This window comes from Ideonella benzenivorans (assembly GCF_020387415.1).
Classification (GTDB): domain Bacteria; phylum Pseudomonadota; class Gammaproteobacteria; order Burkholderiales; family Burkholderiaceae_C; genus Ideonella; species Ideonella benzenivorans.
The window spans coordinates 443,603-554,785 of the sequence record NZ_JAGWCB010000010.1 but is presented as its reverse complement, the minus strand read 5'-3'; the positions used below and the strand labels follow the sequence as shown (position 1 = coordinate 554,785).

Sequence of the window (111,183 nt, the reverse complement as noted above, 5' to 3'; positions counted from 1 at the left end):
CCCACGATCAATCGAATCATGGGGCCGAATTATCCGCGGCCTGTCCCTCCGTCACTGGGCGCAGGGCCTGGCGGGCGCCGGCCAGCAGCGCGTCGCCGATCTGGTCCATCAGGCCGTGCCGGGAGGCATCACCCTCGTCGCCGCTCAGCTTCCACTGGTGCCAGTACAGCGTCACATCCAGGTAGACCTCGGGCAGCACCCACTTCAGTGCGCCTTTGGCCAGCAGAGGGCGTACCAGCAGTTCCGGCAGCACCGACAGGCCCCAGCCCATCGTGGCAGCCCGCGCGCAGGCCTCGCTGCTGGGCACGAAACGCTCCTTCAGCTGGGGCTCCCGCACGCCGAAGGCCTTGGCGGCCCACTGGGTCTGCATGTCGTCCTTGCGGTTGAAGGTGATGAAGGGCAGCTGGCTGAAGTTGTGGCGGTTCAGGCCTTCGGGCAGGTGGCGAGCGATGAACGAGGGGCTGGCCGCGGCGACGTAGCGCATCGCGCCCAGGGCCTGGCAGGCGCAGCCGCGCAGGGCCTGCGAGACGGTGCTGACGCAGCCCAGCACCTCGCCCTGGCGCAGCCAGTCGTGGGTGAAGTCCTGGTCGTCGACGATCAGCTCCACCCCATAACCCTGTTCCAGGCCGCGCTGCACCAGAGAGTCCAGCGCCGGCAGCACCCAGGTGGCCAGGCTGTTCGGATTGACGGCGATGGGCAGCCGCTCGTCGCGGTTGAGCGTGGCCCCCAGTTCGCGGGCGGCGTCGGCGCGCAAGGCCTGCATCTGGCGGGCGTAGCGCAGCAGCACCTTGCCGGGCTCGGTCAGCCGCAACGGACGGGCCCGCACCACCAGCACGTGGCCGACGTTGCTCTCCAGCGAGCGCAGGCGCTGCGAGACGGCCGACTGGGTGATGTGCAGCAGCTGTGCGGCGCCGTCGAAGCTGCCGGCCTCAGCCAGGGCGGCCAGACATTCCAGGCCGGCAGGGTCCAGGGCATTCATGCGGATTCTGGAAGGTGATGAAACATCATCAAGCCTAATACAGAGTCGAAGCCTTGGGGCGGGGGTTCAGCCGAAAAAAAACCCCGCCGGAGCGGGGTTTCTGGGCAAGCGCCAGGAGAGCAGAAATTACTTCTTGCCCTTGGCCTTCTTCTTGTCGTCGGCCGGCGCGGCTTCCACCGGGGCGGCGACGATTTCTTCTTCCTTCATCTCGGCGACGGTCACGATCACCGGATCCTTCGAGCCGTGCTTGACGATCTTCACGCCGGCCGGCAGGGTGATGTCGGACAGGTGCAGGCTCTTGCCCTTCACCAGACCGGACAGATCCACGGCGATGAATTCGGGCAGCTGGATGGCCAGGCACTCGATCTCGACTTCGGTGGTCACATGGTCGACCAGGCACTTGTCGGTCTTGACGGCTTCGGAGTCGTCCTGGCCGGAGAAGTGCAGCGGCACCTTCTTGTGCAGGCGGGTGGTGTCATCCACGCGCTGGAAGTCGATGTGCAGGATCTGTTGCTTCCAGGGGTGGACCTGGAAGTCACGCAGCAGCACCTTCTCGGTCTTGCCGTTGAGTTCCATCTCCAGGATGGACGAGTGGAAGGCTTCCTTCTTCAGCGCGAAGAAGAGGGCGTTGTGATCCAGCTCGATCATGGCGGGCTCGCCCGCGCCAAACACGATGCCGGGCACCTTGCCGGTGTTGCGCAGGCGGCGGCTCGCTCCGGTCCCCTGCAGCTTGCGCTCGAAAGCGACGAATTGCATGACATTACTCCAGTGAGTCGGGGCGCTCCGCGACCAGAGTCGCCCCATTTGAAAAGGCCGCCCGGCGGGTGCCGCGGCGGCCAGCGAAACGGATCAGAAGTTGTTGTTCTGTTCCGAGAAGAGGGAGGTGACCGATTCGCCGTCCGAGATGCGGCGGATGGTCTCGGCAAACAGGAAGGCCACCGACAGCTGGCGGATCTTCGAGCAGGCCTTTCCGGCTTCGCTCAGCGGGATGGTGTTGGTGATCACCACCTCGTCCAGGTGCGAGGCCTTGATGCGCTCGATGGCCGGGCCGGAGAACACGGCGTGGGTGCAGTAGGCGTAGACGTGCTTGGCGCCGCGCTCCTTCAGCACCTCGGCCGCCTTCACCAGCGTGCCGGCAGTGTCGATCATGTCGTCCATGATGACGCAGTTGCGGCCGTCGATCTCGCCGATCACGTGCATCACTTCGGACACATTGGCGCGCGGGCGGCGCTTGTCGATGATGGCCAGGTCACAGCCCAGCTGCTTGGCCAGCGCGCGGGCGCGCACCACGCCACCGACGTCGGGAGAGACCACGACCAGGTCCTTGTAGGCCTTGGCCTTCAGGTCGGTCAGCAGCACCGGGCTGGCGTAGATGTTGTCGACGGGGATGTCGAAGAAGCCCTGGATCTGGTCGGCGTGCAGGTCCATGGTCAGCACGCGGCTGACGCCCACGGTTTCCAGCAGGTTGGCCACCACCTTGGCCGAGATGGGCACCCGGGTGGAGCGCGGGCGGCGGTCCTGGCGGGCGTAGCCGAAATAGGGGATCACGGCAGTGATGCGGCGGGCGCTGGCGCGCTTGAGGGCATCGACCATGATCAGCAGTTCCATCAGGTTCTCGTTCGTGGGCGCGCAGGTGGACTGCACGACGAACACGTCACGGGCGCGGACGTTCTGCTGGATTTCGACGGTCACTTCGCCATCGGAGAAGCGGCCCACGGAGGCCTTGCCCAGATCGGTGCCCAGGTGGGTGACGATCTCCTGGGCGAGGGCGGGATTGGCGTTGCCGGTGAAGAGGGCGGTGTTGAACAGCACGGTGGGAGCTCCGGGGGTGGGCAGGCTGTACGGGTCGAAGACGAGCGGGTCTTGCGGTGCGCGGCCGCAGCACACGCCACAGCCCACAAAGAACGACTGCGCCCGTGGGCGCAGTCTGATTCTGATGGGTCACGCCACCGGGCGCGACAACAACGATGAAATTTGGCAGGGGAGGAAGGACTCGAACCCTCGCATGTCGGAATCAAAATCCGATGCCTTGACCAACTTGGCGACTCCCCTACACAGGACATGGCCGAAGCCACACCCGAAAACTTTTTCAGTTTACCCAGCCCACCAAGGGGTGTTCTGGCAAACTCCGGCACATTCGACCTACCCAGCCGTCCGGCCAAGGGCCTTCCAGCATGGTCGCCACAGGTGGGTTGCCTGCGCCGGTGTCACCCGCTGCGATGAGCCCTGCATCGGCAAACACCGCACTGCCAGAACCGGTCATTCGGCTGTTGCCAAACCGCTCTGCCAGCTGTCGTGCTGCCTGCTGCACCTCCGGGCACAAGGCCTCGGCGGCAGCTTGCAAGTCGTTGCGGCCCCAAAACGTCGGCAGCTTCGGCTCGGCAAGGCTTGTGGCCTTCGGCGTCTGCTGCTGTGTGTCGCGTTGCCGATGCAACTCAGCGAGTAAGCCCGCTACTGTAGCAGCGTTTGTATCGCGTGTCACGAGTTCGCTCGAAAAAATTTTCGGCGTGGGGATGGAGGCGGCGGGTTTGAGCACCGCCCACCAGTGCAGCGGCAGCTCGATCGGGGTCAGGATCTCGCCAATGCCCTCGACGAAGGCGGTGTGGCCGCCAATGAAAAACGGCACGTCCGCCCCCAGTGTCGCCCCCAGGGCGAGCAGGCGCTCGCGCGGCCAGCGCAGGTCCCACAGCCGGTTCAGGCCCAGCAGCACGGTGGCGGCATCCGAGCTGCCCCCGCCCAGGCCAGCGCCCCAGGGCACCTGCTTGTCGATCGAGATGTCCACGCCCTGGGAGCTGCCGCTGGCCTGCTGCAGCGCGCGGGCGGCGCGCAGACACAGGTCGTCGGCTGGCAGGGCCGGGCCCAGGTCATGGCGGTGGATCAGGCCATCGTCGCGTCGCTCCAGCTGCAGCGTGTCCTGCCAGTCGATCAGGCTGAAGATCGATTGCAGCAGGTGGTAGCCGTCTGCCCGGCGGCCGATCACATGCAGGAACAGGTTGAGCTTGGCCGGGGCGGGCAGGTCGTAGAGCGCGTGCAGAGGCATGGCGGGCGAGATTCGGGCGGTTCAGCGGTCCAGGCGGGCCCGCAGGGTGACGGTCGGCGGCGCGTCGCGGCGGGCCAGCAACTGGCCTTCCTCGCCCAGGGCATGGGTGTCCACCGTCCAGCCGAGCTGTCGGAAGCCGCCGTCCACCGGTTCGTGGGCGGCGCCGGCCCAGGGCTGGCCCTGCAGCCAGGCCAGCAGGGCGGCCAGCGGAATCGCCTCGCCCAGGGTGTCCCGGGCCAGGGCTTCGAGGCTGGGGTACTGGCGGGGGCCGTCGCCGGTTTCCAGCGTCACCTGGTCGGCCGACCAGCGGGCATCGGCCACCACCGTGCCCAGGGGCGAGAGCAGGCGCAGATGGCCCTGCCGGGCGTCGCCGCCGAGCTCGAAGGCGGCGCTGTGCGACTGGGCCGGCCGCTCGCCGTGGGCGGCCACCTGCACGGCCAGGCGGCCGCTGTAGTCCACCGGACCACTGGGCGCGACGGCACAGCCGCCCAGGGCCAGCAGCAGGGCGCTGACGCCAGCGGACCAGTGCCGCCAGCGAGGCTGTTCAAAGGGGGGCACGGCCGGCTTCAGAGCTTCACGTTCAGGCGCTTGAGCGTTTCGCGCAAGGCCTCGCTGTCGGGCTCGCGCTGCTGGGCCTCGCGCCAGTACTTCAGGGCCTCGTCATGGCGGCCCAGCGTCCAGAGCACCTCGCCGAGGTGGGTCGCCACCTCGGCGTGCGGCCGGGTGGCATAGGACTGGCGCAGCAGCTTGAGGGCATCCTCGGGCTCGCCCTGGCGGAAGGCCACCCAGCCCAGGCTGTCGAGGATGAAGGGATCGTCCGGGGCCAGGCCCACGGCCTTCTGGATCAGCTGCCGGGCTTCGTCCAGCCGCTGGCCGCGTTCGGCCAGCGAGTAGCCCAGGGCGTTGTAGGCCTGGGCATCGTCGGGTTTCAGGCGGATCACCTCGCGCAGCAGCGTCTCCATCTCGGGGTAGCGCTTGAGCTGCTCGGCCAGCATCGCCTGTTCGTAGATCAGGCCGGCATCGTCGGGCGCGGCCTGGACGGCGTCCTTCAGCAGCTCATAGGCGGCCGGGCGGCGGCCCGCGTCGCGCAGCACCTGGGCCTGGCCTAGCAGACGGGCCCGTGCATCGGGGTTGCCCTTGGCCGGCCCGGTCTTCACCAGGGCGAGGGCGGCGTCGACCTGACCCTGGCGGGCCATCAGCGCGGCACGGCGCACCAGCAGCGCCAGGTCGGTGCGCTCGGCCGGCACCTTGTCCAGCCAGCGGGCGGCCTCGCCCAGCTGCCCCAGTTGTTCGTGGGCGTCGGCCTGCACGATGCAGGCGTAGTCGTAGGCGCGCTGCTGGCGTTCCTCCGGCTCATCCGGGGCGCCGCCGTCCGTGGCGGCGGGCGCCTTCTGCAGCGCGAAATAGCGGTCCAGGGCCCGAATGCCCTCGCGCGGCTCCTGCAGCTCGGTCAGCAGCGCGCCCAGCGTCAGCCAGGCCTGGGCCATGTCCGGCTGCTGGGCCACCACCAGGCGCAGCTGGGCCACGGCTTCGGTGAGCCGTTGACGTTGCTCCAGGGCCTGCACATAGGCCAGCCGCAGCGGCGCCAGCGCCTCGGGCCGGGCCAGGTAGTCGCGCACCACGTCCTCGGCCGCCGGCTTGCTGGCCATCAGGTCCATCGCCAGCAGCACCGGCCCGGCTGCCAGCGGCTCGTCCTGGTGGGCCTGCTGCAGATAGGCCAGGGCCTTGTCGTTCTGGTCGGCGGCGGCCGCCAGCCGGCCCAGCGCGGTGCGGGTGGCGGTGCGGGTGGCGGCCTCGTTCAGGTAAGGGGTCAGCGCGGTCGTGCCGGCCGTCAGGGCCTGGTCCTTGTCGTGCACCCCGGCCAGGAAGCGGGGCAGGCCGGCGATCACCGCGCTGCGTTCCGCCTCAGGCTGGCGCTCGATCAGCTCGCCCAGCGGGCCGGGCAGCTCGTCCAGCTTCTCGGTGGCGACCAGCAGCTGCACCTGGGTGCGCAGCGCATCCATCGACTGCGGCAGGCTCTTGCGCCAGGCCTTGGCGGCGGCCAGGGCCCGATCGCCGGAGCGGCCCTGGACCGCAATTTCGATGGCCCGCTGGAACACCGTGCCATCGCGGGAGCGGCGGGCGGCATCCAGCATCACATCGAAGCCGTCCGCAGGGTGGCCGGTGGAGAGCGCCATTTCGCCCAGCAGCAACTCATAGAACATCGGGGCGTCCAGCCAGGAGTTGACCACCGGTGCGGCTTCGGTGGCGCTGCCGCCGGCACTGGCGGCCTCGGCGGGCGCGGGGGCCGAGGCCGGCACGGCCGGGCCGGCGGGCTGGGCCGGCGCGGACACCGCCAGCGCCCCCAGCGTGGCCGACAGCAGCCAGCCACAGCTCAGGCCGACACGGGCCAGCCAGCGGCCCTTTCTGTCCTCCGGCGCGGAACCGGGCACGGAGGCAGGGGACAGGCGGTGGGGCACCGCACGGGCAAGGCTTCGCTTCATCGTCACTCCAAAGGCCGGATGATTCTAGTGGTGGCTGTCCGGCCCCGCCGGCTGCCGATAATGGCCCCCATGCCGGAATTGCCCGAAGTCGAGGTCACCCGCCGCAGCATCCGCGGCCTGGCAGGCGCCCAGGTGCGCGCCCTGGAGCTGGGCAAGCCCTTGCGCTGGCCGCTGGGCACCGACCCCGATCGGGTCGCAGGCTGCATCGCCGGCGAGTTCCAGCGGCGCGGCAAATACCTCTGGCTGCCGCTGAGCCATCCGGACGGCCGTCCGGATGGCGGTCTGCTGTGGCACCTGGGCATGTCCGGGTCGCTGGCCTGGCTGCCACAGGCGGGGCCGCCGGGCCGGCACGACCATGTGGACCTGCTCACCGACCGCGGTGTGCTGCGCCTGACCGACCCGCGCCGCTTCGGCGCGGTGGTCTGGTCACCGGCGCTGGACCAGCCGCCGGCCGCGCAACTGCTGGCCGGCCTCGGGGCCGAGCCCTTCGACGAGCGTTTCACGGCGGCTGATTTCCACCATGCCCTGCAGGGACGCCGGGTCGCCATCAAGCAGGCCCTGCTGGCCGGTGACATCGTGGTCGGCGCGGGCAACATCTACGCCAGCGATGCCTTGTTCGAGGCCGGCATCGACCCACGCACGCCGTGTCAGCGCATCGGCCCGCAGCGCGCGGCGCGGTTGCTGGCGGCCGTGCGCCGGGTGCTGGGTGAGGCCATCGCGGCCGGGGGCTCGACGCTGCGCGACTTCCGCGATGCCCACGGCAGCGTCGGCCAGTACCAGGGCCAGGCGCGGGTCTACGGCCGGGCCGGGGAGACCTGTCCGCGCTGTGGCGGGACGATCCAGCGCATCGTCCAGGGGCAGCGGGCCACCTATTTCTGCCCCGGCTGCCAGCACCGCTGAAGCCGGGAACTGGCGGCCGAATCCGCTTTCATTCGCTTGCGTTTCGGGCAGGGTTTCGCGCTAGCATCACTGGCGTGAGTACCTTCGAATCCTCCTGTGCGGACCCGCTGGCCTTGCAGCCAGCGTTGGAACCCCAGCTCGACGCGCTGGCCGATTGGCGGCTGGCGCTGGAACGCGACCTGGCGCAGCTGGAGGATTTCCTCTCCCAGAGCGACCTGCTCTCGCCGTCGGCCGCGGCCGCCAGCGAGGCCGTGCGCCACCGCCTGACCACCGACAAACTGGTGGTCGCCTTCGTGGCGGAGTTCTCGCGCGGCAAGAGCGAGCTGATCAACGCGATCTTCTTCGCCGATGCCGGCCGCCGCATCCTGCCGGCCACACCGGGGCGCACCACCATGTGCCCGGTCGAGCTGTCCTGGGACCCGGCCGAACTGCCCACGCTGGATCTGCTGCCGATCGACACCCGCCTGCAGGCCCGCACGCTGGCCGAGTGGACCGTGCAACGCGACCGCTGGTACCGCCTGCCGCTGGATCCGGCCGATCCGGAAGGGCTGGCCCAGTCGCTGCAGCAGGTCACGCAGACCCGCGTCGTCAGCCGTGAGGACGCCCAGGCCCTGGGGCTGTGGTCGGACGCCCATCCGGCCGACAACCCGCCCACGCTGGACGATGGCCGGGTCGAGATCCCGGCCTGGCGCCATGCCATCATCAACTACCCCCACCCCTTGCTGCAACGCGGGCTGGTGGTGGTGGACACGCCGGGGCTCAACGCCATCGGCACCGAACCCGAGCTGACGCTGGGCCTGCTGCCCAGCGCGCATGCCGCGCTGTTCGTGTTGGGCGCTGACACCGGCGTCACCCGCTCCGACCTGGACATCTGGAACGACCACCTGGGCGGCCAGGGGCTGTCCTGCTTCGTCGTGCTGAACAAGGTCGACACGCTGGCCGACCCGCTGGCCTCGTTGGAGGAGCAGCAGGCCGCGGTCGAGCGCCAGTGCGTGGTCACGGCCCAGACCCTGGGCATCCCGCGCGAGCGGGTGTTCCCGCTGTCGGCCCGCCAGGCGCTGGCGGCCCGGCTGCAGGGCGACCTCACCGCGCTGCAGGCCAGCGGCCTGCCCGAACTGGAAACGGCGCTGAACCAGCAGTTGCTGCCGCAGCGGCAGCGTGTGCTGGCCAAGGCGGTGATCGGCGGCGTGCAGTCCATGCTGGAACACGCCATCCGCCGGCTGCGCGACCAGCGCCGCCAGAACGCCGAGCAGATGCTGGAACTGCGCGGCCTGCGTGGCAAGAGCGCTGGCCGCGTGGCCCAGATGCTGGAGCGGGTCCATGCCGACACCGCCGAATTCGAGCGCTGCACCGCGCGGCTGACGGCCCTGCGGGCGGTGCATGCCCGGCTGCAGCACAAGATCCTGAAGGCGTTGGAAGCCGACCGCATCCGCGAAGGCATGGTCGAGCTCGATGCCGCGATCGGCAGCGGCTGGCCGGCGCTGCGCGGGCGGGGCGCCTTTGCCAAGCTGTGCGCCGGTCTGCAGGCCCAGCTGGACACGGCGGCCTCCCTCAACACCGAGGCCGGCCAGATGCTGCAGGCCTTGTTCGGCCAGCTCAATGCCGAGTTCGGCTTCTCGCTGAACTTCGTGCCGGTGCCGGACCTGACGCCGTTCAAGAACGAGCTGGCGCTGATCGAGCGCAGCTACGGCCGCTACTTCGGACTGTCGAGCGCGCTGCGCATGAACTCCACCGTCTCCAGCGACCAGTTCCGGCGCATGCTGGTGTCCAAGCTGCGGGTGGTCTTCGAGAGCGCCAGTGCCGAGATCGAGGGCTGGAACCAGGCCGCCTCCGGCCAGATCGACAGCCAGTTCCGGGACCGTCGGCGTGGCTTCCGCCGGCGCCGCGAATCGCTGGAGCGCATCCAGCACGCCACCGGCGAACTGGAAGCCCGGCTGTCCGAGGTCGAGACCCAGGACGCCAAGCTGCTGGAGCTGTCGGACCAGGCCCAGGCCATGGCCGCCAAGCTGCGGCGGCGGGCCGAGGTGGGGCCCGATTACCAGGATGCCTCGCTGAGCGAACTGGGCGCCCTGGACATCGACCTCAGCGAGGGTGAATTCGTCCACAGCGGGCAGGCCAGCTGGCAGCCCGGTGCGGCGGCGTGAGCCGCGACAGCGAAGCCGGTCTTGCAGCACTCCTGATCGACTGGCAGCGGCAACACGGCCGCCACAGCCTGCCCTGGCAGCAGACCCGGGACCCCTACCGCGTCTGGCTGTCGGAGATCATGTTGCAGCAGACCCAGGTCAGCACCGTGCTGGGCTACTACGCGCGTTTTCTGGCGCGCTTTCCCGACGTGGCGGCCTTGGCGGCGGCACCGCTGGACGAGGTGCTGGCGCTGTGGGCCGGGCTGGGCTACTACAGCCGGGCGCGCAACCTGCACCGCTGCGCCCAGGCCGTGGTGCGTGATTTCGGCGGTCAGTTCCCGCCCAGCGCGGCGCAACTGGCCACCTTGCCCGGCATCGGCCGGTCGACGGCCGCGGCTGTGGCCGCCTTCTGTTTTGGTGAGCGGGTGGCGATCCTGGACGGCAACGTCAAGCGGGTGCTGACCCGGGTGCTGGGCTTTGGCGAGGACCTGGCGCAGACGGCGGTCGAGCGCCGGCTCTGGGCCGTGGCCGAGGCCCAGCTGCCGCCGGCCGGTGCGGGCGTGGAGGCCTACACCCAAGGCCTGATGGACCTGGGTGCCACGGTGTGCACACCGCGCCAGCCCAGCTGCCTGCTGTGCCCCTGGCAGGCGCGTTGCGTGGCCCGCCAGCAGGGCCAGCCGGAGGCCTATCCCGTCAAGACACGCAAGCTCAAGCGCGGCCAGCGTGCCCATGCGCTGCTGTGGCTGAGCTGCGGTGACGCGGTGTTCCTGGTGCAGCGGCCGGCCACCGGCGTCTGGGCCGGGCTCTGGACCCTGCCCGAGTTCGACGACGTGGCCGGCCTGCAGGCCTGGCTGGCGACCGGGCCGGGGGAGGGCGAGGTGCTGCCCCGCTTCACCCATGTGCTGACCCACCTGGACCTGCTGCTGACCCCCGTGCGGGTGCGCCTGCCGGCCGGCTCCGCGCTGGCTCAGGGGCCGCTGCTGCGCTGGCCCGAGGGGCGCTGGGTGTCACGGGCCGAACTGGCCAACCACGGCCTGCCTGCGCCAGTGCGCAAGTTGCTCGACGCCGCGGCCGACTGAGGTCGGGGTGGCTCAGAGCAGCCGCTTGTCCCGCAGGAAGCGGTCCACCAGCGCCATGCGCGCGCCGGGGTCGCTCAGCTCCATCAGCTTCTGCCGCGCGGCCAGGGGAATCGGCAGCAGCTCGCACCAGCGGTTGGCGACCCAGGCGGTGTCACCCGGATGGTGGGGCCCCACCTCGCCCTGGTGCTGCAGGGCCAGACCCGCCAGAGCACGCTCCAGGGCCAGGGCCGCCGGGCGGTAGGCCGGGGCCAGCGGCAGCGCGGGGTCATCGGGCAGTTGCTCGGCGGAACCGGCCACCCACAGGCCGTTGGCCTGCTCGGTCAGGCGGTGCCAACGAAAACGCGCCCCGCCCAGGCACACGGCCTTGAGCACGCCGGGCTGGTCGGAATCGGCGCTCAGCAGGCGGGCCAGCACTCCCACCGGTTCAAAGCGCACCGTCTGGCCGGCCTGGCGCACCTCGCTGCCCTGGTTCAGACAGACCACGCCAAAGGGCTGGTTCTGCACCAGGCAGCGGCTCATCAGGTCCAGGTAGCGCGCCTCGAAGATGCGCAGCGACAGCCGGCCGCCGGGAAACAGCACGGATTGGAGGGGGAACAGGGGCAGGTCGGTCAGGGTCATGGGCAGGCCCTGGCGCCGGCGCAGACCGGGCGGGGCGGGGCAGGGCGCAGCAGGGTCAGACGCGGGCGTCCAGCTCCCGGTGGCGCTTGAGGGTGGGCAGCTGGCTGGCGAAGCGCTCAGCCAGCGTCTCGACGAAATACACCGAACGGTGCTGGCCGCCGGTGCAGCCGATGGCCACCGTCAGGTAGCTGCGCTGGTCGTGCTCGAACGCGGGCAGCCAGCGGCGCAGGAAGGCTTCGATCTGGTCCAGCATCTCGCCCACCTCGGGCTGGGCGCGCAGGTAGTCGGCCACTGGCGCATCGCGGCCGGTCAGCGGGCGCAGCTCGCGCAGGTAGAAGGGGTTGGGCAGCACGCGCACGTCATAGACCATGTCCGCATCCAGCGGCACGCCGTGCTTGAAGGCGAAGGACTGGAACACCAGGGTCAGCTGGCTGCGCTCGGCACCGACCAGTTCGCGCACCCACTGGCGCAGCTGGGCCGGGCGCAGGTCGCTGGTGTCCAGCACGGTGGAGCGTTCGCGCAGCGCGGCCAGCAGGCTGCGTTCCTGTTCGATGGCGTCGATCAGGCGCTGGCGGTCGCTGCTGGCGCCGACGTTGGACAGCGGGTGCGGGCGGCGTGTCTCCGAGAAGCGCTTGACCAGCGCGGTGGTGGTGGCGTTCAGGAAGATGCTGCGCACCTGCACGCCTTCGCCGCTCAGCTCGTCCAGCAGGGGCAGCAGGGCCGGCAGCGAGCCGGCGCTGCGCACATCCACGGCCACGGCCAGGCGCTGCACGCCCTGTCGGGTCTCGACATGGACCAGTTCGCGCAGCAGCTCGGGCGGCAGGTTGTCCACGCAGAAGAAGCCGGCGTCCTCCAGCGCATGCAGCGCCACCGATTTGCCGGAGCCGGAGATGCCGGTGACCAGCACCACCTCGTGGCGCAGGGTGGGGACGGCGGTGGTGGGCGCGGGGGTCATCGGGCGGCTTTCGCGGCCGGGGGCTGGGGCCGGGCGGCCTGGTGGATCAGTTCCTGTGCGTGGGCCAGGCTGGTGCCGCTGGCGCCGCCCAGCATGCGGGCCACCTCGGCCACGCGGGTTTCACCTTCGACCGCGGTGACCTGGCTGTGGGTGTGGCCCTGGCGGGTGGCCTTGGCGACCACGAAATGGTGGTCGGCGCAGGCAGCGACCTGGGGCAGGTGGGTGACGGCCAGCACCTGCACGCTGCGGCCCAGCTGTTTCATCAGACCGCCCACCGCGTCGGCCACGGTGCCGCCCACGCCGGAGTCGATCTCGTCGAAGATCAGCGTGCCGGGATGCACGGCCTTGGCCGGGCCACGGCCGCGCTGCTGGGCGGTGGTGACGGCGATGGCCAGGGCCAGGCGCGAGAGCTCGCCGCCCGAGGCCACCTTGGCCAGCGGCCGGGGGGCACTGCCGGCGTGGCCGGCCACCAGGAACTCCACCCCTTCCAGGCCGAAGGCCTGCGGGCCGTCCTGCGGCAGCAGCGAGACCTCGAAGCGGCCGCCGGCCATGCCCAGCTGCTGCATCGCGGCGGTGACCCGCTGGGCCAGCGGCGCGGCCGCGCGGCGGCGGGCGGCGCTGGCGGCTTCGGCCAGGCGGCGCCAGTGCTGTTCGGCCTGGGTGAGGGCCTGGCTCAGCCCCTCCACGTCGCTGGCGGCTTCCAGGGCCTGCAGCGCAGCTTGCCACTCGCCGCGCAACGCGGGCAGTTCCTCGGGCGGGCGGCGGAAGCGCCGGGCCAGTCCCATCCAGGCCGACAGGCGCTCGTCGAGCTCGGCCAGCCGGGCCGGGTCCAGCTCCGCGCGGGCCAGGTAGGTGTTCAGGCTGCGGGCGGCGTCCTCCAGCTGGGCCTGGGCGCCGCGCAGGGCCTCCAGCACCGGTTGCAGGCGCGGGTCGTGGTCGGCCACCGCATCCAGCGTGGCCAGGGCGCGCGCCAGCTGGCGCCCCGCGCTGGCCTCGTCCTCGTCCAGGGCCTGGGCGGCCTGCGCGGCCGCGTCCATCAGGGCCTGGCCGTGCGAGAGGCGCTGGTGTTCGGCGTTGAGCCCAGGCCATTCGTCCGCGCCGGGGGCCAGGCGGTCGATCTCGCCGATCTGCCACTGCAGGCGCTCGCGCTCGCTGGCCAGCTCGCCCTCGCGGGTGCGGGCGGCGGCCAGGGCCTCGGCAGCGGCCTTCCAGTCGGCATGCGCCTGGGCCAGCGGGCGCGGGTCCACGCCGGCCTGTTCGTCCAGCAGCGCGCGCACCGAGGCCGGCCGGGTCAGGCCCTGCCAGGCGTGCTGGCCGTGGATGTCCACCAGGTGGTCGGCCACTTCACGCAACTGGGTGGCGGTGGCGGCACTGCCGTTGATGAAACCACGGCTTTTGCCCTGGCTGTCCACGATGCGGCGCAGCAGCAGCGTGTCCTCCACGGCAAAGCCGGCCTCGTCCAGCCAGCCGGCCAGCGAGGCGGGCGAGTCGAACTCGGCCGTCACCTCGGTGCGGGCCGCACCCTCGCGCACCAGGTGGCTTTCGGCGCGGGCGCCCAGCACCAGCTGCAGCGCGTCGATCAGGATGGACTTGCCGGCGCCGGTCTCGCCGGTCAGCACGGAGAAGCCTTCGTGGAACGTCAGCTCCAGGGCGCTGACGATGACAAAGTCTTTCAGGGTCAGGTGCTTGAGCATGCGGCCCTCGTTCGCGGCGTCAGACCACCCCTTCGTACCAGCGCAGCTTGCGCCGGAGGGTGGCGTAGTAGCTCCAACCGCGCGGGTGCAGAAAGCGCATGGACACCGCAGAGCGGCGCATGCGCAACTGGTCGCCCGGCAGCAGGCTGGTCAGGCTGTGCATGTCGAAGCTGGCGCTGGTGTCCCGCGCGGCGACGATGGTGATGGCAATCTCGGCCGAATCCGGCAGCACGATGGGCCGGTTGGACAGCGCGTGCGGCGCGATCGGCAGCAGCACCCAACCAGCGATGGACGGATGCAGGATGGGGCCGCCGGCCGCCAGCGCATAGGCGGTGGAGCCGGTGGGCGAGGCGATGATCAGGCCATCGGCCCGCATGTTGGCGACGAACTCGCCGCCCACGTCGACCTTGAGCTCGACCATGCTGGCGGTGGCGCCACGGCCCACCACCACATCGTTCACCGCCAGGCCATGGAAGATGCTGCGGCCATCGCGCCAGACATCGCCTTCGATCATCGCCCGGCGCTCTTCCTCGTAGTCGCCCAGGACGATGGGGCCCAGCGCCTCGGCCCAGTCGGTCGAGCGCACGTCGGTGATGAACCCCAGCCGGCCCTGGTTGATGCCGACCAGCGGCACGCTGCGGGGCGCCAGCTCACGGGCGATGCCGAGCATCGTGCCGTCACCGCCGACGACGACCGCGATGTCGCAGTGGGCGCCGATCTCGGCCGGGTCCAGCGCGCCGTAGTCGCGCCAGTCGAGGTTGTTGGCCGTGTCGCGGTCCACCGAGACCTCCAGCCCCTGGCGCACCAGGAAAGCGGCAATGCTCTCCAACATCGGGCGGATGCCCTGGGCCTGGTATTTGCCAATGAGGGCAACGTGACGGAACGGGGACGGCATGGTGGCAAGAATTACACCACAGCGCCCCGCCGTGCTCCTGTGACAAACCGTCCGACTCTTTACAATCAAACGATGCTGGATGACCGTGCCCGATCGCTGTTGAAGACCCTGGTTGAGCGCTACATCGCCGATGGCCAGCCGGTGGGGTCTCGCACGCTGTCGCGGGCGTCCGGGCTGGAGCTCTCGCCCGCCACCATCCGCAACGTGATGGCCGACCTGGAGGACATGGGGCTGATCGTCAGTCCCCACACCTCGGCTGGCCGCATTCCCACGCCCAAGGGCTACCGGCTGTTCGTCGACGCCATGCTGACGGCCCAGCCGCAGGCCCTGGGCGGCGTGGCGCTGGAGGAGTTGTCGGCCGTGCGCGACCAGCTGCAGCCCGACCAGCCGCAGCGGGTGATCGCGCAGGCCGCGCAGATGCTGTCCAGCCTGTCGAGCTTTGTCGGCGTGGTGACGGCGCCGCGCAAGACCAGCGTCTTCCGTCACCTGGAGTTCCTGCGCCTGGGCGCGCAGCGGGTGCTGGTCATCATGGTCGCGCCCGATGGCGATGTGCAGAACCGGGTGATCTTCACCGCCCGCGACTACAGCGAGCGCGAGCTGGTCGAGGCGACCAACGTGCTCAACGCCCACTACGCCAACCTGACGCTGGAAGAGGTGCGCGAGCGCCTGAAGGCCGAGGTGGACCAGCTGCGCGGCGAGATCGCGGTGCTGATGCAGGCCGCGGTGCAGGTGGGCACCGAGGCCCTGGCCGAGACGCAGGAGCAGGTGGTGGTCAGCGGCGAGCGCAACCTGCTGGGCGTGCAGGACTTCGGCCACGACATGAGCTCGCTGCGCAAGCTGTTCGACCTGTTCGAGCAGAAGACCGAGCTGATGCGCCTGCTGGACACCTCCAGCCGGGCCGAAGGGGTGCGCATCTTCATCGGCGGCGAGAGCCGGGTCGTGCCCTACGAGGAACTGTCGGTCGTCTCCGCCCCCTACGAGGTGGATGGCCGGGTGGTGGGCACGCTGGGCGTCATCGGCCCGACCCGCATGGCCTACGACCGCATGATTCAGATCGTGGACATCACCTCCCGTCTGGTGGGCAGCGCACTGTCGCAGCGCTGAGGCCGCCGCCTACAATCGCCCGCTTCGGGCCGTTAGCTCAGTCGGTTAGAGCAGAGGACTCATAATCCTTTGGTCCGGGGTTCGAGCCCCCGACGGCCTACCATTTTCGACCTGTTGCCCTGGGCTGTCGTCACCGGCAGACACGGCGCCCGCCGTGTTGTGAAGTCCCGCCTGCTTTCCTCCCCGCTGTTGCCTTTGCTGGCCGTGCTCGGCTCGGTGATCTTTCTGGGGGTAGGCACCTCCTGGGCCAAGCACGCTTTGTTTCCCCAGATCGGTGCTGCGGGCACCTCGGCGGTCCGGGTCGGTTTCTCCGCCTTGCTGCTGCTTGTGCTTTGGCGCCCCTGGCGTGGGTGGCCCGGCCGGGCAGACCTGCGCGCGATTGCCGCCTACGGCGCCGCGCTGGGGGCCATGAACCTGGCCTTCTACCTGTCGCTGCGCACCATTCCTTTTGGCCTGGCGGTGGCCATCGAGTTTGCGGGGCCGCTGGGGCTGGCCTTGTGGGGCTCGCGCCGGCCCATCGACTTTCTGTGGCTGGCGTTGGCGCTGACCGGCTTGGCCCTGCTGTTGCCGCTGGGGCATGGCGTGGGGCCGCTGGACGGCGCCGGGGTGCTCTGGGCCCTCACGGCTGCGGTGTTCTGGGCGCTCTACATCGGGTTCGGTCAGCGGCTGGGGCATCTGCCGGCCGGGCGCTCGGTGGCCCTGGGCCTGAGCGTGGCCGCCCTGGTGGTGGTGCCGGTGGGCGTGGCCCAGGCCGGCGTCGCCCTGTTGTCGCCGGGGGTGCTGTGGGTCGGGCTGGGCGTGGCGGCGCTGTCGAGCGCCATCCCGATCTCGCTGGAGATGCTGGCCCTGCAGCGCCTGCCGCCCCAGGCCTTTGGCATTCTGACCAGCATGGAGCCGGCCGCGGCGGCCCTGCTGGCCTGGGGGCTGCTGGACGAACGCTTGACGCCAGGCCAGTGGCTGGCGATCGGGCTGATCATGTCGGCGTCGATCGGCAGCGCCTGGAGCGCGCGTGCGCGCTCCGCGCCGGTGGAAGCCGCCCTGCCAGGCTAGGGCCTGGCGGCGTAAGCTTGCGCCATGCCCATCGACAGCACGCCCTTTCTCGTGCCGCCTGGCAAGGCGGTGGCGCTCAGCCGTTGGCCCACCCGGGTCAAGCCTTTCTATGCCGACAAGGCCGATTACCAGAAGACGCTGGCCAGGCATGTGGGCCGCATGGCGGAGCGGCAGAACCTGCTCTACGCCCACGACCGCTACGCGCTGCTGCTGATCTTCCAGGCCATGGACGCGGCGGGCAAGGACGGCATCATCAAGCACGTGATGTCCGGCGTGAACCCGCAGGGCTGCCAGGTCACCAGCTTCAAGCACCCCAGCGCGCAGGAGCTGGACCACGACTTCCTCTGGCGCACCACGCAGTGGCTGCCGGAGCGGGGGCGCATCGGCATCTTCAACCGCTCCTACTACGAGGAGGTGCTGATCGTGAAGGTGCACCCGGAGGTGCTAGCCGGCGAGAACCTGCCGGACAAGACGCGCGAGAACTCGCACCTCTGGCCGCACCGCTACGAGTCGATCAACGACCTGGAGCGACACCTGCACCGCAACGGCACCCGCATCCTGAAGTTCTTCCTGCACCTGTCCAAGGAAGAGCAGCGGCAGCGCTTCCTGGCGCGGCTGGACGACCCGCAGAAGAACTGGAAGTTCTCGAAGGCCGACATCGAGGAGCGGGGCCGCTGGGACGATTACCAGCGCGCCTACGAGGACTGCCTCTCGGCCACCAGCACCGCGGCGGCGCCCTGGTACGTGGTGCCGGCGGACGACAAGGAAAACGCGCGTCTCATCGTCTCGCAGGTGATCGTCGAGACGCTGGATGCGCTGGACATGCACTACCCGCCCTCGACGCTGAGCGCCGAGGACATTCAGGCGGTGCGCCGGCAGCTGGCAGGTTGAGCCGAGGGGGGCGTGCGCTGCTCAGGGCAGCCCGGCGTCGGTGGACAGGGCGTCCTGGGTGTGCTGCGGGGTGGCACCGAGCCGCGCACCGGCCGGCACACTGCGCACGCTGACCTGCGGCGCCTGCGACTGCACCGGGCCGAACAGGGTGGCAAAGGCCACGTCGGCCGCATCCCGGCCGGTGCCGATGCGCACCAGGCCCATCGGGATGGCCGTGCCCGAGGGGTCGAACAGGTACCAGCGGTGCGACAGATACACCTCCACGTAGGCGTGGAAGTCGGGTGGGCCCAGGGCGGGGTCGGCGCCGTAGTCCAGCCCGGTGGCAAAGCGGGCGGGCAGGTTCAGCGCGCGGCACAGCGCGATCATCAGGTGGGCAAAGTCGCGGCACACGCCCGCGCCGCTGGCCAGCGTGTCGCAGGCCGTGGTCGTGCCCACCGAGGAGTTGGCGGTGAAGCGCACCCGCTGGCGCACCCAGTCCTGGATGGCCAGCACGCGGCCGTAGCCCTGCCACAGGCTGCCGAACTGCTGCACCGCCAGCGTGTGCAGACGGTCGGACTCGCAGTAGCGGCTGGGATAGAGGTAGGGCAGCACATGCCCGGGCAGCTCGGCGATGGGCAGCTCGCGCAGCGAGCCCGGCGCCACCTGGTGGTGCTGGATCTCCACCGTCGCCTCGTAGTGCAGGGTCAGCACCCCCGGGGGCGCCTGCAGCCGCAGCAGGCGGTTGCGTGAGACCGGGTCCAGCCAGGTCTGGGGCAGCAGGGGCGGCCCCAGGCTGAGCTGTTCGCTGACCACCAGCTGCTGGGGCGCATAGGCCGCCTGGACATTGAAGATGAAATCCGCGCCAGGGGCCGCGACCTGGTAGGTCAGCGCCACCGCGTAGTTCAGGCGGATCATCGGGCGGCCGCGACGGGCGCGGGAAGAACGTGGAGAAGAAGGGTCACGGGGCACTCGCCGCCGCAGGGCACGGCACGGGAACAGTCCCTTGCGGGGCGGGCAGGAGGCGCCAGACGTGGCCGTCGGCGGTCCTGGCAGGAAACCCACTCTACCACCCGGTCTCTGCCGGCGCGGGGGCGATCAGATTTCGCTGATCACCGCGGCGGCCGGCAGGCGCGACTTGGGCAGCTTGGCGTTGAAGTCCTCCTCGGCGTGGTAGCCGAGGGCCACCAGCACCACTGCGCTCAGACCGCGGCTGTTCAGGCCCAGGGCGGCGTTGACGGCGGCCGGGTCGAAGCCCTCCATCGGGCAGGCGTCCAGGCCCAGCGCGGCGGCACCCAGCAGCAACTCGCCCAGCGCCAGATAGACCTGCTTCTGGGCCCACACGGCGGTGTCGCCAATCTCGCGGTGCAGCTTCACATAGCCGCCGCGGCTGTTGGCCTGACCCGCCTTGGCCTCGGGGGTGGCAAAGCGGCCATCGGCATCCTCCTGGTTCAGCACGGCGGTCAGGTGCTCGTCGCCCAGCTCGGTGCGGGCGCACAGCACCACCACGTGGGAGGCCCGCATCACCTTGGGGGCGTTGTAGGCGAAGTTGCCTTGCGTGCCCTGGGCCACCAGGGCCTTGCCGGGTTCGCTGCTGGCGATCACGAAATGCCAGGGCTGCGAATTGACCGAGGACGGCGCGAAGCGCAGCAGCGTGCGCAGCTGCTCCATCGTCTCGGCCGGGATGGTGCGGCTCGGGTCGAAGGCCTTGGTGGTGTAGCGGCGACGGGCGATCTCGGCCAGGTTCACGGCAGTGCTCATGCAGAACTCCTCTTGGAAATGGCCGCCATCTTGACTCTCTTCCGCGTGAAGATAAACATGCTGATTCCAGAATATTTTTCGGAAATCCTTTGAAGATCACCCGTCTGGAAGACCTGCAGGTGTTCGTGGCGGCGGCCGAGGCCGGCAGCTTCACCGAGGCCGCGCGCCGCCTGCACCTGACGCCCGCCGCGGTCAGCGCGGTGGTCAAGCGGCTGGAACAGGGGCTGGGCAGCCGGCTGTTCGAGCGCTCGACCCGGCATGTGCGCCTGTCCGACGCGGGCGAACGCCTGCTGGGGCCGGCCCGCGAGGCCCTGCAGGCCCTGGCCCTGTGTGAGGGGGTGCTGCAGGAGGAGGGCGATCCGATCGGCCATTTCAATGGCCCCCTGCGCATGGCCCTGCCCAGCGACCTGGGGCGGCACCACCTGCTGGGCTGGCTGCGCGAATGCCTGGCCGACGACCCCGGCGTCTCGCTGGAGCTGCGGGTCAGCGACCGGCTCTCGCACCTGCTGGAGCAGCCGGTGGACGTGGCGGTGCGCTATGGCGAGCCGGACGACTCCGGCTTCATCGCGCTGCCGCTGGCGCCGCGCAATGCGCGGGTCCTGGTGGCCTCGCCGGCCTACGCGGCCGAGCACGGCCTGCCCCAGAGCCCGGCCGAGCTGCGGCGCCACAACTGCCTGCGCTTCGTGCTGGGGGATTCGCTCTACAGCCGCTGGCGGCTGGAAAGCGCCGCTGGGGCGCAGACGGTGGAGGTGCGCGGCCGGCACCAGGCCGACGACGGGGCGGTGGTGCGGCAATGGGCGGTGGACGGGCTGGGCATCGCCTACAAGAGCGCGCTGGACGTGGCCCAGGATCTGGCCGCCGGCCGGCTGCTGCGGGTGCTGCCCGGCCACAGCGAGCCGGCACCGCTGAACCTGGTGGTGGTGAGCCGGCAGCACCTCACCTCCGGGCTGCGCCGCCTGGCCGGCCGGCTGGCCGCGCGCTGCCAGGCCTTGCTGGCGCCGCTGCCGGAGTGCCAGGGCCCCGCGCCGGACCAGCCGCCGGGCTGAGGGCTGCGTCAGGGCGTGGCCGGCGGGGCCAGGCTGGGCAGCTCCACCGTGAATTCGGCGCCGCCCCCGGCAGCCGGCGCCAGGCTCAGGTGGCCGCCGTGCTGGTCGATCAGGCCGTAGCTGATCGACAGGCCCAGCCCCGTGCCCTTGCCCACCGGCTTGGTGGTGAAGAAGGGGTCGAACACGCGGGCCAGATGCTCGGGCGCGATGCCCGGGCCGTTGTCGGCAAAGCGCAGCCGCAGCCGCCCGCCGGCCTGGGCCGGGGGCTCCAGCGTGATCTGCAGCCGGCCCTCGGGCTGTCCCGCGCAGGCGTCGGCCGCGTTCTGGATCAGGTTGAGCATCACCTGCAACAGCTGGCCGGCGCTGCCCAGCACCCGCACCGGCTCGGCCGGCGGCGTCCAGTCGATGCGGAAGTCCGGTGCCGCGCCCTTGCGCACCCAGTGGATGGCCTGCTCCACCACCTGGCCCAGGTCCACCGGGCTGCGCTCGGCCCGGTCGATCACCGAAAAGCGCTTCAGGGCGTTGACGATGTCGGCGGTGCGGTGCGCGCCTTCGGTCATGCCGTCGATCACCGAGGGCAGGTCAGCCAGCGCGGCGTCGATGCGCAGGCGCTGGCGCAGCGCGGCCAGCTCGGGCGGCAGGGGGCCGGCATGCACGGCGGCCAGGTACTGCTCCAGCCGGTCGGCGTACTTGCGCAGCGCGCTCACATTGCCCAGCAGGAAGCTGATCGGGTTGTTCAGCTCGTGCGCCACGCCGGCCACCAGCCGGCCCAGCGAGGCCATCTTCTCGCTGTGCAGCAGCTGGGCCTGGGTGCGCTTGAGGGCCTCGTGGGCCTCCTGCAGGGCGCGGTAGGCGCGCTTCAATTCGCCCAGTGGCCGGCCCACGCAGACATGGCCGATCACCCGGCCCTGGTGGTCCAGCCGCGGCGTGCAGTTGAAGTCCACCGGCACGGCCTGGCCCATCGCGTCGGCCAGCGCCACCTCCACCACCGCGCCGTCGCGCCGGGTCTGGCTCTGGGCCAGGGCCTCGCGCATGCGGCGGGCGTCCTCGCCCTGGGCGCCGCCCATCATCAGCGCAGCCGCCGGGGTGCCGCGCAGCGCTGCGTCGGGCCGGCCCACCAGCGCGCACAGGGCGGCGTTGGTCTCCTCGATCAGGCCTTGCTGGTCGCAGGCCAGCAGCACGTCGCTCATGGCCGTCAGCAGGCTCAGGATGAACTGCTGCGTGCGCTCCAGCTCGGCGTTCTTTTCCTCGCGTGCGGCCTCGTCGGCCAGCAGCTGGGCATAGACCTCGTCCATCTTGTGGATCACGTCCACCCAGGTGGATTCGTCCACGCCGTCCAGCGGCATCGGGGGCAGCAGCGGCAGGTCCGGGCGCGTCTCGCTCATGGTCGGTTCCTCAGTGCACCGTGCAGACCATGCAGGGGTCGAAGCTGCGCACGATGTGCTGCACCGCCACCGGCGTGGTTTCGCCCGGGCGCACCGGGGCGTCCACCAGCGCGGCCTCCAGCGGGCCGGGCTGGCCGGCCGCGTCGCGCGGGGAGAAGTTCCAGCTGGTGGGCGCGATGATCTGGTACTGGGCGATGCGCCCGCGCTCCACCCGCAGCCAGTGGCCCAGCGCGCCGCGCGCGGCCTCCACCAGGCCCATGCCCTCGGCCTGCTCGGGCAGGGGGCAGGGCGCGCACCAGGGCTCGCGCGGCTGCAGGGCCTGCAGCCAGCCTTCCATCCACACCACCAGCCGGGTCAGCTCCAGCACGCGGGCCAGCACCCGGGTGTGCACGGTGCTGCCCCAGCGGGCCACCGCGTCGCGCACCAGGGGCTGGCCGGTGGCCAGCTGGCGGGCGATGGCGCCGCATTCGGCCACCTCACCGGCCAGGCGGGGCGCCTTGTTCCAGCTGTAGGCGCCGGGCTTGTCGGCCGCGGGCTGGGTCAGGCCCTGGGCGGGCGGGCGCGGGGCGGAGTCGCCCTCGTTGAGCCAGGCGTGGGTGGCGTCCTCGGTGATGGCGGCCACGTCCAGCGGGCCCAGCGCACCCTGGCGGAACACGCCCTGCGGCACGACGCATGAGCCATCGGGCTGGACGAAGCTGCCGTGGCTGAGCCAGCGTCCCGGCCCCGGGCCCAGCGTCGGCAGCCCCAGGTCGGCGCCGATCTGTAGGAAGAAGGGCAGATCGGCGTGCAGGCGCGGTGCGGCCCAAGCCTGCAGCGCAGCCTCGTCCGGCAGGGCCTGGAAGGCCTCCAGCGAGTCGCCCAGCAGGGTCTGCTCCAGAAAGGCCCGCAGCTCGCGCACCCGCGAGAGCAGGCGCAGCCGCTCGGCCGGCTCGACGGCCCGGCTGCTGCCGCCGGGCTGGATGCTGTGGGTGTGGGGCCACTTGCCGCCCAGCGTGCCCATCAGCGTGAACCAGCGCTGGCGGGTGGCCAGGGCCGCGCGGCCGCGCTCGCCTGCCTGGGCGGCAAAGCGGCGCAGGGCCTCGGCGTGCCAGGGCCGGTCGGCATAGACCGGCCGGGTGAAGTCCGGCAGGAAGAAGAGGTAGAAATGGCTCAGGTGGTCGGCCGCGTTCTCGCAGGCCAGCATCAGGTTCAGCGCATGGCGGCCATTGGGCGTGGGCGCGATGCCTGCGGCGTCGGCCAGCGCGGTGGCGGCGGCCACCGATTGCGAGACCGAGCAGATGCCGCAGATGCGCGGCACGATGACCAGCGCATCCAGCGGGTCGCGGCCCAGCAGCAGGTTCTCGAAGCCGCGGTACATGGGCGAGACCACGCGGGCCTCGCGCACGCGGCCGGCCTCCAGTTCCAGCTGGACCTCCAGGTCCCCCTCCACCCGGTTGAACGGGCCCACGATCAGACGGCTCATCGGTGTTCCTGTGGGCGCTTCAGCGGTGGGTCTTGCGGGCGACCGGCGGTACGACGACGTGGTCGGCGGTGGCGTTGCGCTTGACGCGGGCTGGCGTGGCGCTCTTGGACAGCGAGGCCAGCGCCACGAACCAGGCCTTGGGCATGTCGGTGGGCAGGCCCACCGGGATGCCGGCGATCTTGGGCGTGGCGTGGAAGGGGTGGCCGGGGCTCTGGAAGCCCGGTTCGGTGCAGCTGATGCAGGCGTAGCCGCCGCGGGTGCAGCTGCCCTCGCCGTTCCACAGCCGGGTGTTGCAGTCGGCATGGGCCTGGGTGCCCTTGCAGCCCAGGTGTTCCATCATGCAGCCCAGGTCGCTGGGCTTCTCGGCGCTGGCCTTGTACTCGTAGTACTCGTTGCGCGTGCAGCCGTGGTGCACCAGCTGGTCGGCGTACAGGCGGGGGCGGTGCAGGCTGTCCAGGTCTTCCGGGCGCAGCTCCTGGGCGGCCAGGGCCGCCAGCGTGTCGATGACCCAGCCCGGGTGGGTGGGGCAGCCGGCGATGTTGACCACCGGCAGCCCGCCAGCGGCCCGGAAGCCCGGGCCCATCAGGCCGCCGGGGTGCTCGTCTTCGTACTGCAGGCCGCAGGCCTCGCTGGGGTTGCGCCCGCTGGCCACGCCGATGGCGGTGGGCCCGCCCCAGGCGGCGCAGGCGCCCACGGCCACCACGTGGCGGGCCACCTGGGCCAGGTCCTGCACCCAGTGCATCATCGGCCGGCCGGTGCCGGCCAGCAGGTGGAAGCGCCCGCTGCCCTGCGGGCCGCGCAGGATGGCGCCTTCCACGCACAGCACGTCCAGCCGGGTGCGGCCGGTCAGGCAGTCGTCCAGCAGAGCCAGCAGCTCGCTGCCGCTTTCCAGCGAGAGGCTGGGGTGCCACAGCAGGTTCAGGCCGGCGTCGCGCAGCAGGGCGGCAAAGTCGGGCGTGTCGGCGCACAGCAGCGACATGCTGCAGCCGCCGCAGCCGCCGGACTGCAGCCACAGCACGTTCAGGGGTTCGGGCCCGCTCATTTCGTTTCCAGGCCGAAGCGCTGCAGCTTGGCGCGCAGGCCCACGCGCGACAGGCCCAGCTCCTTGGCGGCGTGGGTCTTGTTCCAGCGCAGGCGCAGCATCACTTCGCGCAGCACCATGGCCTCGATGGCGTCCAGCCGCTCCTGCAGCGTGCCGCTGCCGGGCAGGGCCAGGCCGGTGCCGCCGGTGAGCTGCGAGGTGCGCTGGGCATGGGCCGCGCCGGTCTGGCCACCCAGCAGCTTGCGCGAGAAGTCGGTGGCGCGCAGCAGCGGGCCATCGCCCAGGGCCAGGGCCCGCGAAATCTCGTTGCGCAGTTCGCGGATGTTGCCGGGCCAGGGGTAGCCCACCATCACGGCGCGGGCGTCGTCGTCGAACTCGGCCGGCTCGCGGCCCAGCTCGCGGGCCACCGCGTCCAGCAGCGATTCGGCCACCGGCAGGATGTCGCCCGGCCGCTCGCGCAGCGGCGGCACCTGCAGGGTGGCGCCGGCCAGGCGGTAGTACAGGTCCTCGCGGAAGCGGCCGGCGCGCACCTCGTCTTCCAGCTGGCGGTGGGTGGCGGCGATGACGCGCACATCCACCGGCACCGCGCGGGCCGAGCCCACCGGGCGGATCTCGCCTTCCTGCAGCACGCGCAGCAGCTTGACCTGGAAGGCCGGCGAGGTCTCGCCGATTTCGTCGAGGAAGACGGTGCCGCCATCGGCCCGCTGGAACAGGCCGGTGTGGTCTTCCACCGCGCCGGTGAAGGCGCCGCGGCGGTGGCCGAAGAGCTCGCTCTCCAGCAGGGTGTCGGGGATGGCGCCGCAGTTCTCGACCACGAAGGGGCCGTTCTGCCGCGGCGAGGCGTAATGCATGGCGCGGGCCAGCAGTTCCTTGCCGGTGCCGGACTCGCCCAGGATCAGCACCGAGAGGTCGTAGCGCGCCAGGCGCTGGGCGGTGGCGCAGACGCCGTCCAGCGGGCTGCCCTCGGCCCGCACGATGCGGTCGAAGTCGAACACGGCCTTGGCCTCGCGCAGCCGGGTCTGGCGGCGCGCGCGCAGGGCCTGCGGGCCGGCGCGCAGGTCCAGCTCCAGGCGCTGCAGGCCGCGGTGCAGCTGGCTGGCCTCCACCGCGCCCTGCACGGTCTGCAGCAGGTGCTCGGGCACCCAGGGCTTGAGCACGTACTGGTAGATGCCGGCCTCGTTGACGCCGGCGATGATGTCCTCGCTGTCGGCGTAGCCGGAGATGACGATGCGCACGACCTCGGGCCAGCGCTCGCGCACTTCCTTGAGGAACTCGATGCCGGTTTGGCCGGGCATGCGCTGGTCGCACAGCACCACGGCCACCTCGTGGCGCGAGATCAACTGGCGGGCGATGTCGGTGTCGCCGGCGGTGAGCACGCGGAAGTCCTCGTCCAGCGTGCGGCGCATGGCCTCCTGCGAGCGCAGCTCGTCGTCCACCACCAGCACCAGCGGCAGGTCATCACGCGGGTCCATCGCGGCGGCTTGGGGGTCGGGGGCGTTCATGGCTTTGGGGGATGGTAATGCGGGGGCTTCAAAAACAAGCTGGGCCCGGTGTGAGCGCGTGGAAGGGGTGGGGTGATCGGCGCCGCTCATGTCCCCCGACCCGGCAGGGCCGGGTCTCCTCCTTGACTTCGCTCTGCCGATCACCCCACCCCTTCCTGGCACCGTCGGTGGCAGGCCACGGGTTGGCAGGCCGCGACGGTGCCCGGTGAGGGATCCCCAGTCGTCCTGCGCAAGTAAAAGGAGGAGCCCCGGCGCCGCCGGGGCGGGGGACATGGAGCAGAACAGGCCGGTAGCTCCCTCCCGCCGCCACGTCACGCCACACTATCGCCAACAAACAACCACCTCAACAAATCCGAGGCAAAGGCTCCCCCGACAACCAGTCCACCACCCGCTGCCCGCCAAAGCGCGTGCGCATCTGCACGAAGTGGTGGGGGTCTTCCTGCACCGTGCCGATGCGGGCGGCCTTCGCCCCCAGCGGATGGGCGCGCAGCGTGGCCAGCGCCGTGTCGGCCACCTCGGGCGCGACGATGGCGATCAGCTTGCCCTCGTTGGCCAGATACAGCACGTCCAGGCCCAGCAACTCGCAGGCCGCGTCCACCTGGGGCTGGATGGGCAGCAGGGCCTCGTCCAGCATCATGCCCACGCCGGACTGGCGGGCGATCTCGTTGAGCGTGGTGGCCAGGCCGCCGCGGGTGGGGTCGCGCAGCGTGCGCACCGCGCCCTCGGGCACGGCCGCCAGCAGCGCCGCCACCAGCGTGTGCAGCGCCGCGGTGTCGCTCACCACTTCGCTGTCGAAGGCCAGCGATTCGCGCTGCGACAGCACCGCCACGCCGTGGTCGCCCAGCGTGCCGCTGACCAGCACCACATCGCCCGGCCGCGCATTCGCGCCGCCGATGTGCCGGCCCGCCGGCAGCAGCCCCAGGCCGGTGGTGCTGATGAACACGCCGTCGCCATGGCCCTGTTCCACCACCTTGGTGTCGCCGGTCACGATGGGCACGCCGGCCTCGCGCGCCGCGGCGGCCATCGATTCGACGATGCGTTTCAGGTCCGCCAGCGGAAAACCCTCTTCCAGGATGAAGCTGGCCGACAGGGCGGTGGGCGTGGCGCCCATCATGGCCACGTCGTTGACCGTGCCGTGCACCGACAGGCAGCCGATGTCCCCGCCGGGGAAGAACAGCGGCGAGATCACATGGCCGTCGGTGGCCATCACCAGGCGGTGGCCGGGCGGCACGTCCAGCACCGCGCCGTCGTTGCCCGCGCACAGGGCCGGGTTGTCAAAGGCGCGGGCGAACAGCTCCTCGATCAGCTGCAGGCTGGCGCGGCCACCGGCGCCGTGGTTCATGTCCACGCGGCCCTGCTTGAAGTCCAGCGGGCGGATGTAGTCGGTTCTTTGGTTCATGGCAGGGGGTCAGGCGGCGACGATGGCGATGTCTCGGAACCGGCCGTAGGCGTAGTGGGCGGCGCAGGCGCCTTCGGAGGACACCATGCAGGAGCCCATCGGGTTGTCGGGCGTGCAGACGGTGCCGAACAGCTTGCAGTCGGTGGGGCGCTTGACCCCGCGCAGGATGGCGCCGCACTCGCACTGCTTGTGGTCGGCCACCGGGCGGTAGACCAGACCGAAGCGCTTCTCGGCGTCGAAGGCGGCGTAGGCCGGCTTCAGGCGCAGTGCGCTGTAGGCCACCTCGCCCAGGCCGCGCCATTCGAAGCTCTCGCGCAGCTCCAGCACCTCGGCCACCACCGCCTGCGCGGCGTGGTTGCCTTCGCGGCTGACGGCGCGGGTGAACTCGTTTTCCACCTCGGCGCGCCCTTCGTTGACCTGGCGCACCAGCATCAGGATGGCCTGCATCACGTCCAGCGGCTCGAAGCCGGCGATGACCACCGGCTTGCGGTAGTCGCGGGCAAAGGCCTCGTAGGGGGCCGAGCCGATCACGATGCTCACATGGGCCGGACCGACGAAGCCGTCCAGCGCCACCGCGTCGCCCCATTGCTTGGCCTCGGGCGCGTCCAGGATGTGGGCGATGGCGCCGGGCGTCAGCACATGGCAGCACAGCACGCTGAAGTTCTTCAGCCCTTCCTGCGCGGCCTGCTTGACGACCAGCGCGGTGGGCGGCGTGGTGGTCTCGAAGCCGATGGCGAAGAACACCACCTCGCGCTCGGGCTGCTGGCGGGCGATCTTCAGCGCGTCGGCGGCCGAATAGACCATGCGGATGTCCGCCCCGCGGGCCTTGGCCTTCATCATCGACAGGCCCCCGCTGGCAGGCACGCGCATGGTGTCGCCATAGGTGCAGACGATGGCGCCACGTTCCAGCGCCAGGCCGATGGCCTGGTCGATGCGGCCGATGGGCAGCACGCAGACCGGGCAGCCGGGGCCGTGGATCATGCGCAGATTCGGCGGCAGCAGCTCGGCCACGCCGTAGCGGGCGATGGCGTGGGTGTGGCCGCCGCAGAACTCCATGAAGCGGTAGTCGCGTCCGGGTTGCGCCTCGGCGCGGATGCGCGCGCCGATCTGCTGGGCCAGCGCGCCGTCGCGGAATTCGTCCACGTACTTCATGCCGCACACACGGGAGCCTTCGGCTTCGCCTGCGGTGCGAGCGCCCTTCGGGGCGGCCGGGCGGGCGCTCATGCCGCTGCTCCGGTGGGTTGCGAGGCTGGCGCTTGCGAAGCTTCCAGCTCGGCGAACAGGGCCAGCGTGCGCTCGGCCTCTTCGGGGTCCAGCAGGCCGATGGCGTGGCCGACGTGGACGATCACATAGTCCCCGACCTGGGCCTCGGGGGTCAGGGCGATGGAGACGGTCTTGCGCACGCCGCCCAGGTCCACCAGGGCCAGGTCATCGGGCAGGCGCTCCACCACGCGGGAGGGCAGGGCTAGGCACATGGTCGGGGGTCCTTCTCAGCGAAATCAGCGGGAACGGTTCAAGGTGGCCAGCGCCACGGCGGCCTGGCCCAGGCTCAGGCCCCCATCGCCACAGGGGGCCTGGGTGGCCTCGTGCACGGTGAGGCCCAGCGCCTGCAGGGCCGGCACCACGGCCTGGCGCAGCGGGCGGTTGATCCAGCAGCCGCCGCCCAGGGCGACGGTGTCAAGCTGCTGGGCGCGGGCATGGTGGCCCGCCCAGGCCACCAGCGCGGCGGCCAGGCTGGCGTGGAAGCGGGCGGAGGCCTCGGCCTGGGCGGCGGGGGGCTCGACCGCGTGGTCGGCCAGCGCGGTCCACAGGCCGCGCAGGTCCAGCACGCCGTCGGCGTCCAGGGCGAAGGCATCGGCCCAGGGCGTGGCCGGGCCGGGGTGGCGCAGGGCCAGAGCTTCGAGCCGCATCGCGGCCTCGGCCTCGTGGCCGTTGTGGTGCACGCCGGCCAGCAGGGCGGCGGCGGCGTCGAACAGGCGGCCGGCGCTGGCGGTGGCCGGGCAGTTGAGCCGGCGGTCCAGCACCGTGCCCAGCGAGCCGGCCAGCGGCTCGGCCGCGAAGCGCTGGGCGATCTCGCCGCCGCGGCCCAGGATGTGCAGCAGGCCCGCGCCCAGGCGCCAGGGCTCGCGGGCGGCGCGGTCGCCGCCGGGCAGGGGCAATGCAGGCAGGTGGGCCAGGCGGGTGAAGCCGATGCCGGTCCCTTCACGGCGCAGCAGCTCGCCCCCCCAGGGCTGACCGTCGGTGCCCAGGCCCACGCCGTCCAGCACCAGGGCCAGGGCGGGGCCGGCCGGGCCGTGTTCGGCCAGCACCGCGGCCGCATGGGCGTGGTGGTGTTGCACCGGCACGGTGGGCACCTGCCAGGCCTCGGCCAGGGCCTGGGCGTGGGCGGTGCTGAAGAAGTCGGGGTGCAGGTCGTGTGCCACGGCCTGCGGACGCACGCCCAGGAAGTCCTGCAGCCGGGTCACGGCCTCCACCAGGCCCTGCCGGCTGGTCGCGCTGCCCAGGTCGCCCAGGTGGGGCGAGACGAAGGCCTCGTTGCCGCGGGTGAGGCAGACGGTGGCCTTGAGGTAGCCGCCGGTGGCCAGCACCGGGGGCGCATCGGCCGGCACGCCGGGCAGGGCGATGGGCTCGGGCACGTGGCCCCGGGCGCGGCGGATGAAGGGGAAGAACGGCCGGCCCTGGGCGTCGCGGCCCAGCGGGCGGCGCACGCTGTCGTCGGCCCGGGCCAGGATGGCGCGGTCGTGCACCAGCAGCGCGTCGGCCAGGCCCCCCAGCTTGGCCACGGCCTCGGCCTCGTCCACCACCAGCGGCTCGCCGCCGGGGTTGGCGCTGGTCATCAGCAGCAGCATGGGTTGTTCGGTGTGGCGCCAGGCCGGGTCCGCGGGGCGGCCGGCCAGTTCGTGCAGCAGCAGCCAGTGCAGCGGGTTGGACGGCAGCATCAGCCCCCATTCGTCCAGACCGGGGGCGATGGCCGGGTGGGCCGCGGCCACGCCGGGCTGGCAGGGCAGCAGCACGATGGGGCGGGCGGGGCTGGCCAGCAGGGCGGCGCTGTCCTCGTTCAGCTGAACCCAGCGGCGGGCGCTGGCCGCGTTGGTCACCAGCAGGGCGAAGGGCTTGCTGGCGCGCTGCTTGGCCGCGCGCAGGCGCTGCAGCGGCGCGGCCTGGGTGGCATCGGCCACCAGGTGGTAGCCGCCCACGCCCTTGACGGCCAGCACGTGGCCGGCGCGCAGGCGCTGCGCGGCTTCGGCCAGCACGGCGTCGGTGCCCGCTTCGGGTGGGAGCAGCACAGCCCCATCGGGCGCCCACAGCGCGATGCGCGGGCCGCAACGCGGGCAGGCCACCGGCTGGGCGTGGTGGCGCCGGTCCTGCGGGTCGGTGTACTCGGCCGCGCAGTCCGGGCACATCGGGAAGTTGGCCAGCGCGGTGTTCGGCCGGTCGTAGGGCAGGCGCGCCGTGAGCGTGAAGCGCGGGCCGCACTGGGTGCAGTTGATGAAGGGGTGGCGCCAGCGGCGGTCGCCGGGGTTGAACAGCTCGTCCAGGCAGGCGTCGCAGGGGGCGGTGTCGGGCGGCAGCGTGGTGGCCAGTGCCTGGGGGGCCGCGGCGCGGCTGGGCTGGATCACGAAGCCGGCTTCGTCCGGCTGCACCGCCAGCGCTGAGCGCTGCACGCGCTGCACCCGGGCCAGGGGTGGCGGGCTCCGCCGCAGTGCCTCATCGAAGGCGGCCAAGGCCCCGGCGGGGCCCTGCAGCTCGGCCTCCAGGCCCTGGCCGTCGTTGCGCACCCAGCCGCTCAGGGCCAGGCGGCGGGCCTGCTGCGCCACCCAGGGCCGAAAGCCCACGCCCTGCACGGCGCCTTCCACCCGCAAGCGCAGGCGCTGCAGGGTGAGATCGGGGGCGAGCACGGCGTTCATGGGCTTCGGGCGCGGGCAGCTTGCGGCGGGGTGTCAGGCCTTGGCGGCCTGAACTCGCAACTGCGCCTGCAGTTGTGCTTCCAGCTCGGCCACGCGGGCCTTGAGCCGGGCCACTTCGTCGGTGGCGGGCGCGGCGGCGTCGGCCGGGGCCTCCAGCGGCTGCAGCAGCCAGTCCAGCCAGGCGTCCAGGCCTTCGCCGCTGCGGGCCGAGACCAGCAGCACCTCGATGCCCGGGTTCACGCGGCGGGCGTACTCGATGCACTTGGGCACGTCGAAGTCCAGGTGCGGCAGCAGGTCGGTCTTGGTCAGCACCATCAGACGCGCGGCGGCGAACATGTCCGGGTACTTGATGGGCTTGTCCTCGCCCTCGGTGACCGAGAGGATGGCCACCTTGGCACGCTCGCCCAGGTCCCACATGGCGGGGCAGACGAGGTTGCCGACGTTTTCGATGAACAAGACCGCGTCGTGGGGATGGTCATGGTCGCCGTGATCGTGGTCATGTCCATGTGCGTGAGCATGGGCATGGTCATGCAGGGGCAGCTGCGCGAAGGCATCGGCCACCATCTGGGCGTCCAGATGGCAGCCCTTGCCGGTGTTGACCTGGATGGCCGGGGCGCCGGTGGCGCGGATGCGGTCGGCGTCGTTCGAGGTCTGCTGGTCGCCTTCGATCACCGCCACCGGCAGGCCGGCGGCGCGGGTCTTCAGCGCCTCCAGCGTGGCGCACAGCAGGGTGGTCTTGCCCGAGCCGGGGCTGGACACCAGGTTGTAGGCCACCACGCCATGGCCCTCGAAATGGGCCCGGTTCTGCGCAGCCAGGCGGTCGTTCTCGCCCAGCACGGTGGTCTCGATCTGGATGGCGCGGGCCTGGCTCATGCCGGGCACCGAGACCCGGGCGCTGCCGGCGCCGTAGTGCAGGTCGCCGGTGGACGCGGTCACGTGGACATGGTCCTGCGCGTGGGCGTGCTCATGACCCTGGGGATGATCATGCCTGTGTTCGTGCGCATGCCCGTGGTCATGCGGATGGTCATGCTTGTGGGAGGTGTCGGCACAGCCGCAGACGACGCACATGGTGTGTTCTCCTTGCTCTCAGTCCTGCACCAGCAGGTCCACCACCCGCAGCTCGGTGCCGCCAGTGGGTTGTAGTTGAAATCCGCCGCAGTGCGGACAGGGATCGGCCCGGGTCTGGATGGCCACGGTGGTGCCGCAGCGCAGGCACCAGGCCTGGCCGGGCGGCTCCTGGATCACGATCTCGGCACCTTCCAGCGCGCTGCCGGGGGCCAGGGCCTCCAGCGCGAAGCGCAGGGCGCGCACCTCCACGCCGGCCAGCGCGCCGGCCTCCAGCGTGAGCTGCTGCACGCGGGCAAAGCCCTCGCGTTCAGCGGCCTGTTCGACCACGCGCAGGATGCCTCCGGCCAGGCTCATCTCATGCATGGGCCGCTCCTTCGGGCATCTCGATGCTGAACGCGACGCAGGGGTCGAAGGCCACCGCCAGGCGGCGGGCATCATCTTCGTGGGTCACGCCGGCCAGGGCATGGGCCAGCACGCCGTGCGGGTGGAAGTTCCAGTCGGTGGGGGCCAGCACCCGGCAGGCGGCCACCCGGGGGCCGGCCGGGCCGTCGGCCAGCTTCACCCAGTGGATCAGCAGGCCGCGGGCCATCTCCACCCAGGCGATGCCCTGGCCGGGGGCGGGCTGCAGCCGGCCCAGGGTCAGCCAGTCCTCGCCGCCGGGGACGGCCAGGTGCAACAGATCGGTCAGGCGGCTGAGCAGGCGCATCCAGGCATTGTGCGCAGGCAGGGGCGTGCTGTCCCGCTGTCGGGTCCAGGGCCCGGTGTCCGGCACGGCACCTTGCCACTGGGGCAGCGCATGGGATGGCAGTTGCTCCAGCTGCTGGGCCAGCTCCTGGAAGCCGCCCGCCTCCAGCGCCGGCAGAGACAAGGGGCGCGACGGCGTGGCCAGGCGGGCGGCCGGGCCGTGCTGGGCGCGCAGCAGGCGGGCCAGGGCGGTGGTGCCGCCACGGGCCCAGTGCATGGCCCATTCCACCGGGGCCTGCTCCTGCCGGGCCAGCCATTCGCCCACGGGCAGGCCCAGCCAGTGCTTCTCCAGCCAGGCCGGCAGGGCGGCCAGGGCCGCCTGCTGAGCCACCGGGTTGCGCAGGGCGGGGCCCAGCGGGCAATGGACCAGGCTCTGCGTCAGGGCGTCGTCCGCAGCGCTTGGCAGCAGGCGCGGCCAGTCGTGGGCGATGCGCACCAGCTGGTCCCGGGCCGTGGCCACGCGCAGTGCCGCCGCGGCAGCGGGGGCGGGCGACGGGCTGGCCCGGCCCAGGGCCGCTTCCACCGCCATCTGCGCGGCCAGTTGGTGGGCATGGCCGCACAGCGTGAACAGGCTGCCCAGCAGCAGCGGCAGCTCCTCGGGCCGGCGGCCCTGGGTGAGCCGGCCCACCAGCGCCGGGCGGGTGCTGGTGAGGGTGGGGTGGCCCGGGCCGGGGCGCAGCTGCACCTGGCCCACCAGATCAAAGTCGGAGCTCATGGCGTGCCGGGGGGCTGGCCCCGTCCGAACAGGAAGCCGCGACGCGAGGGCGGTGGGGCGCCCACCGGGGCGGCAGACGACACCGGCTGCGCCACGGCCGGGCGCAGCAGCTGCAGCACCTCGTGGGCGGCGGCCAGGGCGCTGGCCTGGTCGGCGAAGTGGTGCATGGGCGAATGCAGCGAGCACAGGGCGTAGCGGGCCAGCGGGCCTTCGCCCAGCAGGGGCTCCTCGGCGCCCAGGCAGCCCACGGCGTGGCCGCCCACCGTCCAGTCGGCCGCCACGCCGGGCGCGGGCAGGCGCTGCGCGTTCTCGGCCATCAGCGGCAGGCGCAGCAGGTTCATGAACCAGGGGGTGATCAGCACGCCCCAGGCCAGACCGGCATCGTCGGGCTCGGGCTCGAAGCCCACGGCCTGCACCGCCAGGCCCGGCTGCAGCAGTGGCAGCCCGGCCATGCGGGTGGCGGCAATGCGCCGGAAGGCCGCCTCCAGCGCCAGGACCCGCGCTGCGAGCAAGCTCATGCCGCGTCCCCGCTCACCACCATGAACTGCTCGGCGTCGCCGTCGCACTGCGGGCAGCGCCAGTGGGCGGGCAGGTCGGTGAAGGCGGTGCCGGGCGGGATCTGCCAGACCGGGTCGCCCTGGTCCGGGTCGTAGACCCACCAGCAGATCTTGCATTCCAGCTTGGCGTGAGCCGGCAGACGGTCCCGATCCCCCAGGTAGCTTCCTTCAAACATGACGTGTGCTCCTCAGCCCTGGGCCACCCAGGCCAGCACCTCGGTCAGCCGCTCCAGGGAGTCGGCCAGGTCCTCGGCGGCGGCGCAGGCCACCTCGGGCAGCTCGGTCACTTCGACGGAGTTGAGGATCACCGTGTCCTGCGAGTTGTAGTACACGACCCGCCAGGTGTGCGGCACCTGGCAGTTGGTGATGCGGCAGTTGCCGTAGCCGCGCGAGAGGATGAGCACCCGGCCGGTGCCCAGCACATGGTCCAGAAAGCCGATGTCCTCGGGGCTGAGCGGCAGCAGGCTGAGGTTGACCACATGGGCCGGCAGTTGGGCGCGCTCGGCCTCGGCATGCAGGCCGAAGCGCTGGCGCTGGTCTTCCAGTTCGGCCAGGATGGGCTGGGCGTTCATCACGCCGGCCGGGGCCGAGAGCAGGTCGGGCCGGCTGCCCAGGGCGTCGGCACGGGCGGCGGCGCGCAGCAGGGCCGGGGCGTCGCCGACCTCGATGGTGTCCTGCACCGTGCCGTCCGCCTCGGTCTGCACCACGCGCCAGACGCCGGCGAACACCGACTCCTGGATGCGGGCTTCGCCCAGGCCCGGCGCGGGCAGCACGCGGGCGGCCACCTCGCCCTCGCCCAGCACCTGGTTGACCAGGGCCAGCTCGGCCTCGCTCAGGCCGGCCAGCGAGACCGGGGCGGCGGCCTGGCCGGCGACGGCGGCCTGCAGCGCGGCTTCGGTGTCGCGCAGCACGCGCAGCGCGCCGTCACGGCCGCGCATCTCCTCCGGCTCGGGGAGGATCGGGCTCTGGTAGGTGGCCATGCCCTGGGGCATGCTGATGTAGTCGAGGGTCTCCTCCTCGATCTGGCTGCCGGGGCCGGCGGCCACGACGGGGATGGGAAAGGGCGCGCGGGTGGAGCTGGGGTTCATGGCGGTTCCAGGAAGGGAATCAGTGGCAGTCGGAGGCGCTGTTGGCGCTGACCTGCGCGCCAACGACGGGGATGCCGATGCCGGGCACGCGGCGGGTCGGGGTGTCCAGCAGCTTCTGCACCGCGGCCAGGTAGTCGGTCCAGTCCAGCATGCCGGCCACCACGCCGACGTACTGGCCGTCGCGCAGGAACAGCAGCGAGGGCCAGCGCGCCACGGCGAAGCGGGCGGCCAGCGTGTCCTCATCGGCGCGGGTGGCCACGCCGATGCCGAAGCGCTGGCCGAAGGCCTTGCGCAGCTCGGGCAGCACCACGGCCACGTCCAGCACCTCGGGGAAGCGCACCGGGTCGCCATGGAAGAACAGTACCTGGTCGCCGGGGCGGGCCAGGAAGTCGGCCAGGGTGGCCTGGCCGACCCAGGTGGCGCCGTGGGCCTCCACTAGGCGGGCCACCAAGGGGGCGGAGCGCTCGGCCGGATCGGCGGCTGGGGTGTCGAGGGTGTCGGTGCTCATGGGGTCTCTCGCGGTGGGTCTGGTTGGGGGTGGCTTCAGCGGCATTCAGCGCGCCTGGCCGGTCAGCGCGGCCAGCTGCTCGGCGCTCCAGGCCGAGGGCAGCTCGAAGCCGGGGTCGTCGGCGGGTGTGGCGGGCAGCAGGGCGGTGTCGCCCATGGCCTGGGCGATCAGGTCCAGCGTGGCGTCGACCTCGGCGGCGCGTTCGGCGCTGATGACCTCGCGCGCGCCGTCGATGAAGACCAGCACCCAGTCGCCGGGGCTGCGCTCGCCTACGAGGGCGGTGTTGACCTCGCGGGTCTCACCGCGGCCAGTGACGGTGGCAAAGCCCGGCCGGGTGGCCAGGACCTGCATGGGCAGTCCGATGCACATGGTGTCGCGCCTCAGGCGGCCGTGCCGCGGGGCGGCATGAAGCGCTCGTCGCCCATGCGGCAGGCGGCTTCGGCGGCGGGACGGCCGGCCTCGTAGGCCTCGATGGACAGGGTGGGCACGGTGACGGCTTCCTCGGCCGAGGGAGCCTGCGCGCGGGGGCGGGGCTGGGCGCCCCAGGCGCGCAGCCGGTCCACGGCCAGCGCGACGGCATCGTCCACCGCCTGGCGCACGCAGGGGCGCAGGCTGCCGCCGTAGTCTTCCAGCTCCTCGGGCTGGCAGCCGATCAGCAGCACCTGCTCGGGGTAGCGCTCGGTCAGCTGGGCCAGCATCAGCACCTCCTGGAAGCCGGTCTGGTGCAGGCTCATCTTCTTGGCGCCCAGGAAGCGCGGCACCTCCTCGTTTTCCACCTGGTGCAGCGTGCCCGGCGCCAGGCCGTAGTCCACCGCGTCCAGGATGAGCAGCTTGCGGGCCGACTGCACATGCTGGATCAGGTACAGGCCCTGGGTGCCGCCGTCCACCAGTTCGACATGGGGCGCGAAGTCCCAGTGCTGCTGCAGGGCCTCGACGCAGCGCACGCCAAAGCCCTCGTCGGCCCACAGCACGTTGCCGATGCCCAGCACGACGATGGGGGCGTCGTCGGCCGGGCTGTCACCGGTGGGGTGACAGGCGGTGTCGGGCAGGTCGGGAGCGGAAGAGGTGTTCATCGCTGGACTCGGAAGGGGGAGGAAGAGGTCAGGCCGCCAGCGCGGGGGCTGGGGCGCGGCTGGGCAGGGCGGCGTGGCGCAGCTGCTTCCAGGCGTGGTAGCTGTCCCAGTCGGCCTGCAGGGCCAGCCAGGTGGCTGCGGGCAGGCCGAAGGCCAGCGCGCAGCGGATCGCGGTGTCGGGCGTCATCGCCCGCTGGCCCTGCACCAGCTCGTGGACCCGGCGGCGGCTGATGCCCAGCCGCCGCGCGGTCTCGCTCTGGCTCAGGCCCAGCGGCACCAGGTAATGGCGCTCCAGGAAGCGCCCCGGGTGCTGTGGTGCGCGCAGCGGCACGCCCGCCGGTGGCGCGGGGGGCGGGCTGCTGGGACGCACGGGCCGGGTCATGTCAGGTTCAGCGCTTGAAGGTCCGGTAGCCCGAGACCATCGTGCTGATGATGCTCTGGCGACCCATGATGTCCTCGCGGATCGCGGCGTACACATGCAGCGTCACGAAGATCACCATGCCCCACATGCCCAGGTGGTGCCAGGTGTGCACGTCCTGGCTCTGGCCCATCAGCGGGATCACCCAGCCGAACAGGTGGCTGGCCCAGGAGTCCATGCCCAGGCCTTCACCGTACATGGCGAAGCCGGTGGCGATCATGAACAGCGTGAACAGGAAGTAGCCGCAGAACATCGCCATCCGGGCCATGGGGTTGTGCCCCACGTACTGGCTGGGCTGGGGAATCAGGAAGGCGTACCACTTGAGCATGGTGATCACCTCCTTCCAGTAGGCCAGGCTGAGCACCGGCAGCGTGAACAGCTCGCGGGCATGGTGGTTGCCGACGATGGCCCAGTAGATCCGGCCCAGCAAGCCGACGGCCAGCACGTAGCCGGCGGTGAAGTGGGCGAAGCGGATGTAGCCCATCAGGAAATGGGCGCTGGCCTCGCCGGGCATCGTCGGCAGCGGGCTGCCGATGAAGTAGCCGGTGATGCACAGCACGGTGATCGCCGTGGCGTTGATCCAGTGCCACAGGCGCACCGGGGCCTCGTAGACGTAGACCGACTTGATCGAGGCGCCGCGGGCGACGGCGCTCGGGTCGGTGCCCGTGGCGTCGCCGGCCGCAGCCGAGGTGGAGCGTGCGTTCATGGTGTCTCCTTGACCCGACGCGGGGCGGTCAGATGCGGACCAGCATCAGCAGGCCGGCCAGGCCCAGGCCGCCGCCCAGCAACTGCCAGACCACGGTCTTGGCCTGGCGCAGGGCCTGACCCAGACCCAGGCCGGCCAGGTGCAGGGCGCTGGTGGTGGCCAGGAAGCCCGCAGCGTAGGCCGCGAAGCTGTGGCCGGCAGGCAGCTCGGCGCCGTGGGCCAGGCCGTGCAGCAGGGCGGCGCAGGCGATCAGGCCCAGGCCGGCGCCGGCGTTCAGCCGGGTGCCCATCACCAGCATGGCGCCGAACATCACCACACTCAGCGCGATGCCGGCTTCCACGCCCGGCAGCACCACCCCGGTCACGCCCAGCAAGGCGCCGACGCTCATGGCGGCCAGGAAGGTCAGCGGGCCCAGCCAGCGGCGGGCGCCGGGCAGGGCCGCGGCGGACCACAGGCCCACGGCGACCATGGCCAGCAGGTGGTCCGGGCCGAAGGGGTGGGCCAGGCCGTCGGCCAGGGTCTCGGCGCCATGGCCCGGGTGGGCCAGGGCCAGCGTGGTGGTGCCCAGCAGGGCGGCAGCGGACAGGATGCGTTTCATGGGGAAATTCCTTGTCTGATCAGCGGACCTTGACGGTGCACATCTCGGAGCCGTCCTCGCTCATCACGTGCGTGGAGCAGGCCAGGCAGGGGTCGAAGCTGTGCAGGGTGCGCAGGATCTCGACCGGCTGCTCGGGGTTGACCATCGGCGTGTTCATCAGCGAGGCCTCGAAGGCACCGATCTGGCCCTTGGCATCGCGTGGCGAGCCGTTCCAGGTGGTGGGCACCACGCACTGGTAGTTCTCGATCTTGCCGTCCTTGATCTTGATCCAGTGGCCCAGCATGCCGCGCGGCGCGGCCACGGTGCCCACGCCCTTGGCCTCCTTGGGCCAGGTGGCCGGGTCCCACTTCTCGACGTTGGCGGTGGCGGTGTCGCCGGCCTTGATGTTGGCCACCAGCTGCTTGAAGTCGTCGTACATCATCTCGCCGGCGTACTGGCCTTCCAGGCAGCGGGCCAGGGTGCGGCCGATGGTGGTGGGCAGCAGCTGCTTGAGGGTGTACTGCGTCTCCGGCAGGCCCAGGGCCTTGGGGATGGCGCTGTTGATCATCTGGGCCGAGAACTCCAGCTGCTCCTTGGGGCGCTGGCAGTACTTGTTGCCCTTGCTGGCGTGGGCATAGGCCAGGATGTAGCGCGACAGCGGGCCCACTTCCACGGCGTGGCCGCGCCAGCGCGGCGACTTGATCCAGGAGTACTTGGCCGATTCGTCGATGTTCTCGATCGCGGTCTTGGTGCCCTTGGTGTTGGCGCCCAGCTTGAAGCTGGGCTCGGTCACGCCGTCCCAGGGGTGCAGGCCCTGGGTTTCGTCGGCGTACTGGTACCAGCTGTGGGTCACGAACTCCTGCACCTGCTCGGGGTCGCGCGGGTCGATCGGCAGGATCTCGTCCCAGTTGCCGTTCAGGATGACGCCGCCGGGCAGCTGCTGGGTGCTGTGGTCGTAGGGCACCTTCTCGTAGGTGCCGTAGTCGGCCACGTTGGTGGCCGACAGGCCGCCGCCGTAGAGCCAGCCCGCCTGCTTGTAGAGCGTGCCGATGGCCAGCACGTCGGGCAGGTAGACGTTCTTGTTGAACTCGATCATCTCCTGGATGCGGGCCTCGACGAAGTTCAGCCGCTCCATGTTGATCGGGGCGCCGGCCGCGCCGGTGCCGTCCAGGTTGATGGCGCAGGGCACGCCGCCGACCAGGTAGTTCGGGTGCGGGTTCTTGCCACCGAAGATGGTGTGCACCTTCACCCATTCCTTCTGCAGGTCCAGCGCCTCCAGGTAGTGGGTGACGGCCATCAGGTTGGCCTCGGCCGGCAGCACATAGGCCTTGGAGCCCCAGTAGCCGTTCATGAAGGGGCCCAACTGGCCGGCTTCGACGAACTTCTTCAGGCGGTTCTGCACGTCGCGGAAGTAGCCCGGCGAGGACAGCGGGTGCGAAGGCGAGACCAGCTGCTGCAGCTCGCTGGTCTTCTTCGGGTCGGCGTTCAGGGCCGAGACCACGTCCACCCAGTCCAGGGCATGCAGGTGGTAGAAGTGCACCGCGTGGTCATGCACCTGCAGCGTCTTGGCCATCATCTCGCGGATGAGGTGCGCGTTCAGCGGGATCTTGATGCCCAGCGCGTCCTCCACGGCGCGCACGCTGGTCAGCGCGTGGCAGCCGGTGCAGACGCCGCAGATGCGTTCGACGAAGGCCCATGCATCGCGCGGGTCGCGGCCCTTGAGGATGACCTCCAGGCCACGCCACATCGTCCCGGTGGAGACGGCGTTGCGGATGATGTTGTCCTTGTCGACGTTCACCTCGCAGCGCATGTGGCCTTCGATGCGGGTGACCGGATCCACCACGATGCGGCGGCCGGTGTTGTCGAGCTTGAAGCCCTGGGTTTCGATGACGCCCATGGAAATTCCTCGGTGATTCTTCGGTGTGGGGTGGCGGCGCTCAGGCGTCGGTGGTCTGGTCGTGCGGGGTGCTCTGGTCGTGCTTGGTGCCCAGGCGCTTGACGGCCGAGGCGGCGGCATGCGCGGCCACCGCGGCCCCCACCACGCCGGCGGCGGTGCCGCCGATCTTGTCGGCCGTGCCCTCGATGCCGAACTGGTGGATGGTGGTCAGGCGGTCGTAGAACGAGCCCTTGTCCCAGAAGCCATCCTCCGAGCAGCCGATGCAGCCGTGGCCAGCCTTGATCGGGAAGCTTGTGCCCTCGTTCCACATCACCGTGGAGCAGGCGTTGTAGGTGGTCGGGCCCTTGCAGCCGACCTTGTAGAGGCAGTAGCCCTTGCGCGCGCTCTCGTCGTCGAAGGCCTCGACGAACTGGCCGGCGTCGAAGTGCGGCCGGCGGTAGCACTTGTCGTGGATGCGCTGGCTGTAGAACATCTTCGGGCGGCCCTGGCGGTCCAGCTCGGGCACCTTGTCGAAGGTGAGCATGTAGGTGATCACGCCGGTCATCACCTCGGCGATCGGCGGGCAGCCGGGCACCTTGATGATGGGCTTGTCAGTGATGACCTTGTGGATGGGCGTGGCCTGCGTGGGGTTGGGCTTGGCGGCCTGCACGCAGCCCCAGCTGGCGCAGGAACCCCAGGCGATCACGGCCTTGCAGTCCTTGGCCACGCGCTGCAGCTTCTCGATGAAGGGCTTGCCCGACTGGATGCAGAACATCCCGTCCTCGTTCAGGGGCGGGTTGCCCTCGACGGCCAGGATGTAGTTGCCCTTGTACTTGGTGATGATCTCGTCGAGGATGGCCTCGGCCTGGTGGCCGGCGGCGGCCATCAGCGTGTCGTCGTAGTCCAGCGAGATCATCGACAGCACCACATCCTTGGCCAGCGGGTGGGCCGAGCGGATGAAGCTCTCGGAGCAACAGGTGCATTCCAGACCGTGCAGCCACAGCACCGGGGTGCGCGGCTTGGTCTCCATGGCGTGGGCGATCTGCGGCACGAAGGCCGGGCCCAGCCCCAGGGAGGTGGCGGTCAGTGAGCAGTACTTGAGGAAGCTGCGGCGTGAAATGCCCTGCCGCCGCATGACCTCGTAAAACGTTTCCATCAGGTTGGCTCCTCGTTGTCGCCCCGCCACCAGGGGGGCTTTGGAACCGGATGGAACTCAAGTCGCGTGCCTGAAACCGGAACCCTGCGGGAAACTCCGGAGGGCTCGGTGGCCCTTACCACTTGAGACAGGTCATTTCCGAAGGGGATTTCCGGCCGTTGGGCCCGGGGCTTCCGCGTGGGGCATGGTCAGTGGCCGTCCGTTCCTGTCCTGAAACTGGAAAGTCACTGGTCGGCGGGGGCCTCGGCCTGCAGCCAGTGCCGGACCTGTTCGATCAGCCAGTCCGGCGCGTCCAGCGGCAGGTCGTGGCCGGCCTCGGGGTGGATGCGCAGCGGGCAGCCCCATGCGCGGGCCAGGGCCGCGCTGCAGGCGGGGTTCACCAGACGGTCACCGCCGCCCGACAGCAGCAGCAGTGGCACCGAGGGCGGTGTGGCGGGCGGGCGGTAGCGCAGGGCCGCCGCCAGCTGGCGCAGCGCATTGGCCCGGCTCACCGGCTGGCGCTGGCGCAGCCGCACCCAGTCGGCTTGTGTGGCGGCGGCCCCGGGGCTGCGGGTGTGCAGCGGCGCGGTGATGGCCAGCAGATGCTGCTCCCAGTCCTCGGCCGAGCTGGGTTGGATGCTGCGTCGCAGCAGGCCGGCATAGCGGGCGGGCCGCAGACGCTGCCAGAAGGGGCTGTGGCCCCGCAGGCTGGTGTTGACCAGCACGGCCGCCGCCAGCTCCCGTGGATGGCGCTGGGCCCAGTCGCAGCTGACCATGGCTCCCAGCGACAGGGCCAGCACGCCCACCGGCTCGCTGCCCAGGGCCACGCCCTGGGCCCGCAGGTCCCGCCGCAGCGCTTCGGTCAGCCCGCCCACCGTGGCGGGGCTGCGCTCGGCCCAGCGCGCGCCGTTGCCCGGCCAGTCGGGCACCAGCACCCGGCGACCCGGCCAGGCCGCCTGCCAGCGGGCGGGGAAGTCCCCCCAGTGGCCGGCGCCGCGGGTCAGGCCGCGCAGCAGCACCCAGGTGGTGGGAAGAAGGGGCGGCGGCGGCACGGGGCTCATGGGATGGGCAGGCGGTACCAGCGGTCCAGGGCCTGGGCGGCGTGGGCGTCCCGCGCCGGGCCGTCGGGCAGCCAGTGGGGGGCGCCCAGCGCGGCGCGGGCCAGGAAGTCCAGCAGCAGGTGGTGGCGGCGCAGCACCCGCTGCTGGCGGTGGGCGATCAGCGGGTTGAACATGCCCTGGCGGCTGAAGAACTGGCGCGGGTTCTTCTTGACCCACAGCCAGGAGCCCATTTCCAGTGTCAGCGCCAGGAAGATCTGCTCGGGGTGCTCGCGGCGCACCTGCAGCGTCAGGTGGTCCCACAGGTCGCCGTGGGTGCGGTACTGGCGGCTTTGCGGCTCCACCACGTAGGGGTGGTGGCGCAGGCTCTGGTCGAACAGCTGCACCAGCGCATGCAGTTCGGGCAGGTGGTCGATGGGCAAGGCGGTGTGGGCATAGGGAAACCACAGCCGGTCGCGCAGGCCGAAGCCGGAATGGCAGTCCACCGCGATGGCCAGCGGCCGGCCGAACAGCTCGCGGGCGATGAAGTCGCACAGGGCCTGGCTCTCGGCCTCCATCGGGGCGCCGGCCGGGCCACGGTACCAGGGCAGCACCGGGCTCAGCCGGTGGCCGGCCAGCAGGACGGGGGCCGGGGCTTTCGCCTCGACCGGGGCGTTGCGCATCAGGTCCACCCCGCGCGGGTTGGCGCGGGTGCCGCGCAGCAGGCCGCCCGGGTTGACCACCGGCACGAACACCAGCCTCAGGCGGCTCAGCTGGTGCTGCAGCGACACATCCCAGGGCAGACGGGCCACCAGGTTGCGCAGGTAGGACAACACGACCTCGGTGCCGATGCGCTCCAGCCCGTGCACACCGCCCACATAGGCCACCGCCGGGCAGGCCGGATCGGCATTGCCCAGCGTCAGCCCCCACAGCGGCAGGGTGTGCCCCTGGGCCTGAACCTGGCCCAGCGAATGCAATTCGACGGCCGCCCCAGCCTGCTGGGCCAGGGTCTGCAGTTCGCGCAAAGAGGACAGGGGCAGGGAAGCGGCCATGGGCGAGATCCTTCTGTGGAAGGATCCGGGCGGTGCGGAAGGCGCCAGCCTAGGCAGGCCGTGTGTCACGGCCGTGTCATGCGGCCCCCCTACGGTGGCGCCTGTCGCTGTCATCGAAAGGCCACGCCATGAACCCACCCCTGTTGCGTCGCACCGTGTGCTGGCTGTTCATCGGGGTGGCCTGGCTGGCCGGTGCACGGGAGTGCCTGGCCCTTTGGCGGGCCCGCCGTGTCGAGCGGCAGCTGGGCTGCTCCTGATGGGCTGACCGCGTTTCACCGGCCCGTCACCCCGGGCCCCGAGCATGGCTGGACTTCAATCCAACCAGGGAGTTCACCATGCATCCACTTCACAAGCGCCTGTGGCCACTGGCCGCCGCCCTGCTGGTCACCGCTGGCGCGGCCCAGGCCAGCGAGCTGGTCGGTTTTGCCAGCCTGCCGGCCGACACCTTCTCGCCCGGCCCGACCTCCGGCCAGTTCGTCAGTTCGGCCAATGGCCGCACGCTGCCGCTGGTGAACCAGCAGCCGGTGCAGGGCTTCTCGGCCGTGCTGCCGGGGCCGCGTCCAGGCACCTTCCGCGTCATGCCGGACAACGGCTTTGGCACCCAGGCCAATTCGCCGGACGCGGTGCTGCGGGTCTATGCCGTGGAGCCGGATTTCCGCCGCTGGAACGGCCGCAGCGTGGCCGGCACCGGTGCCGTGCGCCCGGTGGATGTGGACAGCGGGCGTCGTCTGACCCATTTCAGCGCGCGCAGCCACATCACGCTGTCCGACCCGTTCAGTCGCCTGGGCTTCACCGAGATCAACCAGCTGCAGGCCTATCCCTATGCCGGCAGCGGGGCCGGCCAGGCCGGCATCCCGGTGGATGCGCGCATCCGGGCCGGGCACTGGCTGACCGGCGCCGATCTGGACATCGAGTCCATGCGGGTGGACCACCACGGCCACTACTGGTTCGGTGAGGAATTCGGCCCCTTCCTGGTCAAGACCGATGCCCGGGGCCGCGTGCTGCGCCGCGAGGTGCCGATGGCCGGCGTGATGTCGCCCGACAGCCCCTACCTGGGCAGCGCCACGCCCACGCTGGGTGGCTCCCGGGGCTTCGAGGGCATGGCCATCAACCGGGCGGGCACGACGCTGTTCACGCTCCTGGAAGGCACCGTGACCGGGGACCCGGCGCGCACGCTGCGCATCAATGCCTTTGACGTGGACCAGGAGGCCTACACCGGCCAACAGTGGTGCTACGCGCTGGAACCGCAGGGCACCAACATCGGCGACATGACGGCGGTGAACGACCACCAGTTCCTGGTGATCGAGCGCAACGGCACCGAGGAGCTGCGCTTCAAGAAGATCTTCCTGATCGACCTGAACCAGCGCGATGGGCAGGGCTGCGTGGCCAAGCGGGAGGTGGTGGACCTGATGTCCATCCAGGATCCGCACGACCTGAACCAGGACGGGCAGACCCTGTTCACCTTCCCCTTCGTCACCATCGAGGATGTGCTGGTGATGGACGCCCGCACGCTGCTGGTGATGAACGACAACAACTACCCCGGCAGCAGCAAGACGGCCGGCGTGCCCGACCCGAACGAGTTCCTGCTGGTGCAGCTGGACGCGCCGCTGCCGGTGGAGGACACGGCCCCGCTGCGCTGAGCAGCCAGGGCCGCGCCGGGCGGTTCAGCGCCTCAACGCTGGATCGCCGGCGCCCGGGTGACGCGGGCCTTGCCACCGGTGGTGACGATGGTCACCGCGTCACCCGGGTTCAGGACTTCGGAGCCCTTGGCCTGGACGATGGCGCGGCGGTCGCCGTTGCGCAGCTGCACGACGATCTCGTAGGCATCTTCCTTGGTCACACCGCGTTCAATGGCGTTGCCGACCACGGCGCCCGCCACGGCGCCGATCACGCCGCCGATGGCCGAGGAGCGCGGGCCGCCGATGTTGGAGCCCGCCACGCCGCCCACCACAGCACCTGAGACGCCGCCGACGCCGCTCTGGGTGCCATCTACCGTCACCGGGCGGATGCTGAGGATGGTGCCGTCCTGCACGTTGGACATGCGCTGGGCATCTCCGCGCTGGATGACATCCGGGCTGGTGGTGGTACAGGCGGCCAGGGTGGCGGCCGTCATCAGGGCGAGGGCAAGACGTTTCATGTTGTGGCGTGATGGAGAGGATTCGGAACAGCCAACGGGGAAACCGCGGCACCCGTTGACAGGGTCACATGGTGCACGGACCCTCCGTCAGCCCGTGTGGGGGCACAGGTAAAGACTTGTTGCCCGCCGGGAAGTTCAATCCGGCGTTAATCGTGCAGCCGGCTGTTGCGGGGTACGCTGGCCAGCAGGAATTCCATCTGGTCGGCCAGGATGCGCCGCCCGCGCAGGATCATGTCCTCGTGCAGGCTGGGGACGTAGGGCAGGTAGAGCAGGCTCATGTGCACCTCCTCCGGCAGCCGGTTGCCCTTGTGGCCGTTGCAACCCCGGCAGGCGGTGATGCAGTTCATCCAGCTGTCGGCGCCGCCCCGCGAGACGGGGATGATGTGCTCGCGCGTCAGGTCGTCCGGGGCGAAATACGCGCCACAGTAGGCGCAGACATAGCGGTCGCGGGCGAACAGCTTGGGATTGGTCAGCGCCGGTGTCACCCGCCAGGCGCGCGACGGCACCGCTCCGCGCACCGCGATGATCGGGTGCACCTCAATGCGGGATGGCAAGCCCGTGGCGCGCTGCACACCGCCGCGCATCACATGGCAGGCCTCGCCCAAGGTCCAGGCAATGGCGTCACTGGCGTAAAGAGTGGCGGCTTCCTTGACCGTCACCCACGCCTGGGGGCGCCCCGACACGTCCAGCTGCAACACATCCATGATGTGGCCGACTCCTTCAACCGCTGAGCATAGCGCGGCGAGCATGACAGGCTCAAGCGCAGACGTGGTGCATTTGTCAAATCGGTGCCAACCCATCCCGTCATTCAGGGCGGTGGGGACCCCGGGTAATCCCGATGCGCTTTTACGAAAAATCTGCAAAATAGCACGACCGTTCGTTTCATAATCAGCGCCGTGACGACCGACACCGCCTCCCGCCGCCACACCGGCAACCGCACCCTCCACAAGGGCCAGCAGACCCGCGCCACCATCCTGGAAGCGGCGCTGGGCCTGGCCTCACACATGGGGCTGGAGGGCCTGTCCATCGGGGCGCTGGCCGAAGTGACCGGCATGAGCAAGTCGGGCGTGTTCGCCCACTTCGGCTCCCGCGAAGAGCTGCAGATCTCCGTCATCCGCGAATATCACACGAAGTTCGAGGAAGAGGTGTTTTTTCCGGCGTTGCGCGAGCCGCGTGGCCTGCCGCGCCTGCGCGCCCTGTTCGAGAACTGGGTGCGCCGCGTCTCCAAGGAGCTGGACTCCGGCTGCATCTACATCAGTGGCGCGGTCGAGTTCGACGACCGGCCCGGCCCGGTGCGCGATGCGCTGGCGGCCATGGTGCTGGCCTGGCACAACGCGCTGGCCCGCGCCATCCGCCTGGCGGTCGACGAAGGCCAGCTGCGCGCCGATGTCGATGTCTCGCAGATCCTGTTCGAGGTGCATGGCCTGATCCTGGCGCTGCACCACGACGCCCGTTTCCTGCGTCTTCCCAATGCGGTCGAGCGTGCCCGCAGGGGGTTTGACCGCATCCTGGCCGATTACGCCCTGCCGTCCACGTCCGCACCGCGGGCCGGGGCGCAGGCGTCGCCGGCCCCCGCTGCTGCTCCGGCTGCCCGCAAGCGCCGCTGAGCCGCATCCCCTTTCTTTCTGTTCTCTGTCCGCCCGGTCCTTCAGGAGAGTTCCATGCCCCAGTACAACCCGCCCCTGCGTGACATGCAGTTCGTGCTGCACGAGCTGTTCGATGTCGTCAGCGAGTTCAAGGAGATCCCCGAGTTCGCCGAGGTGGATGCCGACACCATCAACGCCGTGCTGGAAGAAGGCGGCAAGTTCGCCTCCCAGGTGGTGTTTCCGCTGAACATCACCGGCGATGCCGAAGGCTGCGCGCTGGACAAGACCACCCACGAGGTGACCCCGCCCAAGGGCTTCAAGGAAGCCTACGCCCAGTACGTCGAAGGCGGCTGGCCGGCGCTGTCCTGCGACCCCGAGTACGGTGGCCAGGGCCTGCCGCACACCATCAACCAGGGCTTCTACGAGATGCTCAACAGCGCCAACCAGGCCTGGACGATGTACCCCGGCCTGAGCCACGGCGCCTACGAGGCCCTGCACGCGCACGGCACCGACGAGCAGAAGAAGACCTACCTGCCCAAGCTGGTCAGCGGCGAGTGGACCGGCACCATGTGTCTGACCGAGCCGCACTGCGGCACGGACCTGGGCCTGCTGCGCACCAAGGCCGAGCCGCTGGCCGACGGCAGCTACAAGATCACCGGCCAGAAGATCTTCATCTCGGCTGGCGAGCACAACATGGTCGAGAACATCGTCCACCTGGTGCTGGCCCGCCTGCCGGACGCGCCGGCCGGCTCCAAGGGCATCTCGCTGTTCGTGGTGCCCAAGTTCAAGGTCAACGCCGATGGCTCGCTGGGCGAGCGCAACCCGATCTACTGCGGCGGCCTGGAGCACAAGATGGGCATCCACGCCAACGCCACCTGCCAGATGATCCTGGACGGCGCCGTGGGCACCCTGGTCGGCCAGCCCCACAAGGGCCTGCAGGCCATGTTCGTGATGATGAACGCCGCCCGCCTGGGCGTGGGCATGCAGTCGCTGGGCCTGACCGAAGTGGCCTACCAGAACGCCGTGGTCTACGCCAAGGACCGCCTGCAGATGCGCGCCCTGTCGGGCCCCAAGGCCCCGGAGAAGGCGGCCGACCCGATCATCGTGCACCCCGACGTGCGCAAGATGCTGCTGACCGCCCGCGCCTATGCCGAGGGCGCCCGCGCCCTGGCCACCTACACCGTCATCCAGCTGGACAAGGAACTCAAGCACCCGGACGCCGAGGTGCGCGCCGAGGCCGCCGATGAAGTCGCCCTGCTGACCCCGATCATCAAGGCCTTCATCACCGACAACGGCTGGATCGCCACCTCGCACTGCATGCAGGTCTATGGCGGCCACGGCTTCATCCACGAGTGGGGCATGGAGCAGTACGTCCGCGACGCCCGCATCAACATGATCTACGAAGGCACGAACACCGTGCAGTCGCTGGACCTGCTGGGCCGCAAGGTGCTGGCCGACAACGGCAAGAAGCTCAAGAAGCTGGGCAAGAAGATCGCCGAGTTCGTCGAGGACCAGGGCGTCTACGAAGAGATGCAGGAATTCGTCAACCCGCTGGCCGACCTGGGCGACAAGGTCACCAAGCTGACGATGGAAGTGGGCATGAAGGCCATGGGCAACGCCGACGAGGTGGGTGCCGCGGCCGTGGACTATCTGCGCGTGGTCGGTCACCTGACCTTCGCCTACATGTTCGCCCGCATGGCCAAGATCGCGCTGGCCAAGAAGGACAGCGGCGACCCGTTCTACACCGCCAAGCTGGCCACCGCCCGCTTCTACTTCGCCAAGCTGCTGCCCGAGACGGCCAGCCTGATCCGCACCTGCCGCGCGGGCCTGGCGCCGCTGACGGCGATGGACGAAGCGCTGTTCTGAGCGCGGCCGGTTCCCGCATCCCCAAGGAGACAAGCACGATGAACAAGATCCAAGCAATCGTGGCCGGCCTGGTGCTGGCCGCCACCGGCGCCGCCTGGGCCCAGGCCACGCCGGCCGGCCTGTGGCGCACCATCGACGACGAGAGCGGCAAGGAGAAGTCGCTGGTCCGCATCGTCGAGAAGGACGGCATCTTCACCGCCAAGGTGGAGAAGATCGCCGACCCGGCCAAGGCGGCCGAGGTGTGTGACAAGTGCAGCGACGAGCGCAAGGGTCAGCCCATCGTCGGCATGACCATCCTGCGCAACGTGAAGGCGGATGCGCAGGACAAGGAGCTGTGGGATGGCGGGGACATCCTCGACCCGAAGAACGGCAAGGTCTACAAGGTCCGTCTCAAGCCCATCGAGGCGGGCAAGAAGCTGGAAGTGCGTGGCTACATCGGTGCGCCGCTGTTTGGTCGCACCCAAACCTGGATCCGCGTCGAGTAAGACGCCCAAGGAGAAGCAATGAGTCGATTCCAAGTCCGCAAGGTCGCCGTGCTCGGCGCCGGCGTGATGGGCGCGCAGATCGCCGCCCATCTGGTCAACGTCAAGGTGCCGGTCGTGCTGTTCGACCTGCCCGCCAAGGAAGGCCCCAAGAGCGCCATCGCGCTCAAGGCCATCGACAACCTCAAGAAGCTCAAGCCGGCGCCCCTGGGCGTGGCCGAGGACGCCGCGCGCATCACGCCGGCCAACTACGAAGAGCACCTGGACCTGCTCAAGGACTGCGACCTGGTGATCGAGGCGATCGCCGAGCGCATGGACTGGAAGCTGGACCTGTACCACAAGATCGCCCCCTTTGTGGCGCCGCACGCCATCCTGGCGTCCAACACCTCGGGCCTGTCGATCACCAAGCTGGCCGAGGCGCTGCCCGAGTCGATCAAGCCGCGCTTCTGCGGCATCCACTTCTTCAACCCGCCGCGGTACATGTACCTGGTGGAGCTGATCCCGACCCCGACCACCGAGGCCAAGTACCTGGACCAGCTGGAGACCTTCGTCACCACCACCGTCGGCAAGGGCGTGGTGCGGGCCAAGGACACCCCGAACTTCGTGGCCAACCGCGTGGGCATCGCCAACATGCTGGCGACCATCCACGAGGCCGAGGCCTTCGGCCTGACGTATGACGTGGTGGACGACCTGACCGGCAAGAAGCTGGGGCGCGCCAGCTCCGGCACCTTCCGCACCGCCGACGTGGTGGGCCTGGACACCATGGCCCACGTCATCAAGACCCTGCAGGACAACCTGAAGGACGACCCCTTCTACGGCAGCTACGCCACCCCCAAGGTGCTGGCCGCGCTGATCGAGAAGGGCGCCCTGGGCCAGAAGACCAAGGCCGGCTTCTTCAAGAAGGACGGCAAGGCCATCCTGCGCCTGGACCCGGCCACCGGCAGCTACGTCGAAAGCGGTGCCAAGGCCGACCCGATCGTCGACCGCATCCTGAAGAAGCCCGCGGCCGAGCGCCTGAAGCTGCTGCGTGAATCCAGCAACCCGCAGGCCCAGTTCCTGTGGGCCATCCTGCGCGACTCCTTCCACTACGTGGCCGTGCACCTGGCCGAGATCGCCGAGAGCGCCCGCGAGGTGGACTTCGCGATGCGCTGGGGCTTCGGCATGAAGCAGGGCCCGTTCGAGCTGTGGCAGGAAGCCGGCTGGAAGCAGGTGGCCGAGTGGGTCAAGGCCGACATCGACGCCGGCAAGGCCCTGTGCAGCGCCCCGCTGCCGGCCTGGGTGTTCGACGGACGCGATGGCGTGCACACGCCCGAAGGCTCCTGGTCTGCTTCCCAGGGCAGCTACATCCCGCGTTCGAACCTGCCGGTCTACCAGCGCCAGTACTTCCCCGAGGCCGTGCTGGGCAGCGGCGCGGTCGATCCGCTCAAGAGCGGCACCGAGCTGTTCAAGAACGACGAGGTGCGCGTCTGGACGCTGGACGGCGAAGTCGTCATCGCCAGCATCACCGCCAAGCTGCACCTGATCAGCCCGACCGTGACCGAGGGCCTGCTCAAGGCGCTGGAGATCGCCGAGGAAGGCTACCAGGGCCTGGTGGTCTGGTCGCCGGACGACGTGTTCTCCGCCGGTGCCAACCTGGAAGCCCTGATGCCCGTCTTCATGGCCAAGGGTGCCAAGGGCATCGCGCCGGAAGAGAAGAAGCTGCAGGACATGATGCTGCGCTTCCGCTACGCCCAGGTGCCCACCATCGCGGCCGTGCGCGGCATCGCGCTGGGCGGTGGCTGCGAGCTGGCGGTGCACTGCAGCCAGCGCGTGGCGGCCATGGAAAGCTACATGGGCCTGGTGGAAGTGGGCGTGGGTCTGCTGCCGGGCGGTGGCGGCCTGACCTACATCGCCCGCCGTGCCGCCGAAGGCGCGGCCAGCGCGCCGGACAGCTATGTGCTGAACTTCCTGAAGGAAGGCTTCCAGGCCGCGGCCATGGCCAAGGTGGGCACCAGCGCGCTGGAATCGCGCAAGCTGGGCTACCTGCTGGACAGCGACGTGATCGTGCCGAACAAGGACGAGCTGCTGTTCGTCGCCATCAGCCAGGCCAAGGCCCTGGCGGCCGCGGGCTACCGCCCGCCGGTGGCCAAGCCCTTCGCCGCGGCCGGCCGCACCGTGCTGGCCACCATCAAGGCCACCCTGGTGGGCATGCGCGATGGCAACTTCATCAGCCAGCACGACTTCCACATCGCCAGCCTGATCGCCGACGTGCTGTGCGGCGGTGACGTGGACCCCGGCACCCCGGTGACCGAGGAGTACCTGATGGCGCTGGAGCGCAAGCACTTCTGCGGCCTGCTGGAGCACCCCAAGACCCAGGAACGGATCATGGGCATGCTGCAAACCGGCAAGCCGGTTCGCAACTGATGGCCGTCCCACGCTGACAAGGAATCGACATGAGCAAGCAAGTGCAAGACGCCTACATCGTGGCGGCCACCCGCACCCCGATCGGCAAGTCCGGCCGGGGCTACTTCAAGAACACCCGCTCGGACGACCTGCTGGTGCGCGCCATCCAGGCCGCGCTGGCCCAGGTGCCCACGCTGGACCCCAAGGCGATCGAGGATGCCGTGATCGGCTGCTCCTTCCCCGAAGGTGAGCAGGGCATGAACTTCGCCCGCATCGCGGTGGCCCTGGCGGGCCTGCCGCACAGCGTCGGCGGCGTCACCGTCAACCGCTTCTGCGCTTCGGGCGTCACCGCCATCCAGATGGCCGCCGATCGCATCCGCGTGGGCGAGGCCGATGTGATGATCGCCGGCGGCGCCGAGTCCATGAGCATGGTGCCCATGGGCGGCAACAAGCCGGCCTTCAACCCCGAGATCTTCACCCGGGACGAAAACGTGGGCATCGCCTACGGCATGGGCCTGACCGCCGAGAAGGTGGCCGAGCGCTGGAAGGTCAGCCGTGAAGACCAGGACGCCTTCGCCCTGGCCTCGCACCAGCGCGCCATCAAGGCCCAGCAGGCCGGTGAGTTCGCCGACGAGATCTGCCCGGTGGACATCATCCAGCGCGTGCCCGATCTGGCCACCGGCGAGATCCGCTACACCACCCGCACCGTCAACCTGGACGAGGGCCCGCGCCCCGACACCAGCCTGGAAGGCCTGGCCAAGCTGCGCCCGGTGTTCGCCGCCAAGGGCAGCGTCACCGCCGGCAACAGCTCGCAGACCAGCGACGGCGCCGGCGCGCTGATCCTGGCCTCCGAGAAGGCCGTCAAGCAGTTCGACCTGAAGCCGCTGGCCCGCTTCGTGAGCTTCGCCTCGCGCGGCGTGCCGCCGGAAATCATGGGCATCGGCCCGATCGAGGCCATCCCGGCCGCGCTGAAGGCCGGTGGCCTGACGCTCGCCGACATGGGCTGGATCGAGCTGAACGAAGCCTTCGCGGCCCAGTCCCTCGCGGTCATTCGTGACCTGGGTCTGAACCCGGATGTGGTGAACCCCATGGGCGGCGCGATCGCCCTGGGCCACCCGCTGGGCGCCACCGGCGCGATCCGCGCCGCCACCACCATCCATGCCCTGCGTCGCCACAAGCTGAAGTACGGCATGGTGACCATGTGCATCGGTACCGGCCAAGGCGCGGCCGGCATCTTCGAAGCCGTCTGATCGACGGTCACGCACGCGGGCGGCTACGATGCCGCCCGTTTTCATTTCAAGTCACAAGCAGGAGACCCGCATGACCATCCGAACCGGCGTCGTGGATGGCGTGGCGACCATCGAGATCGCCCGCCCCGAGAAGAAGAACGCGCTGACCATGGCGATGTACGACGCCATGACCGCGGCCATCGAAGCCGCCGGCAGCGACCCGGCCGTGCGGGCCCTGCTGATCACCGGCCAGCCCGGCGTCTTCACCTCCGGCAACGACCTGGAGGACTTCATGCAGCGCCCGCCCGCCGGGCCGGATTCGTCCGTCTTCCGCTTCATGCGCGCGCTGGAAGCCTGCGAGAAGCCAGTGGTGGCCGCCGTCACCGGCGCCGCCGTGGGCATCGGCACCACCATGCTGCTGCACTGCGACTTCGTCTTCGTCAGCGACGAGGCCCGCCTGGCCATGCCCTTCGTCGGCCTGGGCCTGGTGCCCGAGTACGGCTCCAGCCTGCTGATCCCGCGCCTGATGGGCCATGTCCGGGCGGCCGAGAAGCTGCTGCTGGGGGACCCTTTCACCGGCACCGATGCGGTCGACTGCGGCATCGCCAACGCCGTGCTGCCCGCGGGCGAGGTGCTGCCCCACGCCCGCCGCGTGGCCGAGCGCTTCAACCACCTGGCCCCGTCGGCCGTGCGTGAATCCAAGCGCCTGATGAAGGCGCCGCAGCGCGAGCTGCTGCAGCAGGTCATCGCCACCGAGGCCGAGCTCTTCGGCCAGCGCCTGCGCAGCCCTGAGGCCCGCGAGGCCTTCCAGGCCTTCTTCGAGAAGCGCAAGCCCGACTTCACGAAGTTCCAGTGAAGGTCGGCGCCCGATGCCCGGACCGCTGAAGCTGCTGCTGGGCCCGGTGCTGCTGCGCCAGGGCCGAGCGGTGCGTCGCCATGCGTTGCGCCTGCCCGAACCCGAAGGGCCGCGCGCCGGTGTGGCCGGGGAGGGCCTCCTGCGCCTGCGTCTGCTGGTGGTGGGCGATTCCGCTGCGGCCGGTGTGGGCGTGGACGAGCAGTCGCTGGCCCTGGCCGCGCCGCTGGCCGAGCGTCTGGCCCGGGTGCTGCAGGGGCGGGTGAGCTGGCAGCTGGTGGCCACCACCGGCCACCGGGCGGCTGACACGCTGAAGGCGCTGGAGCAGGCGCCGCTGTTGCCCGCCGATGCCATGGTGACCTCGCTGGGGGTCAACGATGCGGTGGGGCAGACCCCCGTGCGCCACTGGCTGGCCACGTTGGCGGCGCTGCACACCGTGGCGCAGCGCCGCGCGGGCGTGCGCCACACCTGGCACTCGGCGGTGCCGCCGATGGAGCGCTTTCCGGTGCTGCCGCAGCCGCTGCGCTGGGTGCTGGGGCGGGATGCCCAGCGGCTGGACCAGGCGCTGCAGCGTGATCTGGCCGGGCGGTCGGACCGGCACCATGTGGCCCTGCCCGCGATGCCGGCCGAAGCGACGGGCTGGATGGCGCAGGACGGGTTTCACCCCGGTCTGCGGGGCTACCAGGCCTGGACCGAGGCCCTGACCCGGCAGATGCTGCTCGACGGCGTCGGCGCGCTTCAGCCCGCCGGCGATGACGGCGCGGCTGGCACGGGGTCGGCCGACGCGCCGCAGCTGGGGCAGTAGCGAAAGAACACGTTCTTGCGCGTGCCGCAGCCCTCGCAGCGGTCGAACAGCTTGAGCCCGCAGTGCACGCAGAAGTCGGGTTTCACGTCGCCGGTGGTCAGGATGGCGCGCTCACAGCCCGGGCAGACATTGGCCGCCATCTTCTTGAGGGCCTCGTCGTTCGTCAGGGCCTGGCGGCGCTGGGCCTCGCTTTGCTGCTCCACCGCCGCGCGCCGGGCCAGATAGCGGCGCATCGCGCGGATGGCGTAATGCCCACCCAGCCCGGTCAGCAGAATGCCCACGCCATAGCGCACATAGCCGCCATAGCTGGGCAGGTAGGGCACCAGTTCGAAGAAGAAGGCGTAGGCCGCGAACAGCACGAAGCCGCGCAAGAGGGGCCAGTGGTCGCTCTTGCGCTGGCGCGCCACCATCCAGCCGGCCACCAGCAGCAAGGGCAGGGTCAGCGCCAGGCGCAGGCCGAAGACGCGCAACTCCTGCAGGAACTGGGCACGCTCGTAGGCGCCCTGGGCCTGGCTCAGCAGGGCGTCCAGGCGGCGCTGGTGGCTGGTCTGGGCCTGGCTCACGTCCAGGCGGTCCTGGTCCAGCTTTTCCTGGGCCCGCTGGGCGTCGCGTTCGGCCTGCTTGAGCTGGTCCAGCTCGCGGGTGCGGCGCGCCAGTTCGGCGTTGCTGCTGGCGTCGCCGGTGGCCTGGCGGCTGGCCAGCCAGTTGGCCTGGGCGCTGCGGGCGGCCTGGTAGGCCTGGCTGGCGGCGGTCTGCTTGAGCCGGGCCTGCTCGGTCTGGTCTTCCAGCGTGCCGGCCTGCTCACCCAGGTCGCGCAGCTGCGCGCGCTCGGACTGCAGGGCGTTCGCATCGGCGAACTGCTCCAGCGTCAGCGTGTCCTCCACCTTGGGCAGATCGCCGATCAGCTGTCCGCCCAGCCCGGTCAGGAAGCTGGCGAACAGCAGGGAGACGATCCACATCAGCAGGCCGAAGGCCTTTTCGGGAACGCGCAGGCTTTTGAACATCGACGGCAGCGGACGGGGCCGGCCGTCCGGTCAATCAGAATTTGGCGTAGGCCGGCGGCAGCGGCCGCGGGATGGCACGGGAATGGCCTTCGCGGTCGATGGCGACGTAGGTCAGGGTGGCTTCCGTCACCTTCACGACCTGCAGGTCTTCCGGCGCGCGTTCAGCGTACACCTCCACCGTCACCGTCATCGAGGAGCGGCCCACGTGGGTGATCGTCGCATAAAAGCTCAGCAGGTCGCCGATCGACACCGGCTGCTTGAAGATGAATTCCTTCACCGCCACCGTGGCCACGCGGCCCTTGGCCAGGCGGGCCGTCAGCACGGAACCGGCCAAGTCGACCTGCGCCATGATCCAGCCACCGAAAATATCGCCGTTGTTGTTCGAATCGGCCGGCATCGGCATCACGCGCATCACCAGCTCGCGGTCGGTGGGCAGTTCGGTGCGCAGTTCGTCGGGCACACTGGCCGGGGATGCTGGAATGTTCATTTCAGGGTTCCTGTGTATTGTTCTAAATCAGAAACTGTGATTGTTCCACGATGCGTCGAAGCTTGCCTGTGACCGAAGCCGCGGTCACACCCCGTCAGCATGGGGATTGGGCCATCCTGCGGCAGCTGGCGCCGTATTTCTGGCAGTACCGCACCCGGGTGGTGCTGGCGCTGGCCTGCCTGGTGGCGGCCAAGGTGGCCAACCTGGGCGTGCCGCTGCTGCTCAAGCACCTGGTGGACGCAATGAACCTGCCCGCCAGCGACCCACGCGCCCTGCTGGTGGTGCCAGCTGGCCTGCTGCTGGGCTATGCGGCGCTGCGGCTGTTGGCCTCGCTGTTCACCGAGCTGCGCGAGCTGGTGTTCGCCAAGGCCACGCACGGCGCCTCGCGCGAGATCGCGCTGCAGGTCTTCCGTCACATGCACGCGCTGTCGCTGCGCTTCCACCTGGAGCGCCAGACCGGCGGCATGACGCGCGACATCGAGCGCGGTACCCGCGCCCTGCAGTCGCTCATCTCGTACTCGCTCTACACCATCCTGCCGACGCTGGTGGAGCTGGGCCTGGCGCTGGTGCTGCTGGGCAGCCAGTTCGACCTGGGCTTTGTCTGGATCACGCTGGCGGCGCTGGTGGCCTACGGCGTCTTCACCATCAGCCTGACCGAGTGGCGCACCCAGTTCCGCCGCAAGATGAACGAGCTGGATTCCAAGGCCCACCAGCGCGCCATCGACGCGCTGCTGAACTACGAGACGGTCAAGTACTTCAACAACGAGGACTTCGAGGCCCGGCGCTACGACGAGGGGCTGGACGCCTACCGCCGCGCCCAGATCACCTCGCAGACCACGCTCTCGCTGCTCAACGTCGGCCAGCAGGCCATCATCGCTGTCTCGCTGCTGGCCATGCTGTGGCGGGCCACCGCCGGCGTGGTGAGCGGTCATCTGACGCTGGGTGACCTGGTGCTGATCAACACCCTGCTGATCCAGCTCTACATCCCGCTGAACTTCCTGGGCGTGCTCTACCGCGAGGTCAAGCAGAGCCTGACTGACCTGGACAAGATGTTCACGCTGATGGCCCGCGAGCGCGAGGTGGCCGACGCCCCCGACGCCCGGCCGCTGCAGCTGCGGGGCGCCGCCGTGCGCTTCGAGGCGGTGGACTTCGCCTACGACCCGGCGCGGCCCATCCTCAAGGGCCTGTCCTTCGACATCCCGGCCGGCCAGACGGTGGCGGTGGTGGGCGCCAGCGGCGCGGGCAAGAGCACGCTGGCCCGTCTGCTCTACCGCTTCTACGACGTGCAGGGCGGGCGCATCACCATCGACGGGCAGGACATCCGGGCGGTGACGCAGGACAGCCTGCGCAAGGCGATCGGCATCGTGCCGCAGGACACGGTGCTGTTCAACGACACCATCGCCTACAACATCGCCTACGGCCGGCCCGGCGCCACGCCGGCCGAGGTGGAGGCGGTGGCCCGCGCCGCCCGCATCCACGACTTCATCGTCGCCCAGCCCAAGGGCTACGACACCATGGTGGGCGAGCGCGGCCTGAAGCTCTCCGGCGGCGAAAAGCAGCGCGTGGCCATCGCCCGCACGCTGCTGAAGAACCCGCCCATCCTGGTCTTTGACGAAGCCACCTCGGCCCTCGATTCGGCCAACGAGCGCGCCATCCAGACCGAGCTGGCCAGCGCCGCCCGCGGGCGCACCACGCTGGTCATCGCCCACCGCCTGTCCACCGTGGTGGATGCGCACGAAATCCTGGTGATGGAGGCCGGCCAGGTCGTTGAGCGCGGCACCCACGCCGCGCTGCTGGCGCGCGCTGGTGCCTATGCCCGCATGTGGGCCCTGCAGCACAGCAGCCCCCGCCCCTCCGCCACCGAGAAGAACACCCATGGACACCAAGTGGCTTGAAGACTTCATCAGCCTGGCCGAGACGCGCAGCTTCTCGCGCTCGGCCCAGCTGCGGCATGTGACCCAGCCGGCCTTCTCGCGCCGCATCCAGGCGCTGGAGGCCTGGGCCGGCATCGACCTGGTGGACCGCTCCAGCTATCCCACGCGGCTCACCCCCGCGGGCGAGACCTTCCACGCCCAGGCGCTGGAGATGCTGGGCGCGCTGCAGGCCACCCGCAACATGATGCGCAGCCACCAGGTGGCCGGGCAGGACATGATCGAGTTCGCCGCGCCGCACACGCTGGCCTTCACCTTCTTCCCGCACTGGCTGATGGAGTTGAAGCAGCACTTCCGCGGCCTCAAGAGCCGGCTGATCGCGCTGAACGTGCACGACGCCGCGCTGCGCCTGGCCGAAGGCAGCTGCGACCTGCTGATCGCCTACCACCACGCCACCCAGCCGCTGCAGCTCAGCGCCGACCGCTACGACATGCTCTGCCTGGGCTACGAAACCCTGGCCCCGTTCGCCAAGGCCGGGCCGGACGGCGAGCCGCTGTTCCGCCTGCCCGGCACGCCGCGCCAGCCGGTGCCTTTCCTGAGCTACGCCTCCGGCGCCTACCTGGCCCGCTTGGTGGAGCAGGTGCTCAAGCGCGCCTCGCAGCCGGCCCACCTGGACCCCATCTACGAGACCGACATGGCCGAAGGCCTGAAGGCGATGGCGCTGGAAGGCCACGGCCTGGCCTTTCTGCCGGTCAGCTCGGTGCGCAAGGAACTGCGCGCCCGCCGCCTGGTGCCGGCCGGCACCCCCGACGACGAGCTGACCATGGAAGTGCGCATCTACCGCGAACGGCCCGGCGGCAGCCGCCACGCCAAGCCGGTGGCGCAGGAGGTCTGGGACTTCCTGCAGGCCCGGGCGAACGATGCTGGCTGAGGAACGGGGCGAGGCGGCGGTCCGCGTCCCCGTCGCCCAGCGCTGGCGTCAGCGCCGCTCCCTCGTGGCGGGGCTGGCCGCGCTGGTGATCATGCTGATGTCCGGCTGGGCCGGCTTCACCGTCAGCGTGCAGCGGGGCACCGAGCAGCTGCGGGCCGAATCCAACCACCAGCTGGACCTGTTTGCCGCCGCGGTGCAGGGCATGGTGCTGCGGCTGGAGCCGCTGCCGGCCACCATCCAGCTCAGCACCGAGGTGCAGGCCCTGCTGCGTCAGCCGGGCAGTGCCGCGCGCGCGCAGGCCGCCAGCACCTACCTGCGGCGGTTGAACGCCCACCTGGGGGGGGCGCTGCTGTTCGTGCAGGATCAGCGCGGCACCGTGCTGGCGGCCAGCGATCCGGCCCTGGTGGGGGACGACCTCTCCTTCCGCCCCTATTTCCTCGAAGCCCTGTCGGGCCGGGTGGGCCGGCACTTCGCCATCGGCGTGCGCGACGGCCTGCCGGGCTACTACGTCTCCCACCCCATCCACGACGGGCCCAAGGTGGTGGGTGTGGCCGTGCTCAAGATCGGGCTGGACCCGGTGGGCGAGGCCTGGGGCATGCTGGGCTCGCCCGCACTGCTGGCCGATTCCAACCAGGTGGTCATCCTGTCCTCCCGCCCGGAATGGACCTACACCGCCCTGGCCGAGCTGCCGTTGGAGCGGCGGGTCGACCTGCAACTGTCCCGCCTGTACGGCGACCATCGCATCACCCGCTTTCCGCTGCAGGTGGACCTGCGGGTGGACGAGGACAGCCAGATCGTCGAAGGCGTGCTGCCGGCCGGCCTGGGCGCCAGCGGGCCGGGTGGGCGCATGGCCGCCAACCGCGGCATGCTGGTGCTGGGCCGCACGCTGGACGGCACCGACTGGCGTCTGCTGATGTTCGCCAACCTGCAGCCGGTGCGCGCGCAGGCCGCGCAAGACAGCCTGCTGGCCGGCGTCAGCGCCGGCTTCGTGCTGCTGCTGATGCTGCTGGTCAACCAGCGCCGGCGCATCGTGCAACAGAAGCTGCAGCTCAACGCCCAGCTGGAAGACCAGGTGGCGCGCCGCACCCAGGCGCTCAGCGACACCAACGTGCGCTTGCGCAAGGAAGTGCGCGAACGCCAGCAGGCCGAGCACACCCTGCGCGAGGCCCAGGACGAACTGGTGCACGCCGGCAAGATGGCCGCGCTGGGCCAGCTGGCCACCGGCATCACCCACGAGCTGACGCAACCGCTGGGCGCCATCCGCACCCTGTCGGGCAACGCGGTCGCCTTCATGGAGCGCGGCCAGCTGGATGCGGTGAGCGGCAACCTGCGCATCATGGCCCGCCTGGCCGAGCAGATGGGCGCCATCATCGAGCCGCTCAAGGGCTTTGCCCGCAAGTCCAAGGCCCAGCCGCAGGCGGCGGTGCTGGCCACCGCGGTGCGCAACGCGCTGTTCCTCTACGACCAACGGCTGCGCAGCGAAGGCGTGGCCGTGCACGACGCCACGGCCGGCCTGCCGCTGGCCGCCTGGTGCGACCCGAACCGGCTGGAGCAGGTGCTGATCAACCTGATCGGCAACGCGTTGGACGCCATGCGCGACCAGCCGCAGCGCGCGCTGTGGATCGACGCCTTTGCGCAGGACGGCCGCGTGGCCCTGCGCGTGCGCGACCAGGGCCCCGGCCTGGACCCCGCCGTGCGCGACCGCGTCTTCGAGCCCTTCTTCAGCACCAAGGCGGCCGGCGGTGGCCTGGGCCTGGGCCTGGCCATCTCACGCGACATCGCCCGCGAGGCCGGCGGCGAGCTGGAGGCGGACAATCACCCCGACGGCGGCGCCTGCTTCACCCTGTGGCTGCCGCCCGTGCCCACCCCCACCGCCCCATGAGCCAAGAACTCTCCGTGCTGCTGGTCGAGGACGACCTGCCCATGCAACTGGGCTGCCTGCAGGCCCTGCAGCTGGCCGGGCTGACCGTGGACGCCGTCGAATCGGCCGAGGCCGCGCGGCCCCGGCTGACGGCCGGCTTCCCCGGCGTGGTGGTGACCGACATGCGCCTGCCCGGCGCCGACGGCCTGAGCTTGGTGCGCCACTGCCACGAGCTGGAACCCGAGCTGCCGGTCATCATGATCACCGGCCATGGCGATGTGAGCCTGGCGGTGGAAGCCATGCGCAGCGGCGCCTACGACTTCATCCCCAAGCCCTTCTCGCCCGAGGTGCTGGTGGAGGTGGTGCGCCGCGCGCTGGACAAGCGCGCCCTCACGCTCGAAGTGGTGGCCCTGCGCGAAGCCCTGGCCCGCAAGGAAGGCGGCAGCGCGCGCCTCATCGGCCGCTCACCGCAGATGGTGGCGGTGCGCCAGCTGGTGGCCCGCGTGGCCTCGGCCCGAGCGGACGTGCTCATTCGCGGCGAAACCGGCACCGGCAAGGAGCTGGTGGCCCAGGCCCTGCACGATCTTTCCGGCCGCAAGGGCCCGCTGGTGGCCCTGAACTGCGGCGGCCTGCCCGACAACCTGCTGGACAGCGAACTCTTCGGCCACGAGGCCGGCGCCTTCACCGGCGCCGCCAAGCGCCGCATCGGCAAGATCGAACACGCCCACCACGGCACCCTGTTCCTGGACGAGCTGGAAAGCATGCCCATGGGCGTGCAGATCAAGCTGCTGCGCGTGCTGCAGGACCGCGTGGTGGAGCGCCTGGGCTCCAACGCCCAGGTGGCGGTGGACTGCCGTGTGGTGGCCGCCACCAAGGACGACCTGCTGCACAAGGCGCAGGACGGCAGCTTCCGCAGCGACCTGTACTACCGCCTCAACGTCGTCACCATCGACCTGCCGCCCCTGCGCGAACGGCGCGAGGACATCCCCCTGCTGCTGGAGCACTTTCTGCTGCTGGCCGCCAGCCGCTACGGCCTGCCCCAGCCGGTGGTGAGCGCCGCCCAGCTGCGCGCCCTGATGGCCCACCACTGGCCCGGCAACGTGCGCGAGCTGCGCAACGTGGCCGACTGCCTGGTGCTGGGCGTGCCCAGCGAAGTGCTGGGCGACGGCGAAGTGCCCGCCGCCGCCACCATGCTCTCACTGGCCGAAACGGTGGAAGACTTCGAACGCAGCCTCATCCGCGAAGCCCTGGGCCGCCACGGCGGCAGCATCACCCGCGCCGCGCAGGCACTGCGCGTGCCCAAGACGACGCTGGCGGACAAGGTGAGGAAGTATGGGTTGCAGTCGTCCTGATGGCTCAGGACTCAAGGGCTGAAGTTGGGAAGCCGCGCCGCTGCAAAGCAGCAAAGTAGGCCGCAGACACGGCGGGCGGACCAACCAACAGCAGCCAAGTCAGCAGGCTATCGAACCATACGTGGGCTCCATGGGGGACAGTTACGACAAGGCCGTGGCCTGACACTTAGCCAACTGGCCTCCGTGAAATCCGGGGCGGTTCAGCTACTTCAATCGAGCGAGCACGAGTAGCTCTTGCACTGTGTCTCGTATCTCTCTGAGTAGCTTGTCTATGTCCTCCCGGTGCGCGTTGTATCGGCGGCTGTGAGCAGATTTATCGCCGACCTCCTTGAGCTTTGGAAGAGCCGATCGCACGCTTCTTCCTAGTGTCCAAGAGTGCTCACTCAACGCCAGATCGACCAAGTCTTTCAGGAAGTAGTAGTTCCCGCTGGAGTCCTTGATCTTGGCCTCAATTTTGTGGGCCTCAAAGCACTCAATGATGAGTGTCTCGATCAGCCGGCGGAGCATAACGGCGCTTGCGTCGTACCAGCCGTTGGCGTAGGCACCATTTACTTGGTGCGCAACTCGCTCAATGTAGCCCCTTGTCCCTCGTACTAAGGCCATATAGACAATGGGCTCGCTGCGAGATGGCGCGATCTCCGACGATGGTCGCACAACATCAGCCGCTGCCTTTTGGAGAGAAGCCGCAAGCGATAGAACGTCTGTAACCGGGTGGTCGGGCATTAATCTACTTGATGTAGGTGCCAAGATGCTTGGCCATGCTCTCAAAGATTCGGTCAATCTGTTCGGGTGGTGTCTCTGGGGAGATGTGAACCTGAACGTCGATGTGGATCGCCGGCAGACGACGAGTTCCGTGGCTTTGTGGCGGATCCACAGGCGCAGGCGGGTGTGCAGGAAGAGCAGGTGGCTGGTCCGACTTCTCGACCTTCTGAGCGCTGCGCCGCTTCTGAGGAGTCTTCGTCGCTGAGGCCTTGGCCTGGCCGCCGTTCGATGCCTTCTCCGCAAGCTTCCCAGCGTCGGCTTCCGTCAACAGCATGTACGTGTCTGTGTACAGCCGCGCTGCTGACTCGCCAACGTGGCCAACCTTCATGAACCACGTCTCAATCTGCTTCTTTTGGCCTGAATCGGCGTCTGGGAAAGCTTCCAGCAGCTCGCTGGGATATGTCTTGCTGCGTATCTCGTCGCACACGGACTTGTACTCGTCGTCGTGCCTCCACCGACTTGCCAGTTCAGTCGGCTTGTTCGCGTCGTCCAGTAGGCCAAGTTGCCGAAGCGGACTGATGACATTCGCTTTTGCCGACGCGTCTGTCATGGTCGCCAACGAGCCGATGAATGTTGGTGTCACGGTTGAAGGCAACGATTTCTTGAATCGATCTCGGACCAGCGCCCAGATCTTTCGGCCGATCTTCGGATATGTTGCACTTGTGGCCAAGATGGTCTCCCTTGAGGTGTTGATGCTGGTGGACGGTTGTTCTGTGTGGCCTAACAACTTTCGTATGGGTCGCCCGCTTGGGGGACGTCCCCTTGACGGGGGTGTTAGCTGCCTTTCTGAACCGCTGTTGCTTGCAGCGCAAGTGCATTCTCAATCTCCGCGAGCGCAGACAACGTAACGTTCGGATCTTTCTCCGCCATTGCAAGGAATAGCGCGCCCTCGCGAAGGAACAGGCGAGCAAAGAACCCTTTGCGGAGCGACCTGTTCGTGTGTCGCAGGTCTTTGCGGATTGCAAGCAGGAATGCTTCCGTGAGGAAGATCGACTTCGCGTCTGGGTTTCCCTTGGCGAGGTGATCCTTCCAGGCGACGAAAGCTTCGATTACTTCTGGGCCGCTCCATAGGACAAGCTTGCGCGTGAAATCTCGAAAGAAAGGAACCAGATCCTTCTCTGCCTTCGCGCTGTCCTCGCCAGAATTGAAAGAGAGCGCAAAGAACTCCTTGAGGAACTCATCATAGATCTCGGTCTTCTTGTCCCGGTACAGGGAGTCGAGTTCCTTCTTCCTCTCGTAGTACCGACCCACCATTACCGTTGCCGTGGCAACAAACACGGTAGCCGAAGCGGCTATCAGCGGCGCGGCAAGCTCTTTCGGAATGGTGTTGAGGTACTGAAAGAAGGCGTACACAGCCCATGCCATCAGGCCTGCACATCCCGCCAAGAATGCCAAACCTATGAAAACGAGAGCGAGAGACTTGAGGTTACGCATGATGGAGGATGACTAACGAGGTTGTAGAAAAGTCCGATCATCAAGAACCACCCAAAATTCAGGGGTCTTTCACCCCTTGCCCAGCCGTCGATCGGCGATCCTGGATCGATCCGAGCGGTCGATTTTTCAGCCCAAGCATCAAATCGGCGCTTCAGCGGATTTTTCTACAGCCTCAACGTTCGACATGAGCGGCATGACCCGGCTTGTATGGGAATGTCCACTCGATGGAGGAATTAGCCCTCAGTTTCGTCATGCTCAAGTTCGCCCGGCATGGCTTTCGGCCGGTTGCCGAGGTACTTCTCTGCCGTTGTTCCTCGAGCCTTGAGAAGCGCGAGCATGTTTTGTCTCAATGCCCTGTAGTCGGCGGATTGCTTGGTGAAGCGATACCTCGATATTTCGCCGTTCGGAGAGATGGAGCTGCCCTCTCTCTCAAGTATCTTGAGATTGAGTCCGAGTGACTTGGCGCAGGCTCGATAGGAAGAATTGACGAAGACGTGGACTGGGGTCGGCCTTACCTTGCAATACGCCAAGTCGCGGATGGCCTCCGACGTGAGCATCTCTTCATACAGCTCGGCATCAATCTTGGCATCCTCGGTTCCGACAGACACCAAGATCTGCTTTGAGAGTATCTCGATACGACTGTTCATCTCGGCGAGCGTCGCGAGAGTGTCAGAAACTCGCCGACCCTCGTTTCGCTGACTGAGAAAGTCAAACATCATTGCTGCCCACTGCTGTCGCAAGTAGCTCTCAATGTCTCCGAAGTCTCGGAACGGAACCAAGGCATTGTTGATTGTCGAACCTCTGACTTCGTCAATGAAGTCAAAAACCTTGGTGGAATCGACGGCCGGGAACACCAGTTTAGTGAGGTCGACGTCCGTGTTCTTTGCGTTCTTGAGATAGAGGTGATGTTCGTTGTAGACGGCGCTGTCCACTAGAGCGAACACTGGGATCTTGAGTCTAACAGCTTCCCGGTACTCAGCATTAGTTATCGACGAGTCCAACTCTTTAAACTTTCCACCATAACGACCGCCGATGATGAGCACAAACATCTGAGTGTTTGGGATCTCGGTCAGGCACGCATCATGAGTGTGGAGCGCGGGGCTGTAGAAGACGCTGCCGTCTTCGCTGAGGATCGGCTCGTACCCGAGGGTCTTGACGAAGTACCGCAGGTTCTCCCGGATGTACTTGAGGTCGTAGCAGGTGGAGCTGATGAAAACGCGAGGGGTAGCCATGACTGCATCTCTGAGGGCTAACGAGGTTGTAGAAAAAGTCCGATCATGAAGAACCACTCGGAATCCAGGGGTCCTTCACCCCTTGCCCATCCCTCGATCGGCGATCCTCGGTCGATCTGAGCGTTCGATCTTTCAGCACAAGCATCTAATCAGCGCTTCAAAGGGTTTTGCTACAGCCTCAACGCCCAGGTTAACCGGCGCCGGAAGCCGAAGGCTGGAGGGAACCAACATAGGCCGTGAAAATGCCGAAGGCATGGCCTATGTTGGCGTCCGCGTTGAACCGACAGTTAGGCTGGGGCGCGAGGTGGAAGGCTTTCATGATGCCCTGACCGACAGTTTTGGGTGTTGCACTTTACGTGTCAGTCCGCACATTAAGTTGGATGCCATATTTATCAGGGCCGTATTCAACCAGCTGAAAATTGGAAGCCGAAGATTTAACAAGTGCAAAGCCTTCTGCGCTAGCAGTCTCCACAAGGATTTCGCTAATTCCACTGTTGAACAGGCGATTCAGTGTCTCGCCAAACAACGCCTTACCAAAACCGCTCCTTCTATGATTTGGCAAAACATAGATTTTGTAGATTTCTGCTACATCCTCGCCCATGCTAATGGAAGCGACGCCAACTATGTCGCCATCATGTTCGATGGCAAGGTAGTACGGTTTGACACACACCCAAATGTCAACGATGCCTGGAGCACGCTCGCGCTCAAGCATCTCTTGCAGGGGCATAAGTCTTTTGACCGGAGGGTTCTCGATAATGTGCATAAGGATTTCTTGATGCCTAACTAGTTATCGACCCCACTTTGCGCCACCAACAACTGGGGTGCTCCCGAACATCCCCGATTGAATCTTCGCCATGTAGCTGTCGCGGTTGAATTTCCGATCAATTCCTCACACGGTATCACTGCGTAACAGAACGACAAATGGCTCATCGAGACAAAGCGGGCTTGAGTCCGTCAATTTGAGGATGACGGCGTTCCCTGGTGATACCTCAGCCGCCACCCACCGCCGTCCTGCACCCACACCGACGAGCGATGGGTGTGCAGATGCAAAGTCCCATCGGCTCGCCGATGGGCGCTGCGGTAGGTCAGCAGGGCGACTTGGGGCGCCAGCAGCGCCACCTCAAACCCCTCCGACTCCACCGGCGGGTGCTCGCTCAGGGAGGCGAGGAAGCCCAGCACCGTTTCGCGGTCGTAGGCGCGGCCGGATCGGCCGATCTCGTGGAATTGGGGATGGAGCAGCGCGTCCAGGCGCGCGGGGCTGCAGCGTGTGCCGGGGTGGTGCAGTTCCACCTCCAGGCCCTGCAGCAGAAGAAGCAGGTTTTGCATGGGCCAACCCTAGCGCAAAGCGGCGCCTTTGGGGGGGGCCGGGCGGGGAGGGCAGGGGAGAGGCGGGGATGAACGGATTTCCGTCCGCCTGGATCGACGGGCGAACGGAAATCCGTCCGTGGTGGGGCCGCCGGGTGGGCGGCCGTCAGACCAGCGCCCATGATGCGACAGGCACTTGGGTGCGTGTTGCGCCGCATCAATGGGCCTGGCACGTTGCCTGCAAGAGTGGCCCCCATGTTTTCGGCGCGCCGCTCCCTCTTGTCCTGCTGCCTGGCCCTGGGCCTGGCCGCCGTGGGCATGGGCGCTGGCGTGGCTGCCTGGGGCGCGCCGCAGGCGCCAACCAGCCCGGCCCAGCCGGAATCGCCCACCCTGGCCCGCATTGCCGAGACGGGCACCATCAACCTGGGCCACCGCGAGTCTTCGGTGCCGTTCTCGTACTACGACAACAAGCGCCAGGTGGTGGGCTATTCGCAGGACCTGATGCTCAAGGTGGTCGATGCGATCAAGGCCGAGCTGAAGCTGCCGGCGCTGACGCTGCGTCTGGTGCCGGTCACCTCGCAAAACCGCATTCCGCTGGTGCAGAACGGCACGGTCGATCTGGAATGCGGCTCCACCTCGCACACGGTGGAGCGCGGCCGGCAGGTGGCGTTCTCAACCTCTTTCTTCGTGGTCAGCACCCGGCTGCTGGTCAAGCGCGACAGTGGGCTGCGCGATTTTTCCGAGCTGGCGGGCCGGCGTGTGGTGGTCACGGCTGGCACCACCTCCGAGCGTCTGCTGCGCAGCTACAACGAGGCCCACGGCGGGCGCATCCAGTTGTTGGCCGCGCGCGACCACGGTGACGCCTTCCAGGCGCTGGAAAACGGCCAGGTGGATGCCTTCATGCTGGATGACGCGCTGCTCTATGGTGAGCGGGCCAAGGCGCGCAACCCGGACGACTGGATCGTCACCGGCACGCCGATGTCGGCCGAGGTCTATGGGTGCATGATGCGCAAGGACGACCCGGGCTTCAAAGCCGTGGTGGACCGGGCGCTGACCCGGGTGATGACCTCGGGCGAAGCCATGAAAATCTACACCCGCTGGTTTCAGCGGCCCATTCCGCCCCGCGGGCTCAACCTGAATTGGCCTGCGTCGGAAGCTCTGCTCAAATTGTTCCGCCAGCCGGACGATCGCCCCTCGCCGTGAGGGTGTGACGGTTCCCGGTTTTCTTTGACCTTGATGGAGTTGTGATGACACCAACCCGTATCTCTTCCCCGACCCGCCGTACCGCGCTTGCGTTGGCGGTCTTTTCCGCCGTGCTGGGCGGCGCCGCGCACGCGGAGACGACGGACACCCTGAAGAAGATCAAGGACACCGGCACCATCACGCTGGGGGTGCGCGAGTCCTCCGGCGCGCTGGGTTACACGGTCGGCGCCGGCAAGTACGTGGGCTTCCACACCGAGATGGCCGAGCGCGTGGCGCAGGACATCCGCAAGAAGCTGGGCATGAGCTCGATCACTGTGAAGTACCAGCCGGTCACCTCGCAGAACCGCATCCCGCTGGTGCAAAACGGCACCGTGGACCTGGAATGCGGCTCCACCACCAACAACCGCGCCCGCCAGAAGGACGTCGCCTTTGCCGTGACGACCTACGTGGAGGAAGTGCGCATCGCCGTCAAGGCCAACTCGAACATCAAGTCCATCAAGGACCTGGCTGGCAAGACCGTGGCCACCACCACCGGCACGACCTCGGTGCAGACCCTGCGCAAGAACGAGCGCGCCACCGGCATCGACTTCAAGGAGCTCTATGGCAAGGACCACGCCGACAGCTTCCTGCTGCTGGAATCGGGCCGCGCCGATGCCTTCGTGATGGACGGCCAGATCCTGGCGGGCAACATCAGCAAGTCCAAGAACCCCAAGGACTTCAAGATCGTCGGCGAAGTGCTGTCGGTTGAGCCGATCGCCTGCATGCTGCGCAAGGACGACCCCGCCTTCAAGACCGCGGTGGACGACAGCATCAAGGGCATGATGAAGAACGGCGACCTGGCCAAGCTCTATGACAAGTGGTTCATGAAGCCGATCCCCCCCGCCAATGTGCCGGTGGGTCTGGCTCTGTCGGCCGCCACGAAGGACGCCTGGGCGCACCCGAACGACAAGCCGATGGAAGACTACGCGGCCAAGAAGTAAGCCCGCTCCCGGGCCGGTGCTGACGCGCCGGCCCGCTGCGCGTTTTCTTTGATCGACACTCGGGAGTTCCTCCGTTGGGCAATTGGGATTGGCAGGTCTTCTGCCGCAACACCATCGATGGCGAGGTGATGCCGCGCTGCTTCGGCAGCGGGGGAGACATCACCTATCTGGACTGGCTGATGTCGGCCTGGGGTTGGACACTGAGCGTGTCGCTGCTGGCCCTGGTCGTGGCGCTGGTGGTGGGGGCCCTGATGGGCATCCTGCGCACGGTGCCGAACAAGGGCCTGGTGGCCCTGGGCAATGCCTGGACGGAGCTCTTCCGCAACATTCCGCTGCTGGTCCAGATCTTCCTCTGGTACCACGTGGTGCCCTCGCTGGTGCCGCCGCTGAGGGACGTGCCGCCCTTCATGCTGGTGGTGCTGGGCCTGGGCTTCTTCACCTCGGCCCGGGTGGCCGAGCAGGTGAAGGCCGGCATCCAAAGCCTGCCCAAGGGCCAGCGCTACGCCGGCCTGGCCATGGGGCTGACGCTGCCGCAGACCTACCGCTATGTGCTGCTGCCGATGGCCATGCGCATCGTCATTCCGCCGCTCACCAGCGAGTCGATGAACATCATCAAGAACTCCTCGGTGGCCTTTGCCGTCAGCATTGCCGAGCTGACCCAGTTCGCGATGCAGGCGCAGGAAGAGACCTCGCGCGGCGTCGAGATCTACCTGGCGGTGACGGCGCTGTACTTCGTGTCGGCGTTTGCCATCAACCGTGTCGCGCTCGTCATTGAGAAGAAGCTGCGCGTGCCGGGCATGGTGGGGGCGCACTGAGATGCTGAACCTCGACTTCTCCTTCGTCTCCTGGCAGGTCCTGTCGGACTTCGTCGCCAAGGGCTTCTTCTTTTCGATCCAGCTGACCCTGGTGGCCATGCTGGGCGGCATCGCCATCGGCACGCTGCTGGCGCTGATGCGCCTGTCGGGCAAGCCCTGGCTGGTCGGGCCCGCCTCGTTCTACGTCAACACGCTGCGCTCGGTGCCGCTGGTGATGGTGATCCTGTGGGTGTTCCTGCTGATCCCGCTGCTGACCGGCGAAGCCATGGGGGCCGAGCTCTCCGCGGTGCTGACCTTCACCGTGTTTGAGGCCGCCTACTATTCCGAGATCATGCGGGCCGGCATCCAGAGCGTGGCCAAGGGGCAGGGGTATGCCGGCTATGCGCTGGGCATGACCTACCGGCAGACCATGCAGCTGGTGATCCTGCCGCAGGCCTTCCGCAACATGCTGCCGGTGCTGCTGACGCAGACCATCGTGCTGTTCCAGGACACCTCGCTGGTCTACGCCATCGGCGCCTACGACCTGCTCAAGGGCTTCGAGGTGGCCGGCAAGAACTTCAACCGGCCGGTCGAGACCTATCTGCTCGCCGCCGTCGTTTATTTCGCCATCTGCTTCAGTCTGTCCATGCTGGTCCGGCAATTGCAGAAGAAGATTGCGATCGTTCGCTAAGCATCACCCACCCGCGTCAATGCCATGATTGATATCAAGAACGTTTCCAAGTGGTACGGCAGCTTCCAGGTGCTGACCGACTGCACGACCAGCATCCAAAAGGGCGAGGTGGTGGTGGTCTGCGGCCCCTCGGGTTCCGGCAAGTCCACCCTGATCAAGACCGTCAATGCGCTGGAGCCCTTCCAGAAGGGCGACATCGTGGTCGATGGCATCAGCCTGTCCGACCCCAAGACCAACCTGCCCAAGCTGCGCAGCCGCGTGGGCATGGTGTTCCAGCACTTCGAGCTGTTCCCGCACCTGTCGGTGACCGAGAACCTGACGCTGGCCCAGATCAAGGTGCTGGGCCGCAGCAAGGACGATGCGAAGAAGCGCGGCCTGAAGATGCTCGACCGCGTGGGCCTGATGGCGCACAAGGACAAGTTCCCCGGCCAGCTCTCCGGCGGTCAGCAGCAGCGCGTGGCCATTGCCCGCGCCCTGTCGATGGACCCGATCGTGATGCTGTTCGACGAACCCACCTCGGCGCTGGACCCGGAAATGGTCGGCGAAGTGCTGGACGTGATGGTGCAGCTGGCCCACGAGGGCATGACCATGATGTGCGTGACGCACGAAATGGGCTTTGCCAAGAAGGTCTCCAACCGCGTGATCTTCATGGACGCCGGCAAGATCATTGAGGACTGCAACAAGGACGACTTCTTCGGCCATCCGGAAGCCCGCAGCCCGCGCGCCAAGGACTTCCTGTCCAAGATCCTGCAGCACTGATCGGCGCGTCATGCGCCGACTGCTGCCGGTGCCGTTGACGGCCGCAGGTTTCGCGCCGTTCGGCACGGTGATCGAGCGGCCCGCCGGCCAGGGCGGGCGCGCCATCAACGGCGGCACCTCCCGCCGCCATGACCTGCTGGCCGACGTGGACCTGCAGGCCGAGGGCGGCTGCCCGATGCTGGCGCTGTTCCACGCGCAAGCCCGGGCTTTTCCACTGCGGCTGGGTGAACTGGAGCGCCATCGCCTGGGCTCTCAGACCTTTGTGCCCTTGGCCGGCGCGCGCTGCGTGATCGTGGTGGCGCCCGCGGGGCAGCCCCTGTCTGCCGACGCCTTGCGGGCCTTTGCGGTGCGGGGCGACCAGGGCTTTGTGCTGGCCCCGGGCACCTGGCACCACGCACTGCTGGCCATCGACGAAGGGGACTTCGTCGTGATCGAGCGCCGCGCGGCCGCGGTGGACTGCGAGGAACAGGCCCTGGACGGGCCTGTCGAGCTCCGGCTGGCTTAGGCCGCCGCGGCGATGCGCTCGGCCAGGGCGATCAGGCTGCGGTCGCTGCCGGCCGGGCCCAGCAAGGACACCCCCAGCGGCGCCCCCTCACGCCGGCCCAGCGGCATTGACAGCTGCGGGAAGCCGGCCAGGCCTGCCATGCACAGCATCTGCGTGGCGCGGTTGCGGTAGGTTTCCAGATCGGCCTCGGACGTGCTGCGCAGCGGCGCGATGTCCGGCATGGTCGGCAGCACCAGCACGCCGTCCGTGCCCAGCAGCGCGGCCAGATGGGCGCGGAAGCGGGCGCGGAAGGCGCGGGCTTCGGTGACCTGCGCATCGGTGACCTGCTTGGACCAGGCGAAGCGCTCGGCCACGCCCGGGCCCAGCGGCGGTGCATAGCGCTCGATCAGCGGGCCGTCCACCAGCCAGGCCTCGCGGCCCTGCACGTAGCGGAAGGCCCAGTACATCGTGTTCAGCGAGTCCAGCACGGCCGTGGTGGGCTGGGCCGCGCCCAGGGTGGCTTCGACCCGCGCCACGGCGGGGGCCAGGGCGTCGACCACGGCCGGCTCCACCAGGGCCCAGATGTCGGTCGGGCGCAGCAGGCGCACGCTGGCAGGCAGCGGCGCGGGGTCGGCGTCCAGCAGCACATCGGCCACGCGGGCGAAGGTCTGCACCTCGCGGGCGAACCAGCCGCAGGTGTCCAGGCTGGGGGCCAGGTCGAGGGCGTTTTGCAGGCTGACCCGGCCGTGCGTGGGCCGCAGGCCATAGAGCGCGCAGTGGCTGGACGGCGCGCGCACCGAGCCGCCGGTGTCGGTGCCCAGGGCGAAGTCGCACAGGCCCCAGGACACGGCGGCGGCCGAGCCGGAGGACGAGCCGCCGCTGATGCGCTCCGGCGCCGCGCCGTTGACGGGCGCGCCGAAGTGGGCGTTGTTGCCGTTCATCGAGAAGGCCAGCTCGTCGGTCACCGTCTTGCCCGCCATGCGGGCACCGGCGTCCAGCAGCTTCTGCACGGTGGGGGCCGTGCGGGTCTTGATGCCCGAAGCGGCCAGCACGAAGGGGTTGCCGCCGCCGGTGGGGTAGCCGGCCACATCGAACAGGTCCTTCACGCCAAAGGACAGGCCGATCAACGGGCCGGTGCCGGCGTGGGGGACGGGGGCCTCGGGATAGGGCAGAAAGCCGTGGGAAGGATCGTGCAGGGGCATGGTGGGGTGCGGTTCGGTCAGGCCACCGGGGTGGCGGTTTCGGCCAGGCGCAGGCAGCGCACGACATGGCCGGGGGAGAGCTCGACCGCCTCGGGCACGCTGGCGCGGCAGCCGGCATCGGCCAGCGGGCAGCGGGCGGCAAAGGCGCAGCCGGGCGGCAGGGCGGTCAGGTCCGGCGGCGAGCCGGCCAGGGTCTGCAGCGGCGCGCCGCGTTCCATCGCGCCGTGGGCCCGGCTCATCAGCAGGGCGCGGGTGTAGGGGTGGCGCGGGGCGTGGATCAGCTCGCGGGCCGTGCCTTCCTCGACGATGCGGCCGGCATACATCACCGCGATGCGGTCGGCCACCTCGATGGCGGCGCCGATGTCGTGGGTGACGAAGAGGATGGTCAGGCCCAGGTCGCGTTGCAGTTCGCGCAGCAGCAGCAGGATCTGGATCTGCACCGTGGCGTCCAGCGCGGTGGTGGGCTCGTCGGCCAGCAGCACCTGCGGGTTGCAGGCCAGGGCCAGCGCGATCATGGCCCGCTGGCGCATGCCACCGGACATCTCGTGCGGGTAGGCCTTGAGCCGCTGCGCCGGGCTGGGGATGCGCACCCGCTCGAACAGCGCCAACGCGCGGGCCTCGGCGGCGGCGGCGCTCAGGCCTTCGTGGCGGCGCAGGGATTCGGTGATCTGCGCGCCCACCGGGTACACCGGGTCCAGGGCCAGCAGTGGCTCCTGGAAGATCATCGAGGTGACTTTGCCGCGGTAGGCGCAGAGTTCCTTTTCCTTCATGGCCAGGATGTCCCGGCCGCCGACGTGGACCTGGCCTTCCATGCGGGTGCGGCGCTCGGGGTGCAGGCGCAGCAGCGTGCGCAGCGTGACGCTCTTGCCGGAGCCGGATTCGCCGATCAGCGCGACCGACTGGCCACGCGGGATCTGCAGCGTGACGCCGTTGACGACCTGGGCGGGCCGGCGGCCGCCGGTGAAGGTGACGCGCAGGTCGCGCACGTCCACCAGGGGTTCGGCCGAGGAAGGGGCGGGGGTGCTCATCGGGGTCTCCTCAGGCGGCGTGGGGCAGGGTGGCCGGGGCCTTGGGATGGCCGCTGCCGGCTTCGTGCATCAGGCAGGCCGCGGCGTGGTGGCCGCCCAGTTCGGTGCGCACCGGCACACGCTGGCTGCAGGCCGGCGCCGCCATCGGGCAGCGCGGGTGGAAGCGGCAGCCGCTGGGCGGGTTGATCGGGTTGGGCGGGTCGCCGGCCAGCGGAGCTTTCTCCGTGCGGTGATCCGGGTCCATCGAGGGCATGGAGGACAGCAGGGCGCCGGTGTAGGGGTGGCCGGGCGCGCGGAACAGCGTGTCGGACGGGCCGATCTCGGCCACCTGGCCGAGGTACATCACCATCACCCGGTCGCTGATGTAGTGCACCACGTTGAGGTCGTGGCTGATGAAGACGTAGGTCAGGCCGAACTCGCGCTTGAGGTCCTGCAGCAGGTTCAGCACCTGAGCCTCGACCGATTTGTCCAGCGCCGAGACGGCCTCGTCCAGGATGACCAGGCGCGGTTGCAGGGCCAGGGCGCGGGCGATGTTGACGCGCTGGCGCTGGCCGCCGGAGAGCTCGTGCGGATAGCGCTCGGCGAAGCGCTCGGGCGCCAGGCCGACGCGTGAGAGCAGATCGCGTGCGCGGGCCACGGCCTCGCGGCGTGACACGCCGTGCACCTGCGGGCCGAAGGCCACCGAGTCCTCGATGGTCAGGCGTGGGTTGAGCGAGGCGTAGCTGTCCTGGAAGACCATCTGCACCTGGCGGCGGAAGTCCTTGAGCGGCAGGTCGCGGGTGCCGACCACCCGGCCGTCGAAGACCACCTCGCCGGCGGTCGGGGCGATCAGCTGCATCAGCAGCCGGGCGGTGGTGGACTTGCCGCAGCCGGATTCGCCGACCACGCCCAGGGTCTCGCCCTTGAGCACCTCGAAGTCCACGCCGTCGACGGCGCGCACCACGCCGCCCTTCTTGAGGGGAAAGTGCTTGGTCAGGCCACGGATGGTGAGCAGGGGCTGGGCCGGGCCGCCCACGTCCTCGGGTGGCAGGAAGGGAGTGCTCATGGTGTCAGCCCTTGTGGTCCATGGCCGAACGCAGGCCGTCCGACAGCAGGTTGAAGGAGATCGAAGTGATGAAGATCATCGCGCCCGGCAGCGCCGCCACCAGCGGCTGGGTGTAGATGGCCGTGCGCAGGGTGTTGAGCATCAGGCCCCACTCGGGCTCGGGCGGCTTCACGCCCAGGCCCAGGAAGGACAGGCCCGAGGCCAGGATCATCGACACCGCGATCAGGCTGGTGGCGAAGACGAAGATGGGGCCCAGCACATTGCCCAGCACATGCACCCGCACGATGGTGAAGGCGCTGGCGCCGGTGGCGCGGGCGGCCTCCACATAGTCCCGGTTGCGGGCCTGGGCGGTGACGCTTTCGGCCACGCGGGCGATCTGCGGCACGAAGACGATGGTCAGCGAGACCAGCGAGTTGAAGATGCCCGCACCCAGCGCGCCCGACAGCGCGATGGCCAGCAGCACCGAGGGGAAGGCGTAGAACACGTCGATCGTGCGCATGATGACCGTGTTGGTCACGCCGCCGGCATAGCCGGCCAGCACGCCGATGCCCGTGCCGATGACGAAGGCCAGCAGCACCGGCGTGATGCCGATGAACAGCGACAGCCGGGCGCCGACGATCAGGCGCGAGAGCAGGTCACGGCCCAGCTCGTCGCTGCCCAGCGGGTAGTCCGGCGAGCCGATGGGCTGCAGGCGCTTGAACATCGAGCTGGCATAGGGGTCGGCCGGCGCCAGGTGCGGGCCGAAGAGGGCCATCATCAGCAGGAGCAGCAGCACCACGCCGGCGCCCATGGCCACCGGGTCGCGCACGAAGCGGCCGAACACGGCGGCCCAGTAACCGCGGCTGCGCGGCGGGGCGGGCTCCACGGCCACGGAAGGAGAGGCAAGGGTGTTCATGTCGGTGTCCTCACGGGCGTGTTCACTGGCGGGCGATGCGCGGATCGAGCAGGGTCTGCACCATGTCGACCAGCAGGTTCAGCAGCACGAAGAACAGGGCCAGCACCAGGATGCTGCCCTGCAGCAGCGGCAGGTCGCGCTGGAAGATGGCCTGGTTCAGCAGGAAGCCGGTGCCCGGCCAGGAGAAGACGGTTTCGATCAGGATCGAGCCGCCCAGCAGATAGCCCAGCTGCAGGCCCATCACGGCCAGCGCGGTGGGGGCGGCGTTCTTCAGCACGTGGCGGAACACGCCCACATGCGACAGGCCTTTGGCGCGCAGGCCGGTGATGAACTCCTGGTCCAGGAGCTCGGCCACCAGGGCGCGCACGGTGCGGGCGATGATGCCCATCGGGATCACCGACATCGTGATGGCCGGCAGGATCATGAACTGCACATGCTCCCAGTTCCAGGCCCAGTCCTCGGAGCCGCCGGGGCCGGCGCCGGTGGCGGGTAGCCACATCAGCAGCGACGAGAAGATGATCACCATCACCATGCCCAGCCAGTAGTGCGGCACCGACACGCCCAGCACCGAGATGCCCGAGGCGATCCGGTCCAGCCAGGAGTTGCGGAAGTAGCCGGCCACGAAGCCGAACAGGCTGCCCAGCACGAAGCCGATCACGGTGGCGACCAGAGCCAGGCGCAGGGTGTTGACGACGGCCGTCATCACTTCGGAGGTGGCCGGGCGGCTGGTGGCGATGGACATGCCCAGGTCGCCGTGCAGCGCGCGCCAGATCCAGCGGCCGAACTGCTCGGGCAGCGGTCGGTCGAAACCGTAGAGCGTGCGCAGCTGCGCCTGCAGCTCGGCCGAGGCGTCGGCCGGCAGCACGGAGACCAGCGGATCGCCGGGGGCGATGTGCACCAGGGCGAAGCACACCAGGGCCACGCCCAGCAGGATGGGCAAGGTGTAGAGGATGCGGCGGAGCAGGTAGGCAAGCATGGGCGGCGGCGTGGGCAAGGAAGGAAATGCGGACGCCCGCGCGAGGCGGGCGCCCGCGACCATCACTTCACGGTCATCGTGGCGATGTCGATGAACCAGCTCTGCGGCTGCACCACGTTGCCGACCTTGGCCGACATGGCACGCGGGCCGACGTCGTGGGCCACGAACAGGAACGGGGCCTGGTCCACGATCTGGGTGTGCAGCTCGGCCAGGGCGGCGTCGCGCTTTTTGTCATCAAAGCTGGTGCGGGCCTTGGCGACGATGGCATCCACCTTCGGGTCGCTGAAGTAGCCCCAGTTGTTCGACACCGGCGGGAAGGCCTTGGTGCTGACAAAGCGGACCATCGCGAAGAACGGGTCCATCGTCGCAGCCGTCACGTTGGTGGCGTTGGCACCGTGGGCCCCCGGGTCCTTGGCACCCAGACGCCAGCCGGAGAACAGCGTGTTCCACTCGACCACGTCGAAGTCCACGTCGATGTAGCAGCTCTTGAGGTTCTGCTGGATCACCTCGTTCATCGGCAGCGGCAGCATCTGGCCCGAACCCGAGGCCGAGGTCTGCACCTTGACCTTCAGGTGCTTGTTGGGGCCGTAGCCGGCCTGCTTCATCAGCGCCTGGGCGGCCGGCACGTCGTACTTGATCTGGAACTTCGGCGAGCCGCGCCAGGGGTGGCCCGGCTCCACGATGCCGGTGGCCTCGGCCATCATGCCGCCCAGCAGCTGTTTCATCGCGGTGCGGTTCACGCACAGATTGGCGGCGTGGCGCACGCGCACGTCATTCCAGGGCGAGCCCGGCAGGAAGGAGAACTGCCACGGCCAGATGTGCGGTTGCAGGTTGGCGTAGACCTTGAAGCCGCGCTGCTTGAGCGTGGCCAGCGCGTCGGGGGCCGGGGCCTCGATCCAGTCCACCTGGCCGGACATCAGCGCGGCGGTGCGCGAGTTGGCCTCGGGCAGCGGCAGCAGCACCACGCGGTCGATCTTCGGGCGGCGCTTGGCATCCCAGTACTCGGGGTTCTTGACCATCTCCAGGCGTTCGCGCGGCACGAACTTGGACGCCTTGAACGGGCCGGTGCCCGAGGGGCTGGCGGCAAAGGCGGTCCAGGCTTGCTTGCCGCGCTCGGCGTGGTCGGTCACGCTGGCGGGCACGGCGTCGTACTTCTTCTGCCAGGCGGCCGGCGAGGCCATGAACAGGTTGGTCAGGTTGATCGGCAAGAAGGAATCGGGCTCGCTGGTGGTCAGCTCGACGGTCAGGTCGTCGATCTTGCGGGCGCTGCGCAGCGTGGGCATGCGCGAGGCGGTCACGCCCACCTGGGCCGGGTCGTACTGCGGCGCGCTCTTGTCGAGCACCTTGTGCACGTTCCACACCACGGCGTCGGCATTGAAGGCCGAGCCGTCGTGGAATTTCACGCCCGGACGCAGCTTGAACACCCACTTGGTGTGGTCCTTCGGGTCCACCGCCCAGGACAGCGCCAGATCGGGGATCACCACGCTGGGCTTGCTCGCCGAGCTCAGGTCCCACTGGGTCAGGCCGTCGTACATCGGGATGCCGGTGAAGCGGTTGCCCTCGAAGCCTTGGTCCGGCTGGCCGGAGGTGCGGGGAATGTCACCGGCGGTCATGGCGATGCGCAGCACCTTTTCCTGTGCCAGGGCGCTGGTGCTGCCCAGGGCGCCAAAGGCGGCGACCAGGGCCAGGCTCAACACGGCCTGGCGGGAAGACGGGAAACGCGGGGTCAAGGACATCACTGGGTACCTCGTCGAGGGGTGGAAGGATGGAATGGCTTGAAGCAAACCGTATGCCAGTGAACCACATGAATATCGATAAACGATTCATAAGATGTGATTGCCGCGTTGTCTATAGAGGATAGAGATATGTTGGTCCGGGAATTGCAGCATCACCGTGATCTTGTTACCTGACCGGATGAATCGCCATGACGACCCTTGAAATGCCCCGAATCAATGCAGCCCGCCTGTGGCAATCGCTGATGGATCTGGCCCAGGTTGGTGCAACGCCCAAAGGTGGTGTGCGCCGGCTGGCCCTGACGGACGAAGACCGCCAGGGGCGGGACCGGGTGGTCGGCTGGTTCCGCGAGGCTGGCCTGGAGGTGCGCATCGACGAGGTGGGCAATGTCTTCGGCCGCCGCGCCGGGACGGATGCCGCAGCCCGCGCCGTGGCCACCGGCAGCCACATCGACACCCAGCCCTCGGGGGGCAAGTTCGACGGCAACTTCGGCGTGATGGCCGGCCTGGAGGTGGTGCGCACTCTGAACGACCGCGGCATCCGCACCCGGGCGCCGATCGAGGTCGCGTTCTGGATGAACGAGGAAGGCTCCCGCTTCACGCCGGTGATGATGGGCTCCGGCGCCTTCACGGGTGTCTTCACGCCCGACTTTGTGCGGGCCCAGCGCGACATCGACGGCCTGAGCGTGGGCGACGAGCTGGCGCGCATCGGCTACCGCGGCCAGGTGCCGGCCGGCCAGGTGCCGGGCGGCATGTTCGGGGCCTATTTCGAGGCCCACATCGAGCAGGGCCCGATCCTGGAAGCCAAGGGCCTGCCCATCGGCGTGGTGGCCGGCGCGCTGGGCCAGCAGTGGTACGACGTGGTGGTGACCGGGCAGGACGCCCACGCCGGCCCGACCCCGATGGAGCTGCGCCATGACGCGCTGCTGGCCGCGGCCCGCATGATCGACCTGGTCAACCGCATCGCCAAGGACGAGGCGCCGCACGGCCGGGGCACGGTGGGCTTCGCGCAGGTGATCCCCAACTCACGCAACGTCATCCCGGGCGAGGTGCGCTTCTCGGTCGACTTCCGCCACCTGGCGCAGGACGGGCTGGACCGGATGGATGCGGCGATGCATGAGGGCTTTGCGGCGCTGGCCCGGGATGGCCAGTGCCGCGTGGCGATCGAGCAGGTCTGCAAGTTCGAGCCGGCGCAGTTCCACCCCGACTGCGTGGCCAGCGTGCGCCACGCGGCCGAGCAGTTGGGCCTGCCGCACATGGACGTGGTCAGTGGTGCGGGCCACGACGCGGTCTACCTGAGCGCGTTGGCGCCCACCGGCATGATCTTCGTGCCCTGCAAGGATGGCATCAGCCACAACGAGATCGAAGACGCCCAGCCGGAGCACCTGGCCGCCGGCGCCAATGTGCTGCTGCTGGCCATGCTGGAGCGCGCCGGCCGCGCCGACTGACGCGTCTTGTTCAGTGCGTCATCGCCTGCGACACGGCGCGGGCGCACTCGATCACCATCGGACCCAGCTTGCGCTGGGCGTCTTCCAGCGTCCAGCGGCTGGTGGGCGGGGCGAGGTGCACCGTGGCCACCGGCCGGCCGCGGCTGTCCACCACCGGGGCGCCAATGCCCATGTCGCCCAGGAACAGCTCTTCGCAGTTGGTGGCGTAGCCCACCCGCCGGCATTCCGCCACCTTGGCCATGATGTCGTCCACCGAGGTCAGCGTGGCCGCGGTGCGGGCCGGGCGGGGGGTGGCTTCCAGCAGCGCGCGCGCCTCGGCATCGCTCAGGCAGCTCAGCCAGGCCCGGCCGGTGCTGGTGCAGTACATCGGCACGCGCATGCCCACGGGGGTCAGCACGGGGATGAACTTGGGCGTGAGCAGCTGCGCCACATAGACCATGTCGGTGCCCACCGCCTCGGTGAGGCTGGCGGTCTCGCCGCTGGCATTGGCGAGCTGGGACAGGTAGGGGTGGGCGGCGCGGATCAGCGGGTGCGCCGCCAGGTAGTTGAAGCCCAGCTCAATGACCTTGGGCAGCAGCTGAAAGCGCCGCGTCTGCGGGTGCTTGCCGACGTAGCCCAGCACCTGCAGCGTGTGCACCGTGCGCTGGGCCGAGGCCTTGCTCATTTGGGTCAGTTCGGCCAGCTCCGACAGGGTCAGGGTGCGGTGGGCGGCGTCAAAGGCGCGCAGCACCTCCAACCCCTTTTCCAGCGACTGGTTGAACAGCGGGTCGGCGCGACGCACTGGCGCGTCGGCGGTCTGGGGGGCGGCGGCCGCGGGTGGAGGGGAGGACTTGGGCGGCATGCAGGTTTTGCCTATATGTTGGAATCGATTGTCGATGCAATGCAAATGAAATGCATGCAGTTTTCGGGCCCGATACCGGCGGGCGCATCCCCGCTCGATGGGACAATTCAGCCCATGAGCGCCCCCACCACCCTGACGATCACCCGCCCCGACGACTGGCACCTGCATGTGCGCGACGGCGCGGCCCTGGCGGCTGTCGTGCCGCACACGGCGCGCCAGTTCGGCCGCGCCATCATCATGCCCAACCTGAAGCCGCCAGTGACCACGGCGGCCCAGGCCATCGCCTACCGCGAGCGCATCCTGGCCGCGGTGCCGGCCGGTGTGGATTTCCAGCCGCTGATGACGCTCTACCTGACCGACAACACGCCGGTCAGCGAGATCGCCGCGGCGAAGGCGGCCGGCGTGGTGGCGCTCAAGCTCTACCCGGCCGGCGCCACCACCAACAGCGATGCCGGCGTGACCGACATCCGCAAGACCTACGCGACGCTGGAGGCCATGCAGCGCGCCGGCCTGCTGCTGCTGGTGCACGGCGAGGTGACCGACCCGGCGGTGGACATCTTCGACCGCGAGGCGGTGTTCATCGACCGCGTGATGCAGCCGCTGCGCCGCGATTTCCCCGAGCTGAAGGTGGTGTTCGAGCACATCACCACGAAGGAAGCGGCCGACTATGTGGCCAGCGCCGGAGCTTTCACCGCGGCCACCATCACCGCCCACCACCTGCTCTACAACCGCAACGCCATCTTCCAGGGCGGGCTGCGGCCGCACTACTACTGCCTGCCGGTCTTGAAGCGCGAGGTGCACCGCCAGGCCCTGGTGGCCGCGGCCACCAGCGGCTCGGACCGCTTCTTCCTGGGCACCGACAGCGCACCGCACCCGGCCCACCTGAAGGAGCACGCCAGCGCCTGCGCCGGCTGCTACACCGCCCTGTCGGCGCTGGAGCTGTACGCCGAGGCCTTCGAGGCTGCCGGGGCGCTGGACAAGCTCCAGGGTTTCGCCAGCGAACACGGCCCGGCCTTCTACGGCCTGCCGCGCAACGCCGGCACCGTGACCTTGGTGCGCGAACCCTGGACCCTGCCGGAGGCCGTGGCCTTCGGCGACGCCAGCCTGAAGCCGCTGCGCGGCGGCGAAACCCTGCACTGGAAGCTGCAGGGCTGAGGCCGGCGCCCCGGGCGCTCAGCCCGGGATCACGCCGCAGGCCACGCGGGCCCCGCCACCGCCCAATGGCGCCGGGTGGTCCGCATGGTTGTCGCCGCCGGCATGCACCATCAGGGCGTGGCCCTGCACATCGGCCAGCTTCAGACGCGGGGCCAGCACGGGTTGGCTGGCCGAACCATCGGCGGCCACGTACAGCGGCGGCAGATCGCCCAGGTGGCCATCGCCCCAGGGCTCGGCATGCTTCTTGGTGCCGGCCGGGTCCAGGTGGCCGCCGGCGGCCAGGGCCGGCACGGGCTTGCCGTTTTGTTCGCCCGGGGCGCAGGAGCCCTTCTCATGCACGTGAAAGCCGTGCAGGCCGGGCGCCAGACCCTGCAGCATGGGGTAGAGCGCCAGCCCGTAGGGCGTCTCCACCAGCTTCACCGTGCCCAGCGCGGCGCCGGGCCCTTCCGGGGTGGCGGCTTGCAGCGTGACGGTGGCTTCGGCCGCCAGCGCGGCCGTGGAGGCGGCGGCGCCCAAGGTGGCCGCCAGCAGGAGGTTCAGTCGCATGGCATGTCCCGGTAGTGTGTTGGGAATGCCCTTGTACTGCAGCCCCCGGCGGCTGTCATCGTTCACCGGTGACAGCCGCAGGGGTGTTGGCCAGGATCAGGCCGTGGCGTTGATCGCCTCGCCCAGCGCGTTGATCAGGGCGTCGATCTGGGCCGGGGTGGTGACGAACGGCGGCGCCAGCTGGATGGTGTCGCCGCCGAAGCGCACGTAGAAACCCTTTTCCCAGCACTTCAGGCCGATCTCGTACGGGCGGATGGCGGCGTCCCCGTTGCGACCCGCGATGGTCAGGCCGGCGGCCAGACCGTAGTTGCGGATGTCGGTGATGTGCTTGGCGCCCTTCAGGCTGTGCACCGCGTTCTCGAAGTACGGGGCCAGCTCCTTGGCCTGCTGGATGGCGTTTTCCTTCTCCAGGATGTCGAAGGTGGCCAGGCCGGCCGCGCAGGCCACCGGGTGGCCCGAGTAGGTGTAGCCGTGCGGGAACTCGACCGCGTGTTCCGGGCCGCCGGCGGCCATGAAGGTGTCGTAGATCTCGCTCTTGACGACCACGCCACCCATCGGGATGGTGCCGTTGGTCACCTGCTTGGCGAAGTTGATCATGTCGGGCGTGACGCCGAAGGCTTCCGAGCCGGTCCAGGCGCCGGTGCGGCCAAAGCCGGTGATGACCTCGTCGAAGATCAGCAGGATGTTGTTCTGCGTGCAGATCTCGCGCAGGCGTTGCAGGTAGCCCTTGGGCGGCACCACCACGCCGGCCGAACCGGAGAAGGGCTCGACGATCACGGCGGCGATGTTGGAGGCGTCGTGCAGGCCGATCACATCCAGCAGCTCATTGGCCAGTTCGGCGCCGTTCTCGGGCATGCCGCGGCTGAAGGCGTTGCTGGCCAGCTGGGTGTGGGGGATGTGGTCGCACTGCAGGGCTTCGCCGAACATCTTGCGGTTGCCACCCAGGCCACCGACGCTGATGCCGCCGAAGTTCACGCCGTGGTAGCCCTTCAGGCGGCCGATCAGACGGGTCTTGCTGGCCTGGCCCTTTTGGCGCCAGTAGGCGCGGGCGATCTTCAGCGAGGTGTCGGCCGCTTCCGAGCCGGAGCAGGCGTAGAACACGTGTTCCAGGCCGGCGGGCATGTGCGAGACGATGCGCTCGGCCAGTTGGAACGAGCCCTTGACGCCGAACTGGAAACCCGGCGCGTAGTCCAGCGTGGCGACCTGGCGGCTCACCGCGTCGACGATTTCCTGGCGACCGTGGCCCAGGCCGCAGGTCCACAGGCCCGACAGACCGTCGAAGATCTGACGGCCGCGGTCGTCCTTGAAGTAGACCCCCTTGCCCTCCACCAGGATGCGCGGGTCCTTCTTGAAGGCGCGGTTGGAGGTGAAGGGCATCCAGTGCGCCTTCAGTTGGGCTTCGGTCAGCGGTTGTTCGGGCAGGTCGCTCATGTCCATGGGGCAGCTCCAGGGGTGAAAGGAGAGGCTCAGCAAAAAGGGGGTGAAGCCTTGATTCTGGGCATGGGCTTGGTTTGCATAAACTGCAATCTTTGCTTATTCACGCGCAGAGGATTGCAACCAAGATGGTCAAGAAGGCCTTGCTGGGGCAGGTGGGGGACACCGAGATCCGCCTGTTGCGCATCTTCAAGTCGGTGGTGGAGTGCGGCGGACTGGCGGCGGCCGAGCTGGAGCTCAACATCGGCCGCTCCACCGTCAGCCGCCATGTGAAGGACCTCGAGCAGCGCCTGGGGCTGCTGTTGTGCCGGCGCGGCCGCAGCGGCTTCGCGCTGACGCCCGACGGCCAGCGGGTGTACGACGCCGCGCTGCGGCTGCTGACGGCGCTCGACGGCTTCCGCGCCGATGTGCGCGACCTGCACGCGGGCCTGCAGGGGCCGCTGTCGCTGGGCCTGTTCGACAAGATCGCCACCAACCCGGCGGCCCGGCTGCACCAGGCGCTGGGGGCCTTCCGCGACGAGGCGCCGCAGGTCACGCTGGACATCACGGTGGGCTCGCTCAACGCGCTGGAGACGGCGGTCATCGACGGTCGCCTGCACCTGGCCGTGGTGCCCGACCACCGCCGCTCCGACAGTCTGAACTACCTGCCGCTGTTCCCGGAAACCATGTGGCTGTACTGCGGCCAGGGGCATCCGCTGTATGACCGTCCGATGGGGGCGGTGGGCTGGGACGAGCTGCGTGGGCAGGACTACGCCGGCCTGGCCTTCCATTCCCCGAACATGGAGGTCACGCACCGTTTCGGCTTGCGGCGCACCGCAACGGTGACCGATCAGGAGGCGCTGGCGCTGCTGATCCTGTCGGGCCGCTACCTCGGCTTCCTGCCGGACCACTACGCCGACATCTTCTTGCGCGACGGCCGGCTGCGCCGCGTCGGCCCGGACGACGCCAGCTACCCGGTGCAGTTCGTCGCCATCACCCGGGCGTCCCCCCCGGCGCCCCGGGCGGCGCGGGCCTTTCTGGAGGCGCTGCGCCGGGCCCATCCGCAGCCGCCGGCCCCGGTGGACTGAGCTCCTTTCGGCGTTCCGTGGCCCGCGTTGGCACGGAACTGGCAAGGGTGCGTTTTGAAAGTTGACCAAACGGTCAAGTTCTGAGCCCACCCTCCCACCGAGACGAGGAGTTCGCGTGTCCCTGAACCCCCATCCTGTCCTGCATGCCGGCAGCCCCGCCGAAGCCATTGCCGCGGCGGCAGAAGCCCCGCTGACCCGCGGCCAGGCTGCGCTCGAAGCCGAGCGTTGCCTGTACTGCCACGAGGCGCCCTGCGAGCAGGCTTGTCCCACCCACATTCCGGTGCCGCAGTTCATCCGTCGCATCGGCGACGGCGACCTGCGCGGCGCGGCCCAGGCCATCCTGGCGGCCAACCCGCTGGGCGGCATGTGCGCCCGGGTCTGCCCGACCGAGGAGCTGTGTGAGGCCGTCTGCGTGCGCAACACGCAGCAAGGCCAGCCGATCGCCATCGGCCGCCTGCAGCGCCTGGCGGTGGACGCGGCGATGACGCTGCCGGCCACCATCTTCTTCCACCGCGCGCCGGCGACCGGCCGCACCGTGGCGGTGGTGGGCGCCGGCCCGGCCGGCTTGGCCTGCGCCCACGGCTTGGCGCTGAAGGGCCACAGCGTGGTGCTGTTCGACGCCCACGCCAAGGCGGGGGGCCTGAACGAATACGGCCTGGCCAGCTACAAGACGGCCGACGACTTCGCACAGCGCGAGATTGCCTGGCTGCTGCAGACCGGCGGCATCACCGTGCGCACCGGCTGGCGGCTGGAGAGCGCGGCCCAGCTGGCCGAGCTGCGCGAGAGCTTCGACGCGGTCTTCCTGGGCATCGGCCTGGGCAGCACCCAGGCGCTGGGCGTGCCCGGCGACACGCTGGACGGCGTGGAGGACGCGGTGGACTTCATCGCCCGCCTGCGCCAGGCTGCCGACCTGTCCACGCTGAAGGTGGGCCGCCAGGTGGTGGTGATCGGCGGCGGCATGACCGCCATCGATGCCGCGGTGCAGGCCAAGCTGCTGGGCGCCGAGCAGGTCACGCTGGCCTACCGCCGCGGCCCGGAGGCGATGTCGGCCTCCGAGGTGGAGCAGCGCTGGGCCCTGACCCATGGCGTGGTGATCCGCCACTGGCTGGCGCCGCAGGCGATGGTGGGCGAAGGCGGCCGGGTGACCGGCATCACGCTGGCCGGCCAGCAACTGGTGGACGGCCGTCTGGTGCCCACCGGCGCGCTGGAAACCCTGCCGGCCGACCAGGTGCTCAAGGCCATCGGCCAGAAGCTGTCGGCCGGCTGGGCCGCCGACGCCGGGCTGGCGCTGACCGGGGGCCGCATCGTCGTCGATGCCACCGGCCACACCAGCCTGCCGGGCGTCTGGGCCGGCGGCGACTGCGTGGCCGGCGGCCGCGACCTGACCGTGGAGGCGGTGGAGCACGGCAAGCAGGCCGCGCTGTCCATCGACGCCTGCATCACCCAAGCCGCCTGCGCGGCCTGAACCGCACAACGAACGACCGAGGAAGGCATTCACCATGGCCGACTTGACCACCCACTTCGTGGGCATCCAGAGCCCCAACCCGTTCTGGCTGGCGTCCGCGCCGCCGACCGACAAGGCCACCAACGTCATCCGCGCCTTCGAGGCCGGCTGGGGCGGGGTGGTCTGGAAGACGCTGGGCGAGGATCCCCCGGTGGTCAACGTGCACGGGCCGCGCTACTCGGCGCTGCTCTCGCCCGACCGCCGCGTGCTGGGCTTCAACAACATCGAGCTGATCTCGGACCGTCCGCTGGGCCTCAATCTCAAGGAGATCGCCCAGGTCAAGCGCGATTGGCCGGACCGCGCGATGGTGGTCTCGCTGATGGTGCCCTGCAACGAGGAGAGCTGGAAGCGCATCCTGCCGATGGTCGAGGACACCGGCGCCGATGGCATTGAGCTGAACTTCGGCTGCCCGCACGGCATGAGCGAGCGTGGCATGGGCGCGGCCGTCGGCCAGGTGCCCGAGTACATCGAGATGGTCACGGCCTGGTGCAAGCAGTACAGCCAGATGCCGGTGATCGTGAAGCTCACGCCCAACATCACCGACATCCGCTACCCGGCCCGGGCCGCCAAGCGCGGCGGGGCCGATGCGGTCAGCCTGATCAACACGATCAACTCCATCATGGGCGTGGACCCGAACACGCTGACGATGGTGCCCAGCACCGGTGGCAAGGGTTCGCACGGCGGCTACTGCGGCCCGGCGGTCAAGCCCATCGCGCTGAACATGGTGGCCGAGATCGCCCGGGACCCGGAAACCGCCGGCCTCCCGATCTCCGGCATCGGCGGCGTGAGCAACTGGCGCGACGCGCTGGACTACATCGCGCTGGGCGCCGGCACGGTGCAGGTCTGCACCGCGGCGATGGTCTACGGCTTCCGCATCGTGCAGGAGATGGCCTCCGGTCTGTCCAACTACCTGGACGAGAAGGGTCTGCCCAACCTGGCGGCGGTGCAGGGCAAGGCCGTGCCCACCGTGTCGGACTGGCGCTACCTGAACCTCAACCACGTCTCGAAGGCGGTCATCAACCAGGACGCCTGCATCCAGTGCGGCCGCTGCCATGTGGTCTGCGAGGACACCTCGCACCAGGCCATCTCCTTCATGCAGGACGCGGCCGCCGGCACGCGCCGCTTCGAGGTGAAGGAAGACGAGTGCGTGGGCTGCAACCTCTGTGTCTCGATCTGCCCGGTGCCCGAGTGCATCACGATGCGCGACCTGGCGCCCGGCGAGATCGACCAGCGCACCGGTGCGCCGGTGCCGGCGGGGCACCGTGACTGGCGCACCCATCCCAACAACCCCATGCGGGAAACCACGGTCTGAGGAGCGAAACGATGAAGAGCCTGCTGATCCGAGGCGGCACGGTGGTCAATGCCGACCGCGAACAACGTGCCGATGTGCTGTGTGTGGAGGGCGTGATCGCCGAGGTGGGCGAGAACATCACGGCTCCGCCGGGCGCGACGATCATCGAGGCGGGTGGGCAGTACGTGATGCCGGGCGGCATCGACCCGCACACCCACATGAACTTCCCGTTCATGGGCACCCGCACCGTCGATGACTTCTACAGCGGCACCGCCGCGGGGCTGGCCGGTGGCACGACCACCATCATCGACTTCGTCATTCCCGACCCGAAGCAGCCGCTGATGGAGGCCTACCGCAACTGGCGCCAGTGGGCCGAGATCGCGGCGTCCGACTACAGCTTCCACGTCGCCATCACCTGGTGGGACGAGAGCGTGCACGCCGACATGGGCACGCTGGTGCGCGAGGAGGGCGTGAACAGCTTCAAGCACTTCATGGCCTACAAGAACGCCATCATGTGCGACGACGAGACGCTGGTGAACAGCTTCCGCCGCGCGCTGGAGCTGGGCGCCATGCCCACCGTGCACGCCGAGAACGGCGAGCTGGTCTTCCTGCTGCAGCAAGAGATGAAGACCAAGGGCATGTTCGGGCCCGAGGCGCACCCGCTCTCGCGTCCGCCCGCGGTCGAGACCGAGGCCGCCCAGCGCGCCATCGCGATCGCCGATGTGCTCAACGTGCCGATCTACGTGGTGCATGTGTCCTGCGCCGAAACGGCCGAGGCCATCGCCCGCGCCCGCGCCCGCGGTCAGCGGGTCTACGGCGAGGTGCTGGCCGGCCACCTGGTGGTCGACGACAGCGTCTACCGCGATCCCAGCTTCGAGGTGGCCGCGGCCCATGTGATGAGCCCGCCCTTCCGCGCCAAGACCCACCAGGAGGCACTGTGGCGCCATCTGCAGGCCGGCGCGCTGCAGACCACCGCCACCGACCACTGCACCTTCTGCGCCGCGCAGAAGGCCATGGGCAAGCTGGATTTCAGCAAGATCCCGAACGGCACCGGCGGCGTCGAGGAACGTCTGGCGGTGATCTGGGACGCCGGCGTCAACACCGGGCGCCTGACGCCCAGCGAGTTCGTCGCCGCCACCTCGGCCAACGCGGCCAAGCTGTTCAACCTCTATCCGCGCAAGGGCTGCGTGGCCAAGGGCGCCGACGCCGACCTGGTGGTCTGGGACCCGGCCGCGACCAAGACCTTCTCGGTCAAGACCCAGCATTCCAAGGGCGACTACAACATCTTCGAAGGCCGCACCGTCACCGGCGTGCCCAGCCACACCGTCAGCCAGGGCAACGTCGTCTACGCGCAGGGCGAACTGCGCGCCGTGCAGGGCGCGGGCCGCTATCTGAAGCGCCCGGCCTTCGGCCCGCAGTTCACCGCGCTGGGCAAGAAGGCGGCCCTGGCCACCCCGGTTCCCGTGGCCCGCTGAGGCGAGCCCATTCCCGTGGGGCAACCCACGGTCCAAGGAGTTCTTCATGAGCACTGCAAGCACCACCCCCGTCGCCGATCTGCGCGTCAATGGCGAGCGTCTGTGGCAATCCCTGATGGATCTGGCCCGCATCGGCGCCACCCCCAAGGGCGGCGTCTGCCGTCTGGCCTTGTCCGAGCTGGATGGACAGGGGCGTGACCTGGTCGTCGGCTGGGCCAAGGCCGCCGGCCTGGCCGTCACCATCGACCAGATCGGCAACGTCTTCATGCGCCGCGCCGGCCGCAACAACAGCCTGCCGCCCATCGTCACCGGCAGCCACATCGACACCCAGCCCACCGGCGGCAAGTTCGACGGCAACTACGGCGTGCTGGCCGGCCTGGAGGTGATGCGCACCTTGAACGACCAGGGCATCGAGACCGAGGCCCCGCTGGAGCTGGCCTTCTGGACCAACGAGGAAGGCTCGCGCTTCGTGCCGGTGATGATGGGCTCGGGCGTGTTCCGTGGCGCCTTCACGCTGGAACATGCCTATGCCGCCAAGGACGTGGACGGCAAGACCGTCAAGGACGAGCTGCAGAAGATCGGCTACCTGGGCACCGAGGTGCCGGGCCAGCATCCGATCGGCGCCTATTTCGAGACCCACATCGAGCAGGGCCCGGTCCTGGAGGACAACGGCAAGACCATCGGCATCGTCACTGGCGTGCTGGGCATCCGCTGGTACGACTGCACCGTGACCGGCATGGAAGCCCACGCGGGCCCGACGCCGATGCACCTGCGCAAGGACGCGCTGCAGGTGGCCACCCGGCTGATGCAGGAAGTGGTGGCCTGCGCCGGCCGCCATGGCAGCGAAGGCCGCGGCACCGTGGGCATGGTGCAGGTCTTCCCGAACAGCCGCAACGTGATTCCCGGCCAGGTGAAGTTCAGCATCGACATGCGCAACGCCACCGATGCGGACTGCGATGCGATGGACGCCGACATCCGCGCCGTGGCCGACCGCCTGGTGCGCGAGACCGGCCTGACGATCCAGCTGGATCTGGTGTCCTCCTACCCGGCGCAGCCCTTCCACGCGGACTGCGTGAACGCGGTGGCGCTGGGCGCCGAGGCGCTGGGCTACAGCGCCATGCGCTGCGTCTCCGGGGCCGGCCACGACGCGGTCTATATGTCGCAGCTGGCGCCCACCGGGATGATCTTCATTCCCTGCAAGGACGGCATCAGCCACAACGAGATCGAGGATGCCGACCCGGTCCACATCACCGCCGGCTGCAACGTGCTGCTGCGCGCGATGCTCGAGCGTGCCGGCGTGGCGGGCTGACACCCGCGCGGTCGAACGGGACACCGGGGGCATTCCTTCTTCGGGACGACGGCGTCACGCGGCTCCGGTACGCTTGATGGTTTGGGGTGCTACCGCGCCCGCTCTGTTCTGAAGAAGGGAACCCCCCTTGTCCTGGTTTGACCGTTTCGAAGCCCTCGTCGACCCCTTTCCCGCTGCCGAGCCGGCGCTGCCTCCAGCCCGGTTCTGGCCCTTCCTGTGGCGCGCCACCGATGGCCTGCGCGGCTACATCGCCGGCATGACGCTGTTCACCGCGTTGATCGGTGTGTTCGAGGCCTGGCTGTTCTCGCTGCTGGGCAAACTGGTGGACTGGCTGGCCGGCATCCCGCCGGCCGAGCTGTGGGCCCGTGAAGGGAAGACCTTGCTGGTGCTGGGCGCGGTGCTGCTGGGCAGCACGCTGGCGGTGGCGCTGCAGACCACCTTCAAGCACCAGACGCTGGCGGGCAACTTCCCGATGCGGCTGCGCTGGAACTTCCATCGCCTGATGCTGGGCCAGAGCATGGCCTTCTTTCAGGACGAGTTCGCCGGCCGCATCGCCACCAAGGTGATGCAGACCGCGCTGGCGGTGCGCGACGTGTGGTTCACCGTCTGCGACATCCTGGTTTTCATCATCATCTACTTCGTGACGCTGATGGCGGTGGTCGGCGGCTTCGACCCGTGGATGCTGGCGCCGCTGGCGGGCTGGCTGGTGCTGTACCTGCTCGCGATGCGGGTCTTCGTGCCGCGCCTGGCCCATGTGTCCAAGAACCAGGCCGATGCGCGCTCGCTGATGACCGGCCGCATCACCGACGCCTACACCAACATCGCCACCGTCAAGCTGTTCGCACATGACCGGCGCGAGGCCGCCCATGCGCGTGGCGCGATGCAGGAATTCTTGGGCACCGTGCACCGGCAGATGCGGCTGGTGAGCTGGTTCGAGGTGGTCATCCACCTGCTCAGCGTGCTGCTGATCCTTGGCATTGCTGGCGTGGCGCTGTGGCGTTGGACGGCCGGCGCCGTCGGTGTGGGGGCCGTGGCGGCGGCCACCGCGATGGCCATGCGCCTGAACGGCATCTCGCACTGGATCATGTGGGAGATGGCCTCGCTGTTCGAGAACATCGGCACGGTGCAGGACGGCATCGGCACGCTGGCCCGGCCGCGCCGGGTGGTGGACGCGGCCGATGCGCGGCCGTTGCAGGTGCGCGCAGGCGAGATCCGTTTCCAGGACGTCAGCTTCGGCTATGGCGGGGGCGGTCGGGCCGTGGTGGACCACCTGAACCTGACCATCCGCCCGGGCGAGAAGATCGGCCTGGTGGGGCGCAGCGGTGCCGGCAAGAGCACGGTGCTGAGCCTGCTGCTGCGCTTTCATGACGTGCAGGCCGGCCAGGTGCAGATCGACGGCCAGGACATTGCCCACGTCACCCAGGACAGCCTGCGCGCGCAGGTGGGCATGGTGACGCAGGACACCTCGCTGTTGCACCGCTCGGTGCGCGAGAACATCCTCTACGGCCGACCCGATGCGGGCGAGGCCGCGATGCGGGCGGCGGCCGAGCGGGCCGAGGCGGCGGGCTTCATCGATGCCCTGAGCGACCCCAAGGGCCGGCGCGGCTACGACGCGCAGGTGGGGGAGCGGGGCGTCAAGCTCTCCGGTGGCCAGCGCCAACGCATCGCGATCGCCAGGGTGATGCTCAAGGACGCGCCCATCCTGCTGCTGGACGAGGCCACCAGCGCCCTGGACAGCGAGGTGGAGGTCGCCATCCAGGAGAGCCTCTACAAGCTGATGGAGGGCAAGACGGTGGTGGCCATCGCGCACCGCCTGTCCACCATCGCGGCGATGGACCGGCTGATCGTGATGGATGCCGGCCGGGTGGTGGAGGAAGGCAGCCACGCCGAGCTGCTGGCGCGCGGCGGGCTGTATGCCCGGCTGTGGGCCCACCAGAGCGGGGGCTTTCTGGGCGAAGAGGCGACGGAAGGCCAGACCTGCCCCGCCTGAGCCCGGGCGGCGGGCCGGGGTTCAGCGGCTGACGATCAGCCGCAGCCCCAGCGTGACGAAAACGGTGCCGGCCACGCGGTCCAGCCAGAGGCCGGCGCGGGGGCGGCGGTTGAGCCACTGGCCAATGGCCCCGGCGAAGTAGCCCAGCAGGCCGAACAGCAGTGCCGCCTGGGCGGTGAAGGTCAGACCCAGCAGGGCGATCTGCAGCCCCACCTGGCCGCGCTCGGCCTGCACGAACTGGGGCAGGAACGAGAGGAAGAACAGCACCACCTTGGGGTTGATCGCATTGGCGAACACGCCTCTGAAGAACAGCCGCCCCAGCGAGGGTTCGCCGGGCGTCACGGCCCGCACCTGCGTGCCGCCGCGGCTGCGCAGCGCCTGCACGCCCAGCCAGACCAGGTAGAGCCCGCCGCAGACCTTCAGCGCGGTGAAGGCCAGCGGCGAGGCGGCGATCAGCGCGCTGACCCCGGCCACGGCCAGCAGCGTGTGGCTCAGGCAGCCGATCGCGCAGCCCAGGCCGAAGGCCATGCCCGGGCGCCGGCCCCGGGACATGCCCATGCCCAGCACCATCAGGTTGTCCGGCCCGGGCGAGGCGGTGATCAGCAGCGCGGCGGCGAGGAAGGCGAAGAACTGTTCGGGGCTCAGCATGGCGTGCAATGACGGATGTCGGGGCAGGCGGGGTCAGGTGCGTGTGGGCTCGGCCCAGGCCACGGCGGCTTCCAGCGAGTCCGCGGTGGCATCGAAATGCCAGGGCGGGCCGGGCGGCGGCGGGGGATCGGCGTGATCCCAGCGCGGGCGCAGCAGCACCAGCCGGGCCAGGCCGCGCTGGCGGATCACGCCCAGGGCCTGCAGCACGCGATGGCCCTGCGGGCTCTCGGCCTCGGGCAGCTCGACCAGGAACACCAGGCCCAGCGCGTCGAGGGCTTCGTCGTCCTTGGGCGTCACGCATTCGTCCAGCGTGAAGTGGCGGGCATCCAGGCCCTGGTGGCGCAGCACCCGCACCAGCAGCTCGGCCACCAGCTCGGATTCGGTGCTGCCGGTGCTCAGGCACAGCGTCACCGACCCCGGCGGGGCGTGGACCGGCCCGAGGCTGACCCCGCTGGCCTGCAGCCGGGCCTGGCGCAGCCCCAGGCCCAGATGGGCGCTGTCCAGTGCGGTGGGGCGCCGCCGATCCCGTCCGCGGCGGTGGGTGGCCGGGTCCCGGGCGATGGTGTCGAACAGCTCGTTCAGGGCGCAGCGGGCCTTGGCCTGCTGGGCTTCGCTGATCAGGCCCTGGGCATAGTCCGCCCGGGCCAGCTCGAAGGCGGGCAGGGCCACGCGGTCGAAGTAGCGGGCCAGGCTGTGTTTCTTCAGATAGGCCTGGGCGTCTGAGACGATCTCCACCAGGTTGCCGGTCAGGCTGCGCTGATAGAAGCGCTGCGCCAGCGTCAGGGCCGGTGAGTCGCCCAGCAGCAGGTCCAGGAAGGACAGGGTGGGCACATGGCGGCCTGCCACCACCAGGCACAGCGTCAGCGGGGTGGACATCAGCAGGCCCACTGGCCCCCAGACGGCACCCCAGAAGATGGCCGACACCACCACCGAGAACGGCGACAGTCCGGTGCTGTGGCCATACAGATGGGGCTCGACGCCATTGGCTGCGATCAGCTCGATCACGGCGAAGATGAGCAGGGTGCTGCCGACCAGTCCCCAGCCGGGCTCGGCCGCAGCGGCCATGGCGGCGGCACTGAGGGCGGCCGCGGGATAGCCCACATAGGGCACGAAGCGCAGCAGCGCGGCCAGTGCGGCCCAGACCACCGGCTGCGGCACGCCGATGGCCGCCAGCAGCCCCCAGGTGACCACGCCCACCCCGGCGTTGACGGCGACCTGGGAGGCGAAGTAGCGCGACAGCCGCTGGCCCGCGTCGTCGAAGGCCACGGTGGCGCCGCGCAGGTCCTGCCCACCGGCCAGCCGCAGCAGCCGGTCGCGCAAGGCGTCCTGTTCCAGCAGCAGGAACACCAGCACCAGGGCGACCACGCCGACCGTGCCGAGCGGCCCCCACAGCGTGCCCAGCACGCGCGCCAGCAGGGCCGTCGAGGAGCCGGCGCCGCCTTCGGGGGTGGCCGGCCCCCCTGCCGAGGGCATCTGGGGCAGGGAAGCCGCGCCGTCCTGTGGCGTGCCCTCGTGGCTCGGGCCCAGACTGGCCAGGGAGGACAAGGGTCCGAGGCTGAGCGAGCGCACCGCCTCGGCCTTGGCGCGCAGATGGGCGGTGTAGCTGGGGAGGTTGCTCGACAGGCTGGCCAGCTGCAGCGCCAGGGCGGCCGCAATGCCGGCCATCAGCAGGCCGACCAGGCCCAGGGCCCACAGCGAGGCCCCGGTCTGGCCCAGGCCGAAGCGGCGGACTTGCCGCACCAGCGGGCTCAGCACAAAGGCGAACATCGCCGCCAGCGCGATGGGCATCAGCACGTCACGGCCGAGGACGATCAGGGCCAGGATGGCCGCACTGGCCAGGATGCGCAGGGCGATCGTGTCGCCACGTGCACCGGAAGAAGAACTCATGGGAGGCAGCGGAGCCGCGTGGCCCCGGGGACTGGAACAGGGCCGATGATGACACTGCGCGGGCGGGCCGTGCCGGCCGCGGTCCGGGTTCAGGCCAGACCGCAGCCGCGCAGCACCATGCCCAGCACATGGGCTTCGGCCCGGGCCTGGTCGGCCGCGGTGAAGCTGCGGTGGCCCAGCACGGCCCGCACCTGCACGTCGAAATCGGCGTAGGTCTGGGTCGCGGCCCAGATCGTGAAGAAGAGATGGGTGCTGTCCACCGGGGCCATCCGACCGGCGGCGATCCAGCCATCGACCACGGCCGCCTTGTCCAGCACCAGGCGGCGCAGCTCACCGCGCAGCGATTCGCCCACCACCGGTGCGCCGTGCAGCAGCTCGTTGGCGAAGACCTTGGAGGCATCGGGCCGCTCGAAGCTCAGCGCGAGCTTGGCCTTCACGTACTGGGTCAGGGCGTCGCGCGGATCGGCCTCGGCGCGGATCACCTCGGTCGGGGCCAGCCAGTCGTGCAGCACGGTGTCCAGCACGGCCTCGTAGAGGTCCTTTTTGCTGCCGAAGTAGTAGTGCAGATTGGCCTTGGGCAGACCGGCCTTGTCGGCGATCTCGGCCATCGTCGCGCCCTCGAAACCGGCGTGGGCGAAGACCTGCTCGGCCGCGCGCAGGATGGCGGCCTCGTTGGCCTGACGGATCAGGCCCTTGCGGCCGTCGGCCGCGTGGGAACGGGGAAGGGAGGAGGCAGTCGTGGACATGGGGCGCCCATGATAGGACCCCGCCCGTGGGCGGGGCCCCGCGTGGCGCAAGCCCTTACTTCTGAGCGGCGTCCCAGACGGCGTGGGTCATTGCCGCCGCGCCCGGGTCTTTCTTGATGACCGGCGAGCTGCCGCCGCTCATCAGCACCTTGACCGTGCGCTGGTAGGCGGCCGGGTCCAGGTAGCCGATCTTGGGCGTGTTGGCGTTGCTGATCAGCTTGGCGATGTTCTCCATCTGACGCTTCTGCACCGCCACCGTGGCGCTGCCCGAGGCGTCCTGGGCCACCACGATCTTGGCGGCTTCCTCGGGGTTCTTCACCGCCTCGTTCCAGCCCTTGAAGCTGGCCTTCAGGAACTTGGCCATCTTGGCGACGAAGGCCTTGTTCTTGAGGTTGCCTTCCAGCACGTACAGGCCATCTTCCAGCGAGGCCACGCCTTCCTTTTCATAGAAGAAGGTGGTCAGGTCGCTTTCCTTGATGCCGGCATCGATCACCTGCCAGTACTCGTTGTAGATCATCGTCGAGATGCAGGCCGCCTGGTTCTGCAGCAGCGGGTCGACGTTGAAGCCCTGCTTGAGGATCTTGATGTCGGTGCCCGGCTTGTAGCCCAGCTTGTTCATCCAGTTCAGGAAGGGGTACTCGTTGCCGCCGTACCAGACGCCCAGCGTCTTGCCTTTGAGGTCCTTGGGGCTGTGCACGCCGGCCGACTTCCTGCAGGTCAGCATCAGGCCGGACTTGTCGAACACCTGGGCGATGTTGACCAGCGGCACACCGGCCTCACGGGCGGCCAGCGCGTCGGGCATCCAGTTGACCACCACGTCGGCCGACTTGCCGGCGATGACCTGCACCGGCGAGATGTCCGGGCCGCCGGCCTTGATCGTCACGTCCAGGCCCTCGGCCTTGTAGTAGCCCTTGGCCGCGGCCACGTAATAGCCGGCGAACTGGGCTTGCGGCACCCACTTCAGCTGCAACGTGACCTTCTCGGCCGCCTGGGCCCCCAGGCAGAACGCACCGGCGGCCAGGGCCAGCACCGAGCGGCGGATCATCGGGATCGAAAGCATCATCGAAAAAGCTCCTCGTGTGGAGTGGGTTGGTGATGAGGGACGGGAAACGGAGCGGCCTCAGCGGCTGCGGAAGGCCGGGTGCCAGAAGTTCACCCGGCGCTCCAGCACCGACAGCAGCGCGTACAGCACCGAGCCGGTGATGGAGGCCAGCACGATGGCGCCCCAGACCAGCGGCATGTTCATGCGGGCCGCCTCGGTCGAGATGCGAAAGCCCAGCCCGGCCGTGGGCGAGCCGAAGAACTCGGCGACGATGGCGCCGATCAGGGCCAGCGTGGCGTTGACCTTGAGCGCGCCGAAGATGTGCGGCAGCGCGGTGGGCAGGCGCAGCCACAGCAGGGTGCGGCGGTAGCCGGCCGCGTAGCTGTGCATCAGCTCGCGTTCCAGCTTGCCGGCGGCCTCCAGCCCGGCCAGGGTGTTGATCAGCGCGGGGAAGAAGGTCATCAGCACGATCACCGCGGCCTTGGAGGGCCAGTCAAAGCCGAACCACATCACCGCAATGGGCGCCACGCCCACCAGCGGCACGGTGCTGGTCAGCGCGGCCAGTGGCTGCAGGCCGCGCTGCAGGAAGGGCGCGCGGTCGATCGCGATGCCGGTCAGTACGCCCAGGCCATTGCCCAGCACATAGCCGATCAGCACCGACTTCAGCACCGTCTGCACGAAGTCGCCGCCCAGCGTGCCCAGGTTGTCCCACAGCGCGACCGCCACTTGCGACGGTGCGGGCAGCAGCACCCGGGGCACGTCGAACACGGTGACGCCCACTTCCCAGAAGTAGAGCAGCCAGAGGCCAAACAGGCTGGCGGTGGCGGTGCCGATCCAGCGCGCGTCCGGCAGCGCCGCCAGGGTCTGGAGGCTGCACTGGGCCAGGGCCAGCAGCGCCAGCAGGCGCAGCCCATCGCCGCCCTGCAGCGGGGTGGGCAGTGTCTGGGACAGCACGGCAGCGGCGGCCAGCACCAGCAGCAGTTGCAGCCCGGCCCATCCCAGCCGGGCCTGCGGGCGCAGTGAGGCCAGCGCGGCCAGCCCCAGCAGCAGGTCGCCGGTGGGGCGCAGCGTGCCCTGGGTGGGGGCCAGCAGGGCCAGGGCCAGGGCCAGCACGGCGGTCAGGGAGCCCGCGCCGCCGTGCGACCGGTGGGCTGTGGCGGCGGGGGCGGTGAGGGTGGTCGAGCTCATGCGGCCCTCCGGGTCGGTGCCGGGCGCATGCGGCGCAGCACGGCTTTCTCAATCAGGGTGATGGCGCCGGTCAGCACCAGGCCCAGCAGCGAGGCCATGACCAGGGCCGACCAGATGGCCACGGTGTTGCCGTAGTAGGAACTGGTCAGCAACCGCGCGCCCAGGCCGGCCTGGGCACCGGTCGGCAGCTCGGCCACGATGGCGCCGACCAAGCCGGCGGCCATCGACACGCGCAGGGCGGGGAACAGGAAGGGCAGCGAAGAGGGCAGGCGCAGCGTCCAGAAGGTCTGCACCCGGCTGGCGGCGTAGGTGTGCATCAGCTCCAGCTCCAGCCGCTGCGGCGCGCGCAGGCCTTGCACCATGGCCACCGTGACCGGGAAGAAGCAGAGGTAGGTGGCGATGACCGCCTTGGGCATCAGGCCTTCGAAGCCCAGGCTGCCCAGGATCACCATCACGATCGGTGCGACGGCCAGCACCGGGATGGTCTGCGAGGCCACCACCCAGGGCAGCAGGGCCCGCTCCAGCGTGCGGGCGTGGACGATGGCCACCGCCAGCACGATGCCCAGCAGGGCCCCGGCGACGAAGCCCAGCAGCGTGGCCTCCCCGGTCACCCAGGTGTGCAGCACCAGGCTGCGCGGCGAGTCGATGGGCCAGTCCACCAGACCAGACCAGAGGTCCACGGCGATCTGGTGCGGGGCCGGCAGCACCGGGCGCTGCATGGCCAGCGTGGCCCGCACCAGGTCCTGCCAGGTCCAGGGGCCTTGCGGGTCCAGCACCCGCTCAATGGCGCCGGGGGCGTTCAGGCCGATGGCGGCGCCATACCAGACCAGCAGGGTCAGCGCACCGACCACCAGCACTGGCAGCACCTGGCGGCGCAGGAGGTCAGTGATCATGGTGTCCGTCGGCCAGGGCTTCGCGCACCTCGTGGGCCAGCGCGGTGAATTCCGGGGTGTCGCGCATCGCCAGCGTGCGCTCGGCGGGCAGCGGCGAGTCGATGATCTTCACGATGCGGCCCGGGCGGGGCGACATCACGACGATCCGGCTGGACAGGTAGACCGCCTCGGCGATCGAGTGGGTGACGAAGACCACCGTGCGCTGCTCGCGCCGCCACAGGTCCTGCAGCTGCACGTTCAGGCTGTCGCGGGTGATCTCGTCGAGCGCGCCGAAGGGCTCGTCCATCATCAGCAGGCGCGGCTCGAAGCCCAGCGCGCGGGCGATCGAGACCCGCTGCTGCATGCCGCCCGAGAGTTGCCAGGGGTACTTCTTCTCGAAGCCGGCCAGCCCGACCCGGGCCAGCTGCTCGCGGGCGATCTCCTCGCACTGGGCCGGCAGCCGGCCCTGGATCTGCAGCGGCAGCATCACATTGGCCAGCACGGTGCGCCAGGGGAACAGCGCCGGTGCTTGGAAGACATAGCCGTAGGAGCGGGCCATGCGCGCCTCCTGCGGCGTCATGTCGTTGACCCACATCTCGCCGGAACTCAGGGGTTCCAGGTCGGCGATCACCCGCAGCAGGGTGGTCTTGCCGCAGCCCGAGGGGCCGATCAGCGAGACGAATTCACCCTGTCGGATGGTGAGGTCCACCTCCTTGAGGGCATGCACCGGCGCATCGGCGCCCGGATAGACGACGCTGGCGCGTTGGACTCGGATGGCGTCGCGGGCCGGAGCCTGCGGTGCGGCGGGGGCTGCGATGGATTCGGCGGCGGGAAGGGACTCGGCGATCATGCGGCGGCGCAGGTGACGTGGAGGAAGCTGACCAACCGGTCAGGTTTGGAATCCTCGTAGCCAGTTCCGTGCCACGCCGCGGTGGTCGGGGCCTGCCGTCACGGCCGGTGCGGTGCACTGCCCTGAGGCAAGTGCCGCACCGGGCTGCGCCGGCTTGGTGCGGATCGGGCCGTCCCGGCCGGATCCGTGGCGCCGTCCGCTCAGGCGCCCGAGGGCAGGAAGCCTTCGACCGACAGGTAGCGCTCGCCGGTGTCGTAGTTGAAGCCCAGCACCCGGGTGCCGGCCGGCAGTTCGGCCAGCTTCTGGGCGATGGCGGCCAGCGTGGCACCGCTGGAGATGCCCACCAGCAGCCCTTCCTGGCTGGCGCTGCGGCGGGCGTAGTCCTTGGCGGCTTCGCCTTCCACCAGGATCACGCCGTCCAGCAGCTCGGTCTTCAGGTTCTTGGGCACGAAGCCGGCGCCGATGCCCTGGATGGGGTGGGGGGCGGGCTGACCGCCGCTGATCACCGGCGAGGCCGAGGGCTCGACCGCGAACACCTTGAGCTGCGGCCACTTGGCCTTCAGCACGCTGGCCACGCCCGAGAGGTGGCCGCCGGTGCCCACGCCGGTGATCAGCACATCCAGGCCTTCGGGGAAGTCGGCCAGGATCTCCTGTGCGGTGGTGCGCTGATGCACCTCCAGGTTGGCCGGGTTCTCGAACTGTTGCGGGATCCAGGCGCCGGACGTGCTGGCGGCCAGCTCCTCGGCGCGGGCGATGGCGCCCTTCATGCCCTTTTCCTTGGGTGTCAGGTCGAAGCTGGCGCCATAGGCCAGCATCAGACGGCGCCGCTCCAGGCTCATGCTCTCGGGCATCACCAGGATCAGCTTGTAGCCCTTGACGGCGGCCACCATGGCCAGGCCGACGCCGGTGTTGCCGGAGGTGGGTTCGATGATGGTGCCGCCCGGCTTCAGCGCCCCGCTGGCCTCGGCCGCCTCGACCATCGCCAGGGCGATGCGGTCCTTGATGGAGCCACCGGGGTTGGTGCGCTCGGACTTGATCCAGACCTGGGCCTCGGGGCCGAACAGGCGGTTGATGCGGATGTGCGGCGTGTTGCCGATCGTGGCGAGAACGTTGTTGGCTTTCATGGGGGTCTCCTGGGCCGGTGCCCGATGAGGTGCGAACGATGATGCCCCAAGGCCCGCCCCCTGTCTCCCATGAGCTTCTGACTGCAAGTTATGTGGAGGGCTGCTGTCTGGCCAGCGTACTTTCCCAAGGCATGGGACAATGGCGCCTGTGAAGCAGACCAGACCGCCGCTGGTGCAATCCGCAAGGCGGCGCGCAAGCGCCGGGCCGAAAGGCCGCACTGGAGGAAGGTCCGGACTGCACAGAGCAGCGTAGCGGGTAACGCCCGTCCACCGCGAGGTGCGGATCAGAGCCACAGAGACGAGTCGGCGACGGAAGGCGCAAGCCTTCTTGGGAGACGGCATGCCGCGCTCCGACGTCGCCGGGTGAAACGCGGCAATCTCTACGCGCAGCAACACCAAATAGGCCAGCTTTGACGCGGCTCGCTGAGCTGGCGGGTAGGTGGCATCGAGCCGGGGTGGCAACACACCGGCCCAGAGGAATGGCGGTCACACCGTGACGGCGCAAGCCGGCGCGGTGCACAGAATCCGGCCTATCGGTCTGCTTCACTCTTTTATCGATCACGATCCCGAGCACGCGCCGGCCCGCCGAATGAATCCGAACGCCTCCCACCTCTGGCCCGGCCGTCGCTGGACCCTGGCCCTGCTGCTGGCCACGCTCAGCATGATCGGGCCCTTCTCGATCGACACCTACATCCCGGCCTTCTCGGGCATTGCCCAGTCGCTGGGCGCCACGCCGGTGGAGATGCAGCAGACCCTGTCGGCCTACCTGCTGGCCTTCGCGCTGATGAACCTGTTCCACGGTGCGCTGGCCGACAGTTTCGGCCGCCGGCCGGTGGTGCTGGTGGGCATGACGGTGTTCGCACTGGCCTCTCTGGGCTGCGCGCTGTCGCAGTCGATCGGCCAACTGGTGTTCTTCCGGGCCCTGCAGGGCATGTCGGCTGGCGCGGGCATGGTGGTGTCGCGGGCGGTGATCCGCGACATGTTCCCGCCGCACGAGGCGCAGCGGGTGATGTCGCAGGTCACGCTGTTCTTCGGTCTGGCGCCGGCCATCGCGCCGATCGTCGGTGGCCAGCTGTTCGTCTGGCTGGGCTGGCCCAGCATCTTCGGCCTGCTGGCGCTGATCGGCCTGGGGCTGGCGGTGCTGATGGGCCTGCGCCTGCCCGAGACGCTGGAGGCTGCGCAGCGCCAGCCCTTCAGCGCGGGCCACCTGATGCGCGGCTATGTGCAGCTGGGCGGCAGCGCCCGCTTCATGACCCTGTGCCTGGCCTCGGGCGTGCCCTTCAACGGCATGTTCCTGTACGTGCTCTCGGCCCCGGTGTTCCTGGGCGAGCACCTGCACCTGGCGCCGACGCAGTTCTTCTACCTGTTCCTGATGACCATCGGCGGCATCATGTCCGGCGCCTGGCTGTCGGGCCGCCTGGCCGGCAAGGTGGCGCCGCAGCAGCAGGTGCGCTATGGCTTCTGGATCATGGGCAGTGTCGGCGTGCTCAATGTGCTGCTGAACTGGCTGGCCCCGCTCAGCCCCTGGTGGGCGCTGCCCATCCTGGGCGTGTATTCGCTGGGCTGGGCGATGATGGTGCCGGTGGTGACGCTGCTGGTGCTGGACCAGGCGCCGGACCGCCGGGGCATGGCGTCCTCGCTGCAGGCCTGCATCGCCAGCGTGGCCAACGCGGTGGTGGCGGGCGTGCTTGCGCCGCTGGTCATGCATTCGCTGCTGGGCCTGGCCTGGGCTTCGCTGGCGATGATGGCCGTGGGCCTGCTGGCCTGGTTGTGGGTGCGGCACCGCCTGCCCCGGCCGGTCAGCGCCCAGGTGGAGGCCCAGCCCGCCTGCTGAGGCACCCGCTCTGCGGGTTCCTGCCCATGGGGCGGGGCTCAAGCCGGCCGCGGGGCCGGCCGATATCGCGGACATGCGTCCGTCCCTCTCTGTCTCCTCCCTGTTCCAGCCCCGCGTGTGGGGTGCGGCTCTGGCCGTGTTGTCGGCCGACCCGGGCCTGGCGGCCGGCCAGCCCGAAGCCGCCCTGCCGGCGTCCGCCAGCGCCTCGGCGCCGCGCCGTCCCATGTCGATGGATGACCTGCGCGAGAAGCTGGCCGAGAAGCTGGGCGCCACCCGGGCCCCGGGCAGTCCGACGCCCTATGTGGTGCGGGTGGAGAACAAGACCGAGGGCGAGGCCAAGGCACCGTCCGCGCGCAAATCCGCCGCCAAGCCGGCGCACAAGAGCGCGCCGGCCCATGCCCCGGCCAACGAACCGCCAGCCCCGGCCGTGCACGGCGACCACCCGCCGCACTGGAGTTACGACGGCCTCGAGGGGCCGCAGGCCTGGGCTCGGCTGGCGCCCGAATACGCGCAATGCGCCAGTGGCCACCGCCAGAGCCCGGTCGACATCCGTGACGGCATCCCGGTGCAGCTGCCGCCCATCCAGTTCGACTACCGCCCCAGCGGCTTCAGCGTGCTGGACAACGGCCACACCATTCAGGTGACCCCCGAGGCTGGCAACAGCATCGTCGTCAACGGCCGCCGCTACGAGCTGGTGCAGTTCCATTTCCACAAGCCGTCCGAGGAGCGCTTGAACGGCCGGGTCTTCGACATGGTGGTGCACTTGGTGCACCGGGATGCCGAAGGCCACCTGGCGGTGGTGGCGGTGCTGCTGCAGCGGGGGGATGCACCGCAGCCCCAGGTCCAGGCCGTCTGGAATGCCCTGCCGCTGGAGCGCGGCGACAGCCTGGCCTCGCCCGTGCCCATCGACCTGCCGGCGCTGCTGCCCCAGGACGCCCGCTATCTGACCTACATGGGCTCGCTGACCACGCCGCCCTGCACCGAGGGCGTGTTGTGGCTGGTGATGAAGCAGCCTGTCACCGTCTCGTCAGCTCAGATCGACATCTTTGCGCGTTTGTATCCCATGAATGCACGGCCGGTGCAGCCCCTGTCGGGGCGCTTGATCAAGGACGGCCAATGAGGCCTTCTGGCGGCGGAACCCGGTCTGTTCGCCGAGGTTTCATCGCACGGTGATCTGGCGTGCCAAGCGGGCCATGCGGGCATGACCCTGCTGTTCACAGGCACGACACGGACCCGTCATCCGGGGTGTGGAAGCTGCGGAGCCTTTCCGCTCACCACACTCCAACCCATGAAATTCCATCCTCTCGCAGCGGCCGTGGCGGCCCTGCTGGCCTGCACGGCCCCGCTGGCGCTGGCCTCGACCAGCGGCATCGTCATCAGCCAGGTCTATGGCGGTGGCGGCAACAGCGGTGCCACGCTCAAGAACGACTTCATCGAGCTCTACAACGCCGGCACCAGCGCGGTCTCCCTGGCCGGTTGGTCGGTGCAGTACAACTCCAGCACCGGCACCGGCAGCTGGCAGGTCACCCCGCTGAGTGACGTGACCCTGCAGCCCGGCCAGTACCACCTGGTGCAGGAAGCCCAGGGCAGCGCCGGCACCGACGCCCTGCCCACGCCCGATGCCATCGGCACCATCGCGCTGAGCGCCAGCAGCGGCAAGGTGGCCCTGCTGAGCAGCACCACCGCGCTGAGCGGTGCCACCCCCAGCAGCAGTGCGCTGGTGGACCTGGTGGGCTTTGGCTCGGCCAACTGGTTCGAAGGGTCGGTGGCTCCGGCCCCCTCCAACACCACGGCGCTGTTGCGCGCGGCCTCGGGGTGCACCGACACCGACAGCAACGGCAGCGACTTCAGTGCCGCGGCCCCGTCGCCGCGCAACAGCGCCAGCCCGCTGGGCACCTGCGGCGCGGCCCCGGGCCCGGTGGCGGCCACCATCCCGCAGATCCAGGGCCGCGGTGCCACCAGCCCGCTGGCCGGGAAAACCGTGCAGACCAGCGGCGTGGTCACGCTGCTGCTCGAAAACGGTTTCTTCCTGCAGGACCCGTCCGGCGACGGCGATGCCAGCACCTCCGACGGCGTGTTCGTCTACACCCGAACCGCGCCCACCGTGGCCGTGGGCGACTGGGTGCAGCTGAGCGCCAGCGTGGTCGAGTACAACGTCGGCGCCAGCAGCAATGCCGACACTGCCGCCCACACCGTGACCGAGCTGAGCAGCCCCTCGGGTCTGACCGTGCTCAGCCAGGGCAATACCATCACGCCGGTGGTGGTGGCGCTGCCCGAGGCGGTGGACGGCGACCTGGAGCGCTACGAGGGCATGCTGGTCACGCTGCAAGGCCCGCTGACGGTCTCGCAGAACTACTTCCAGGGCCGCTATGGTGAGGTGACCGTGTCGGTCGGTGGCCGCATGGAAACCCCGACCAACCGCTACCGTCCTGGCAGCACCGAGGCCGTGGCGCTGGCCGACGAGAATGCCCGCCGCCGCATCATCCTGGACGATGGCAGCTCGCTGCAGAACCCGAATCCGACCCCGTTCATCGGCGTGGACAACACGCTGCGCGCCGGGGACACCACCGCGTCGGTGACCGGCGTGGTCGACTACGGCCTGGCCACGGCCAGCAACACCGGGGCCGGTGACTACAAGATCCAGCCCACCGCGCCGGTCGTCTTCAGCCGCGACAATCCGCGCAGCGAGGTGCCCGCCCTGGTGGCCGGCAACCTGAAGCTCGCCAGCTTCAACGTGCTGAACTACTTCACCACCTTCACCGATGGCACCACCGCCGACGGTCAGAGCGGGCAGGGGTGCAGCCAGGGGGGCAGCACCTCGGCCAGCAACTGCCGCGGCGCCGACAACCTGGCCGAGTTCAACCGCCAGCGCGACAAGATCGTGGCCGCCATCGCCGCCCTCAATGCCGATGCCCTCGGCCTGATGGAGATGCAGAACAACGGCTCGGCCGCGGTGCAGAACCTGGTGGACGGGCTGAACGCCCGCCTGGGCGCCGGTACCTATGCCGTGGTGCCGGACCCGGCTGCGGGCACCGGCAGCGATGCCATCAAGGTGGCGATGATCTACAAGCCGGCCCGCCTGAGCCGCATGGGGGAAGCCCAGTCCGACACCGACCCGGTCAACAGCCGCCCGCCGCTGGCCCAGACCTTCGCCGCCCTCAACGGCCAGCGCTTCACGCTGGTGGTCAACCACCTGAAGTCCAAGGGCAGCTGCCCGTCGACCAGCGACAGCGACTACGCCGGCAACTTCGACAGCGGCGACGGCCAAGGCTGCTGGAACGGCAAGCGCATCCAGCAGGCCGAACGCCTGGCGACCTGGGTGGGCACGCTGGCTGACGGCGCCGGCACCTCGGACGCCGTGCTGCTGGGCGACTTCAATGCCTACGCGCAGGAAGACCCGATCGTCTCGCTGACCAGCGCGGGCTTTGTCGACCAGATCAACCGCTTCAACGCCTTCGGCTATTCCTATGTGTTCGACGGCGCCTCGGGCCGGCTGGACCACGGCCTGGCCAGTGCCTCGCTGTCGTCCAAGGTGGCGGATGCGGTGGATTGGCACATCAATGCGGACGAGCCTTCGGTGATCGACTACAACACCGAGTACAAGCAGCCGGCCTGCGCCACCTGCGGCCCGGACTACTACAGCGCCACCGCTTACCGCTCCTCGGACCACGACCCCATGGTCATGGCGCTGAACCTGCTCAACGTGATCAGCGGCACCCAGAAGCGTGACACCCTGGTGGGCACGCCGGGGGACGATCTGTTCATCGCCGGTGGCAAGGCCGACACCTTGACCGGCGGCGCCGGCCACGACCAGTTCCGCCTGACCGCGCTGGGCGACGCCCGCGACACCATCGCTGACTTCACCCCGGGCGAGGATGTGGTGGATCTGCGCGGCCTGCTGGCCAGCCTCGGCTACACCGGCAGCGACCCGATCGGCGACCGCGTGGTGCAGCTGCGCAACCATGTCGACGGCGTGCATGTGCAGGTCTACAACCCGGCCACCGGCAAGTACAAGGTGGTGGCCGCGCTCAACGGCCTGAACCTGAGCCAGATCGACCCGGCCCGCGACCTGTGGCTGACGGGCAGCGTCAGCGCCGTGGCGTCCAAGCGCAGCCGCGCCAGCGTGCACTGACGCGCCGGGCGCTCCGCGCGCCTCTGCCGGGACCGGCCCCGTATGATGGGGCCGGTCCCTTTTTCGTTGCCGGCCGTCGCCCATGCCCACCGCCTCCGTCACCCCCGCTGCCACGCCCGACCAGCCCTGGCTGGTGGCCGACATCGGCGGCACGAATGCCCGCTTCGGGCTGGTGGCGCACCCGGGTGCACCGGTGGACCGGGTGCGCCGGCTGGCCGTGACCGACCATGCGGGCCCGGGCGAGGCGATCCAGGCCTATCTGGCCGGCCTGATCGCGGAGGGGGGGCCCGCGGTGCGGCCGGTGGCGGCGGCGCTGGCCGTGGCCACCCCGGTCACCGGGGATGCCGTGGCCTTCACCAACAGCCCCTGGCGCTTTTCGGCCCGCGCCCTGGCCGCGCAACAAGGCTGGCGGGCCTTGCAGGTGCTCAACGACTTCGAGGCCCTGGCCCTGTCGCTGCCGCGGCTGGGGCCGGGCCAGCGCTGGACCCCGGCCGGTTGGCCCGCACCGGCCGGCCCGCCTGAGCGGGCGCTGGCGGTGGTCGGTCCCGGCACCGGCCTGGGGGTGGGGGCGGTGCTGCCCACCGCGGCCGGCTGGGTGGCCGTGCCGGGCGAGGGCGGCCATGTGACCCTGGCCGCCGCGGACGACGAGGAAGCGGCCCTGCTGGCCTGGGTGCGACAGCGCCATGCCCATGTCTCGGCCGAGCGGCTGCTGTCGGGCCTGGGCCTGCCGCTGCTGCACCAAGCGGTGGCCGCCCTGGTCGGCCAGTCCGTGGCGGAACGCACGGCGGCCGAGATCCTGCAGGCCGGTCTGGCCGCGCCGGACGCCGGAGGGGACGTGCTGTGTGCCCGCACGCTGGACCACTTCTGCGCCCTGCTGGGCGGGGTGGCCGGCAATGCGGTGCTCACGCTGGGGGCCCGGGGCGGGCTCTACATCGGCGGCGGCATCGTGCCGCGCCTGGGCGAGGCCTTCGCCCGCTCGCGCTTTCGCGAGCGCCTGATCGGCAAAGGCCGCTACCGAGCCTATCTGGAGAGCGTGCCGGTGGCGCTCATCACCGACACCCTGGCCGCGCTGGCGGGCGCGTCGCTGGCCCTCGAGCAGGCCCAGGGCTGAGCCCGCGGCCGGTGCGCTGACGCTGGCCTCGGGAGAGGCCGCGCCACCGCCAGGGCCCGCACCAATCTCATGCATCACTTTGAGAGCAATCTGCAAGTCCTTGCTTTTGAAGAGAAAAAAACTGAAACCTGCACTTTGGATTGCCATCTAAGTGACTGATTTCATTGATTTTTTGGGCCTGAATGCGTTGACCGGGGGGTGGTGGTGCATTAAAGTGGGGGAAAGTGCACTTTAGTGGGGTCACGTGGCGGAATTTGTGCTTCAGGGAGAGTCCGAGCTGACGCTGGACGGCAAGGGGCGGATGACCGTCCCGGCCCGTCATCGCGACGGCCTGGCCGCCCTGTGCGCCGGCCAGATGACCGTGACCAAGAGCCCCTCGCGCTGCCTGCTGCTGTTCCCCCGCCCTGCCTGGGAGCAGTTCCGCGCCAAGCTGATGGGGTTGCCGATGGACGCCGAGTCCTGGCGCCGCATCTTCATCGGCAGTGCGCTGGACGTGGAGATCGACAGCGGCTCGCGCATCCAGCTCTCGCCCGAGCTGCGCCGCTGGGCCGGCCTGGACCGCGAGCTGATGCTGGTCGGCATGGGCACCCGGATGGAAATCTGGGACCGTGGCCGCCACCAGGCCCTGGAAGATGCAACGCTGGCGCAGCCCATGCCCGACAGCGTCAGCAAGCTGGTGATGTGAGGCCCGCCCGATGAGCTTCGTCCACACCACCGTGCTGCTCAACGAGACGGTCGACGCCGTCCTGACCGACCCCAACGGCCTCTATGTCGATGGCACCTTCGGCCGCGGCGGCCATTCGCACCTGCTGCTGTCCCGCCTGGGCCCGCAGGGTCGTCTGGTGGCCTTCGACAAGGACCCGGAGGCCGTGGCCGCCGCCACCGAGGGCGAGCGGGCGATCCACGACCCGCGCTTTGCCATCCATCACTGCAGCTTCGCCCGCATGGGCGAGGTGCTGCCTGCCGGCGGCGTGACCGGCGTTCTGCTGGACCTGGGCGTCAGTTCGCCCCAGATCGACAACCCAGCTCGCGGCTTCAGCTTCCGTTTCGACGGGCCGCTGGACATGCGCATGGACACCACGCGGGGCGAAAGCGCCGCGGATTTCCTGGCGCGCGCCGATGAGCGTCACATCGCACAGGTGATCCGTGATTACGGCGAAGAACGGTTTGCTGCATCCATTGCAAAGGCGGTTGTGGCTCGCCGCGAGAGCGGACAGCCGCTTCGCACCACCGGCGAGCTGGCCGAACTCGTGGCTCGTTCGGTCCGCACCCGCGAGCCGGGGCAGGATCCCGCGACCCGGACGTTTCAAGCCCTTCGGATTCTGGTCAACGCCGAACTGGAAGAGCTCGAGCAAGGTCTGAGCGCCGCGCTGGGCCTGCTGGCGCCGGGCGGCCATCTGGCCGTCATCAGCTTCCATTCGCTGGAAGACCGCATCGTCAAGACCTTCATCGCGCACGAGAGCCGCGAGGAGATCGACCGGCGCGCCCCCTTCGCACCGCCGACCCGCGCCCTGCGCCTGAAGCCGCTGGGCCGCATCAAGCCCTCGGCCGACGAGATCAAGGGCAATCCCCGTTCGCGCTCGGCGGTGCTGCGCGTGGCCGAGCGCCTGCCGCAGGCCGGGGAGGGCGCATGAACCGGCTGAGCCTGGTCCTGCTGATCGCGCTGGTGGGCAGCGCGATGTACCTGGTCAAGACCAGCTACGAGGCCCGCCGCGCCTTCGCCGACCTGGAGAAGGCCAAGGCCGAGGAGCGCCAGTTGGCCACCGACGCCGTGCGGCTGGAGGCCGAGCGCCGCAGCGAAGGCACGCACCTGCGCGTCGAGCGCGACGCCCGCGAGAAGCTGGCGATGCGTCTGGCCACACCGGACGTGACGCTCTACGTCAATGACAGCCGCGGCCCGGCCGCGTCGTCCGTCGCCCCCGGGGGGACGCCATGAGCTCGGGCACCCGTCGGGCCGGTGGCGCCAGCTCGGTGCGCGGCGTCAACTACTCCACCAGCCCACTGCTGGCCTCGAAGACGCCGCCCTGGCGCAGCCGCTTCCTGGTGCTGCTGGTGGGGCTGGGCTTCAGTGTGCTGATCGCGCGGGCGCTCTACGTGCAGGTGCTCAACGCCGACTTCTTCCAGAAGAAGGGCGAGGAACGCTACGCCGCCACGCTGAACATGCCGGCCAACCGTGGCCGCATCCTGGACCGCAACGGCCAGATCCTGGCCATCAGCGTCTACGCGCCCACGGTGTCGATCAACCCGCAGCAGTTCAAGGCCAACGACGCGCAAAAGCGCGCTCTGTCGGCGCTGCTGGGCTTCAAGGGCGGTGAGCTGCAGGCCAAGCTGGACGACGGCGGCGCCTATGCGGTGCTCAAGCGCCAGGTCGATGGCGGCATCGCCCAGCAGATCCGCGCCCTGGGCGTGAAGGGCCTGACGCTGGAGCCGGGCTACCTGCGCCGCTACCCCGAGAACGAGGCGGCGGCCCAGGT

106 protein-coding genes, 2 tRNA genes and 1 other RNA gene (2 of these 109 only partly in view) are annotated in these 111,183 nt (G+C 69.6%); 44 read left to right on the top strand and 65 right to left on the bottom strand.

The window, feature by feature from the left end; genetic code table 11:
• The 8 genes from pth to KGA65_RS11260 form a co-directional block, all read right to left on the bottom strand.
• A protein-coding gene (gene pth, locus KGA65_RS11295) for an aminoacyl-tRNA hydrolase (protein WP_225863207.1) crosses the window boundary here: on the bottom strand, positions 1–20 show its 5' end (the start). The gene continues 631 nt to the left of window position 1, outside the view; the window shows 20 of its 651 coding nt (coding positions 1–20); it begins with the start codon at positions 18–20; its stop codon lies beyond the left edge, outside the window.
• Entirely contained in the window at positions 17–979 is a 963-nt protein-coding gene (locus tag KGA65_RS11290) for a LysR family transcriptional regulator ArgP (RefSeq protein ID WP_225863206.1), read from the bottom strand. Before KGA65_RS11290 ends, pth begins: the two co-directional genes overlap by 4 nt.
• Before the next feature lie 126 nt (positions 980–1,105).
• On the bottom strand, positions 1,106–1,735 hold the full coding sequence (locus KGA65_RS11285) for a 50S ribosomal protein L25/general stress protein Ctc (RefSeq protein ID WP_225863205.1): 630 nt from the start codon (positions 1,733–1,735) through the stop codon (positions 1,106–1,108).
• A 93-nt stretch (positions 1,736–1,828) separates the two neighbouring features.
• Positions 1,829–2,791, bottom strand: a complete 963-nt coding sequence (locus tag KGA65_RS11280; RefSeq protein ID WP_310740957.1) for a ribose-phosphate pyrophosphokinase — start codon at positions 2,789–2,791, stop codon at positions 1,829–1,831.
• 163 nt (positions 2,792–2,954) lie between these two features.
• Positions 2,955–3,031 (bottom strand) — tRNA-Gln (locus KGA65_RS11275).
• 37 nt (positions 3,032–3,068) lie between these two features.
• Positions 3,069–4,019, bottom strand: a complete 951-nt coding sequence (gene ispE, locus KGA65_RS11270; RefSeq protein WP_225863204.1) for a 4-(cytidine 5'-diphospho)-2-C-methyl-D-erythritol kinase — start codon at positions 4,017–4,019, stop codon at positions 3,069–3,071.
• Positions 4,020–4,040: 21 nt separating this feature from the next.
• Positions 4,041–4,577, bottom strand: a complete 537-nt coding sequence (locus KGA65_RS11265) for a lipoprotein insertase outer membrane protein LolB (RefSeq protein ID WP_225863203.1) — start codon at positions 4,575–4,577, stop codon at positions 4,041–4,043.
• Between the two features lie 8 nt (positions 4,578–4,585).
• On the bottom strand, positions 4,586–6,502 hold the full coding sequence (locus tag KGA65_RS11260; protein ID WP_225863202.1) for a tetratricopeptide repeat protein: 1,917 nt from the start codon (positions 6,500–6,502) through the stop codon (positions 4,586–4,588).
• 69 nt (positions 6,503–6,571) lie between these two features.
• Between KGA65_RS11260 and mutM the strand changes: the two genes are divergently transcribed.
• From mutM to mutY, 3 genes are all read left to right on the top strand, one after another.
• Entirely contained in the window at positions 6,572–7,402 is an 831-nt protein-coding gene (gene mutM, locus KGA65_RS11255) for a bifunctional DNA-formamidopyrimidine glycosylase/DNA-(apurinic or apyrimidinic site) lyase (protein ID WP_225863201.1), read from the top strand.
• 74 nt (positions 7,403–7,476) lie between these two features.
• Entirely contained in the window at positions 7,477–9,546 is a 2,070-nt protein-coding gene (locus KGA65_RS11250; RefSeq protein ID WP_225863200.1) for a dynamin family protein, read from the top strand.
• Positions 9,543–10,604 (top strand): A/G-specific adenine glycosylase, encoded by a 1,062-nt coding sequence (mutY, locus tag KGA65_RS11245; protein ID WP_225863199.1) that lies wholly within the window; start codon positions 9,543–9,545, stop codon positions 10,602–10,604. Before KGA65_RS11250 ends, mutY begins: the two co-directional genes overlap by 4 nt.
• A 12-nt stretch (positions 10,605–10,616) precedes the next feature.
• Here mutY and KGA65_RS11240 read toward each other — a convergent pair whose 3' ends face one another.
• Genes KGA65_RS11240 through KGA65_RS11225 form a run of 4 tightly spaced genes read right to left on the bottom strand, consistent with a single transcriptional unit; the run spans position 10,617 to position 14,766 of the window.
• Complete coding sequence (locus KGA65_RS11240) at positions 10,617–11,222, bottom strand: LON peptidase substrate-binding domain-containing protein (RefSeq protein ID WP_225863198.1); 606 nt, start codon at positions 11,220–11,222, stop codon at positions 10,617–10,619.
• Between the two features lie 55 nt (positions 11,223–11,277).
• A complete protein-coding gene (rapZ, locus tag KGA65_RS11235; RefSeq protein ID WP_225863197.1) occupies positions 11,278–12,177 on the bottom strand; it encodes an RNase adapter RapZ in 900 nt (299 codons plus the stop codon).
• A complete protein-coding gene (gene recN / locus KGA65_RS11230) occupies positions 12,174–13,871 on the bottom strand; it encodes a DNA repair protein RecN (RefSeq protein ID WP_225863196.1) in 1,698 nt (565 codons plus the stop codon). The genes rapZ and recN overlap by 4 nt, the downstream gene beginning before the upstream one ends.
• A 19-nt stretch (positions 13,872–13,890) precedes the next feature.
• Positions 13,891–14,766: an NAD kinase gene (locus KGA65_RS11225; RefSeq protein WP_225863195.1), complete on the bottom strand. Its 876-nt coding sequence runs from the start codon at positions 14,764–14,766 to the stop codon at positions 13,891–13,893.
• Between the two features lie 72 nt (positions 14,767–14,838).
• Here KGA65_RS11225 and hrcA point away from each other — a divergent pair, with 72 nt between their 5' ends.
• From hrcA to KGA65_RS11205, 4 genes are all read left to right on the top strand, one after another.
• A complete protein-coding gene (gene hrcA, locus KGA65_RS11220; RefSeq protein ID WP_225863194.1) occupies positions 14,839–15,870 on the top strand; it encodes a heat-inducible transcriptional repressor HrcA in 1,032 nt (343 codons plus the stop codon).
• A 26-nt stretch (positions 15,871–15,896) separates the two neighbouring features.
• Positions 15,897–15,973 (top strand) — tRNA-Ile (locus KGA65_RS11215).
• An 86-nt stretch (positions 15,974–16,059) separates the two neighbouring features.
• On the top strand, positions 16,060–16,920 hold the full coding sequence (locus tag KGA65_RS11210) for an EamA family transporter (RefSeq protein ID WP_225863193.1): 861 nt from the start codon (positions 16,060–16,062) through the stop codon (positions 16,918–16,920).
• Positions 16,921–16,944: 24 nt separating this feature from the next.
• Positions 16,945–17,811, top strand: coding sequence for an ADP-polyphosphate phosphotransferase (locus KGA65_RS11205; protein WP_225863192.1), 867 nt, complete (start codon positions 16,945–16,947; stop codon positions 17,809–17,811).
• 21 nt (positions 17,812–17,832) lie between these two features.
• Here the strand turns inward: KGA65_RS11205 and KGA65_RS11200 are convergent, their stop codons facing one another.
• Together KGA65_RS11200 and nfsB are read right to left on the bottom strand one after the other, a co-directional pair.
• Positions 17,833–18,705: a transglutaminase-like domain-containing protein gene (locus KGA65_RS11200; protein ID WP_225863191.1), complete on the bottom strand. Its 873-nt coding sequence runs from the start codon at positions 18,703–18,705 to the stop codon at positions 17,833–17,835.
• Between the two features lie 180 nt (positions 18,706–18,885).
• Positions 18,886–19,536 carry an oxygen-insensitive NAD(P)H nitroreductase gene (gene nfsB / locus KGA65_RS11195; RefSeq protein WP_225863465.1) on the bottom strand — a complete coding sequence of 217 codons (651 nt, stop codon included), beginning with the start codon at positions 19,534–19,536 and terminating at the stop codon, positions 18,886–18,888.
• 101 nt (positions 19,537–19,637) lie between these two features.
• Here nfsB and KGA65_RS11190 point away from each other — a divergent pair, with 101 nt between their 5' ends.
• Positions 19,638–20,594, top strand: a complete 957-nt coding sequence (locus tag KGA65_RS11190; RefSeq protein ID WP_255650501.1) for a LysR family transcriptional regulator — start codon at positions 19,638–19,640, stop codon at positions 20,592–20,594.
• 8 nt (positions 20,595–20,602) lie between these two features.
• On the opposite strand, the gene KGA65_RS11185 is transcribed toward KGA65_RS11190, so the two are convergent.
• From KGA65_RS11185 to KGA65_RS11070, 24 genes are all read right to left on the bottom strand, one after another.
• Complete coding sequence (locus tag KGA65_RS11185) at positions 20,603–21,979, bottom strand: sensor histidine kinase (protein WP_225863190.1); 1,377 nt, start codon at positions 21,977–21,979, stop codon at positions 20,603–20,605.
• A 10-nt stretch (positions 21,980–21,989) separates the two neighbouring features.
• Positions 21,990–23,441, bottom strand: coding sequence for a nickel-dependent hydrogenase large subunit (locus tag KGA65_RS11180; RefSeq protein ID WP_225863189.1), 1,452 nt, complete (start codon positions 23,439–23,441; stop codon positions 21,990–21,992).
• A 19-nt stretch (positions 23,442–23,460) separates the two neighbouring features.
• The gene (locus KGA65_RS11175) at positions 23,461–24,483 is read right to left on the bottom strand and encodes an NADH-quinone oxidoreductase subunit B family protein (RefSeq protein WP_225863188.1); all 1,023 of its coding nucleotides are present in this window, start codon (positions 24,481–24,483) and stop codon (positions 23,461–23,463) included.
• Complete coding sequence (locus KGA65_RS11170; protein WP_225863187.1) at positions 24,480–25,985, bottom strand: sigma-54-dependent transcriptional regulator; 1,506 nt, start codon at positions 25,983–25,985, stop codon at positions 24,480–24,482. The genes KGA65_RS11175 and KGA65_RS11170 overlap by 4 nt, the downstream gene beginning before the upstream one ends.
• Positions 25,986–26,328: 343 nt before the next feature.
• A complete protein-coding gene (gene hypE, locus KGA65_RS11165) occupies positions 26,329–27,384 on the bottom strand; it encodes a hydrogenase expression/formation protein HypE (RefSeq protein WP_225863186.1) in 1,056 nt (351 codons plus the stop codon).
• Positions 27,385–27,393: 9 nt separating this feature from the next.
• Positions 27,394–28,536, bottom strand: a complete 1,143-nt coding sequence (gene hypD, locus KGA65_RS11160; protein WP_225863463.1) for a hydrogenase formation protein HypD — start codon at positions 28,534–28,536, stop codon at positions 27,394–27,396.
• A 68-nt stretch (positions 28,537–28,604) separates the two neighbouring features.
• Entirely contained in the window at positions 28,605–28,859 is a 255-nt protein-coding gene (locus tag KGA65_RS11155) for a HypC/HybG/HupF family hydrogenase formation chaperone (protein ID WP_225863185.1), read from the bottom strand.
• 24 nt (positions 28,860–28,883) lie between these two features.
• Positions 28,884–31,292 (bottom strand): carbamoyltransferase HypF, encoded by a 2,409-nt coding sequence (gene hypF / locus KGA65_RS11150; protein WP_225863184.1) that lies wholly within the window; start codon positions 31,290–31,292, stop codon positions 28,884–28,886.
• Between the two features lie 33 nt (positions 31,293–31,325).
• On the bottom strand, positions 31,326–32,360 hold the full coding sequence (gene hypB, locus KGA65_RS11145) for a hydrogenase nickel incorporation protein HypB (RefSeq protein ID WP_225863183.1): 1,035 nt from the start codon (positions 32,358–32,360) through the stop codon (positions 31,326–31,328).
• A gap of 18 nt (positions 32,361–32,378) precedes the next feature.
• Positions 32,379–32,723, bottom strand: coding sequence for a hydrogenase maturation nickel metallochaperone HypA (hypA, locus tag KGA65_RS11140; protein ID WP_225863182.1), 345 nt, complete (start codon positions 32,721–32,723; stop codon positions 32,379–32,381).
• Positions 32,716–33,819, bottom strand: a complete 1,104-nt coding sequence (locus KGA65_RS11135; RefSeq protein WP_225863181.1) for a hypothetical protein — start codon at positions 33,817–33,819, stop codon at positions 32,716–32,718. The genes hypA and KGA65_RS11135 overlap by 8 nt, the downstream gene beginning before the upstream one ends.
• Positions 33,816–34,337: a [NiFe]-hydrogenase assembly chaperone HybE gene (gene hybE, locus KGA65_RS11130; RefSeq protein ID WP_225863180.1), complete on the bottom strand. Its 522-nt coding sequence runs from the start codon at positions 34,335–34,337 to the stop codon at positions 33,816–33,818. Before hybE ends, KGA65_RS11135 begins: the two co-directional genes overlap by 4 nt.
• Positions 34,334–34,552: a rubredoxin gene (locus tag KGA65_RS11125; protein ID WP_022981885.1), complete on the bottom strand. Its 219-nt coding sequence runs from the start codon at positions 34,550–34,552 to the stop codon at positions 34,334–34,336. The genes hybE and KGA65_RS11125 overlap by 4 nt, the downstream gene beginning before the upstream one ends.
• A gap of 12 nt (positions 34,553–34,564) precedes the next feature.
• Positions 34,565–35,464 (bottom strand): hydrogenase expression/formation protein, encoded by a 900-nt coding sequence (locus tag KGA65_RS11120; RefSeq protein WP_225863179.1) that lies wholly within the window; start codon positions 35,462–35,464, stop codon positions 34,565–34,567.
• A gap of 19 nt (positions 35,465–35,483) precedes the next feature.
• The gene (locus KGA65_RS11115; RefSeq protein WP_225863178.1) at positions 35,484–35,972 is read right to left on the bottom strand and encodes a thioredoxin domain-containing protein; all 489 of its coding nucleotides are present in this window, start codon (positions 35,970–35,972) and stop codon (positions 35,484–35,486) included.
• A gap of 45 nt (positions 35,973–36,017) precedes the next feature.
• Positions 36,018–36,341, bottom strand: a complete 324-nt coding sequence (locus KGA65_RS11110; RefSeq protein WP_225863177.1) for a HypC/HybG/HupF family hydrogenase formation chaperone — start codon at positions 36,339–36,341, stop codon at positions 36,018–36,020.
• An 11-nt stretch (positions 36,342–36,352) separates the two neighbouring features.
• The gene (locus tag KGA65_RS11105; protein WP_022981888.1) at positions 36,353–37,045 is read right to left on the bottom strand and encodes a HyaD/HybD family hydrogenase maturation endopeptidase; all 693 of its coding nucleotides are present in this window, start codon (positions 37,043–37,045) and stop codon (positions 36,353–36,355) included.
• Between the two features lie 28 nt (positions 37,046–37,073).
• Positions 37,074–37,427 (bottom strand): HigA family addiction module antitoxin, encoded by a 354-nt coding sequence (locus tag KGA65_RS11100; RefSeq protein ID WP_225863176.1) that lies wholly within the window; start codon positions 37,425–37,427, stop codon positions 37,074–37,076.
• Between the two features lie 7 nt (positions 37,428–37,434).
• Positions 37,435–38,169 (bottom strand): Ni/Fe-hydrogenase, b-type cytochrome subunit, encoded by a 735-nt coding sequence (gene cybH / locus KGA65_RS11095; RefSeq protein WP_225863175.1) that lies wholly within the window; start codon positions 38,167–38,169, stop codon positions 37,435–37,437.
• A 28-nt stretch (positions 38,170–38,197) separates the two neighbouring features.
• Positions 38,198–38,767 carry a HupE/UreJ family protein gene (locus tag KGA65_RS11090; RefSeq protein ID WP_225863174.1) on the bottom strand — a complete coding sequence of 190 codons (570 nt, stop codon included), beginning with the start codon at positions 38,765–38,767 and terminating at the stop codon, positions 38,198–38,200.
• A gap of 19 nt (positions 38,768–38,786) precedes the next feature.
• On the bottom strand, positions 38,787–40,643 hold the full coding sequence (locus tag KGA65_RS11085) for a nickel-dependent hydrogenase large subunit (protein ID WP_225863173.1): 1,857 nt from the start codon (positions 40,641–40,643) through the stop codon (positions 38,787–38,789).
• A 40-nt stretch (positions 40,644–40,683) separates the two neighbouring features.
• On the bottom strand, positions 40,684–41,778 hold the full coding sequence (locus KGA65_RS11080; RefSeq protein WP_225863172.1) for a hydrogenase small subunit: 1,095 nt from the start codon (positions 41,776–41,778) through the stop codon (positions 40,684–40,686).
• A 224-nt stretch (positions 41,779–42,002) separates the two neighbouring features.
• A complete protein-coding gene (locus KGA65_RS11075; protein WP_225863171.1) occupies positions 42,003–42,818 on the bottom strand; it encodes an alpha/beta fold hydrolase in 816 nt (271 codons plus the stop codon).
• Positions 42,815–43,846, bottom strand: a complete 1,032-nt coding sequence (locus KGA65_RS11070; RefSeq protein WP_225863170.1) for a M14 family zinc carboxypeptidase — start codon at positions 43,844–43,846, stop codon at positions 42,815–42,817. The genes KGA65_RS11075 and KGA65_RS11070 overlap by 4 nt, the downstream gene beginning before the upstream one ends.
• Positions 43,847–43,974: 128 nt before the next feature.
• Here KGA65_RS11070 and KGA65_RS20935 point away from each other — a divergent pair, with 128 nt between their 5' ends.
• Together KGA65_RS20935 and KGA65_RS11065 are read left to right on the top strand one after the other, a co-directional pair.
• Positions 43,975–44,103, top strand: a complete 129-nt coding sequence (locus tag KGA65_RS20935; protein ID WP_255650500.1) for a hypothetical protein — start codon at positions 43,975–43,977, stop codon at positions 44,101–44,103.
• 78 nt (positions 44,104–44,181) lie between these two features.
• On the top strand, positions 44,182–45,486 hold the full coding sequence (locus tag KGA65_RS11065; protein ID WP_225863169.1) for an esterase-like activity of phytase family protein: 1,305 nt from the start codon (positions 44,182–44,184) through the stop codon (positions 45,484–45,486).
• Positions 45,487–45,518: 32 nt separating this feature from the next.
• Here KGA65_RS11065 and KGA65_RS11060 read toward each other — a convergent pair whose 3' ends face one another.
• Entirely contained in the window at positions 45,519–45,983 is a 465-nt protein-coding gene (locus KGA65_RS11060) for an outer membrane lipoprotein (protein WP_225863168.1), read from the bottom strand.
• 146 nt (positions 45,984–46,129) lie between these two features.
• Complete coding sequence (locus tag KGA65_RS11055) at positions 46,130–46,687, bottom strand: HNH endonuclease (RefSeq protein WP_225863167.1); 558 nt, start codon at positions 46,685–46,687, stop codon at positions 46,130–46,132.
• 192 nt (positions 46,688–46,879) lie between these two features.
• Between KGA65_RS11055 and KGA65_RS11050 the strand changes: the two genes are divergently transcribed.
• From KGA65_RS11050 to KGA65_RS11020, 7 genes are all read left to right on the top strand, one after another.
• Complete coding sequence (locus KGA65_RS11050; RefSeq protein WP_225863166.1) at positions 46,880–47,590, top strand: TetR/AcrR family transcriptional regulator; 711 nt, start codon at positions 46,880–46,882, stop codon at positions 47,588–47,590.
• A 54-nt stretch (positions 47,591–47,644) separates the two neighbouring features.
• A complete protein-coding gene (locus tag KGA65_RS11045) occupies positions 47,645–49,435 on the top strand; it encodes an acyl-CoA dehydrogenase C-terminal domain-containing protein (protein WP_225863165.1) in 1,791 nt (596 codons plus the stop codon).
• Between the two features lie 38 nt (positions 49,436–49,473).
• Positions 49,474–49,920 (top strand): DUF2147 domain-containing protein, encoded by a 447-nt coding sequence (locus KGA65_RS11040; protein ID WP_225863164.1) that lies wholly within the window; start codon positions 49,474–49,476, stop codon positions 49,918–49,920.
• An 18-nt stretch (positions 49,921–49,938) separates the two neighbouring features.
• Positions 49,939–52,320, top strand: coding sequence for a 3-hydroxyacyl-CoA dehydrogenase/enoyl-CoA hydratase family protein (locus tag KGA65_RS11035; protein WP_225863163.1), 2,382 nt, complete (start codon positions 49,939–49,941; stop codon positions 52,318–52,320).
• A gap of 29 nt (positions 52,321–52,349) precedes the next feature.
• Complete coding sequence (locus KGA65_RS11030; RefSeq protein WP_225863162.1) at positions 52,350–53,549, top strand: acetyl-CoA C-acyltransferase; 1,200 nt, start codon at positions 52,350–52,352, stop codon at positions 53,547–53,549.
• A 70-nt stretch (positions 53,550–53,619) separates the two neighbouring features.
• Positions 53,620–54,384: an enoyl-CoA hydratase gene (locus tag KGA65_RS11025; protein WP_225863161.1), complete on the top strand. Its 765-nt coding sequence runs from the start codon at positions 53,620–53,622 to the stop codon at positions 54,382–54,384.
• 13 nt (positions 54,385–54,397) lie between these two features.
• Positions 54,398–55,186: an SGNH/GDSL hydrolase family protein gene (locus KGA65_RS11020; RefSeq protein WP_225863160.1), complete on the top strand. Its 789-nt coding sequence runs from the start codon at positions 54,398–54,400 to the stop codon at positions 55,184–55,186.
• On the opposite strand, the gene KGA65_RS11015 is transcribed toward KGA65_RS11020, so the two are convergent.
• Together KGA65_RS11015 and KGA65_RS11010 are read right to left on the bottom strand one after the other, a co-directional pair.
• The gene (locus KGA65_RS11015) at positions 55,120–56,190 is read right to left on the bottom strand and encodes a zinc ribbon domain-containing protein (protein ID WP_225863159.1); all 1,071 of its coding nucleotides are present in this window, start codon (positions 56,188–56,190) and stop codon (positions 55,120–55,122) included. The two genes, KGA65_RS11020 and KGA65_RS11015, sit on opposite strands and share 67 nt — an antisense overlap.
• A gap of 34 nt (positions 56,191–56,224) precedes the next feature.
• Positions 56,225–56,677, bottom strand: coding sequence for an acyl-CoA thioesterase (locus tag KGA65_RS11010; protein WP_225863158.1), 453 nt, complete (start codon positions 56,675–56,677; stop codon positions 56,225–56,227).
• A gap of 50 nt (positions 56,678–56,727) precedes the next feature.
• Here KGA65_RS11010 and KGA65_RS11005 point away from each other — a divergent pair, with 50 nt between their 5' ends.
• From KGA65_RS11005 to KGA65_RS10990, 4 genes are read left to right on the top strand one after another with little or no spacing between them, the layout of a single operon-like run.
• Positions 56,728–58,572: an ABCB family ABC transporter ATP-binding protein/permease gene (locus tag KGA65_RS11005; RefSeq protein ID WP_225863157.1), complete on the top strand. Its 1,845-nt coding sequence runs from the start codon at positions 56,728–56,730 to the stop codon at positions 58,570–58,572.
• Complete coding sequence (locus KGA65_RS11000; RefSeq protein WP_225863156.1) at positions 58,553–59,479, top strand: LysR substrate-binding domain-containing protein; 927 nt, start codon at positions 58,553–58,555, stop codon at positions 59,477–59,479. Before KGA65_RS11005 ends, KGA65_RS11000 begins: the two co-directional genes overlap by 20 nt.
• On the top strand, positions 59,469–61,361 hold the full coding sequence (locus KGA65_RS10995; protein WP_225863155.1) for a sensor histidine kinase: 1,893 nt from the start codon (positions 59,469–59,471) through the stop codon (positions 61,359–61,361). The genes KGA65_RS11000 and KGA65_RS10995 overlap by 11 nt, the downstream gene beginning before the upstream one ends.
• Positions 61,358–62,692 carry a sigma-54-dependent transcriptional regulator gene (locus KGA65_RS10990; RefSeq protein ID WP_225863154.1) on the top strand — a complete coding sequence of 445 codons (1,335 nt, stop codon included), beginning with the start codon at positions 61,358–61,360 and terminating at the stop codon, positions 62,690–62,692. The genes KGA65_RS10995 and KGA65_RS10990 overlap by 4 nt, the downstream gene beginning before the upstream one ends.
• Positions 62,693–62,896: 204 nt before the next feature.
• Here KGA65_RS10990 and KGA65_RS10985 read toward each other — a convergent pair whose 3' ends face one another.
• The 6 genes from KGA65_RS10985 to KGA65_RS10960 all read right to left on the bottom strand — a co-directional run bounded on the left by KGA65_RS10985 (position 62,897) and on the right by KGA65_RS10960 (position 67,446).
• The gene (locus KGA65_RS10985; RefSeq protein WP_225863153.1) at positions 62,897–63,415 is read right to left on the bottom strand and encodes a DUF4145 domain-containing protein; all 519 of its coding nucleotides are present in this window, start codon (positions 63,413–63,415) and stop codon (positions 62,897–62,899) included.
• Between the two features lie 4 nt (positions 63,416–63,419).
• On the bottom strand, positions 63,420–64,124 hold the full coding sequence (locus tag KGA65_RS10980) for a DUF5343 domain-containing protein (protein ID WP_225863152.1): 705 nt from the start codon (positions 64,122–64,124) through the stop codon (positions 63,420–63,422).
• Between the two features lie 104 nt (positions 64,125–64,228).
• Complete coding sequence (locus KGA65_RS10975) at positions 64,229–64,819, bottom strand: hypothetical protein (RefSeq protein WP_225863151.1); 591 nt, start codon at positions 64,817–64,819, stop codon at positions 64,229–64,231.
• A gap of 302 nt (positions 64,820–65,121) precedes the next feature.
• Positions 65,122–66,120, bottom strand: a complete 999-nt coding sequence (locus tag KGA65_RS10970) for a DUF4062 domain-containing protein (RefSeq protein ID WP_225863150.1) — start codon at positions 66,118–66,120, stop codon at positions 65,122–65,124.
• A gap of 352 nt (positions 66,121–66,472) precedes the next feature.
• Positions 66,473–66,883, bottom strand: a complete 411-nt coding sequence (locus KGA65_RS10965) for a GNAT family N-acetyltransferase (protein ID WP_225863149.1) — start codon at positions 66,881–66,883, stop codon at positions 66,473–66,475.
• Between the two features lie 191 nt (positions 66,884–67,074).
• On the bottom strand, positions 67,075–67,446 hold the full coding sequence (locus KGA65_RS10960; RefSeq protein WP_225863148.1) for a nuclear transport factor 2 family protein: 372 nt from the start codon (positions 67,444–67,446) through the stop codon (positions 67,075–67,077).
• Between the two features lie 234 nt (positions 67,447–67,680).
• Between KGA65_RS10960 and KGA65_RS10955 the strand changes: the two genes are divergently transcribed.
• The 6 genes from KGA65_RS10955 to KGA65_RS10930 all read left to right on the top strand — a co-directional run bounded on the left by KGA65_RS10955 (position 67,681) and on the right by KGA65_RS10930 (position 72,357).
• On the top strand, positions 67,681–68,628 hold the full coding sequence (locus KGA65_RS10955) for a glutamate/aspartate ABC transporter substrate-binding protein (protein ID WP_225863147.1): 948 nt from the start codon (positions 67,681–67,683) through the stop codon (positions 68,626–68,628).
• A 44-nt stretch (positions 68,629–68,672) separates the two neighbouring features.
• Positions 68,673–69,608, top strand: a complete 936-nt coding sequence (locus KGA65_RS10950) for a transporter substrate-binding domain-containing protein (protein ID WP_225863146.1) — start codon at positions 68,673–68,675, stop codon at positions 69,606–69,608.
• Positions 69,609–69,736: 128 nt separating this feature from the next.
• Positions 69,737–70,423, top strand: a complete 687-nt coding sequence (locus KGA65_RS10945) for an amino acid ABC transporter permease (protein ID WP_225863462.1) — start codon at positions 69,737–69,739, stop codon at positions 70,421–70,423.
• A 1-nt stretch (position 70,424) separates the two neighbouring features.
• Positions 70,425–71,093 (top strand): amino acid ABC transporter permease, encoded by a 669-nt coding sequence (locus KGA65_RS10940; protein ID WP_225863145.1) that lies wholly within the window; start codon positions 70,425–70,427, stop codon positions 71,091–71,093.
• Positions 71,094–71,117: 24 nt separating this feature from the next.
• Positions 71,118–71,852, top strand: coding sequence for an amino acid ABC transporter ATP-binding protein (locus KGA65_RS10935; RefSeq protein ID WP_225863144.1), 735 nt, complete (start codon positions 71,118–71,120; stop codon positions 71,850–71,852).
• 10 nt (positions 71,853–71,862) lie between these two features.
• Positions 71,863–72,357 (top strand): ureidoglycolate lyase, encoded by a 495-nt coding sequence (locus KGA65_RS10930; protein ID WP_225863143.1) that lies wholly within the window; start codon positions 71,863–71,865, stop codon positions 72,355–72,357.
• Here KGA65_RS10930 and KGA65_RS10925 read toward each other — a convergent pair.
• The 6 genes from KGA65_RS10925 to KGA65_RS10900 all read right to left on the bottom strand — a co-directional run bounded on the left by KGA65_RS10925 (position 72,354) and on the right by KGA65_RS10900 (position 79,218).
• A complete protein-coding gene (locus tag KGA65_RS10925; RefSeq protein WP_225863142.1) occupies positions 72,354–73,538 on the bottom strand; it encodes an amidase in 1,185 nt (394 codons plus the stop codon). The two genes, KGA65_RS10930 and KGA65_RS10925, sit on opposite strands and share 4 nt — an antisense overlap.
• A gap of 17 nt (positions 73,539–73,555) precedes the next feature.
• On the bottom strand, positions 73,556–74,566 hold the full coding sequence (locus tag KGA65_RS10920; RefSeq protein WP_225863141.1) for an ABC transporter ATP-binding protein: 1,011 nt from the start codon (positions 74,564–74,566) through the stop codon (positions 73,556–73,558).
• Between the two features lie 10 nt (positions 74,567–74,576).
• Positions 74,577–75,611, bottom strand: coding sequence for an ABC transporter ATP-binding protein (locus KGA65_RS10915; protein ID WP_225863140.1), 1,035 nt, complete (start codon positions 75,609–75,611; stop codon positions 74,577–74,579).
• A 4-nt stretch (positions 75,612–75,615) separates the two neighbouring features.
• The gene (locus KGA65_RS10910) at positions 75,616–76,506 is read right to left on the bottom strand and encodes an ABC transporter permease (RefSeq protein WP_225863139.1); all 891 of its coding nucleotides are present in this window, start codon (positions 76,504–76,506) and stop codon (positions 75,616–75,618) included.
• A 22-nt stretch (positions 76,507–76,528) separates the two neighbouring features.
• The gene (locus tag KGA65_RS10905; RefSeq protein WP_225863138.1) at positions 76,529–77,482 is read right to left on the bottom strand and encodes an ABC transporter permease; all 954 of its coding nucleotides are present in this window, start codon (positions 77,480–77,482) and stop codon (positions 76,529–76,531) included.
• A 62-nt stretch (positions 77,483–77,544) separates the two neighbouring features.
• Positions 77,545–79,218, bottom strand: a complete 1,674-nt coding sequence (locus tag KGA65_RS10900) for an ABC transporter substrate-binding protein (protein ID WP_225863137.1) — start codon at positions 79,216–79,218, stop codon at positions 77,545–77,547.
• Positions 79,219–79,406: 188 nt separating this feature from the next.
• Here KGA65_RS10900 and KGA65_RS10895 point away from each other — a divergent pair, with 188 nt between their 5' ends.
• Positions 79,407–80,663 (top strand): Zn-dependent hydrolase, encoded by a 1,257-nt coding sequence (locus KGA65_RS10895; protein WP_225863136.1) that lies wholly within the window; start codon positions 79,407–79,409, stop codon positions 80,661–80,663.
• A 10-nt stretch (positions 80,664–80,673) separates the two neighbouring features.
• Here KGA65_RS10895 and KGA65_RS10890 read toward each other — a convergent pair whose 3' ends face one another.
• The gene (locus KGA65_RS10890; RefSeq protein WP_225863135.1) at positions 80,674–81,504 is read right to left on the bottom strand and encodes an IclR family transcriptional regulator; all 831 of its coding nucleotides are present in this window, start codon (positions 81,502–81,504) and stop codon (positions 80,674–80,676) included.
• A gap of 114 nt (positions 81,505–81,618) precedes the next feature.
• On the opposite strand from KGA65_RS10890, the gene pyrC reads away from it, so the two are divergent.
• The gene (gene pyrC / locus KGA65_RS10885; protein WP_225863134.1) at positions 81,619–82,659 is read left to right on the top strand and encodes a dihydroorotase; all 1,041 of its coding nucleotides are present in this window, start codon (positions 81,619–81,621) and stop codon (positions 82,657–82,659) included.
• An 18-nt stretch (positions 82,660–82,677) separates the two neighbouring features.
• Here the strand turns inward: pyrC and sodC are convergent, their stop codons facing one another.
• Both sodC and aptA read right to left on the bottom strand, forming a co-directional pair.
• A complete protein-coding gene (gene sodC, locus KGA65_RS10880; RefSeq protein WP_225863133.1) occupies positions 82,678–83,205 on the bottom strand; it encodes a superoxide dismutase family protein in 528 nt (175 codons plus the stop codon).
• A 96-nt stretch (positions 83,206–83,301) separates the two neighbouring features.
• Entirely contained in the window at positions 83,302–84,642 is a 1,341-nt protein-coding gene (aptA, locus tag KGA65_RS10875) for an omega-aminotransferase AptA (RefSeq protein ID WP_225863132.1), read from the bottom strand.
• 125 nt (positions 84,643–84,767) lie between these two features.
• Between aptA and KGA65_RS10870 the strand changes: the two genes are divergently transcribed.
• The 6 genes from KGA65_RS10870 (at position 84,768) to KGA65_RS10845 (ending at position 93,275) form a co-directional block, all read left to right on the top strand.
• A complete protein-coding gene (locus KGA65_RS10870) occupies positions 84,768–85,706 on the top strand; it encodes a LysR family transcriptional regulator (protein ID WP_225863131.1) in 939 nt (312 codons plus the stop codon).
• A gap of 121 nt (positions 85,707–85,827) precedes the next feature.
• Positions 85,828–87,171 (top strand): NAD(P)-dependent oxidoreductase, encoded by a 1,344-nt coding sequence (locus tag KGA65_RS10865; protein ID WP_375142636.1) that lies wholly within the window; start codon positions 85,828–85,830, stop codon positions 87,169–87,171.
• A gap of 34 nt (positions 87,172–87,205) precedes the next feature.
• The gene (gene preA, locus KGA65_RS10860) at positions 87,206–88,522 is read left to right on the top strand and encodes an NAD-dependent dihydropyrimidine dehydrogenase subunit PreA (RefSeq protein WP_225863130.1); all 1,317 of its coding nucleotides are present in this window, start codon (positions 87,206–87,208) and stop codon (positions 88,520–88,522) included.
• Positions 88,523–88,533: 11 nt separating this feature from the next.
• Positions 88,534–89,976 (top strand): dihydropyrimidinase, encoded by a 1,443-nt coding sequence (hydA, locus tag KGA65_RS10855; protein WP_225863129.1) that lies wholly within the window; start codon positions 88,534–88,536, stop codon positions 89,974–89,976.
• Positions 89,977–90,022: 46 nt separating this feature from the next.
• A complete protein-coding gene (locus KGA65_RS10850) occupies positions 90,023–91,285 on the top strand; it encodes a Zn-dependent hydrolase (protein ID WP_225863128.1) in 1,263 nt (420 codons plus the stop codon).
• Between the two features lie 127 nt (positions 91,286–91,412).
• Positions 91,413–93,275, top strand: coding sequence for an ABC transporter ATP-binding protein (locus KGA65_RS10845; protein WP_225863127.1), 1,863 nt, complete (start codon positions 91,413–91,415; stop codon positions 93,273–93,275).
• 21 nt (positions 93,276–93,296) lie between these two features.
• Here the strand turns inward: KGA65_RS10845 and KGA65_RS10840 are convergent, their stop codons facing one another.
• The 8 genes from KGA65_RS10840 to cysK all read right to left on the bottom strand — a co-directional run bounded on the left by KGA65_RS10840 (position 93,297) and on the right by cysK (position 101,632).
• A complete protein-coding gene (locus KGA65_RS10840) occupies positions 93,297–93,923 on the bottom strand; it encodes a LysE family translocator (protein WP_225863126.1) in 627 nt (208 codons plus the stop codon).
• 33 nt (positions 93,924–93,956) lie between these two features.
• Positions 93,957–95,810, bottom strand: coding sequence for an AI-2E family transporter (locus tag KGA65_RS10835; RefSeq protein WP_225863125.1), 1,854 nt, complete (start codon positions 95,808–95,810; stop codon positions 93,957–93,959).
• Positions 95,811–95,899: 89 nt separating this feature from the next.
• Complete coding sequence (locus KGA65_RS10830) at positions 95,900–96,556, bottom strand: TetR/AcrR family transcriptional regulator (RefSeq protein ID WP_225863124.1); 657 nt, start codon at positions 96,554–96,556, stop codon at positions 95,900–95,902.
• Positions 96,557–96,611: 55 nt separating this feature from the next.
• Positions 96,612–97,619: an ABC transporter substrate-binding protein gene (locus tag KGA65_RS10825; RefSeq protein ID WP_225863123.1), complete on the bottom strand. Its 1,008-nt coding sequence runs from the start codon at positions 97,617–97,619 to the stop codon at positions 96,612–96,614.
• Positions 97,620–97,676: 57 nt separating this feature from the next.
• Complete coding sequence (locus KGA65_RS10820; RefSeq protein ID WP_225863122.1) at positions 97,677–98,786, bottom strand: ABC transporter permease; 1,110 nt, start codon at positions 98,784–98,786, stop codon at positions 97,677–97,679.
• Complete coding sequence (locus KGA65_RS10815) at positions 98,783–99,679, bottom strand: ABC transporter permease (RefSeq protein WP_225863121.1); 897 nt, start codon at positions 99,677–99,679, stop codon at positions 98,783–98,785. The genes KGA65_RS10820 and KGA65_RS10815 overlap by 4 nt, the downstream gene beginning before the upstream one ends.
• The gene (locus tag KGA65_RS10810; RefSeq protein WP_225863120.1) at positions 99,669–100,508 is read right to left on the bottom strand and encodes an ABC transporter ATP-binding protein; all 840 of its coding nucleotides are present in this window, start codon (positions 100,506–100,508) and stop codon (positions 99,669–99,671) included. Before KGA65_RS10810 ends, KGA65_RS10815 begins: the two co-directional genes overlap by 11 nt.
• A 200-nt stretch (positions 100,509–100,708) precedes the next feature.
• Positions 100,709–101,632 carry a cysteine synthase A gene (gene cysK / locus KGA65_RS10805; protein WP_225863119.1) on the bottom strand — a complete coding sequence of 308 codons (924 nt, stop codon included), beginning with the start codon at positions 101,630–101,632 and terminating at the stop codon, positions 100,709–100,711.
• A 150-nt stretch (positions 101,633–101,782) separates the two neighbouring features.
• On the opposite strand from cysK, the gene rnpB reads away from it, so the two are divergent.
• The 9 genes from rnpB to KGA65_RS10760 all read left to right on the top strand — a co-directional run.
• Positions 101,783–102,181, top strand: an RNA gene (rnpB, locus tag KGA65_RS10800) — RNase P RNA component class A.
• 40 nt (positions 102,182–102,221) lie between these two features.
• Entirely contained in the window at positions 102,222–103,466 is a 1,245-nt protein-coding gene (locus KGA65_RS10795; RefSeq protein ID WP_225863118.1) for a multidrug effflux MFS transporter, read from the top strand.
• 73 nt (positions 103,467–103,539) lie between these two features.
• The gene (locus KGA65_RS10790; RefSeq protein WP_225863117.1) at positions 103,540–104,586 is read left to right on the top strand and encodes a carbonic anhydrase; all 1,047 of its coding nucleotides are present in this window, start codon (positions 103,540–103,542) and stop codon (positions 104,584–104,586) included.
• Between the two features lie 168 nt (positions 104,587–104,754).
• Entirely contained in the window at positions 104,755–107,598 is a 2,844-nt protein-coding gene (locus KGA65_RS10785) for an ExeM/NucH family extracellular endonuclease (RefSeq protein ID WP_225863116.1), read from the top strand.
• A gap of 82 nt (positions 107,599–107,680) precedes the next feature.
• On the top strand, positions 107,681–108,709 hold the full coding sequence (glk, locus tag KGA65_RS10780; protein WP_225863115.1) for a glucokinase: 1,029 nt from the start codon (positions 107,681–107,683) through the stop codon (positions 108,707–108,709).
• A gap of 256 nt (positions 108,710–108,965) precedes the next feature.
• Positions 108,966–109,394 (top strand): division/cell wall cluster transcriptional repressor MraZ, encoded by a 429-nt coding sequence (locus KGA65_RS10775; protein ID WP_225863114.1) that lies wholly within the window; start codon positions 108,966–108,968, stop codon positions 109,392–109,394.
• A 10-nt stretch (positions 109,395–109,404) separates the two neighbouring features.
• On the top strand, positions 109,405–110,343 hold the full coding sequence (rsmH, locus tag KGA65_RS10770) for a 16S rRNA (cytosine(1402)-N(4))-methyltransferase RsmH (RefSeq protein ID WP_225863113.1): 939 nt from the start codon (positions 109,405–109,407) through the stop codon (positions 110,341–110,343).
• Positions 110,340–110,645: a cell division protein FtsL gene (gene ftsL, locus KGA65_RS10765; RefSeq protein ID WP_225863112.1), complete on the top strand. Its 306-nt coding sequence runs from the start codon at positions 110,340–110,342 to the stop codon at positions 110,643–110,645. Before rsmH ends, ftsL begins: the two co-directional genes overlap by 4 nt.
• Positions 110,642–111,183, top strand: the 5' end (the start) of a protein-coding gene (locus KGA65_RS10760) for a peptidoglycan D,D-transpeptidase FtsI family protein (RefSeq protein ID WP_225863111.1). It continues 1,246 nt past the right edge of the window; the window shows 542 of its 1,788 coding nt (coding positions 1–542); the start codon lies at positions 110,642–110,644; its stop codon lies beyond the right edge, outside the window. The genes ftsL and KGA65_RS10760 overlap by 4 nt, the downstream gene beginning before the upstream one ends.

Excerpts from the sequence above, each read along its gene's own strand:
- KGA65_RS11290 (WP_225863206.1), bottom strand. The coding sequence starts at position 979 with ATGAATGCCCTGGACCCTGCCGGCCTGGAATGTCTGGCCGCCCTGGCT.
- KGA65_RS11285 (WP_225863205.1), bottom strand. The coding sequence starts at position 1,735 with ATGCAATTCGTCGCTTTCGAGCGCAAGCTGCAGGGGACCGGAGCGAGC.
- ispE (WP_225863204.1), bottom strand. The coding sequence starts at position 4,019 with ATGCCTCTGCACGCGCTCTACGACCTGCCCGCCCCGGCCAAGCTCAAC.
- KGA65_RS11260 (WP_225863202.1), bottom strand. The coding sequence starts at position 6,502 with ATGAAGCGAAGCCTTGCCCGTGCGGTGCCCCACCGCCTGTCCCCTGCC.
- mutM (WP_225863201.1), top strand. The coding sequence starts at position 6,572 with ATGCCGGAATTGCCCGAAGTCGAGGTCACCCGCCGCAGCATCCGCGGC.
- KGA65_RS11240 (WP_225863198.1), bottom strand. The coding sequence starts at position 11,222 with ATGACCCTGACCGACCTGCCCCTGTTCCCCCTCCAATCCGTGCTGTTT.
- rapZ (WP_225863197.1), bottom strand. The coding sequence starts at position 12,177 with ATGACCCCCGCGCCCACCACCGCCGTCCCCACCCTGCGCCACGAGGTG.
- recN (WP_225863196.1), bottom strand. The coding sequence starts at position 13,871 with ATGCTCAAGCACCTGACCCTGAAAGACTTTGTCATCGTCAGCGCCCTG.
- KGA65_RS11225 (WP_225863195.1), bottom strand. The coding sequence starts at position 14,766 with ATGCCGTCCCCGTTCCGTCACGTTGCCCTCATTGGCAAATACCAGGCC.
- hrcA (WP_225863194.1), top strand. The coding sequence starts at position 14,839 with ATGCTGGATGACCGTGCCCGATCGCTGTTGAAGACCCTGGTTGAGCGC.
- KGA65_RS11205 (WP_225863192.1), top strand. The coding sequence starts at position 16,945 with ATGCCCATCGACAGCACGCCCTTTCTCGTGCCGCCTGGCAAGGCGGTG.
- KGA65_RS11200 (WP_225863191.1), bottom strand. The coding sequence starts at position 18,705 with ATGATCCGCCTGAACTACGCGGTGGCGCTGACCTACCAGGTCGCGGCC.
- KGA65_RS11185 (WP_225863190.1), bottom strand. The coding sequence starts at position 21,979 with ATGAGCGAGACGCGCCCGGACCTGCCGCTGCTGCCCCCGATGCCGCTG.
- KGA65_RS11180 (WP_225863189.1), bottom strand. The coding sequence starts at position 23,441 with ATGAGCCGTCTGATCGTGGGCCCGTTCAACCGGGTGGAGGGGGACCTG.
- KGA65_RS11175 (WP_225863188.1), bottom strand. The coding sequence starts at position 24,483 with ATGAGCGGGCCCGAACCCCTGAACGTGCTGTGGCTGCAGTCCGGCGGC.
- KGA65_RS11170 (WP_225863187.1), bottom strand. The coding sequence starts at position 25,985 with ATGAACGCCCCCGACCCCCAAGCCGCCGCGATGGACCCGCGTGATGAC.
- hypE (WP_225863186.1), bottom strand. The coding sequence starts at position 27,384 with ATGAACCAAAGAACCGACTACATCCGCCCGCTGGACTTCAAGCAGGGC.
- hypD (WP_225863463.1), bottom strand. The coding sequence starts at position 28,536 with ATGAAGTACGTGGACGAATTCCGCGACGGCGCGCTGGCCCAGCAGATC.
- KGA65_RS11155 (WP_225863185.1), bottom strand. The coding sequence starts at position 28,859 with ATGTGCCTAGCCCTGCCCTCCCGCGTGGTGGAGCGCCTGCCCGATGAC.
- hypF (WP_225863184.1), bottom strand. The coding sequence starts at position 31,292 with ATGAACGCCGTGCTCGCCCCCGATCTCACCCTGCAGCGCCTGCGCTTG.
- hypB (WP_225863183.1), bottom strand. The coding sequence starts at position 32,360 with ATGTGCGTCGTCTGCGGCTGTGCCGACACCTCCCACAAGCATGACCAT.
- hypA (WP_225863182.1), bottom strand. The coding sequence starts at position 32,723 with ATGCATGAGATGAGCCTGGCCGGAGGCATCCTGCGCGTGGTCGAACAG.
- KGA65_RS11135 (WP_225863181.1), bottom strand. The coding sequence starts at position 33,819 with ATGAGCTCCGACTTTGATCTGGTGGGCCAGGTGCAGCTGCGCCCCGGC.
- hybE (WP_225863180.1), bottom strand. The coding sequence starts at position 34,337 with ATGAGCTTGCTCGCAGCGCGGGTCCTGGCGCTGGAGGCGGCCTTCCGG.
- KGA65_RS11125 (WP_022981885.1), bottom strand. The coding sequence starts at position 34,552 with ATGTTTGAAGGAAGCTACCTGGGGGATCGGGACCGTCTGCCGGCTCAC.
- KGA65_RS11120 (WP_225863179.1), bottom strand. The coding sequence starts at position 35,464 with ATGAACCCCAGCTCCACCCGCGCGCCCTTTCCCATCCCCGTCGTGGCC.
- KGA65_RS11115 (WP_225863178.1), bottom strand. The coding sequence starts at position 35,972 with ATGAGCACCGACACCCTCGACACCCCAGCCGCCGATCCGGCCGAGCGC.
- KGA65_RS11110 (WP_225863177.1), bottom strand. The coding sequence starts at position 36,341 with ATGTGCATCGGACTGCCCATGCAGGTCCTGGCCACCCGGCCGGGCTTT.
- KGA65_RS11105 (WP_022981888.1), bottom strand. The coding sequence starts at position 37,045 with ATGAACACCTCTTCCGCTCCCGACCTGCCCGACACCGCCTGTCACCCC.
- KGA65_RS11100 (WP_225863176.1), bottom strand. The coding sequence starts at position 37,427 with ATGACCCGGCCCGTGCGTCCCAGCAGCCCGCCCCCCGCGCCACCGGCG.
- cybH (WP_225863175.1), bottom strand. The coding sequence starts at position 38,169 with ATGAACGCACGCTCCACCTCGGCTGCGGCCGGCGACGCCACGGGCACC.
- KGA65_RS11090 (WP_225863174.1), bottom strand. The coding sequence starts at position 38,767 with ATGAAACGCATCCTGTCCGCTGCCGCCCTGCTGGGCACCACCACGCTG.
- KGA65_RS11085 (WP_225863173.1), bottom strand. The coding sequence starts at position 40,643 with ATGGGCGTCATCGAAACCCAGGGCTTCAAGCTCGACAACACCGGCCGC.
- KGA65_RS11080 (WP_225863172.1), bottom strand. The coding sequence starts at position 41,778 with ATGGAAACGTTTTACGAGGTCATGCGGCGGCAGGGCATTTCACGCCGC.
- KGA65_RS11075 (WP_225863171.1), bottom strand. The coding sequence starts at position 42,818 with ATGAGCCCCGTGCCGCCGCCGCCCCTTCTTCCCACCACCTGGGTGCTG.
- KGA65_RS11070 (WP_225863170.1), bottom strand. The coding sequence starts at position 43,846 with ATGGCCGCTTCCCTGCCCCTGTCCTCTTTGCGCGAACTGCAGACCCTG.
- KGA65_RS20935 (WP_255650500.1), top strand. The coding sequence starts at position 43,975 with ATGAACCCACCCCTGTTGCGTCGCACCGTGTGCTGGCTGTTCATCGGG.
- KGA65_RS11065 (WP_225863169.1), top strand. The coding sequence starts at position 44,182 with ATGCATCCACTTCACAAGCGCCTGTGGCCACTGGCCGCCGCCCTGCTG.
- KGA65_RS11060 (WP_225863168.1), bottom strand. The coding sequence starts at position 45,983 with ATGAAACGTCTTGCCCTCGCCCTGATGACGGCCGCCACCCTGGCCGCC.
- KGA65_RS11055 (WP_225863167.1), bottom strand. The coding sequence starts at position 46,687 with ATGGATGTGTTGCAGCTGGACGTGTCGGGGCGCCCCCAGGCGTGGGTG.
- KGA65_RS11045 (WP_225863165.1), top strand. The coding sequence starts at position 47,645 with ATGCCCCAGTACAACCCGCCCCTGCGTGACATGCAGTTCGTGCTGCAC.
- KGA65_RS11040 (WP_225863164.1), top strand. The coding sequence starts at position 49,474 with ATGAACAAGATCCAAGCAATCGTGGCCGGCCTGGTGCTGGCCGCCACC.
- KGA65_RS11035 (WP_225863163.1), top strand. The coding sequence starts at position 49,939 with ATGAGTCGATTCCAAGTCCGCAAGGTCGCCGTGCTCGGCGCCGGCGTG.
- KGA65_RS11030 (WP_225863162.1), top strand. The coding sequence starts at position 52,350 with ATGAGCAAGCAAGTGCAAGACGCCTACATCGTGGCGGCCACCCGCACC.
- KGA65_RS11025 (WP_225863161.1), top strand. The coding sequence starts at position 53,620 with ATGACCATCCGAACCGGCGTCGTGGATGGCGTGGCGACCATCGAGATC.
- KGA65_RS11020 (WP_225863160.1), top strand. The coding sequence starts at position 54,398 with ATGCCCGGACCGCTGAAGCTGCTGCTGGGCCCGGTGCTGCTGCGCCAG.
- KGA65_RS11015 (WP_225863159.1), bottom strand. The coding sequence starts at position 56,190 with ATGTTCAAAAGCCTGCGCGTTCCCGAAAAGGCCTTCGGCCTGCTGATG.
- KGA65_RS11010 (WP_225863158.1), bottom strand. The coding sequence starts at position 56,677 with ATGAACATTCCAGCATCCCCGGCCAGTGTGCCCGACGAACTGCGCACC.
- KGA65_RS11005 (WP_225863157.1), top strand. The coding sequence starts at position 56,728 with ATGCGTCGAAGCTTGCCTGTGACCGAAGCCGCGGTCACACCCCGTCAG.
- KGA65_RS11000 (WP_225863156.1), top strand. The coding sequence starts at position 58,553 with ATGGACACCAAGTGGCTTGAAGACTTCATCAGCCTGGCCGAGACGCGC.
- KGA65_RS10995 (WP_225863155.1), top strand. The coding sequence starts at position 59,469 with ATGCTGGCTGAGGAACGGGGCGAGGCGGCGGTCCGCGTCCCCGTCGCC.
- KGA65_RS10990 (WP_225863154.1), top strand. The coding sequence starts at position 61,358 with ATGAGCCAAGAACTCTCCGTGCTGCTGGTCGAGGACGACCTGCCCATG.
- KGA65_RS10985 (WP_225863153.1), bottom strand. The coding sequence starts at position 63,415 with ATGCCCGACCACCCGGTTACAGACGTTCTATCGCTTGCGGCTTCTCTC.
- KGA65_RS10975 (WP_225863151.1), bottom strand. The coding sequence starts at position 64,819 with ATGGCATGGGCTGTGTACGCCTTCTTTCAGTACCTCAACACCATTCCG.
- KGA65_RS10970 (WP_225863150.1), bottom strand. The coding sequence starts at position 66,120 with ATGGCTACCCCTCGCGTTTTCATCAGCTCCACCTGCTACGACCTCAAG.
- KGA65_RS10965 (WP_225863149.1), bottom strand. The coding sequence starts at position 66,883 with ATGCACATTATCGAGAACCCTCCGGTCAAAAGACTTATGCCCCTGCAA.
- KGA65_RS10960 (WP_225863148.1), bottom strand. The coding sequence starts at position 67,446 with ATGCAAAACCTGCTTCTTCTGCTGCAGGGCCTGGAGGTGGAACTGCAC.
- KGA65_RS10955 (WP_225863147.1), top strand. The coding sequence starts at position 67,681 with ATGTTTTCGGCGCGCCGCTCCCTCTTGTCCTGCTGCCTGGCCCTGGGC.
- KGA65_RS10950 (WP_225863146.1), top strand. The coding sequence starts at position 68,673 with ATGACACCAACCCGTATCTCTTCCCCGACCCGCCGTACCGCGCTTGCG.
- KGA65_RS10945 (WP_225863462.1), top strand. The coding sequence starts at position 69,737 with ATGCCGCGCTGCTTCGGCAGCGGGGGAGACATCACCTATCTGGACTGG.
- KGA65_RS10940 (WP_225863145.1), top strand. The coding sequence starts at position 70,425 with ATGCTGAACCTCGACTTCTCCTTCGTCTCCTGGCAGGTCCTGTCGGAC.
- KGA65_RS10935 (WP_225863144.1), top strand. The coding sequence starts at position 71,118 with ATGATTGATATCAAGAACGTTTCCAAGTGGTACGGCAGCTTCCAGGTG.
- KGA65_RS10930 (WP_225863143.1), top strand. The coding sequence starts at position 71,863 with ATGCGCCGACTGCTGCCGGTGCCGTTGACGGCCGCAGGTTTCGCGCCG.
- KGA65_RS10925 (WP_225863142.1), bottom strand. The coding sequence starts at position 73,538 with ATGCCCCTGCACGATCCTTCCCACGGCTTTCTGCCCTATCCCGAGGCC.
- KGA65_RS10920 (WP_225863141.1), bottom strand. The coding sequence starts at position 74,566 with ATGAGCACCCCCGCCCCTTCCTCGGCCGAACCCCTGGTGGACGTGCGC.
- KGA65_RS10915 (WP_225863140.1), bottom strand. The coding sequence starts at position 75,611 with ATGAGCACTCCCTTCCTGCCACCCGAGGACGTGGGCGGCCCGGCCCAG.
- KGA65_RS10910 (WP_225863139.1), bottom strand. The coding sequence starts at position 76,506 with ATGAACACCCTTGCCTCTCCTTCCGTGGCCGTGGAGCCCGCCCCGCCG.
- KGA65_RS10905 (WP_225863138.1), bottom strand. The coding sequence starts at position 77,482 with ATGCTTGCCTACCTGCTCCGCCGCATCCTCTACACCTTGCCCATCCTG.
- KGA65_RS10900 (WP_225863137.1), bottom strand. The coding sequence starts at position 79,218 with ATGTCCTTGACCCCGCGTTTCCCGTCTTCCCGCCAGGCCGTGTTGAGC.
- KGA65_RS10895 (WP_225863136.1), top strand. The coding sequence starts at position 79,407 with ATGACGACCCTTGAAATGCCCCGAATCAATGCAGCCCGCCTGTGGCAA.
- KGA65_RS10890 (WP_225863135.1), bottom strand. The coding sequence starts at position 81,504 with ATGCCGCCCAAGTCCTCCCCTCCACCCGCGGCCGCCGCCCCCCAGACC.
- pyrC (WP_225863134.1), top strand. The coding sequence starts at position 81,619 with ATGAGCGCCCCCACCACCCTGACGATCACCCGCCCCGACGACTGGCAC.
- sodC (WP_225863133.1), bottom strand. The coding sequence starts at position 83,205 with ATGCGACTGAACCTCCTGCTGGCGGCCACCTTGGGCGCCGCCGCCTCC.
- aptA (WP_225863132.1), bottom strand. The coding sequence starts at position 84,642 with ATGGACATGAGCGACCTGCCCGAACAACCGCTGACCGAAGCCCAACTG.
- KGA65_RS10870 (WP_225863131.1), top strand. The coding sequence starts at position 84,768 with ATGGTCAAGAAGGCCTTGCTGGGGCAGGTGGGGGACACCGAGATCCGC.
- preA (WP_225863130.1), top strand. The coding sequence starts at position 87,206 with ATGGCCGACTTGACCACCCACTTCGTGGGCATCCAGAGCCCCAACCCG.
- hydA (WP_225863129.1), top strand. The coding sequence starts at position 88,534 with ATGAAGAGCCTGCTGATCCGAGGCGGCACGGTGGTCAATGCCGACCGC.
- KGA65_RS10850 (WP_225863128.1), top strand. The coding sequence starts at position 90,023 with ATGAGCACTGCAAGCACCACCCCCGTCGCCGATCTGCGCGTCAATGGC.
- KGA65_RS10840 (WP_225863126.1), bottom strand. The coding sequence starts at position 93,923 with ATGCTGAGCCCCGAACAGTTCTTCGCCTTCCTCGCCGCCGCGCTGCTG.
- KGA65_RS10835 (WP_225863125.1), bottom strand. The coding sequence starts at position 95,810 with ATGAGTTCTTCTTCCGGTGCACGTGGCGACACGATCGCCCTGCGCATC.
- KGA65_RS10830 (WP_225863124.1), bottom strand. The coding sequence starts at position 96,556 with ATGTCCACGACTGCCTCCTCCCTTCCCCGTTCCCACGCGGCCGACGGC.
- KGA65_RS10825 (WP_225863123.1), bottom strand. The coding sequence starts at position 97,619 with ATGATGCTTTCGATCCCGATGATCCGCCGCTCGGTGCTGGCCCTGGCC.
- KGA65_RS10820 (WP_225863122.1), bottom strand. The coding sequence starts at position 98,786 with ATGAGCTCGACCACCCTCACCGCCCCCGCCGCCACAGCCCACCGGTCG.
- KGA65_RS10815 (WP_225863121.1), bottom strand. The coding sequence starts at position 99,679 with ATGATCACTGACCTCCTGCGCCGCCAGGTGCTGCCAGTGCTGGTGGTC.
- KGA65_RS10810 (WP_225863120.1), bottom strand. The coding sequence starts at position 100,508 with ATGATCGCCGAGTCCCTTCCCGCCGCCGAATCCATCGCAGCCCCCGCC.
- cysK (WP_225863119.1), bottom strand. The coding sequence starts at position 101,632 with ATGAAAGCCAACAACGTTCTCGCCACGATCGGCAACACGCCGCACATC.
- KGA65_RS10795 (WP_225863118.1), top strand. The coding sequence starts at position 102,222 with ATGAATCCGAACGCCTCCCACCTCTGGCCCGGCCGTCGCTGGACCCTG.
- KGA65_RS10790 (WP_225863117.1), top strand. The coding sequence starts at position 103,540 with ATGCGTCCGTCCCTCTCTGTCTCCTCCCTGTTCCAGCCCCGCGTGTGG.
- KGA65_RS10785 (WP_225863116.1), top strand. The coding sequence starts at position 104,755 with ATGAAATTCCATCCTCTCGCAGCGGCCGTGGCGGCCCTGCTGGCCTGC.
- glk (WP_225863115.1), top strand. The coding sequence starts at position 107,681 with ATGCCCACCGCCTCCGTCACCCCCGCTGCCACGCCCGACCAGCCCTGG.
- rsmH (WP_225863113.1), top strand. The coding sequence starts at position 109,405 with ATGAGCTTCGTCCACACCACCGTGCTGCTCAACGAGACGGTCGACGCC.
- ftsL (WP_225863112.1), top strand. The coding sequence starts at position 110,340 with ATGAACCGGCTGAGCCTGGTCCTGCTGATCGCGCTGGTGGGCAGCGCG.